Origin of the sequence: Paucibacter sp. PLA-PC-4 (assembly GCF_026241155.1) — a bacterium.
Taxonomy (GTDB): Bacteria; Pseudomonadota; Gammaproteobacteria; order Burkholderiales; family Burkholderiaceae_C; genus Roseateles_E.
In genome coordinates this window covers 56,212-169,356 of sequence record NZ_JAPFGP010000012.1, presented here as the reverse complement: position 1 = coordinate 169,356, position 113,145 = coordinate 56,212, and the positions used below count along the sequence as shown (strand labels likewise).

General features: G+C 66.0%; 108 protein-coding genes (2 of these 108 cut by a window edge). 72 read left to right on the top strand and 36 right to left on the bottom strand.

Annotated features, from left to right (window positions below):
- The 12 genes from OOZ63_RS18905 to OOZ63_RS18850 all read left to right on the top strand — a co-directional run.
- Positions 1–1,213, top strand: partial view of an ABC transporter permease gene (locus OOZ63_RS18905; RefSeq protein ID WP_266007142.1) — the 3' portion only. The gene continues 20 nt to the left of window position 1, outside the view; 1,213 of the gene's 1,233 nt are visible here — the last part of the coding sequence; its start codon lies beyond the left edge, outside the window; its stop codon occupies positions 1,211–1,213.
- A gap of 22 nt (positions 1,214–1,235) precedes the next feature.
- Positions 1,236–2,573 carry a sigma-54-dependent transcriptional regulator gene (locus tag OOZ63_RS18900; RefSeq protein ID WP_266007141.1) on the top strand — a complete coding sequence of 446 codons (1,338 nt, stop codon included), beginning with the start codon at positions 1,236–1,238 and terminating at the stop codon, positions 2,571–2,573.
- A gap of 10 nt (positions 2,574–2,583) precedes the next feature.
- Complete coding sequence (locus OOZ63_RS18895; protein WP_266007140.1) at positions 2,584–3,957, top strand: sensor histidine kinase; 1,374 nt, start codon at positions 2,584–2,586, stop codon at positions 3,955–3,957.
- Positions 3,958–4,035: 78 nt separating this feature from the next.
- Positions 4,036–4,176, top strand: coding sequence for a PIN domain-containing protein (locus tag OOZ63_RS18890; protein WP_266007139.1), 141 nt, complete (start codon positions 4,036–4,038; stop codon positions 4,174–4,176).
- 40 nt (positions 4,177–4,216) lie between these two features.
- Positions 4,217–4,471, top strand: coding sequence for a PIN domain-containing protein (locus OOZ63_RS18885; protein ID WP_416234757.1), 255 nt, complete (start codon positions 4,217–4,219; stop codon positions 4,469–4,471).
- Positions 4,459–4,674 (top strand): toxin-antitoxin system HicB family antitoxin, encoded by a 216-nt coding sequence (locus OOZ63_RS18880; RefSeq protein ID WP_266007138.1) that lies wholly within the window; start codon positions 4,459–4,461, stop codon positions 4,672–4,674. The genes OOZ63_RS18885 and OOZ63_RS18880 overlap by 13 nt, the downstream gene beginning before the upstream one ends.
- A 60-nt stretch (positions 4,675–4,734) precedes the next feature.
- Positions 4,735–5,043, top strand: a complete 309-nt coding sequence (locus OOZ63_RS18875) for a YggL family protein (protein WP_266007137.1) — start codon at positions 4,735–4,737, stop codon at positions 5,041–5,043.
- Between the two features lie 411 nt (positions 5,044–5,454).
- Positions 5,455–6,162, top strand: a complete 708-nt coding sequence (locus OOZ63_RS18870) for a class I SAM-dependent methyltransferase (protein ID WP_266007136.1) — start codon at positions 5,455–5,457, stop codon at positions 6,160–6,162.
- A 25-nt stretch (positions 6,163–6,187) separates the two neighbouring features.
- On the top strand, positions 6,188–6,724 hold the full coding sequence (locus tag OOZ63_RS18865; RefSeq protein ID WP_266007135.1) for a GrpB family protein: 537 nt from the start codon (positions 6,188–6,190) through the stop codon (positions 6,722–6,724).
- Positions 6,725–6,901: 177 nt separating this feature from the next.
- The gene (locus tag OOZ63_RS18860) at positions 6,902–7,411 is read left to right on the top strand and encodes a GNAT family N-acetyltransferase (protein WP_266007134.1); all 510 of its coding nucleotides are present in this window, start codon (positions 6,902–6,904) and stop codon (positions 7,409–7,411) included.
- A gap of 68 nt (positions 7,412–7,479) precedes the next feature.
- Entirely contained in the window at positions 7,480–8,424 is a 945-nt protein-coding gene (locus OOZ63_RS18855; RefSeq protein ID WP_266007181.1) for an ornithine cyclodeaminase family protein, read from the top strand.
- Positions 8,421–9,944, top strand: a complete 1,524-nt coding sequence (locus OOZ63_RS18850) for an MFS transporter (RefSeq protein ID WP_266007133.1) — start codon at positions 8,421–8,423, stop codon at positions 9,942–9,944. The genes OOZ63_RS18855 and OOZ63_RS18850 overlap by 4 nt, the downstream gene beginning before the upstream one ends.
- 3 nt (positions 9,945–9,947) lie before the next feature.
- Here OOZ63_RS18850 and OOZ63_RS18845 read toward each other — a convergent pair whose 3' ends face one another.
- From OOZ63_RS18845 to OOZ63_RS18820, 6 genes are read right to left on the bottom strand one after another with little or no spacing between them, the layout of a single operon-like run.
- Positions 9,948–10,310: a translation initiation factor Sui1 gene (locus tag OOZ63_RS18845; RefSeq protein ID WP_266007132.1), complete on the bottom strand. Its 363-nt coding sequence runs from the start codon at positions 10,308–10,310 to the stop codon at positions 9,948–9,950.
- Positions 10,307–12,724, bottom strand: coding sequence for a DUF3772 domain-containing protein (locus OOZ63_RS18840; RefSeq protein WP_266007131.1), 2,418 nt, complete (start codon positions 12,722–12,724; stop codon positions 10,307–10,309). The genes OOZ63_RS18845 and OOZ63_RS18840 overlap by 4 nt, the downstream gene beginning before the upstream one ends.
- The gene (locus OOZ63_RS18835) at positions 12,721–13,653 is read right to left on the bottom strand and encodes a tRNA dihydrouridine synthase (protein ID WP_266007180.1); all 933 of its coding nucleotides are present in this window, start codon (positions 13,651–13,653) and stop codon (positions 12,721–12,723) included. The genes OOZ63_RS18840 and OOZ63_RS18835 overlap by 4 nt, the downstream gene beginning before the upstream one ends.
- Positions 13,654–13,667: 14 nt before the next feature.
- Positions 13,668–14,102: a M48 family metallopeptidase gene (locus OOZ63_RS18830; RefSeq protein ID WP_416234760.1), complete on the bottom strand. Its 435-nt coding sequence runs from the start codon at positions 14,100–14,102 to the stop codon at positions 13,668–13,670.
- A gap of 59 nt (positions 14,103–14,161) precedes the next feature.
- Positions 14,162–16,033: a M3 family metallopeptidase gene (locus OOZ63_RS18825; RefSeq protein WP_266007129.1), complete on the bottom strand. Its 1,872-nt coding sequence runs from the start codon at positions 16,031–16,033 to the stop codon at positions 14,162–14,164.
- A gap of 33 nt (positions 16,034–16,066) precedes the next feature.
- A complete protein-coding gene (locus OOZ63_RS18820; protein WP_266007128.1) occupies positions 16,067–16,780 on the bottom strand; it encodes a DUF502 domain-containing protein in 714 nt (237 codons plus the stop codon).
- A gap of 37 nt (positions 16,781–16,817) precedes the next feature.
- On the opposite strand from OOZ63_RS18820, the gene OOZ63_RS18815 reads away from it, so the two are divergent.
- From OOZ63_RS18815 to OOZ63_RS18795, 4 genes are all read left to right on the top strand, one after another.
- Positions 16,818–17,123, top strand: a complete 306-nt coding sequence (locus tag OOZ63_RS18815; RefSeq protein WP_266007127.1) for a 2Fe-2S iron-sulfur cluster-binding protein — start codon at positions 16,818–16,820, stop codon at positions 17,121–17,123.
- A 97-nt stretch (positions 17,124–17,220) separates the two neighbouring features.
- Entirely contained in the window at positions 17,221–18,765 is a 1,545-nt protein-coding gene (locus OOZ63_RS29120) for a methyl-accepting chemotaxis protein (protein ID WP_323055767.1), read from the top strand.
- 147 nt (positions 18,766–18,912) lie between these two features.
- A complete protein-coding gene (locus tag OOZ63_RS18800; protein ID WP_266007126.1) occupies positions 18,913–19,503 on the top strand; it encodes a lysophospholipid acyltransferase family protein in 591 nt (196 codons plus the stop codon).
- On the top strand, positions 19,496–19,723 hold the full coding sequence (locus OOZ63_RS18795; RefSeq protein ID WP_266007125.1) for a VF530 family protein: 228 nt from the start codon (positions 19,496–19,498) through the stop codon (positions 19,721–19,723). The genes OOZ63_RS18800 and OOZ63_RS18795 overlap by 8 nt, the downstream gene beginning before the upstream one ends.
- 21 nt (positions 19,724–19,744) lie before the next feature.
- On the opposite strand, the gene minE is transcribed toward OOZ63_RS18795, so the two are convergent.
- The 3 genes from minE to minC all read right to left on the bottom strand — a co-directional run bounded on the left by minE (position 19,745) and on the right by minC (position 21,743).
- Positions 19,745–20,008, bottom strand: a complete 264-nt coding sequence (gene minE / locus OOZ63_RS18790) for a cell division topological specificity factor MinE (protein ID WP_266007124.1) — start codon at positions 20,006–20,008, stop codon at positions 19,745–19,747.
- Positions 20,009–20,019: 11 nt separating this feature from the next.
- Positions 20,020–20,835: a septum site-determining protein MinD gene (gene minD / locus OOZ63_RS18785; protein WP_137943243.1), complete on the bottom strand. Its 816-nt coding sequence runs from the start codon at positions 20,833–20,835 to the stop codon at positions 20,020–20,022.
- A 68-nt stretch (positions 20,836–20,903) separates the two neighbouring features.
- Positions 20,904–21,743, bottom strand: a complete 840-nt coding sequence (gene minC / locus OOZ63_RS18780; RefSeq protein WP_416234756.1) for a septum site-determining protein MinC — start codon at positions 21,741–21,743, stop codon at positions 20,904–20,906.
- 904 nt (positions 21,744–22,647) lie between these two features.
- Here minC and OOZ63_RS18775 point away from each other — a divergent pair.
- The 5 genes from OOZ63_RS18775 to OOZ63_RS18755 all read left to right on the top strand — a co-directional run bounded on the left by OOZ63_RS18775 (position 22,648) and on the right by OOZ63_RS18755 (position 27,858).
- The gene (locus tag OOZ63_RS18775) at positions 22,648–22,839 is read left to right on the top strand and encodes a hypothetical protein (RefSeq protein ID WP_266007122.1); all 192 of its coding nucleotides are present in this window, start codon (positions 22,648–22,650) and stop codon (positions 22,837–22,839) included.
- Between the two features lie 118 nt (positions 22,840–22,957).
- A complete protein-coding gene (gene metG, locus OOZ63_RS18770) occupies positions 22,958–25,012 on the top strand; it encodes a methionine--tRNA ligase (protein ID WP_266007121.1) in 2,055 nt (684 codons plus the stop codon).
- A 24-nt stretch (positions 25,013–25,036) separates the two neighbouring features.
- Positions 25,037–26,701, top strand: a complete 1,665-nt coding sequence (locus OOZ63_RS18765) for a SulP family inorganic anion transporter (RefSeq protein ID WP_266007119.1) — start codon at positions 25,037–25,039, stop codon at positions 26,699–26,701.
- Between the two features lie 33 nt (positions 26,702–26,734).
- Complete coding sequence (locus OOZ63_RS18760) at positions 26,735–26,938, top strand: DUF3460 family protein (RefSeq protein WP_266007118.1); 204 nt, start codon at positions 26,735–26,737, stop codon at positions 26,936–26,938.
- A gap of 26 nt (positions 26,939–26,964) precedes the next feature.
- Entirely contained in the window at positions 26,965–27,858 is an 894-nt protein-coding gene (locus tag OOZ63_RS18755) for a segregation and condensation protein A (RefSeq protein WP_416234755.1), read from the top strand.
- On the opposite strand, the gene OOZ63_RS18750 is transcribed toward OOZ63_RS18755, so the two are convergent.
- From OOZ63_RS18750 to OOZ63_RS18740, 3 genes are all read right to left on the bottom strand, one after another.
- On the bottom strand, positions 27,849–28,583 hold the full coding sequence (locus tag OOZ63_RS18750) for a response regulator (RefSeq protein ID WP_266007117.1): 735 nt from the start codon (positions 28,581–28,583) through the stop codon (positions 27,849–27,851). The genes OOZ63_RS18755 and OOZ63_RS18750 overlap by 10 nt on opposite strands.
- Positions 28,584–28,732: 149 nt before the next feature.
- A complete protein-coding gene (locus OOZ63_RS18745) occupies positions 28,733–29,185 on the bottom strand; it encodes a MaoC family dehydratase (RefSeq protein WP_266007116.1) in 453 nt (150 codons plus the stop codon).
- 3 nt (positions 29,186–29,188) lie between these two features.
- On the bottom strand, positions 29,189–29,815 hold the full coding sequence (locus tag OOZ63_RS18740; protein WP_266007115.1) for a ParA family protein: 627 nt from the start codon (positions 29,813–29,815) through the stop codon (positions 29,189–29,191).
- Positions 29,816–29,900: 85 nt separating this feature from the next.
- Between OOZ63_RS18740 and OOZ63_RS18735 the strand changes: the two genes are divergently transcribed.
- On the top strand, positions 29,901–30,332 hold the full coding sequence (locus OOZ63_RS18735; RefSeq protein WP_266007114.1) for a DUF1841 family protein: 432 nt from the start codon (positions 29,901–29,903) through the stop codon (positions 30,330–30,332).
- Positions 30,333–30,363: 31 nt separating this feature from the next.
- Here the strand turns inward: OOZ63_RS18735 and OOZ63_RS18730 are convergent, their stop codons facing one another.
- From OOZ63_RS18730 to flgA, 3 genes are all read right to left on the bottom strand, one after another.
- Entirely contained in the window at positions 30,364–30,753 is a 390-nt protein-coding gene (locus tag OOZ63_RS18730) for a hypothetical protein (RefSeq protein WP_137943252.1), read from the bottom strand.
- A gap of 100 nt (positions 30,754–30,853) precedes the next feature.
- Entirely contained in the window at positions 30,854–31,174 is a 321-nt protein-coding gene (gene flgM, locus OOZ63_RS18725; protein WP_266007113.1) for a flagellar biosynthesis anti-sigma factor FlgM, read from the bottom strand.
- A gap of 123 nt (positions 31,175–31,297) precedes the next feature.
- Positions 31,298–32,053 (bottom strand): flagellar basal body P-ring formation chaperone FlgA, encoded by a 756-nt coding sequence (gene flgA, locus OOZ63_RS18720; protein WP_266007112.1) that lies wholly within the window; start codon positions 32,051–32,053, stop codon positions 31,298–31,300.
- A gap of 137 nt (positions 32,054–32,190) precedes the next feature.
- Here flgA and flgB point away from each other — a divergent pair, with 137 nt between their 5' ends.
- Genes flgB through OOZ63_RS18650 form a run of 14 tightly spaced genes read left to right on the top strand, consistent with a single transcriptional unit; the run spans position 32,191 to position 48,281 of the window.
- Complete coding sequence (flgB, locus tag OOZ63_RS18715; protein WP_266007111.1) at positions 32,191–32,604, top strand: flagellar basal body rod protein FlgB; 414 nt, start codon at positions 32,191–32,193, stop codon at positions 32,602–32,604.
- 16 nt (positions 32,605–32,620) lie between these two features.
- Positions 32,621–33,037 (top strand): flagellar basal body rod protein FlgC, encoded by a 417-nt coding sequence (flgC, locus tag OOZ63_RS18710; protein ID WP_137943255.1) that lies wholly within the window; start codon positions 32,621–32,623, stop codon positions 33,035–33,037.
- Between the two features lie 22 nt (positions 33,038–33,059).
- Positions 33,060–33,716: a flagellar hook assembly protein FlgD gene (locus OOZ63_RS18705; RefSeq protein WP_266007110.1), complete on the top strand. Its 657-nt coding sequence runs from the start codon at positions 33,060–33,062 to the stop codon at positions 33,714–33,716.
- 48 nt (positions 33,717–33,764) lie between these two features.
- On the top strand, positions 33,765–35,138 hold the full coding sequence (flgE, locus tag OOZ63_RS18700; RefSeq protein WP_266007109.1) for a flagellar hook protein FlgE: 1,374 nt from the start codon (positions 33,765–33,767) through the stop codon (positions 35,136–35,138).
- A gap of 19 nt (positions 35,139–35,157) precedes the next feature.
- Entirely contained in the window at positions 35,158–35,886 is a 729-nt protein-coding gene (gene flgF / locus OOZ63_RS18695; RefSeq protein ID WP_266007108.1) for a flagellar basal-body rod protein FlgF, read from the top strand.
- 9 nt (positions 35,887–35,895) lie between these two features.
- Positions 35,896–36,678, top strand: a complete 783-nt coding sequence (gene flgG / locus OOZ63_RS18690) for a flagellar basal-body rod protein FlgG (RefSeq protein ID WP_137943259.1) — start codon at positions 35,896–35,898, stop codon at positions 36,676–36,678.
- Between the two features lie 17 nt (positions 36,679–36,695).
- Entirely contained in the window at positions 36,696–37,367 is a 672-nt protein-coding gene (locus OOZ63_RS18685) for a flagellar basal body L-ring protein FlgH (RefSeq protein WP_266007107.1), read from the top strand.
- Between the two features lie 42 nt (positions 37,368–37,409).
- Positions 37,410–38,537 carry a flagellar basal body P-ring protein FlgI gene (locus OOZ63_RS18680; RefSeq protein ID WP_416234754.1) on the top strand — a complete coding sequence of 376 codons (1,128 nt, stop codon included), beginning with the start codon at positions 37,410–37,412 and terminating at the stop codon, positions 38,535–38,537.
- Between the two features lies 1 nt (position 38,538).
- Positions 38,539–39,396, top strand: coding sequence for a flagellar assembly peptidoglycan hydrolase FlgJ (flgJ, locus tag OOZ63_RS18675; protein ID WP_266007106.1), 858 nt, complete (start codon positions 38,539–38,541; stop codon positions 39,394–39,396).
- A gap of 32 nt (positions 39,397–39,428) precedes the next feature.
- Entirely contained in the window at positions 39,429–41,420 is a 1,992-nt protein-coding gene (gene flgK / locus OOZ63_RS18670; RefSeq protein WP_266007105.1) for a flagellar hook-associated protein FlgK, read from the top strand.
- A 45-nt stretch (positions 41,421–41,465) separates the two neighbouring features.
- Entirely contained in the window at positions 41,466–42,683 is a 1,218-nt protein-coding gene (flgL, locus tag OOZ63_RS18665; protein ID WP_266007104.1) for a flagellar hook-associated protein FlgL, read from the top strand.
- A gap of 6 nt (positions 42,684–42,689) precedes the next feature.
- The gene (locus OOZ63_RS18660; protein WP_266007103.1) at positions 42,690–43,880 is read left to right on the top strand and encodes an EAL and HDOD domain-containing protein; all 1,191 of its coding nucleotides are present in this window, start codon (positions 42,690–42,692) and stop codon (positions 43,878–43,880) included.
- Positions 43,881–43,909: 29 nt separating this feature from the next.
- Positions 43,910–47,638: a PAS domain S-box protein gene (locus OOZ63_RS18655; protein WP_266007102.1), complete on the top strand. Its 3,729-nt coding sequence runs from the start codon at positions 43,910–43,912 to the stop codon at positions 47,636–47,638.
- 52 nt (positions 47,639–47,690) lie between these two features.
- On the top strand, positions 47,691–48,281 hold the full coding sequence (locus OOZ63_RS18650; RefSeq protein WP_266007101.1) for an ANTAR domain-containing response regulator: 591 nt from the start codon (positions 47,691–47,693) through the stop codon (positions 48,279–48,281).
- 4 nt (positions 48,282–48,285) lie between these two features.
- Here the strand turns inward: OOZ63_RS18650 and OOZ63_RS18645 are convergent, their stop codons facing one another.
- Complete coding sequence (locus OOZ63_RS18645; protein ID WP_266007100.1) at positions 48,286–49,980, bottom strand: sensor histidine kinase; 1,695 nt, start codon at positions 49,978–49,980, stop codon at positions 48,286–48,288.
- Between the two features lie 192 nt (positions 49,981–50,172).
- On the opposite strand from OOZ63_RS18645, the gene OOZ63_RS18640 reads away from it, so the two are divergent.
- Genes OOZ63_RS18640 through OOZ63_RS18630 form a run of 3 tightly spaced genes read left to right on the top strand, consistent with a single transcriptional unit; the run spans position 50,173 to position 56,710 of the window.
- Positions 50,173–52,569, top strand: a complete 2,397-nt coding sequence (locus tag OOZ63_RS18640) for a PAS domain-containing hybrid sensor histidine kinase/response regulator (protein WP_266007099.1) — start codon at positions 50,173–50,175, stop codon at positions 52,567–52,569.
- 8 nt (positions 52,570–52,577) lie between these two features.
- Positions 52,578–54,815, top strand: coding sequence for a putative bifunctional diguanylate cyclase/phosphodiesterase (locus OOZ63_RS18635; RefSeq protein WP_266007098.1), 2,238 nt, complete (start codon positions 52,578–52,580; stop codon positions 54,813–54,815).
- A gap of 14 nt (positions 54,816–54,829) precedes the next feature.
- Positions 54,830–56,710, top strand: a complete 1,881-nt coding sequence (locus tag OOZ63_RS18630; protein WP_266007097.1) for a GGDEF domain-containing protein — start codon at positions 54,830–54,832, stop codon at positions 56,708–56,710.
- A gap of 40 nt (positions 56,711–56,750) precedes the next feature.
- Here OOZ63_RS18630 and OOZ63_RS18625 read toward each other — a convergent pair whose 3' ends face one another.
- The 15 genes from OOZ63_RS18625 to flhD all read right to left on the bottom strand — a co-directional run bounded on the left by OOZ63_RS18625 (position 56,751) and on the right by flhD (position 71,060).
- Entirely contained in the window at positions 56,751–57,368 is a 618-nt protein-coding gene (locus OOZ63_RS18625) for a class I SAM-dependent methyltransferase (protein ID WP_266007096.1), read from the bottom strand.
- Between the two features lie 625 nt (positions 57,369–57,993).
- Positions 57,994–58,236 carry an AbrB/MazE/SpoVT family DNA-binding domain-containing protein gene (locus tag OOZ63_RS18620; protein ID WP_266007095.1) on the bottom strand — a complete coding sequence of 81 codons (243 nt, stop codon included), beginning with the start codon at positions 58,234–58,236 and terminating at the stop codon, positions 57,994–57,996.
- Positions 58,237–58,378: 142 nt separating this feature from the next.
- The gene (locus tag OOZ63_RS18615; RefSeq protein WP_266007094.1) at positions 58,379–59,728 is read right to left on the bottom strand and encodes a methyl-accepting chemotaxis protein; all 1,350 of its coding nucleotides are present in this window, start codon (positions 59,726–59,728) and stop codon (positions 58,379–58,381) included.
- A 65-nt stretch (positions 59,729–59,793) separates the two neighbouring features.
- A complete protein-coding gene (locus OOZ63_RS18610) occupies positions 59,794–60,507 on the bottom strand; it encodes an RNA polymerase sigma factor FliA (protein WP_137943276.1) in 714 nt (237 codons plus the stop codon).
- A 19-nt stretch (positions 60,508–60,526) separates the two neighbouring features.
- Entirely contained in the window at positions 60,527–61,330 is an 804-nt protein-coding gene (locus OOZ63_RS18605; protein WP_266007093.1) for a MinD/ParA family ATP-binding protein, read from the bottom strand.
- A gap of 10 nt (positions 61,331–61,340) precedes the next feature.
- Positions 61,341–62,951, bottom strand: a complete 1,611-nt coding sequence (gene flhF, locus OOZ63_RS18600; protein ID WP_266007092.1) for a flagellar biosynthesis protein FlhF — start codon at positions 62,949–62,951, stop codon at positions 61,341–61,343.
- A complete protein-coding gene (flhA, locus tag OOZ63_RS18595; RefSeq protein WP_416234759.1) occupies positions 62,948–65,041 on the bottom strand; it encodes a flagellar biosynthesis protein FlhA in 2,094 nt (697 codons plus the stop codon). The genes flhF and flhA overlap by 4 nt, the downstream gene beginning before the upstream one ends.
- Positions 65,042–65,049: 8 nt before the next feature.
- Positions 65,050–66,225: an EscU/YscU/HrcU family type III secretion system export apparatus switch protein gene (locus tag OOZ63_RS18590; protein WP_266007090.1), complete on the bottom strand. Its 1,176-nt coding sequence runs from the start codon at positions 66,223–66,225 to the stop codon at positions 65,050–65,052.
- 178 nt (positions 66,226–66,403) lie between these two features.
- Entirely contained in the window at positions 66,404–67,039 is a 636-nt protein-coding gene (locus OOZ63_RS18585) for a protein phosphatase CheZ (protein WP_266007089.1), read from the bottom strand.
- 15 nt (positions 67,040–67,054) lie between these two features.
- Positions 67,055–67,447, bottom strand: coding sequence for a chemotaxis response regulator CheY (gene cheY / locus OOZ63_RS18580; protein WP_137943282.1), 393 nt, complete (start codon positions 67,445–67,447; stop codon positions 67,055–67,057).
- Positions 67,448–67,473: 26 nt separating this feature from the next.
- Entirely contained in the window at positions 67,474–68,427 is a 954-nt protein-coding gene (gene motB / locus OOZ63_RS18575) for a flagellar motor protein MotB (protein WP_266007088.1), read from the bottom strand.
- 12 nt (positions 68,428–68,439) lie between these two features.
- Complete coding sequence (gene motA, locus OOZ63_RS18570; protein WP_137943284.1) at positions 68,440–69,297, bottom strand: flagellar motor stator protein MotA; 858 nt, start codon at positions 69,295–69,297, stop codon at positions 68,440–68,442.
- A 56-nt stretch (positions 69,298–69,353) separates the two neighbouring features.
- Positions 69,354–70,145, bottom strand: coding sequence for a class I SAM-dependent methyltransferase (locus OOZ63_RS18565; RefSeq protein WP_266007087.1), 792 nt, complete (start codon positions 70,143–70,145; stop codon positions 69,354–69,356).
- Positions 70,146–70,168: 23 nt separating this feature from the next.
- On the bottom strand, positions 70,169–70,705 hold the full coding sequence (gene flhC, locus OOZ63_RS18560) for a flagellar transcriptional regulator FlhC (protein ID WP_171018277.1): 537 nt from the start codon (positions 70,703–70,705) through the stop codon (positions 70,169–70,171).
- A gap of 31 nt (positions 70,706–70,736) precedes the next feature.
- On the bottom strand, positions 70,737–71,060 hold the full coding sequence (gene flhD / locus OOZ63_RS18555; RefSeq protein WP_266007086.1) for a flagellar transcriptional regulator FlhD: 324 nt from the start codon (positions 71,058–71,060) through the stop codon (positions 70,737–70,739).
- Positions 71,061–71,519: 459 nt separating this feature from the next.
- On the opposite strand from flhD, the gene OOZ63_RS18550 reads away from it, so the two are divergent.
- The 6 genes from OOZ63_RS18550 (at position 71,520) to OOZ63_RS18525 (ending at position 77,485) form a co-directional block, all read left to right on the top strand.
- Positions 71,520–72,755 (top strand): flagellin, encoded by a 1,236-nt coding sequence (locus OOZ63_RS18550; protein ID WP_266007085.1) that lies wholly within the window; start codon positions 71,520–71,522, stop codon positions 72,753–72,755.
- A 210-nt stretch (positions 72,756–72,965) separates the two neighbouring features.
- Complete coding sequence (locus OOZ63_RS18545) at positions 72,966–74,210, top strand: flagellin (protein ID WP_266007084.1); 1,245 nt, start codon at positions 72,966–72,968, stop codon at positions 74,208–74,210.
- A 104-nt stretch (positions 74,211–74,314) separates the two neighbouring features.
- Entirely contained in the window at positions 74,315–75,754 is a 1,440-nt protein-coding gene (fliD, locus tag OOZ63_RS18540; RefSeq protein ID WP_266007083.1) for a flagellar filament capping protein FliD, read from the top strand.
- 168 nt (positions 75,755–75,922) lie between these two features.
- A complete protein-coding gene (gene fliS / locus OOZ63_RS18535) occupies positions 75,923–76,357 on the top strand; it encodes a flagellar export chaperone FliS (protein ID WP_266007082.1) in 435 nt (144 codons plus the stop codon).
- Positions 76,358–76,402: 45 nt separating this feature from the next.
- Positions 76,403–76,702: a flagellar protein FliT gene (locus OOZ63_RS18530; protein WP_266007081.1), complete on the top strand. Its 300-nt coding sequence runs from the start codon at positions 76,403–76,405 to the stop codon at positions 76,700–76,702.
- 39 nt (positions 76,703–76,741) lie between these two features.
- Positions 76,742–77,485, top strand: a complete 744-nt coding sequence (locus OOZ63_RS18525) for a flagellar brake protein (protein ID WP_266007080.1) — start codon at positions 76,742–76,744, stop codon at positions 77,483–77,485.
- Between the two features lie 335 nt (positions 77,486–77,820).
- Here OOZ63_RS18525 and fliE read toward each other — a convergent pair whose 3' ends face one another.
- Complete coding sequence (gene fliE / locus OOZ63_RS18520; protein ID WP_266007079.1) at positions 77,821–78,144, bottom strand: flagellar hook-basal body complex protein FliE; 324 nt, start codon at positions 78,142–78,144, stop codon at positions 77,821–77,823.
- A 161-nt stretch (positions 78,145–78,305) separates the two neighbouring features.
- Here fliE and fliF point away from each other — a divergent pair, with 161 nt between their 5' ends.
- From fliF to fliR, 13 genes are all read left to right on the top strand, one after another.
- Positions 78,306–80,018: a flagellar basal-body MS-ring/collar protein FliF gene (gene fliF, locus OOZ63_RS18515; protein ID WP_266007078.1), complete on the top strand. Its 1,713-nt coding sequence runs from the start codon at positions 78,306–78,308 to the stop codon at positions 80,016–80,018.
- A 15-nt stretch (positions 80,019–80,033) separates the two neighbouring features.
- Positions 80,034–81,029 (top strand): flagellar motor switch protein FliG, encoded by a 996-nt coding sequence (fliG, locus tag OOZ63_RS18510; RefSeq protein WP_266007077.1) that lies wholly within the window; start codon positions 80,034–80,036, stop codon positions 81,027–81,029.
- A 12-nt stretch (positions 81,030–81,041) separates the two neighbouring features.
- On the top strand, positions 81,042–81,830 hold the full coding sequence (locus OOZ63_RS18505; RefSeq protein WP_266007076.1) for a FliH/SctL family protein: 789 nt from the start codon (positions 81,042–81,044) through the stop codon (positions 81,828–81,830).
- Complete coding sequence (gene fliI, locus OOZ63_RS18500) at positions 81,827–83,263, top strand: flagellar protein export ATPase FliI (protein ID WP_266007075.1); 1,437 nt, start codon at positions 81,827–81,829, stop codon at positions 83,261–83,263. The genes OOZ63_RS18505 and fliI overlap by 4 nt, the downstream gene beginning before the upstream one ends.
- A 34-nt stretch (positions 83,264–83,297) precedes the next feature.
- Positions 83,298–83,759: a flagellar export protein FliJ gene (fliJ, locus tag OOZ63_RS18495; protein WP_266007074.1), complete on the top strand. Its 462-nt coding sequence runs from the start codon at positions 83,298–83,300 to the stop codon at positions 83,757–83,759.
- A 17-nt stretch (positions 83,760–83,776) separates the two neighbouring features.
- Complete coding sequence (locus OOZ63_RS18490) at positions 83,777–85,117, top strand: flagellar hook-length control protein FliK (RefSeq protein WP_266007073.1); 1,341 nt, start codon at positions 83,777–83,779, stop codon at positions 85,115–85,117.
- A gap of 114 nt (positions 85,118–85,231) precedes the next feature.
- Positions 85,232–85,798, top strand: coding sequence for a flagellar basal body-associated FliL family protein (locus tag OOZ63_RS18485; RefSeq protein ID WP_266007072.1), 567 nt, complete (start codon positions 85,232–85,234; stop codon positions 85,796–85,798).
- Between the two features lie 12 nt (positions 85,799–85,810).
- Positions 85,811–86,815: a flagellar motor switch protein FliM gene (fliM, locus tag OOZ63_RS18480; RefSeq protein ID WP_266007071.1), complete on the top strand. Its 1,005-nt coding sequence runs from the start codon at positions 85,811–85,813 to the stop codon at positions 86,813–86,815.
- On the top strand, positions 86,805–87,242 hold the full coding sequence (gene fliN / locus OOZ63_RS18475; protein ID WP_266007070.1) for a flagellar motor switch protein FliN: 438 nt from the start codon (positions 86,805–86,807) through the stop codon (positions 87,240–87,242). Before fliM ends, fliN begins: the two co-directional genes overlap by 11 nt.
- A 91-nt stretch (positions 87,243–87,333) precedes the next feature.
- Positions 87,334–87,690, top strand: coding sequence for a FliO/MopB family protein (locus tag OOZ63_RS18470; protein ID WP_266007069.1), 357 nt, complete (start codon positions 87,334–87,336; stop codon positions 87,688–87,690).
- Between the two features lie 40 nt (positions 87,691–87,730).
- Positions 87,731–88,456, top strand: coding sequence for a flagellar type III secretion system pore protein FliP (fliP, locus tag OOZ63_RS18465; protein WP_266007177.1), 726 nt, complete (start codon positions 87,731–87,733; stop codon positions 88,454–88,456).
- Between the two features lie 19 nt (positions 88,457–88,475).
- Entirely contained in the window at positions 88,476–88,745 is a 270-nt protein-coding gene (fliQ, locus tag OOZ63_RS18460) for a flagellar biosynthesis protein FliQ (RefSeq protein ID WP_137943304.1), read from the top strand.
- The gene (fliR, locus tag OOZ63_RS18455; RefSeq protein WP_266007068.1) at positions 88,745–89,509 is read left to right on the top strand and encodes a flagellar biosynthetic protein FliR; all 765 of its coding nucleotides are present in this window, start codon (positions 88,745–88,747) and stop codon (positions 89,507–89,509) included. The genes fliQ and fliR overlap by 1 nt, the downstream gene beginning before the upstream one ends.
- A gap of 24 nt (positions 89,510–89,533) precedes the next feature.
- Here the strand turns inward: fliR and OOZ63_RS18450 are convergent, their stop codons facing one another.
- The 3 genes from OOZ63_RS18450 to OOZ63_RS18440 all read right to left on the bottom strand — a co-directional run bounded on the left by OOZ63_RS18450 (position 89,534) and on the right by OOZ63_RS18440 (position 92,316).
- The gene (locus OOZ63_RS18450) at positions 89,534–90,406 is read right to left on the bottom strand and encodes a DUF4394 domain-containing protein (protein ID WP_266007067.1); all 873 of its coding nucleotides are present in this window, start codon (positions 90,404–90,406) and stop codon (positions 89,534–89,536) included.
- A 126-nt stretch (positions 90,407–90,532) separates the two neighbouring features.
- On the bottom strand, positions 90,533–91,174 hold the full coding sequence (locus OOZ63_RS18445) for a response regulator transcription factor (RefSeq protein ID WP_137943307.1): 642 nt from the start codon (positions 91,172–91,174) through the stop codon (positions 90,533–90,535).
- Entirely contained in the window at positions 91,171–92,316 is a 1,146-nt protein-coding gene (locus OOZ63_RS18440; protein ID WP_266007066.1) for a response regulator, read from the bottom strand. The genes OOZ63_RS18445 and OOZ63_RS18440 overlap by 4 nt, the downstream gene beginning before the upstream one ends.
- Positions 92,317–92,577: 261 nt before the next feature.
- On the opposite strand from OOZ63_RS18440, the gene OOZ63_RS18435 reads away from it, so the two are divergent.
- The 7 genes from OOZ63_RS18435 to OOZ63_RS18400 all read left to right on the top strand — a co-directional run bounded on the left by OOZ63_RS18435 (position 92,578) and on the right by OOZ63_RS18400 (position 102,335).
- A complete protein-coding gene (locus tag OOZ63_RS18435; RefSeq protein WP_266007065.1) occupies positions 92,578–93,036 on the top strand; it encodes a hypothetical protein in 459 nt (152 codons plus the stop codon).
- A gap of 49 nt (positions 93,037–93,085) precedes the next feature.
- Positions 93,086–93,448, top strand: coding sequence for a response regulator (locus tag OOZ63_RS18430; protein ID WP_077038091.1), 363 nt, complete (start codon positions 93,086–93,088; stop codon positions 93,446–93,448).
- A gap of 28 nt (positions 93,449–93,476) precedes the next feature.
- Complete coding sequence (locus tag OOZ63_RS18425) at positions 93,477–95,600, top strand: chemotaxis protein CheA (RefSeq protein WP_266007064.1); 2,124 nt, start codon at positions 93,477–93,479, stop codon at positions 95,598–95,600.
- Positions 95,601–95,624: 24 nt separating this feature from the next.
- A complete protein-coding gene (locus tag OOZ63_RS18420) occupies positions 95,625–97,409 on the top strand; it encodes a methyl-accepting chemotaxis protein (RefSeq protein ID WP_416234753.1) in 1,785 nt (594 codons plus the stop codon).
- Positions 97,410–97,471: 62 nt separating this feature from the next.
- Complete coding sequence (locus tag OOZ63_RS18415; protein ID WP_266007062.1) at positions 97,472–98,005, top strand: chemotaxis protein CheW; 534 nt, start codon at positions 97,472–97,474, stop codon at positions 98,003–98,005.
- A 74-nt stretch (positions 98,006–98,079) separates the two neighbouring features.
- A complete protein-coding gene (locus OOZ63_RS29115) occupies positions 98,080–100,221 on the top strand; it encodes a methyl-accepting chemotaxis protein (RefSeq protein WP_323055766.1) in 2,142 nt (713 codons plus the stop codon).
- Positions 100,222–100,334: 113 nt separating this feature from the next.
- The gene (locus OOZ63_RS18400; RefSeq protein WP_266007061.1) at positions 100,335–102,335 is read left to right on the top strand and encodes a methyl-accepting chemotaxis protein; all 2,001 of its coding nucleotides are present in this window, start codon (positions 100,335–100,337) and stop codon (positions 102,333–102,335) included.
- A gap of 64 nt (positions 102,336–102,399) precedes the next feature.
- Here OOZ63_RS18400 and OOZ63_RS18395 read toward each other — a convergent pair whose 3' ends face one another.
- Positions 102,400–104,931 (bottom strand): ABC transporter permease, encoded by a 2,532-nt coding sequence (locus tag OOZ63_RS18395; protein ID WP_266007060.1) that lies wholly within the window; start codon positions 104,929–104,931, stop codon positions 102,400–102,402.
- 95 nt (positions 104,932–105,026) lie between these two features.
- Between OOZ63_RS18395 and OOZ63_RS18390 the strand changes: the two genes are divergently transcribed.
- The 7 genes from OOZ63_RS18390 to OOZ63_RS18360 all read left to right on the top strand — a co-directional run.
- Positions 105,027–107,192, top strand: a complete 2,166-nt coding sequence (locus OOZ63_RS18390) for a putative bifunctional diguanylate cyclase/phosphodiesterase (protein ID WP_266007059.1) — start codon at positions 105,027–105,029, stop codon at positions 107,190–107,192.
- Between the two features lie 39 nt (positions 107,193–107,231).
- The gene (locus OOZ63_RS18385) at positions 107,232–107,888 is read left to right on the top strand and encodes an aspartate/glutamate racemase family protein (protein ID WP_266007058.1); all 657 of its coding nucleotides are present in this window, start codon (positions 107,232–107,234) and stop codon (positions 107,886–107,888) included.
- Between the two features lie 28 nt (positions 107,889–107,916).
- Positions 107,917–109,560 carry an ABC transporter substrate-binding protein gene (locus OOZ63_RS18380; RefSeq protein WP_266007057.1) on the top strand — a complete coding sequence of 548 codons (1,644 nt, stop codon included), beginning with the start codon at positions 107,917–107,919 and terminating at the stop codon, positions 109,558–109,560.
- A gap of 9 nt (positions 109,561–109,569) precedes the next feature.
- A complete protein-coding gene (locus OOZ63_RS18375; protein ID WP_266007056.1) occupies positions 109,570–110,523 on the top strand; it encodes an ABC transporter permease in 954 nt (317 codons plus the stop codon).
- A 13-nt stretch (positions 110,524–110,536) separates the two neighbouring features.
- Positions 110,537–111,412, top strand: coding sequence for an ABC transporter permease (locus OOZ63_RS18370; RefSeq protein WP_266007055.1), 876 nt, complete (start codon positions 110,537–110,539; stop codon positions 111,410–111,412).
- A gap of 73 nt (positions 111,413–111,485) precedes the next feature.
- Positions 111,486–112,532 (top strand): ABC transporter ATP-binding protein, encoded by a 1,047-nt coding sequence (locus OOZ63_RS18365; protein ID WP_266007054.1) that lies wholly within the window; start codon positions 111,486–111,488, stop codon positions 112,530–112,532.
- A protein-coding gene (locus tag OOZ63_RS18360; protein WP_416234752.1) for an ABC transporter ATP-binding protein crosses the window boundary here: on the top strand, positions 112,529–113,145 show its 5' portion. It continues 388 nt past the right edge of the window; the window shows 617 of its 1,005 coding nt (coding positions 1–617); it begins with the start codon at positions 112,529–112,531; the stop codon falls past the right edge of the window. The genes OOZ63_RS18365 and OOZ63_RS18360 overlap by 4 nt, the downstream gene beginning before the upstream one ends.

Genomic DNA, 113,145 nt, shown 5'->3' with positions numbered 1-113,145 from the left:
CTCGACGCTCAAACGTCACAAGATCGCCGCCGGCCTGATCGTGTTGCAGATAGCTCTGACCTGCGCCATCGTCTGCAATGCGCTGTTCGTGATCAGCGAACGCCTGGCGCTGATCCAGACCCCCACCGGCATGGTCGACCACGAGTTGCTGGTGCTGCGAGTCAGCGGGCTGACGCGCAGCGAGAACCCCGAGGCCCAGACCCGCAGCGATCTGGCCGCGCTGCGCGCGCTGCCGGGAGTGGCCGGCGTGACCCTGGTATCCCAGCTGCCCTTTGTGCTGGGATCCAGCGCAGAGAGCGTCAACAACACGCCGGACCAGAACCAGCGCGGCGTCAGCGTCGGGGCCTATTCAGCCCGTGAAGGCTGGCTGTCGACCCTGGGCATGCGCCTGGCCGAGGGTCGCGACTTCGAGCCGGCAGAGTACGAGGATGCCGCCAAGGTCTTCAAGGACGGCGAGGAGCCCAAGGTGCCAGCCGTGGTCATCAACCGCCGCCTGGCCGAGCGCATGTTCCCGGGCCGCTCGGCCCTGGGCCAGCCGCTCTATGTCTATGGTTCGACGCCGCAGATCGTGGTCGGCGTGCTGGACCTGCTGCCCTCGCCTTACCCGCGCGCGCGCGACGAGAGCGATCTGCACACCATGGTGCTGCCGATCCGGCCCAGCTATCGCGGCGGCAACTACATCCTGCGCGTGGCCCCGGGCGCAGACCGCCAGGCGGTGCTGAAGGCCGGTGTCGCAGCGCTGGAGCAGAGCAGCCTCGGCGGCAAGCGGCTGTTCCGCCAGCAGCGCGCGCTTGAAGACCTGCGCGCCGACTACTACCGCCAGGACCGCTTCATGGTGGGCCTGCTGCTGGCGGTCTGCGCGGCCATGCTGGTGGTGACGGCCTTCGGCATCGTCGGCCTGGCCAGCTTCTGGGTGCAGCAGCGCAGCCGCATGATAGGCACGCGCCGTGCCCTGGGCGCCAGCCGAGCCCAGATCCTGCGCTATTTCCAGACCGAGAATTTCCTGCTCTCCAGCATCGGCATCACGCTGGGCATGGCGCTGGCCTATGGCATCAATCTGCTCTTGATGACGCAGTACGAGCTGCCGCGCCTGCCGCTGCTCTACCTGCCCGTCGGTGCGCTACTGCTGTGGGCCCTGGGTCAGCTGGCCGTGCTGGGCCCGGCACGCCGCGCGGCTGCCCTTCCTCCCATGCTGGTCATGCGTGGGGTCTAGCAGCAGATAAAGTCCGCTCCCAATGCGCACCGTTCTGATCATCGATGACCACCCCGGCGTCGGCGAGGCCCTGGCCCTGCTGCTCTCGCTGCACGACATCCGCGCGCTGGTGGCGCCGGACCCGGCCCAGGGCCTGGCCCTGCTCGAACGGCAGGACGTGGACCTGGTGATTCAGGACATGAACTTCCAGGCCGACACCACCTCCGGGCTTGAGGGTCAGGTCTTGTTCAAGGCGCTGCGGGCGGCCCGGCCCGACCTGCCGGTGATACTGCTGACCGCCTGGACCCATCTGGAAAGCGCGGTGGCCCTGGTCAAGGCCGGGGCCGCCGACTACCTGGCCAAGCCCTGGGACGACGCCAAGCTGCTGGCCACGGTGGAGAACCTCTTGGAGCTGGCCGAGAGCAGCCGCGCGCTGCACAGCGGCCGCCGCGAGCGGCGCCGCCGGCACGAGGCGCTGGCCGGGCGCTACCGGCTCGACGGCCTGGTGTTCGCGTCCGACGCGATGCTGCGCTGCCTGGAGCTGGCCTGCCAGGTGGCACGCTCGGCGGCGCCGGTGCTGATCACCGGTCCCAATGGCAGCGGCAAGGAGCGGGTCGCCGCCATCGTGCATGCGAACTCGGGCCTGAAGGGCGCGCCCTTTGTCGCGGTCAACTGCGGCGCGCTGCCCGGCGAGCTGATCGAGGCCGAGCTGTTCGGCTCCGAGAGCGGCGCCTTCACCGGCTCGACCCGGGCCCGCGAGGGTCGCTTCGAAGCGGCCGACGGCGGCACGCTGTTTCTCGACGAGATCGGCAACCTGCCGCTGGCCGGCCAGGTCAAGCTCTTGCGCGTGCTGGAGACCGGCCGTTTCGAGCGCCTCGGATCTAGCCGCACGCGCGAGGTCAAGGTGCGTGTGCTCAGCGCCACCAATGCCGATCTGCGCGCGATGGTGCGCGCCGGCAGCTTTCGCGAGGACCTGTACTACCGGCTCAATGTCATCGAGATCGTGCTGCCGGCCTTGGCCGATCGCGGCGAGGACATCCTGCCGCTGGCAGCGCATTTTCTGGCCGGGCGCGCCACGCTCAGCGACGGTGCCAGCGCCGCGCTGCTGGCCCATGCCTGGCCCGGCAATGTGCGTGAGCTGAAGAACGTCATCGAGCGGGCCGCCCTGCTGGCCGGCGGCCAGACGATAGGGCCGGAGCTGCTGGCCCTGCCGGCGCCTCTTGCCCCGGCCCACCGTAATCTGGACGAGCCCAGCCGCGAGACCGTGCAGGCCGCACTGGCCGCTGCCGGCGGTGTGGTCAGCCGTGCGGCCCAGGCGCTGGGTCTGTCGCGCCAGGCCCTGTACCGGCGCATGGAGCGCTACGGCATGGTCGCGCCCTGATGTGGCTGAAATGACGCGGCTGAACACCCTGACCAACCGGCTGACGCTGGGCCTGGTCGCCGCGGGCCTGGGGGCGCTGGCCCTGCATGCCGGCCTGAGCGTCTGGCCGCTGCCGCAGCTGCTGGCCCTGCTGGGCCAGCCCGCGCTGAGCGCTCCAGCCGCGCTGGCGTTGACCGGCCTGATGCTGCTGCCGCTGGCCTGGTTGATCGCCCATGGGCTCAGCGCGCCGCTGGCGCGCCTGCTGCGAGCGCTCGAGGGCGCGGTGCTGAGCTACCGCGACGGCGAGTTCGGCAGCTCGATCGCCGCCGATGCGCCCGGCGCCAGCGCCGAGATGCAGGCGCTGATGCGCCTGCATCATGAACTGGGCCACGCGCTGCGCGAGCAGCGCCAGCATCTGGCCCAGCGCGAGCTGCTGCTCGACACCGTGGTGCAGAACACCCCCGTCGCGCTGGTGCTCAGCGATGCCGGCGAGCGCGTGGTCTATGCCAATATCGCCGCCCGCCAGCTGCTGGCCGAGGGCCGCAGCATCCAGGGCGCGGACTTCAGCGCCCTGCTGGCTGAGGCGCCGGCCGCGCTGCGCGAGGCCATGCAGACCCAGCAGGACGGCCTGTTCAGCCTGGAGTTGGACGGCGCCGAGGAAAGCTTCCACCTGTCGCAGCGCGAGTTCCGTCTGCAGGGGCGGCCGCACCGCCTGCGCCTGCTGCGCCGCATGACCCGCGAGCTGTCGCGCCAGGAGGTGGCAAGCTGGAAGCGGGTGATACGCGTGATCAGCCACGAGCTGAACAACTCGCTGGCGCCGATCTCCTCGCTGGCCCACAGCGGCGCCGAGCTGGCGCGCCGGGGTGAAGCCGAGCACCTCGCCCGGCTGCCCGGCGTGTTCGCCAGCATCGGCGACCGCGCACGCCATCTGCACCAGTTCCTCGACGGCTATGCCCGCTTCGCCAAGCTGCCGGCGCCGCAACCTGCCGAGGTCGGCTGGGCCGGCCTGCTGGAGCGCCTGGGCGCCCACTACAGTTTCCGCCTGGAAGGCGCGCTGCCGCAGAGCCCCGGCCACTTCGACGCGGCGCAGGTCGAGCAGGCCCTGATCAATCTACTTAAGAACGCTCACGAGGCCGGCGGCCCGCCCGAGGCCATCACGCTGGGCCTTGCCCACGAGGGCCAGGACTTGCGCCTGACCGTGTGCGATCGCGGCCCCGGCATGAGCGAGACCGTGCTGAGCCAGGCCCTCTTGCCCTTCTACTCGACCAAGCGCAGCGGCTCCGGCCTGGGTCTGGCCCTGGCCCGCGAGATCGCCGAGGCCCACGGCGGGCGCATCGCGCTGAGCAACCGCCAGGGCGGGGGTCTGAGTGTGGTGCTGAGTTTGCCGGAACAGCTACGAAGCTGACGTCACTTGATCCCGCGCGGCCAAATCACCATCGGTATCAGCGCTCCAAAAGACAGCACATACGCTACCATTTTCGTCATGACCATCGTCGTGCTGGACACCAATATCGTGGTCGCCGCGCTGCTGCGTGGCGGTGGCAGCGCACGGGCAGTGCTGCGCGCCTGCCTCACCAGGCAGTACGAAGCGGTGCTGGGGCCAGCCTTGCTTGCCGCAGTATGAAGACGTGCTGGGTCGTGCCGAACTGTTCGTTGACTCCCCCTTGTCACCGAAGGAGCGCGGCGATGTTTTCGACGGCTTCCTGAATCGGTGTCGCTGGGTCGAGGTGTTTTATGCCTGGCGACCCAACCTGCCCGACGAGGCCGACAACCATTTGATCGAGCTCGCGGTGGCGGCACAGGCCAATGTCATCGTGACCCGCAATCTGCGTGACCTGGCGCAGGGTGAACTGAAGTTCCCCGCACTCAGGATTCTTCCACCCGAGCACTGCCTGGAGGTGTTTCCATGTCAACCCTGACGATACGTTTGCCAGACGATAAGCACGAGCGTCTGAAGGCGCTTGCGCGGTCCAACTCCATCAGCGTCAACAAGCTGATGGACGAACTGGCCACCGTCGCGCTTGCCAATTTCGACGCCCGTGTGCGCTTTGAAACCCGGGCCACGCGTGGCAATCCCAAGCGCGCATTGAGCCTGCTCGACAAGCTGGACCGTGCGGGCTGACAACAGGCATATCCATGAAGTTCAATCCCCCCGCAGTCCCGACAACGCAGCCGGCGCCAGATGAAGAAGCTGCGCCTTTGCGAGTTTCGCGAGCTGGGTTTCGAGTTGTCCGCCACCTTGCATCGGGAACTCGATGAGGCTGAGCAAGATGCGTTTGTGGACGCCCTGATCGACATGATTGAAGCACGCGGCCTGTGTTGGGGCGGCGGCATCACGGGCGGATATGTGTGCCGGCTGGCCCGCAGATCGGCCACCGAAGATGACCGCGCGGCGGTTGCGGCCTGGTTCAGGGCAAGCCCTGAAGTGTCGGAGATAACGGCGGGCCCGCTGCACGACTGCTGGCATGCTGGCCCGCAGTACGCGATCTAAGCGATGCCGAGCTGCAGACCGGTCCATAGCGACCCTGCTCTGGATCGATAGCGGCCCCACAGGGCTGGTCGGCAGTCTGTGCCTGCTGTTGAGCGAGTGCTTCAGCGCTTTGCACGCCTGCCGCAGGAGCTGCTGCAGTTGATTCGCAGAATGGCTTGGCTGGGCTAGGGCCAAACGATCAGGGTGGGGAGCCCAGGCGCCATGTGCACCTGCCGCCTGCAGAGCTGAGCGCCGAGCTCCCTCCAATGGGGGAACAAGCACATACCCTAGGGACGCCGGGCCACCCAGCCTCGAAAATCACAGGGTGTCGACCCGTCGATCCTTCGGAGCCTGGACGGCGAGGGGTATCGCCTTGGCCTGATGCCCTGATCTCCTCGTCGAGACCGTATTCGCCAAGCACCGGGCCACTGCATGCACCCCCATCTCCATCAAGACCTCGCCGCCCTCGACGCGCTGCTGGCCGACCGGCACAGCGCCTGGTGGGATGGTTTCTACGCCGACCGGGCCAGGCCGGTGCCCTTCTTCGGCAGCGCGCCGGATGAATGTCTGCATGAATGGCTCACAGAGAGCCTGATCACACCGAACGGCGCGGCGCTGGATCTGGGCTGCGGCAATGGGCGCAATGCCGTCTTGCTGGCACGCTCTGGCTTCGCCGAGGTCACGGCGGTCGATTATTCGCAGGCGGCGATTGCCTGGGCTGCTCAGCGCGCCAGCGAGGCCGGTGTCAGCCTGCGGCTGCAGCAGGCTTCGGTCTTCGATCTGGAGCTTGCACCCGGCGGCTACGATCTGGTCTATGACTCGGGTCTGTTCCATCACCTGCCGCCGCATCGCCGGGACAGCTATCTGCAGCTGGTCGCCACGACCCTCAAACCGGGCGGCCGCTTCGGCATGGTGTGCTTTCGGCCCGAGGGCGGCAGCGGCCTGTCGGATGCCGAGGTCTACGAGCGCCGCAGCCTGGGCGGCGGGCTCGGCTATAGCGAGCCCGCGCTGCGCGAGATCTGGGACGGCAGTGCGTTGTTTCGCATCCGCCAGCTGCGTCAGATGAAGCCGCAGCGACCGGCCGAGACCGGGCTGTTCGGCGAGAACTTTTTGTGGGCCATGCTGGCGCAGAGGCAATGAGCAACGACCTGCGGGAGAGGGACCTGTGACCGACGATGAATCGCTGCAACAGGCCATTGATGAGGCGGTCAGCCTGCGGCCCTACGACCGAAACTGGCCCGTGCTTTTCGAAGCCGAGCGGCAGCGACTGCTGGCATTGTTTCCCGGTTGGCTGCTGGATATTCAGCACTTCGGCAGTACCGCCGTCGAGGGCATGGCCGCCAAACCCATCATCGACATGCTGGCCGGTGTGGCATCGATGGCCGTGGCCGACTCGCTCGTCGACCCGCTGACCCGCAGCGGCTACACGACCTCGGCCGAGTTCAACGCCACGCTGCCGGATCGCCGCTGGCTGATGCGGCACGCGCAGGGCCGCCGAACCCATCACCTGCATCTCGTGGTCCTCGGCGAAGCCGTCTGGCGCCAGCGCCTGCACTTTCGGGATGCGCTGCGGGCCGACCCGAAGCTCGCGGATCGCTACCTCGCGCTGAAGAGCCGGCTGGCGCTGCAGCATGCGCAGGACAGGGAGCTGTACACCCAGGCAAAGACCGCGTTCGTGGCCGCCGTCTCCAGTGATGTATGAGCAAAGCTCCAGCATCGAAAAACCAGCCACACAACGCCGCCATGATGATCACCCACGCCGCCCTGCCCCTCACGGAAGCGCTGACCACCCGCCCCACCGGCCTCCATCAAGAAGCGGTCTAAGGCCGCAGCCAACAGCCGTTCTGAGCCCGACTCTATGAGAACCCTGGAGACTCCCATGCTGCGCCTGGAGCCGCAGGTCCAGGCCCATGCGCCCGAGATGTTTGCGCTGCTGTGCGACCCGGCCATCTACGCGCACGAGAATGCGCCGCCGAGCTCGCTGGCCTGGCTGAGCGAGCGATTTGCCTGGCTGGAGAGCCGGCAGTCGGCGGACGGCCAGGAGCTGTGGCTCAACTGGGTGATACGTCTGCTACCCGGCGAGGAGCTGGCCGGCTATGTGCAGGCCAGCGTCTACCCCGATGGCCGCGCCGCCATCGCCTATGAAATGGCCAGCCGCTTCTGGGGCCGTGGCCTGGCCCACGCGGCGGTCAGCCTGATGCTGGACGAGCTGGCCGGGCATTACCGGGTGCGGCTGCTGACGGCCGTGCTGAAGAAGACCAATTTCCGCTCGCTGCGCCTGCTGCAGCGCCTGGGCTTCGAGCCCGCCGATGCGGACCTGGGCGCGCTGTGCGGTGTTGAGCCGGACGAATGGGCGATGTGCCGCCCTGCGCCCAGCGCTTCGCGCTGAGGTCCGGCTGCTGACAAATCCAGGCGGGGCCGGGGCGAGAATGCGCCGGCAACCGCAGGATGATGATGATCCAGATTTTTGACGCCGATGCCACCCGCCGCCCCCTGGCTTTCCCGCCGCTGATGGCAGCGCTGGAGCGCCTCTTCATCAGCGGCTGCGAGGTGCCGCCCCGCCACGTGCACAGCATCGGCGGCGCTCAAGGTCAGGACTTGCTCACCACGCTGATCATGCCGGCCTGGCTGCCGGGCCGCTACCTGGGCATCAAGACCGTCAACATCGCGCCGGGCAACACGGCGCTGGGTCTGCCCGGCCTGTTCTCCAGCTATCTGCTGTTTGATGCCACCACCGGCCAGCCGCTGGCCAGCATGGCGGGCGACGAGATCACCTCGCGCCGCACCGCCGCCGCCTCGGCGCTGGCGGCGTCGCGGCTGGCCCTGCCGGATGCGCGCAGCCTGCTGGTGCTCGGCGCCGGCCGGGTGGCCGCGCTGCTGCCCGAGGCCTATCGCGCCGCGCTGCCCACCATCGAGCGGGTGCGGGTCTGGACGCGTCGGCCCGAGGCGGCGGCGGCATTGGCCGGGCAGCTCGGCGCGGATACCGACGTCGACATTGAGGCGGTGACGGACCTGGCCCGCGCGGTGGCCGAGGCCGACATCGTCAGTTGCGCCACCCTCGCCACCGAGCCGCTGATACGCGGCGAATGGCTGCGCCCCGGCAGCCATCTGGACCTGATCGGCAGCTTCACCCCGGCCATGCGCGAGGCCGACGACGCCTGCTTCGCCGGCGCCTCGCTGTGGGTGGACACCGACGAGGCGCTGCGCAAGAGCGGCGATCTGCTGCGCCCACTGGCCAGCGGCGTCATCAGCCCCGACCATGTGCGCGGCGACCTGGCCGCGCTGTGCCGGCTGCGCAGCGGCCGCACCAGCGCCAGCGAACGCACGGTGTTCAAGTCCGTCGGCAGCGCGCTGGAAGACCTGGCCGCCGCCATGCTGGTGTATGAACAAGCCGCACGATGAACCACACCCTCGATACCGCCCCCCTCAAAGCCGGCCGCCGCGAATGGACCGGCCTGGCCGTGATCGCCCTGCCCTGCCTGGTCTACTCGATGGACCTGACGGTGCTGAACCTGGCTCTGCCCGCGCTCAGCACCGAGCTCAAACCCTCGGCCTCCGAGCTGCTGTGGATCGTCGACATCTACGGCTTCATGGTGGCGGGCTTTCTGATCACCATGGGCACCCTGGGCGACCGCATCGGCCGGCGCAAGCTGCTCTTGATCGGCGCGGCAGCCTTCGGTCTGGCCTCCATCATCGCGGCCTTCTCGAACAGCACCGCAATGCTGATCGCGATGCGGGCCCTGCTGGGTGTGGCCGGCGCGACGCTGGCGCCATCGACGATGTCGCTGATACGCAATATGTTCCACGACCCGCACGAGCGCCAGTTCGCGATCGGCATCTGGATCGCCAGCTTCTCGGTCGGTGCGGCCATCGGGCCGCTGGTGGGCGGTGTGCTGCTGCAGTTCTTCTGGTGGGGCTCGGTGTTTCTCGTCGCGGTACCGGTGATGATGCTGCTCTTGATGCTCGGCCCCAGCCTGCTGCCCGAATACCGTGACCCGAACGCCGGGCCGCTGGACCTGCTCAGCGCGGCCCAGTCGCTGCTAGCCGCGCTGAGCTTGGTGCTGGCGTTGAAGTGGACGGCCGAGCACGGTCCCGACTGGCCGGCAGCCGCGTTACTGCTGGTCGGTCTGTCCATTGCCTGGGCCTTTGTGCGGCGCCAGCGCCGACTCAGCTACCCGCTGCTTGACCTGAAGCTGTTCGCGCTGCCGCGCTTTTCGGCTGCGATCACGGCTTACGGCCTGTCCTGCCTGGCGATGATGGGGGTCTATATCTTCATCACCCAGTATCTGCAACTGGTGCTGGGCCTGGCGCCGCTGCAAGCCGGCCTAGCCACGCTGCCCTGGGCCCTGTCCTTCGTCGCCGGCTCGCTGCTGGCGCCGCGGCTGGCCCGGCGCTGGCCGCCGGTGGCCGTGGTGGTGTGGGGCTTGGTGGTCGCGGCGCTGGGCTTCGGCATGGTCAGCCTTGCCAGCGGCGGCTTGCTCTGGCTGGTGCCGGGCACCGTCGTGATGAGCCTGGGGCTAGCGCCGGTCTTCACGATAGGCAATGAAATGATCATCAGCTCGGCTCCGCCGGAGCGGGCCGGCGCGGCCTCGGCGATCTCGGAAACGGTCTCGGAGTTCAGTGCCGCGCTCGGCGTGGCAGTATTCGGCAGCCTGGGCGGCCTCTACTACCGGGCCCAGCTCTCGAATGCGCTGCCGGCCGGCTTGTCGGCCCGCGACGGTGAGGCCAGCCTGGCCACCCTGGGCGGCGCCATCGCGGCGGCCGAGGCCCTATCCAGCCAGCACGGCGGCCAGGCCGGCCAGCAGCTGCTGGGTGCGGCCCGGGCCGTCTTCACCGAGTCGCTGCAGCTCAGCGCGGCAGCCGGCGCGCTGCTGGTGCTGGCGGCCAGCGTGCTGGCGGCGCGCATCTTCAGGGGCCGATAGCGCTCAGCCGCCCGCCTTTTTGACCTTGTGGCCGGCCTGCGTGAGCCGGGCCATCACGGTCTCGAGATGGTCGCCCTGGATCTCGATGACACCGTCCTTGACCGTGCCGCCGGAGCCGCAACTGGCTTTGAGCTGCTTGGCCAGCGCGGTCAGCCCGGCCTCGTCCATCGCCAGGCCCTTGATCAGGGTCACACCCTTGCCTTTGCGGCCCTTGGTCTCGCGTGAGACGCGCACGATGCCGTCGCCGGCGGGAATCGGCTTGGTCTTGCTGCAGCGACAGTCGGCGGCGGCCTGCCGGCAGTTGGGGCAGGTGCGGCCGCTGTCGGTGGAATACACCAGACGGCTGTTGCTCGAAGAAGTACTCATGGGTGTTGCTTGGGAGGCAGTTCGGAAGGCGGGAGTTCGGGCGGCGGGGCCTCGCGCAGCACCAGGCCCGGCGCCTGCCACAGCGGCACCTCTGCCTCGCGCAGGTCTTGCAGCACTCGGAACAGCAAGGCGCTGCGCACCCCGTAGCTCTGGCGCGGCGAGGCGACGAATCCGGTGGCGTTGAAAACCAGCTGGCCCTTGTCGATGCCGTCGAGCTGAACATTGGGCGCTGGCGTTTCCATCACATCGTCGTGCGCTTCGAAAGCGCGACGCAGGATCTCGCTGACCTTGGCGGTGTCGCAGTCCAGTGGCATCGGCAGCTTGATCTGCACCAGGCCGACCGGGTTTTGATGCGTCACGTTGCGCACGATCTTGGTGATGAACTCGGAGTTCGGAACGATCACAGTCGAACGGTCGCCCATCTGGATCTCGGTGGCGCGCACATTGATGCGGCGGATGTCGCCCTCGAAGCCAGGCCCCGGCCCGCCCAGCACCACCCAGTCGCCAACTTTGACGGGCCGCTCGGCCAAAAGGATCAAGCCGGAGACGAAGTTGGACACCACGGCCTGCAGGCCGAAGCCTATGCCCACCGACAGCGCGCTGGCGATCCAGGCCACCTTTTCCAGTTCCAGGCCGATAGCGGACAGCCCCAGGCCGATGGCCACCACGGTGCCCAAAAAGCTCAGCAAGGTAGTGACCGAGCTGCGCATGCCGGCATCCAACGAGGTGGTGGGCAAGAAACGCTCGCTGAGCCAGGACTTCAGCGCCCGCAACGCCAGCAAGGCCAGCAGGAAGACCAGCAGCGACTGCAGCAGCGCGGTGGGCTTGAGCTGAAGCTCACCCACGGCAATACCCTCGCGCAGTTGGTCGGTGCGCTGCAAGAGATCGGCCGGACTTTCGCCGAACGGCGCCAATATCAGCACCAGCACCAGCAGCCAGATTGTCAGCCGCAGCGCACCGGAGCCCAGCACGACGGCCTGGTTGCGCAGCGCACGTCCGGGCCGGGGCCGGATCTCGCCCAAGGACTCGTCGTCGATCAGCCAGGTGGTGGTGGCATCGTCGATCAGCAAGCTCAGCAAATAAGCGCTCAGCGCCAGCACCGCGATCCAGGTGATCTGGCGCACGACGAAGCTGCCCAGCGCGACATAGCCCACCACGATGCCCAGCAAGGCCATCACCAAAATGCCCCAGACGGCCACCAGGCTCAGCGTCAGCCAGGTCGGTCGCGCGTCATCGGTCGCCTGCTTGGCATCATTGTCGGCCTCGACTTGGGCCATTGCGAGGCGGCGCAGCTGCTCGCCGCGATGCACGGTGCGCACCAGCACCGCACCCAGGGCCAGCGCGTAAGCGCCATTGACCGCCACCTCGATGGCCAGACTCAGCGACAGGCCGCCGGTCAGGCGCTGCATGAACCAGCCGACGAAGGTGACCGCGCCGATCAGGGTCGGGTACCAGCGCAGGCCCAAAGCCACCGAGTCGGGCAGCGGCAACAGGCGCCAAGAGGGCCGGCGCGGCGTCAGCAGCGCGTGGCCCAGGCCCGCGATATAGGCAGCAAAACATACCGCGCCGACACTGCTGGCCAACAGCGTGCGCAGCGGGTCTGCGTCGGCCAGGCTCTCACTCAGCCCCAGAGCCAACGCATAGGCAGCAACCCCTGGCACCAGCATGGCCAGCAGGGTCTGCAGCACCGCGTAAAGCGAGCGCCGCACCCGGCCCGGCGGCGTGCGCTGCGAAGCCAGCTCGGTCAGCCAGCGGCCCAGCCAAACCCGCAGCGCCAGCGCCGCCAGCAGCATGCCCGCCAGTGCCAGCCAGCGCGCACCCGAGCTGCTCGCGATTGCGTCGCTCAAGCGCTGCTTGAACTGCTGCAGCCGCGCGGTATCGCGCGTCAGACCGCTGCGTAAATCGTTCCAGAAACTCGGCGCCAGGACCGAGTCGGTGCGCTCGAACAGCTCGGCCCGAAAGCGCGCCCGCCGCTGCCCGCCGACCTCGTCGGACAACTGCTCGCTCTCCAGCGCCAGCAGCCGCGCCAGCTTCATCCGGGTGTCCAGCAGCTCGCTGCCTTTCTTCAGCGCACGGCGCTGTTCGGCCACGTCGCCGGCCTCGCTGCCCTCCGCCGGCACCGGCCCGAGTTCAGCCAGTCGGGCCTGCGCGCTGTCGAACTGCGGCGCCTGCTCCAGGGCAATCGCCTCGGCACGCTGTTGCAACGCCAGCAGCTGGCGGCGAAAGTCCGCCAGCTCCGCATCGCCCAGCGGCTTGCCGTCCCGCTGATCGCCACCGAGTCGCTTGCGGATCTGCTCAAGCTGGGTGCGCGCGCTGTCCAGCGAGGCATCAGTGTCGAGCGGGTCCTGGGCAGAGGCGGCGGCCGCGATCAGCAGCAGCCAGACCAGCAGCAGTCTGTGAAGGGCAAATCTCATGCGGCCTCTTTGATCGGCGTCCAGCCGAAGAACTCTTGCTCCAGCAGCCCGGGCTCGTTGATCGTGCGCACCCGCCAGTAGGCCTGCTCGGCCTCGGGGTAGCGGCGCTTCAGATAGTTCAGCCATTGTTTGAGCCGGCCGGCCTGATGGCGAGTCTCGACATGGCGGCGCACCTGAGCCCAGAACATTTCCATGAGCACAAGCAGCTGAGCCCAGGGCAGCGGCGCCGCTGCAGCGCCTCTGATCGCCAGTGCCAGCCCCGGATCGGCGACCATGCCCCGGCCCACCATCAAATCCTCGCACTGCGACTGGGCGCGGCAGTTCTCGGCGTCGGCCGCGGTCCAGATCTCGCCATTGGCGATCACCGGCACCTGGACCGCGGCACGCACCGCCGCGATGCGGTCCCAATACGCTGGCGGCTTGTAACCATCTGCCTTCGTGCGGGCATGGATTACCAGCTCCTCGGCGCCAGACTCGACCATGGCAAGCGCGCAATCCAGCGTCTTCGAATCGTCAAGATAGCCCAGCCGCATCTTGGCCGAGACCGGCAAATGGGCCGGCACGGCGCGGCGTACCGCGCCGACGATACGGGCGATCAGCTCAGGCTCGTCCAGCAACACCGCGCCGCCGCGATGGCGGTTCACGCATTTGGCCGGGCAGCCAAAGTTCAGATCGATGCCCTCGGGGCCTAGCGCCGCCAGCTTGGCAGCGTTCTCGGCCATGCAGACCGGATCGGAGCCCAGGAGCTGCGGTCGCACCGGCACACCGGCGGCGGTCCGGCTGCCATTGAGCAGCTCGGGCACGATGCGCGTGAAAACGCGGTTGGGCATCAGCATGTCGGTGATGCGGATGAACTCGGAAACGCAGCGGTCGATGCCGCCGACGCGGGTCAGCGCGTCCCTGAGCATGTGATCGAGCAATCCCTCCATCGGCGCAAGAAGAATCACTGGACCAACTCCTGATTGGTCAGCCACAAGCGCAGATCGAACTCCAGCTGCCCGTAGTTCGGCTCCATATGCTGGCACAGCGAATAGAACGCCTTGTTGTGCTCCAGCTCCTTGATATGGGCCAGCTCGTGGACGACGATCATGCGCAGGAACTCGGCCGGGGCTTCGCGAAACAGCGTGGCGATGCGGATCTCGCGGCGCGTCTTGAGCTTGGCGCCCTGCACGTTTTGCGCGCGGGTATGGGTGCCCAGCGCGTGCTGGATGATCTTGAGCTTGGCGTCGTAGCAGACCTTGTTCAGCGGTTCAGCATTGCGCATGAAGCGCTGCTTCAAATCCTGGGTGTAATCGAACAAGGCCTTGTCGCTGCGCACCTCGTGCGTGTCGGTGTAGCGGCGCTGCAGATACTCGCTGAGCTTGCCAGCGTCGATCATGCCCTGCACCTGGGCCTGCAGCTCGACCGGATAACCAGCCAGGTACTTCAGCGAAGGGCTCACGGCAGCGCGGGCCTCACATAATGCTCGCCGACCCAGCGCTCGAAGCGCTCGCACATCGCGTCCTCACCCTGGCTGCTGTCGGCCAGCAGTTCGGCGCCATGGACGATGCGTATCGTCGCGTCCAGCGCCGGCAGGCCGGCCGCCGGTTCACCCCGCGCGCTGGCCGCAGCCATGGCCTGCTGCGCGCTGGCCCAGGCCTCGTCGACCGACTCGTTGCAGGCCTGGGCCAGATAGCGCGCCGAGAAACCCTCGCCGGTCAGGCGGCGCAAGGTGGCGTCGTGGTCGATGCTGTTGCCAGGCGCCCAGTAGTGCTCGGCCAATGCAGGACCGATGGCCGGGTTGTCGGCCAGATAGCCATGCTCGCGCAGGAAATGGGCGCGAGTCTGGTAGACCGCCATATGGGCCAGCAGATAGCCCTGGTAGGAAGCGGCCGATTCCTGGTTGAGCAGATGCGGAATCGCCAGCAGCGGCCGAGGGCCGGCGGCCACGCCCTGGATGCGCAGCTCGGTCGCGCGGGCCAGCGCCAGCACAGACTCGGCCGTCAGCGCGGCATCGTCCATCGCATAAAGCGCGGCCTCGAAATAGGGCACGACGGCGATCGCGCGTTCATCAAAGGCCCGCATCGGCTGCTGGCTCGCGATGCGCTCGCGGATCAACGCATCGGGGATGGCCTCGCCGGCAGCATTGCGTGCATAGCGCTTGAGCCAGTCGGCATCGTTCAAGAGGCTGTCGCAAAACATCGACTGCGTCTCGGCGTAGGCCATTGAGGTCGGTGCGAACTCCTGCGAGAAGCAGGGCGAGTTCTGCACCACATTGGCGAAGTGCGCGGCATGGCCGCCCTCGTGAAACAAGGTGTTGATCGCACGCAGGCCGCTGCCAACCTGGTCAGGCTTGGCCTCGGCGGTGAAATTGATCTGGCCGGCCACCCAGCTTCCTGACTCGTCGACATACGCCGGGATCGGGCCATGGCAGAAGCCGTTTTGGTACTTACCCTCGCGCGCCAGCAGGTCCAGCTGCATCGTGGCGCCGCGATAGCTGATGCCCAGGCGCCGAAAGCTCTGCACCCAGCGGCGCAGTGCCGGGCCAAAGGGCATGTACTCGTCCATGCGACGTACGACATCGCCGCCGCTGAAGTAGCGCAGGTTCCAGGACAGCAGCGCCGCTTCGCCATGCGAGGCGACCAGGCCCGCAAGGGCCCGGTCATTGGCGGCTTGGGTGCGGTCGACAAAGTCGTTGAGGATCTCGAACAAGGCAGCCGGCGTCATACGCTCGTTTTTGCGCAGCTTCAGCTCGAAATAGTTGGCAAAGCCCAGCGTGCGCGCGAAGCGGTTACGCAGCCGCACCAGGTCCAGAAAGCCCTTGTCCAGCACCCAGCGCTCGATCTCGCCATAGGCCTCGTAGGCGCTGCGGCGCCCGGCCTCGCTGGGGTTGGTGGCCATATTGGTGGCCAGCATCGACAACGTGGCCACCTCACGCTCGCCGCGTTCGTTCAGATGGGTGGGCGCGAGTTCTTTATTCTTTGCGAACAGCGCGGCCTCGGCCGCGATCAGCTCGCGCATCAAGGCCTGGCCCTCGGCCTTGTCGACGATATGCGCCTCAAAAAGCGCCAGCCAGCCCTGCAGCCCATGCAGCAGCGCGTCGCGTACTGGCCCGGCCGGCTCGGCCTGCACGGCGGCCAGATGAGCGCGCGTTGCGGCTAGCCGCGCCGGGTCGGAGATGAAGTCCTTGTAACGCGCCTCGGCAGCCGCGAAGCCGGCGTGGTCCTCGCTGGTGGCCATATAGGTGGACCAGAATAGGTCTTCCTTGGTCTTGTGGACCCGCAGGTAGTCGCGATTGAGCGCGTCGAAGAACTCTTGGGCTTGCATCATGGGAAGCTCTTGTGGAGACAGCCCCGTATTGTCTCAGGCATCCACCGTGGCCACGGGCTTGGCCGCCGCCTTCGCGCCCAGCACCTCGGAGCTGGTGACCCCCATCGAGACATAGAGGCTGGTCAGCCCGTCCATGCCGATCTCCGCAGGCCGCACCCATTCGGTGGGCAAGAACAGCAGGCCGCCGCCGACCGGCACCGGCGCTGTCGGCACGATCACCGCGACATAGGCGACCCCGTCGATCAGCACCGGCTCGGGATTGGACAGAAGGCCCAGCACCAAGGCCCCGCCTCCAGGCTTGACCCCGCCGAAATGGCACCACACCGGCGCCATCGAGCGCACGCCGGCCTCGTCGCGCTTGGACAGCATCTCTATCATGCGCTTGAGCAGGTCATAGACCGTGCTGATGACCGGGATGCGCGCGATCAACGCCTCGATGCCATCCTTCAGCCGGCGCTGCAACTGGGTCTCGACCACGAGGCCCAGCAGATAGATCAGCCCCATCGCCAGCGCCAGCCCCAGCACATAGGCCATGCCCTGGGACTCGATCAGGCCCAGGGTCAGCAATCCGATACCGTGGCCCAGCCAGCTGTCCGGACCGATAAAGCTCAGCAGCATCGATCCCACCCAGCCGATCAAGGCCAGCGTGGCCAGCAGCGGCAGCACGGTCAAGAAACCGGTGATAAAGGTGCGCAGCACGTGGCGGCGCGCTTCGGTAGCAAAAAATGTCTTCGGGGTTTCGTTCATGGCGCTGTGACTGTCGGGGAGCAGGCATCATGCCAGCATGACTGCTGCATTCCCCGTCGAGATCCGGCCGCAGGGCTGGCAATTCGATGCCCCGCCCGAACAAACCCTGCTGCTGGCCGCGCTGCAGATGGGCCTGCGCATGCCCCATTCCTGCCGCAACGGCAGCTGTCGGGCCTGCATCGCCCGCTTGCTGGACGGGCAGATCGACTACCGCATCGAGTGGCCCGGGCTGAGCCGCGAGGAGAAGGCCGAAGGTTGGATCCTGCCCTGCGTGGCCTGCGCGCGCAGCGCGCTGACGCTGGAGGCGCCGGGCACCATCAATCTGTTCGATGCCCCGCTGTAGCGCCGGACTGCACTCTGGTTAACCCCTAATTCCACCGATCGAAGCAGCGGCGACTGGGTCAGCATGGCGGTATTCCAACCCTGTCATTCGCCCTCCCATGTTCAAACTCAACAACTGGCGCCTGCGCACCCGCGTACTGGCCGGCTTTGCCCTGGTCATGTTACTGATGATGGTGGCCTCCACCGTCGGCATCGTGCGGGTCTCGATGCTGAACCAGCGCATCGAGCGTTTGGTCGAGGTCGATATGCAGGCACTGGACCTGTCGCGCCAATGGGCCGGCATGAGCGAGGGCAGCATCCAGCGTCGCATCGTGTCGATGGCGGTCGATGACGAGGTCTTCGTCAAGGCGCTGACGCGCCGCTCCAAGGAAGTGTCCGAGCGTATCGACAAAGTCCAGTCCGAGCTGGACAAGATCAGCAAGACGCCCGAGGCGGACCGGCTCACCGATGTGATCGGCGAGGCGCGCAAGAAGTATCAGGCCTCGCGCGAGGATCTGATGAAGCTGAAGAAGGCGGGCGAGAACATCCAGGCCCGTGTCGCTGCTGAATTGATCCCGGCGATGGAGACCTACCTGGCGGCCATCAACAGCTATGCCGACTACACCCGCGAGGTACTGCAGACCGCGCGCCGCGAGGCCGAGGCCGAAGCACAGACCACCCGCCAGTTGGTGACCGGCCTGATGCTGCTGGCCGTGCTGCTGGGCCTGGGCGTGGCCGTGGCCATCACCCGCTCGGTGACCGTGCCGCTGGCCCAGGCGCAGAGCCTGACCCGGGCCATCGCCGAGGGCGATCTGACCGCGAGCCCGCGTGCCGAGGGCCGCGACGAGCTGGCCGAGCTCAATGGCGCGCTCATCCACATGCAGGGCAGCCTGTCGACGACCATCACCGGTGTGCGCCGCGCGGCCGAGCAGGTGCGGCTGGCCTCCACCGAGATCGCCAGCGGCAATCTGGACCTGTCCAACCGCACCGAGCAGGCCGCCAGCAGCCTGGAGCAGACCGGCGCGGCGATGGCGCAGCTGGGCGAAGGCGTCAAGCTCAACGCCGAGGCGGCGCGCGAGGCCGACGGCCTGGCCAAGACGGCCTCGGACGTGGCCGGCCGGGGCGGCGCGATGGTCGAGCAGGTCATCAGCACGATGAGCGAGATCCAGCAGTCGTCCAGCAAGATCGCCGACATCATCGGCGTGATCGACGGCATCGCCTTCCAGACCAACATCCTCGCGCTGAACGCGGCGGTAGAAGCCGCCCGGGCCGGCGAGCAAGGGCGCGGCTTTGCCGTGGTGGCCAGCGAGGTGCGTGCGCTGGCGCAGCGCAGCGCCCAGGCGGCACGCGAGATCAAGACCTTGATCTCGGCCTCGGTCGAGCGCGTCGAGGGCGGCAGCCGCTTGGTCGGCGAGACCGGCAGCACCATGCGCGAGGTGGTCGACAGCGTCAAGCGCGTGACTGACATCATCGGCGAGATCTCCAGCTCCAGCGCCAACCAGGCACTGACCCTGTCCGAGATCGGTCAGGCAGTGCATCAGCTGGACCAGATGACGCAGCAAAACGCCGCCCTGGTCGAGCAGTCGGCCTCGGCGGCCGAGAGCCTGAAGGACCAGGCAGCGCAACTGGTGGACGCAGTAGCGAGTTTTCGGCTGCGCGCCTGAACTGTCCCTGTGAACTGTGGACAAGTCCGTGCACAGCCTGCGCACGCCGTCGCCAAGTGATTGATTTCACAGGCTTTGCGCTAGGCTGCTCAATAAAGGTGCACAGGCGTAGGACAATCGCCGGCTTTGCCGCCATCACGGCCCCTCATGCACCGCACGATCTTCACCACGCCTGTCGTTAACACCGCGCTACGCGCCCTGTCTTTGGCATGGCTGAAGCTGCGCGGCTGGAAGCTCTCCGGCGCGCTGCCGACCGAGCAGCCCAAGTGCGTGCTGATCGCCGCGCCGCACACCAGCAACTGGGACCTGCCCTACACACTGATGGTGGCGTTCGCGCTGCGCCTGAACATCTACTGGATGGGCAAGCAGCAGATTTTTCGCTGGCCGTTCGGCGGCCTGATGCGCTGGCTGGGCGGCATCGCGGTGAACCGCGAGCAGTCCAGCAATTTGGTGGCGGCCTCGGCCGAGGCGCTGCGCCGTGCCGACGGACCGGTGCAGCTGATCGTGCCTCCCGAGGGGACTCGCAGCAAGACACGCTACTGGAAGACCGGCTTTTACTGGATCGCCCACCAGGCCCAGGTGCCCATCGTGATGGCCTATATGGACTACCCGCGCAAGCTCAGCGGCCTCGGGCCGGTGTTCAAGCCCAGTGGCGATGTCGAGGCCGATATGCGCAAAATCAAGAATTACTACGCCCAGTTCAAGGGCAAGAACTGGCAGCAATTCGACCATGAGTGACCCCCTGCAAGGCAAGACCCTCGAGATGATCGTCACCGCGCTGGCCGACTATTTCGGTTGGCAGGAGCTCGGTGAGCGCATCGCGATTCGCTGCTTCCAGAGCGATCCGAGCGTGGCCTCCAGCTTGAAGTTTCTGCGCAAGACGCCCTGGGCGCGCGCCAAGGTCGAGAGTCTCTACCTCTTCATGCTGCGAGAGCAGGCCCGCCACCGGCAGGCCTGATAGCGTTTGAACAGCCTTGACTCAAACGCGATTCGGCTCGGGCAGCTCGATCTTCACTTCGAGCACTTCAAAATTGCCCTCGCGCTCCATATGCACTTTGATGTCGTCCGGATTGATGGAGACGTACTTGGAGATCACCGCGACCAGCTCACGCTGCAGCTGGGGCAGGTAGTCGGGGCTGGTGCTGCGACCATTGCGCTCATGTGCCAGGATCAGCTGCAGCCGCTCCTTGGCGACGCTGGCGGTGTTCTTTTTCTCACCGAGAAAGAAGGACAGAAATCCCATCGCGGCCTCCCTCACTTGCTGCCGAACAGGCGTTTGAAAAAGCCGGGCTTGACCGCCTCGATGAATCGCATCGGCTTGTCCTCGCCCAGAAAGCGCGCCACCACATCGGCATAGGCCTCGGCCACCTCGCTGCCCTTCATATGGATGGCGGGCAGACCTTGGTTGGAGGCCTGCAGCACCACTTCGGACTCGGGGATCACGCCGATCAGCGGCGTGCGCAGGATCTCGTGTATATCTTCCAGCGACAGCATCTGGCCGCCCTCGACGCGGCTGGGGTTATAGCGCGTGATCAGCAGATGCTCCTTGATCGGCTCCTTGCCCTCGATCGCGCGCTTGGTCTTGCTGTTGAGCATGCCCAGGATGCGGTCGGAGTCACGCACCGAGGACACCTCGGGATTGGTCACGACCAGCGCCTCGTCGGCGAAGTGCATGGCCATCAGCGCGCCGGTCTCGATACCGGCCGGCGAGTCGCAGATGATGTAGTCGAACTCCATCGCCTTGAGCTCTTCGAGCACGCGCTCGACGCCCTCCTGCTTCAGCGCGTCCTTGTCGCGCGTTTGCGAGGCCGCAAGGATGAACAGCTTGTCGAGCTGCTTGTCCTTGATCAGCGCCTGGCTCAGCTTGATCTCGTCATTGATGACATTGATCAGGTCATAGACCACGCGGCGCTCGCAACCCATGATCAGATCGAGATTGCGCAGGCCCACGTCAAAATCGATCACCACCGTCTTGTAGCCACGCAGGGCCAGGCCAGTTGCAAAGCTGGCGCTGGTGGTGGTCTTGCCGACACCACCCTTGCCGGAAGTCACTACGACGATCTTGCTCATCGATTCAAGTCCTTTTCAATATTCAAAAGGGTCAGGTCTTGCCTGGCCCGGGAAATTTTCAACATGCGTCACAGCTTCAGCGGCTCCATCACCAGCTTCTCACCCTCCAGCCGGATCTGCGCCGGCTTAGCGAACACGGTGTCGGGCAGCGGGTTCTCGGTGGTCCGGTAGATGCCGGCGATCGCGATCAGCTCTGCCTCCATGCTGGCGGCGAAGATGCGCGCGTCGGTATTGCCACGCGCGCCGGCGATGGCCTTGCCGCGCAGCGGCGCATAGACATGGATATGGCCGTCGGCGATCACTTCGGCGCCATGGTTGACCAGGGCCAGCACGACCAGATCGCCACCCTTGGCGTAGACCTGTTGGCCGGAGCGCAGCGGCTTGTCGATCACCAAGGTCTTGACCGCGTCGCCAGGTACCTCGCGGACCACCTCGTGCACGATCTCGCGCACCACTTCCTGCACCACTGTCTCGACCCGCGCCTCGGGGCGGGGCGCCACCGGCTCCGGCTCCGGCGCCTCGGCCAGTCCCAGGGAAAGCGCGCGCGCCAGCAAGCTCGGGCCGGCGCCGACCACGGCCACCGGCTGCATGCGGTACTCACGCAGCAAGGCCAGTAGGGCGGGCAGATCGATAGGGGGCTCGGCATCCAGGCTCAGTTGCGCCTGGCCCGGCTCGTTGCCGGGCTCGATCTGCTGCAACTGCGAGAAATCGATCAGCAGCGGATCATGATTGAACACCTCGGGCGTGCCCCCCAGGCGCTGGCGCAATTCGGCCGACAGCTGCGTCAGATCGCCAGTCTTGAGCACCAGCGTGAGAAGACTCAGCGACGCACTCTTGAGTTCAAACACCTCATGGGCCCTGGACGCAGGTTTGCCGGCTTTGTTGTTTCCCTCTAGTGCCTGGACCATGAGCAGTGGCTATCTCGTGCAAAAGCCGTGATTTTAGCGGGAGGCGGAGCAGGCCTCTTTCGGGGCACACCCGCAGCCTGCCTAAAAAGCAGGCACAGCAAGAACAAGACTGGCAAATCAAGCACTTAGCCCGACTATCGAAGCGGTGTTCACAAACTTGTCCACATCAGCGGTGGACAGAGCGAGGACGATTTCAACATCAGGGCTTGACTTATCCCCAAACACTCAGCCCCTCGCGGCGTGCTGCCGGATGCCGGCACGCATGCTGCACTGCATCTGCGCGTTTCCCCGAAATCGCGCTAAGTCGTTGATTCATATAGAGCCGTATCGCCTGCTCAAAAAACCGGCAAGCCAAGCGCAAGCGCGGCATATCAAGGGTTTAGCGCCGCTGCACCGATGTTCTCCACAAAGTTATCCACAGAAGAAGTGGATAGCTTCACCAAGCCTTACAAATCAAGACCTTAAGCGCGATCTTTGATGTCGAATTGAGCTTTTGGTCCTAACTGGAATGTCATATATCGTCAACGAGCCGTGCCTGGGGCGACAGTCCGGTGACCAAGGCCATGGCCTGTGCTGAAGACCAGAAAAATATTGGCAAGCCCTTGACTTATCCCCAATTGTTGCGACTGCGTGACAGCCGCGCGCATTGGGGCACGCGCCGGCAAACAGCGCAGCCAAGCCGGGCCAAGTCCTTGATTTGAATACGATGCTGGGCCGCGGCGATCAATAGCAGCGACCAGGCTTCACCAGCAAATTCAAGCACTTAGCGAAAACGGCCCAGCTTGCCCACAAAGTTATCCACATGGCTGGCGCGAGCCCCGCAGTACCGGGCGCGATGGGGATCGGCGCTGCGGTTACAGTGGCGACTGGGCTTGCATGTCGCAAGCCACCGAAGGAGTCGGCCTTGGCAACACCCAATTACTCATACGAAAAACGGCAACGCGAGCTGGCAAAGAAACGCAAGAACGAAGAAAAGCGCCAGCGCAAACTCAGCGGTGGCGGCCAAGGCGGCCAGGATGAGCCCGATGCGGGTGGCACCGACGCTCCCGCGGCACCCGCAGACGGCGAGGCCGCCGCAGAGCCCAACAAGGGCTGACCTGGTATTGGCCGCAGGCCGCGCTCAGCCGCGCGGCGCCGGCACCTAAAATCTCGCTCCAGCATGGCAGCCGTCATGCGACGCCGGCCCTGTTTCCCTCTGCCCGAATTTGCCCGCCATGACCCGCAAGCTCTTCGTCACCACCGCCCTGCCCTACGCGAACGCCAACTTCCACATTGGCCACATCATGGAATACACCCAGGCCGATATCTGGGTGCGCTTCCAGCGCATGCGCGGGCAGGAGGTGCATTTCGTCGGCGCGGACGACGCCCATGGCGCGCCCATCATGATTGCCGCCGAGAAGGCCGGCAAGACGCCGCAACAGTTCGTGGCCGACATCGCGGCCGGCCGCAAGACCTATCTGGACGGCTTTCACATCAGCTTCGACAACTGGCACTCGACCGATGGCCCGGAGAACCACGAACTCTCCAAGGAAATCTACAAGGCCTTGCGCGCCAATGAGCTGATCTCGGTAAAGACCATCGAGCAGTTCTTCGACCCCGAGAAGTCCATGTTCCTGCCAGACCGCTTCATCAAGGGCGAGTGCCCCAAGTGCGGCGCCAAGGACCAGTACGGCGACTCCTGCGAGGTCTGCGGCGCGGTCTACACTCCCACTGAGCTGAAGAACCCGTTCTCGGTGCTGACCGGCGCGACGCCGGTGATGAAGAGCTCGGAGCACTACTTTTTCCGATTGAGTGATCAGCGCTGCATCGAGTTCCTGGAGCAATGGACCCAGACCCCGGGCCGGCTGCAAAGCGAGGTGCTCAACAAGATCAAGGAATGGTTCACCAAGGATGACGAGGGCAAGGGCGGCCTGGGCGACTGGGACATCAGTCGCGACGCGCCTTACTTCGGTATCGAGATACCCGATGCGCCGGGCAAGTATTTCTATGTGTGGCTGGACGCGCCGATCGGCTACCTGGCCTCGCTGAAGAACTACTTCGGCAAGCTCGGCCGCGACTTCGACACCTTCATGGCCGACGATTCGGTCGAGCAGATCCATTTCATCGGCAAGGACATCACCTATTTCCACACGCTGTTCTGGCCGGCGATGCTGCATTTCAGCGGCCGCAAGACGCCCAACCATGTCTATGTGCACGGCTTCCTGACCGTCAACAACGGTGAGAAGATGAGCAAGAGCCGCGGCACCGGCCTGGATCCGCTGAAGTACCTGAACCTGGGGATGAATGCCGAGTGGCTGCGCTACTACCTGGCCGCCAAACTCAACGCCAAGGTCGAGGACGTGGACTTCAATCCCGAGGACTTCGTCGCCCGCGTCAACAGCGATCTGGTGGGCAAGTACATCAATATCGCCAGCCGTGCCGCCGGCTTCCTGTCCAAGCGCTTTGGCGGACATCTGTCGGCCGATCTGGGCGTCGAGGGCCGCACGCTGCTGGACACGCTGCGCGCCCATGCCGACACCATCGCCGAGCTCTATGAAGAGCGCGAACTCGGCAAGGCGCTGCGCGAGATCATGCTGCTGGCCGACAAGGTCAACGAGTACGTGGACCAAAACAAGCCCTGGGAGTTGGCCAAGAAGGAAGGCGCCGATGCCGTGCTGCAGGATGTCTGCAGCGTCTGCATCGAGGCCTTCCGCCTGCTGACCATCTATCTGAAGCCGGTGCTGCCGGCCCTGGCCGCCAAGGTCGAGACCTTCCTGAAGGTAGAGCCGATGCAGTTCGCCGACAGCGCCCGCGCGCTCGGTGCCCACCAGATCGGCGCTTACGAACACCTGATGCAGCGAGTCGACCCCAAGCTGCTGGAAGCCCTGTTCGAAGCACCCGCCCCTGTCGAAGCAGCCAAGGTCGTGCCCGGTGGTGAAGACCTGGCCGGCGAGATCAAGATCGACGATTTCACCAAGGTCGACCTGCGCATCGCAAGAATCGTCAAGGCCGAGCATGTCGAGGGTTCGGACAAGCTATTGCGCCTGACGCTGGATGTCGGCGAGGGCCGCCTGCGCAACGTCTTCTCGGGCATCAAGAGCGCGTACAAGCCCGAAGACCTCGAAGGCAAGCTGACCGTGATGGTCGCCAACCTGGCCCCGCGCAAGATGAAGTTCGGCATCAGCGAAGGCATGGTGCTGGCCGCCAGCCACGCCGACGAGAAAACCAATCCCGGCATCTTCGTGCTGGAGCCCTTCCCCGGCGCCCAACCCGGCATGCGGGTGCGCTGAAACACGGGCGGCTGACATCACACGATGCCGCCGCTGCACCGCTTTCACCCCCGCGCATTGAGCGCGCTGCGCGGCTACAGCCGCCAGCGCTTCATCGCCGATCTCGGCGCCGGCATCACGGTGGGCATCGTCGCGCTGCCGCTGGCCATCGCCTTCGCGATCGCCTCGGGCGTCAAGCCCGAGCAGGGCCTGGTCACTGCCATCATCGCGGGCTTTCTGATCTCGGCGCTGGGCGGATCCAACGTGCAGATCGGCGGGCCGGCAGGTGCTTTCATCGTGATCGTCTACGGCATCGTGCAGCGCTACGGCCTGGCCAATCTGCTGATCGCCACCGTGCTGGCCGGCGGCCTGCTGGTGCTGATGGGCATGCTGCGCCTGGGCGCGTTGGTGCGCTACATCCCTGTGTCCATCGTGATCGGCTTCACCAACGGCATCGCGGTACTCATCGCGCTGTCGCAGCTCAAGGACCTGCTCGGGCTGGACATCGCGCAGATGCCCGCCGACTTCTTCGGCCAGCTCGACACAATGAGCCGTCATCTGCACAGTTTCAACCCCTGGGCCTTGCTGCTGGGCCTGGGCTGCATGGGCGTGGTGCTGTTGTGGCCCAAGACCTACCAGATGCAGCGCGGCCACGGCCCCTGGCGCCAGCGCGTGCACCGGGTGATGGCTCAGCTGCCGGGCACGGTGATCGCGCTGGTCGGCGCGACGCTGCTGGCGCAGGGCCTGAGCCTGCCGCTGGAGACCATAGGCAGTCGATTTGGTGGCATCCCGCAAAGCCTGCCCGGCTTTGAACTGCCCGAGTTCAGCTGGAGCAGCGCCAAGCAGCTTTTCATCCCCACCTTGACCATTGCCCTGCTCGGCGCGATCGAGTCGCTGCTGTGCGCCCGGGTGGCCGACAATATGACGGCTCTGCCCCGCCACGACCCGAACCAGGAGCTGATGGCCCAGGGTGTAGCCAATATGGTTGTGCCCTTTTTCGGCGGCATCCCGGCCACAGGCACGATCGCCCGCACCGTCACCAATGTGCGCGCAGGGGGCAGCAGCCCGGTCTCCGGCATGGTGCACGCCGCCACCTTGCTGGTCATCGTGCTGGCGGCTGCGCCACTGGCCGAGTACGTGCCGCTGGCGGCGCTGGCCGGCATTCTGCTGGTGGTGGCCTGGAATATGGGCGAGTGGCATGAATTTGCGCGGCTGCGCCGCTTCAGCCTGCCCTACCGCACCATCCTGCTCGGCACCTTTGTGCTGACCGTGGTGTTCGATCTGACGGTGGCTGTCGAGGTCGGTCTGGTGCTGGCCTGCCTGTTCTTCATCTACAGGATGAGCACGCTGTTTCGCGTCGAGCCGCTGCCCAGCGAGATCGCCGGCACCCAGCTGATGCGGGTCTACGGCGCGCTGTTCTTCGGCGCGGTCGGCAAGGTCGAAGGTCTGGCCGAAACCCTGCCGGCCGGCTGCCACACCCTGGTGCTGGACCTGCATCAGTTGATCTCGATCGACACCTCGGGGCTGGACGCGCTGGTACAGCTGCAGCGCATGCTGGCACGGCAGGGCCAGCGCCTGGTGCTCTGTGGCCTCAACGAGCAGCCTGCCAGCTTGATTGCGCGCGGCGGACTGGCCGAGGCACTGGGGCCGGACGGCATTCATGCCGATTTGACCGCCTGGCGTGGCGCTTGCCGGCAAGCGGGCCTGTAAAATCGCCGTTTTTGCAGCCGATTGCGCCACGCCATGCCCCTGTTCTGGAAGCCATACAAGTCCGAAGTCAGCAGCTTCATCGATGAGCTGAAGGCCAAGAAGCCGACGCTGGAACAAGAACAGCGCGCCGGCCGTGCCCTGCTGTGGGATAAACCGGTGGACCGCCAGGCCCAGGCCGAATTCCGCGCCGCCAAGATCGCCCAGCAGCCTTACGTCTACCAGACCAAGGGCGACTGAAACCCCGCCCGTCTAGGAGCGCCGGCTTGAGCGACGCGCCGCTGCCCCCACTGCCGGCCGAGCCGGCCGCCGCCGCGACGCCGCTGACGGTGGATGGCGTCGCCGTGGCCCGCCTCTACGGCGAGCCGCTGTTCCAGATGCCGCTGGACCTCTACATCCCGCCGGATGCGCTGGAGGTCTTTCTCGAGGCCTTCCAGGGGCCGCTGGACCTGCTGCTGTACCTGATCAGGCGGCAAAACTTCAACATCCTCGACATCCCGCTGGCCGACGTGACGCGCCAGTACCTCAGCTACGTCGACCAGTTGCGCAAGAGCAATCTGGAGCTGGCCAGCGAATACCTGTTGATGGCGGCGATGCTGATCGAGATCAAGTCGCGCATGCTCTTGCCGCCCAAAAAGACCGAGGACGGGGCCGAGCCCGAAGACCCGCGCGCCGAGCTGGTGAGGCGGCTGCTGGAGTACGAGCGCATCAAGCTCGCCGCCGCCCAGTTGGACGCGCTACCGGTGCTGGGGCGCGACTTCCTGCGTGCGCAGGTCCATATCGAGCAGTCACTGCAGCCGCGCTTTCCCGATGTCGAGCCCAATGACCTGCGCGACGCCTGGCTGGACATCCTCAAGCGGGCCAAGCTGAACCAGCATCACCGCATCACCCGCGAGCAGCTGTCTGTGCGCGAACACATGAGCATCGTGCTGCGCCGACTGCAGGGCCAGCGCTTCGTCGAATTCGAGCAGCTGTTCGAGCTCAGCCGCGGACCGCAGGTGCTGGTCGTGACCTTCATCGCGCTGCTGGAGTTGGCGCGCGAGCGCCTGCTGGAGATCACCCAGGCTGAGGCCTTCGCCCCCATCTATGTGCGCCTGGCCTATTCACCGAGCCTGGCCGAACCGCTGCCCGAGCCAGTGTTCGAGACCGATCAGGCCTGAGCGGCGCGCCAGGTTGAAAAATGCGCTTCGGGCTGGCGCTGCATCATCTGCCCCACCGCCAGCACCGCCTGGGTGCGTGAGCTGACGCCCAAGGCCTTCAGAACGGCGGCCACATGGTCCTTGATCGTTTCGACCGAGACGCCCAGCTCGCGGGCGATGATCTTGTTGGGCTTGCCTTGCAGCAACAGGGCCAGCACATCGGTCTGGCGCGGCGTCAGCGAAAGCGCTTCAAGCCCGCCGGTGGTCTGGTAGGCCGAATCGCTGGCGGCCTGCTGGATCTGCTGCATGCGCTGCTGGGCCGGCGCCGGCTCGGCGGTGGACGACACCTCGTTGCCCAAGCTCATCGGCGGCACATAGATGCCACCGGACATCACCAGGCGCAGGGCCTGCGACAGCATCTCGGTGCTACTGCGCTTGGGCACAAAGCCCATCGCGCCCTGGTCGATCGATCGGATGACATCGCTGGCGCGGTCCGAGGCCGAGATCACCACCACCGGCAGGGCCGGGTAGGCGCCGCGGAATTCCTCCAGCAGATCGAAGCCGCTGGCGTCGCCCAGTTGCAGGTCCAGCAGCACCAGATCGAAATCAATTTGTTGCTTCAGCGTCAACCGGGCAGCGGCAGCGCTGTCGGCGCCGACCACCTGAACATCGTCACCCAAACCTTCGATGACGGTCTGTAGGGCCGACAGGATCAGCGGGTGATCATCAATGAGCAGTACTTTCATGCTCGGCCCTTTCTTCTCGATGCCTCAAACTTGGCGAAATGCTTAGCGATATGCATGGTCTTGGGCCTGGATCATAGGCAAGTGCTCCGGGCTTGGGCACAACCCTCATGGGGGATATCGCTGCCGCATTGGTTCGCAATTCGAACAAGTCAGAGGTAGCGCCGCGTCAGCGACTCCGCCACGCAGACCGGCTTGGCAAAGCCCTCGCACTCCACACTCACCTGCACCGCCAGCTGTGCCCCGCCCTCGATAGGCTCGTAGGACAGCAGCGTGAAACGCGCCCGCAAACGGCTGCCCACGGGCACCGGTGCGGGAAAGCGCACCTTATTGAGACCGTAGTTGATGCCCATGCGACTGTCCGCGACGCGAAAACCGCTGTCGAAAAAGGCCGGCAGCAGGCTCAGCGTCAGGAACCCATGGGCAATGGTCGCGCCAAACGGCCCGGCTGCCGCCCGCGCGGGGTCGGTATGTATCCATTGCTGGTCGTCGGTGGCGTCGGCAAAGCGCTGGATGCGGGCCTGGTCGACCTCGATCCAGTCGCTCAGGCCGATTTCCTGTCCCTGCAGCTCGGCCAGATCGGCCAGGCATTCGAAAGTCCGCATCGTCTAGTGGTCCAGCCAATCCCCCAGCGCCTGCCATTGCGCCAGATCACGCTCGACCCGGCTGGGAGCGACGTCCCACAGGGTCAGACCGCGGGCCGCCAGTTGCACATAGTTCTGGGTGTCGCGCAGCATGCCCAGCACCGGCAGCGCCAGGCCCTGCACGAACTGCTGCAGCTGCTGGGCCGACAGGGTGCCCTCGCGCGCGCGCATCCCCACCAGGGCCAGTTGCGGGCTCTTGCCGCCCGACTGCGCCTGCAGATCTTGCAGGGTCTGCAGGAATCCGTATGTCGCCTGGATGTCAAAAAGACTGGGCTGCAGCGGAATCAGAAGTTTGTCGGCCAGTGCGTGCAGCGAAGCGAGCTTCTTGCCATGCAGCCCGGCCGGCGTGTCCAGCACCACATGGCTGACGCCCTTGGGCGGCCTCAACAGGCCCTTGGCTTCGACATCCCAGCTCTGGATGACCGGCAGATGCGTCGCTCGCAAGGCCAGCCACTGGCGGGCCGACTGCTGGCTGTCGACGTCACCCAGCATCACCGCATGCCCTTGGCGGGCGTAGTAGCCGGCAATATTGCTGGCCAGCGTGCTTTTTCCGACGCCCCCCTTGGGGTTGGCGACCAGGATCACGGGCATGAAGTCTCCTGAGCAATCACGGGGAAACCATCGTAGCCGCGCCGCGCCGCGCACCGCAATGCGGGTGAACAGCGACAATAGCGCGATGTTTGCCCCCTCCCAAATCGAGGTGCGCCGTTTTTTCTGCGCCACCTACCGCAAGCTGCGCGACGGTGCGCCGCTGATCCCGATGGAAGCCATTGCCGCGCAGTGGATTGACGAGCACCCCGAATACCACGCCGAACTGGCCGACGAGGAGACCGCCGTCAACACCGTCTACACGGTCGAAGAAGGCAGGACCAACCCCTTTTTGCATCTCTCGATGCATCTGACCATTACCGAGCAGCAGTCAATCGACCAGCCCACCGGCATCCGCCAGGCCATCGCGCTGCTGGCAGCCAAGCGCCAATCGATGCACGAGGCGCAACATGCCGCCATGGACTGCCTGGGCGAGATGATCTGGGCCTCGCAGCGCAGCGGCCTGCCGCCCGATGGCCATGCCTATTTGGAGTGCGTACGCAAGAAAGCCACCTCTTGAGGTGGCTTTGGCAGGTGGGGGAGAGCTCGGATCAGGCCTGGTAGGACCCGCCGCCCAGCGACTTGCGCTCGTTTTTGCCCAGCGCCGAGTACAGCCCGCTGGCCTCGCCGGGCATCAGCACGTCGATCGCACGGTCTAGCGCGGCGGTGGCGCGAGCCAGCGACTCGCGCTGCGCGGCGACACGGCCGCCGGCCTGCACCAGACGGTGGCGCAGATTGGGCGGCACCTGGCCGCTGCGTGCGGCTTCGCTGAACATCGCGATCGCCTCGGCCAGGGCCTGGTGCAGCGCGCTGGCATGCAGCTCGATCGCCTGGCTGTCGCGCCGCAGCAAGGCCTCGCCCAACAGATTCAGGCAGCCTTCGACGGCCAGCAAGGGCTGCTCCAACGCCTGGCCCAAGGCCGCGTCTGGCAAGCTCGTCATTTCGGAAGTGGGCAAGGCGTGCATAGCGGTACCCGCCGCAAGGCGTTGATATTCGGTCAGCAAAAACAGTCAAACAGCGCCGGCTCGCACCGGCCGCCGCTCAGTGGGGCGCCACTCGGCTCAGCATTTCCTGGGCATTGGCAATCAGTTTGTCGGCCACCGCCTCGGCATTGATGCCGAACTTGCCGTCGGTGATGGCCTGGGAAATCCGTCCGACCTTCTCGGCGTCGAAGCTACCTTCCTCGGACACACCGGCGAGCAAGGCGCTGGCGTTGCTTGACAACGCGATCTTGGCACTGGCCTCCGGCGTCTTGCCGCCGGCGGCTTCGGCCGTCTTGGCACGGCCGGCGTCAGCGGCGGCGGGTCTATCCGTCCCGGCCGTCACTGGCGCCATCGTTTCTGGGCTGTTACCGATTTTCATGCTGCTCTCCATAGCTCAAGGCATCGCCCAAAGCTGTCCAGGTTTTTCGGTGTATCGACCCTTCCCCGCGGGACTTTAGAACTATCGCAAAACTGCGGGGCCAAACGCCCCCCTGTGCCTGCCTCATAGCAGCACCTCCACACGACGCTCACCGACCGCGCGGCCGGTCACGGTACGGCCATTCTCGAAACGGATCCGGACATCTTGGCCTTCCAGGCCCGGCTCCATGGCCTGGCCTTCGCTGGCAATAGCATAGCCGGCACCGCTGGCGAGCACCTGCACGCGCTCGCCGGCGGCAAACCAGCGCCGCTGTTTCAGATCCGTGCTGCGCACCGCCTCACCGACCACCAGGGGTCGCTGCAAGCTGCGCCCGTCGAGAAGGCCGGCGTCGGTGAACACCTGGCCGGACTCGGCAGCTATATCAATGTCGGCCGATTGCAGCTGGGCTTGAGACAAGACGGTGCCAGCCGGCAAGGCGGTGGTGGCCACCAGCACCCGGGCATAGACCTGCACCTGTACAGGCAGGCTGACGTTCCAGCGCGCCTGGCCGTCGACGCAGCGCAAGCCGATGCGGCTGCGCCCCCACATTTTCATGCCGCTGGGCAGATAGGGCTGGACCTGGGCGCAGGGCGCCAGGCGCAACCGCGCATCAAGCTGGCCCAGCTGCACCTCGATGCGCGCCTCCGGCGGCGCGCCAGCACGGGCACCGGCCAGCGCCAACGCCTGCACGCGGCTCAGCAGCTCAGGGCTCAGGCTCGACGGCGTCTGCGCTGTCGCGCCCGTCGCTGCCAGGCACAGCGCGAGCCCGGCGCCGAAGGCGCGGGTGCGGCTGGCCACGAGGGCAACAACGGCAGCGAAAGGGCGGGCTTTTTGAAGCATGGGGCGACTGTAGGCCCGAGCTGCCCACTCCTGAGGGCCGAAATGCGCAGCAAAGCCCGCTCTATTCCCGCTAATGTTTTTCGACCTGCCCAACACAATCCATCTCAACTGCCCGGACTGCCACCGAGGTCCCCATCATGATCAACCGACTGACCGACACGCTGAACTTCCAGACCCAGGCCCTGAGCCTGCGGTCGGAGCGCCAGCGCCAGCTCGCCAGCAATATCGCCAATGCCGACACCCCGGGCTACCAGGCCCGGGACATGGACTTCGCGCGGGCGCTGCGCGAAGCCACCGGTTCCAGCGCGGTGCCCGGCGCAATGTCAACCACCAGCAAGGGTCATATGGCGCCGCTGGCCGGTGCCCGCGCTGACGGCAACAAGCTCTACTCCGCCGCCGCCCAGACCAATCTGGACAGCAACTCGGTCGACATGGATCGGGAACGCGCCAACTTCGCCGACAACGCGGTGAAGTACGAGGCCACCCTTCGCTTCATCAATGGCAGCGTGCGCACCACGATGGACGCGATGAAGTCGCACAACGCGGCCTGATCCGCAGGAGAAGCCCATGTCGATGTTCCAGATCTTCAGCGTCTCGGGCAGCGCAGTCAGCGCGCAGAGCCAGCGACTCAACATCGTCGCCAGCAACCTCGCCAATGCCGACACCGTGGCGGGCCCCGACGGCCAGGCCTACAAGGCGCGCCAGGTGGTGTTCCAGACCGCACTGATGGGCGCCGGAGAAAACCTCGGTGCCGCCGGCGTGCGGGTGGCTCAGATCAGCGAAGACCAGACCGAGGGCCGGCGCGTGCACGACCCCAAGCACCCCAAGGCGGATGCCGAGGGCTATGTGACTTACAGCAATGTCAACACGGTGGAAGAGATGGTCAACATGATCTCGGCCTCGCGTTCCTATCAAAACAATATCGAGGTGATGAGCACGGCCAAGAGCCTGCTGCTCAAGACCTTGCAACTGGGCCAGGGCTGAGCCCGGGCCGGGAGGACTCCTGATGGACGTCGCAACGCTCAACAAGCTCAACGGTGGCAGCGGCACCGCCTCGGCCACCAAGAATGCGGCCGATACCCAGGACCGCTTCTTGAAGCTGCTGGTCGCGCAGATGCAGAACCAGGACCCGATGAACCCGATGGACAACGCCCAGGTGACCAGCCAGATGGCGCAGATCCAGACGGTCACCGGCGTGCAAGGCCTGAACACCACGATCCAGGGCCTGACCTCGCAGTTCACCCAGCTGCAGGCCCTGCAGTCGGTGGCCCTGGTCGGCCACGATGTAGCGCTGGCCAGCAACAACCTGGTGATCAACAAGTCCGCCGACGGCGTCGCCACCGGCAAGGGCTCCTACGACCTGACAGGCGCGGCTGACAAGGTCAAGCTCGAGGTGCTGAGTCCGGCCGGCCTGGTGGTCGACACGGTGGAGCTCGGCGCCCAGAGCGCGGGCCTGCACAAATTCACCTGGCCTGCCGACAAGGCGGTCGGCTACGACAGTCTGAACTTCCGCATCACCGCCAGCCGCGGCACGACCCAAGTCGCCTCGACACCTTACGCCACCGACAAGGTGGTGGCAGTCAGCACCAATGGCGCCAAGCTGCAGGTCAAGCTCGAAGGCATGGGCATCGTCGACTACAGCCTGATCAAGATGGTTGACTGACGACCGCCCTCCCAATACCGATACCGCATAAGTTCAAGGAAAAGCATCATGGGCTTCCAACAAGGTCTCTCCGGTCTGAATGCCTCGAGCAAAAACCTCGATGTCATCGGCAATAACATCGCCAATGCCAACACCTACGGCACCAAGTCTTCGCGGGCCGAGTTCTCCGATATGTATGCCACCGCGCTCAACGGTGCCGGCGCCAACAATGTGGGCATCGGCGTGCAGCTGGCGGCCGTGGCCCAGCAGTTCACCCAGGGCAACATCTCGATCACCGAGAACCCGATGGACTTGGCGATCAACGGCGGCGGCTTCTTCCAGCTCAGCGACGGCAAGAGCCCGGTGGTCTACAGCCGCAACGGCCAGTTCAAGGTCGATCGCGAAGGCTTCATCGTCAACAACGACAAACTCAAGCTGCTCGGCTATCCGGCCGACGGTACCGGTGTGATTCAGCCGGGCCTGGCCCAGCCGCTGCAGCTGCCCACCAAGGGCATCGAGCCGCAGACCACCTCCACGATCAAGATGGAGTTCAATCTGGACTCGCGCGCTAAGCCGACCGCGCCCTACACCTTGTCCGACCCGCTGGACCCCAACTCCAAAGTCGATGGCCTGGGCATCAAGCTCAAGGATCCGACGACCTACAACAACGCCACCTCGCTGACCGTCTATGACCAGAAGGGCCAGCCAGTTGCCGTGACCCTGTACTACCAGCGCGCGCACAACCCCGACGCCAGCGGCAACACGGTCTGGAATGTCTATGTGACGGCCAATGGCGAGCCGGTCAGCGTCGCTGCAGACGGCTCCGACATCACCGCCCCCGACAAGAACGAGCCGCCGCTGCCCTACGCCCAGCTGACCTTCCCGCCGACCGGCGGCAGCCCGGTGTTCCCGCCGCCCGGCACCCTGCTGGATCTGCGCATTCCAGCCGGCACCAACTCTGCCGGCGCGCCGACCCTGCCCATCCCTTTCGACCCCGCCGGCCCGGCGATCAGCTTCGACGTGCTGGGCGCCACTGAGAACGGTTCGAGCTTCGCCGTCACCGATTTGACCCAGGACGGCTATGCGCCGGGCCAGCTGACCGGCATCGTGGTCGAAGAGAACGGCGTCGTCACCGCCCGCTACTCGAACGGCGAATCCAAGCCGGCCGGTCAGTTGGAGCTGGCCAATTTCCGCAATATGCAAGGCCTGCAACCGCTGGGCGGCAATGTCTGGGCCCGCACCAACACTTCGGGGGACCCGGTGGTGGGCACGCCCGGAGACGGCAATATGGGCGCGCTGCAGCCCGGTGCGCTGGAAGAGTCGAATGTGGACCTGACGGCCGAGCTGGTGAATATGGTGACCGCGCAGCGCACCTACCAAGCCAATGCCCAGACCATCAAGACCCAGGACCAGGTACTGCAGACCCTGGTGAACTTGCGTTAAACCCGACTGAGGCCAGACCATGGACCGCATGATTTACCTGTCGATGGCCGGCGCGAAGGCGTCGATGCAGCGCCAGGATGTGCTGGCCAACAATCTGGCCAATGTCTCGACCAATGGCTTTCGCGCCGAGCTGCAGGCCTTCCGGGCCGTGCCGGTGCGCGGCGATGGCGCCAGCACCCGCGCCTACGCGCTGGAGACCACGATAGGCCACAGCGACCAGCCCGGCGTCATCAACACGACCGGCCGCAATCTGGACGTGGCCATGCAGGGCAATGCCTGGCTGGCCGTGCAAGGCCTGGACGGCACCGAGGCCTACACCCGGGCCGGTGCCATCGATGTCAATGCCGAAGGACTGCTGGTGCTGCGCAACGGCCTGCAGGTGCTCGGCGACGGTGGGCCCATCACGGTGCCTCCCGACAGCGAGGTCCATGTGGGCGGCGACGGCACCGTCACCGCCAAACTGCCGACCGGCAATCCGATCAATATCGGCCGGCTCAAGCTGGTCACGCCCGAGGCGCCGCTGACACGCGGCACCGATGGCCTGTTCCGCGCAGCCGATGGCGACCTGCCGGCCGACCCGAATGCCCGGCTGCAAGACGGCGCACTGGAGGGCAGCAATGTCAGCCCGGTCGAGACCATGGTCAGCATGATCGCCGCCGCCCGCCAATTCGAGCAGCAGATGAAGCTCTTGCAAATCGCCCAGACCCAGGGCCAGCAATCCGCCAAGCTGCTTGGTACGACTCAATAAGGACGCGCCATGATCCGCTCACTCTGGATTGCCAAGACCGGGATGGAAGCCCAGCAAATGCAGCTGGACACCATCTCACACAACCTCTCCAATGTTGCCACCAACGGCTTCAAGCGCTCTCATGCGGTGTTCGAGGACCTGATCTACCAGAACCTGCGTCAGACCGGAGCCAACACCACCGAGCAGACCGTGCTTCCGACCGGACTGCAGGTGGGCCTGGGCGTGCGCCCGGTCGCCACCTCGCGTAACTTCAGCCAGGGCAATCTGCAGCAGACCAGCAACAACCTGGATCTGGCGATCAAGGGCAATGGCTTTTTCCAGATCCAGATGCCTGACGGCACGACCAACTACACCCGCGACGGCAGTTTCCAGCTCGACGCCAACGGTCAGATCGTCACCAACAACGGCTACACGGTGCTGCCCGGCATCACCGTGCCCAACAACGCCCAGACCCTGACAATAGGCCAGGACGGCACAGTCAGCGTCACGGTGCCGGGCAATCCGTTGCCGCAAACCCTGGGGCAGATCCAGGTGGCGAATTTCGTCAATCCGGCCGGCCTGGACCCCAAGGGTCAGAACCTGTTCGCCGAAACCGCCTCCTCAGGCACACCCAATGCCGGCGCCCCCAATGCCAATGGCCTGGGCGCGCTGCAGCAGGGCTTTGTTGAAACCTCCAACGTCAATGTGGTGGAAGAGCTGGTGCAAATGATCCAGACCCAGCGCGCCTATGAGCTGAACTCCAAGGCAGTGCAGACCTCGGATCAGATGCTGCAAAAGCTCACCCAGATCTAAAACCCGGGAGACTGACCATGCGCATGCCGTTGATCCCGCCTCTGGCCATCGCCCTGCTGCTGGGCGGCTGCGCCAGCCTGCAGCAACCCCGCGTGGAACTGCAAAGCACCCCGGTGGTGCAGCTGCCGCTTATGCCTCCCCCAGCGGCGGCCAACGGCGCCATCTACCAGTCCGCCAGCTACCGTCCCCTGTTCGAGGACCACCGCGCCCGCCTGGTCGGCGACACAGTCACGATCCAGATCGTCGAGCGCATCAGCGCCAGCCAGAGCTCCAGCAGCGCGCTCGACAAGAGCGGCAGCCTGACGGGCGCCATCACTGCCTTGCCCGGCATCAATCCCGCTTCGCTGGGCCGCGCCACCGTCGGTGCCAGCACTGCCAACACCTCAGCCGGCAAGGGCAGCAACCAAAATACCAATGAATTCAGCGGCAGCATCACAGCCGTGGTCACCGGTGTGCTCCCCAATGGCCACCTGATGATCACCGGCGAGAAGCAGATCGGCGTCAACAACAACGTCGACGTGCTGCGATTTTCCGGGCAAGTCGATCCGCGCGCCATCCAGCAGGGCAATAGCGTGTCCTCGGCGGCGGTGGCCAATGTTCGCATCGAGCAGCGCGGCCGTGGCGCGACCGATCAAGCGCACGGAATAGGCTGGTTGTCACGCTTCTTTTTAAGCCTTTCACCGACTTAAGTTTGCCCAGAATCGGTCGCATAAGTCTTTGATGCGACCGCCATGCAAACCCTCCTCCTGACCCCCTTCAAGCCGCTGCTCGCGCTGCTGCCATTGCTGATGGCTGCGCTGCTGGCCGGCCCGGCCGAGGCAGCCCGCATCAAGGAAGTGGCCGCCGTGGCCGGCGTACGCAGCAATCCATTGAGTGGCTACGGGCTTGTCGTCGGTCTGGACGGCACGGGCGACCAGACCACCCAGGCCCCCTTCACTGGCCAGAGCCTGGCCGCAATGCTGCAGCAGTTCGGCGTGATCCTGCCGCCGGGCGTGACGATGCAGCCCCGCAATATCGCCGCCGTGATGGTGACAACCCAACTTCCAGCCTTTGCCCAGCCAGGGCAGCCACTGGACATCGCGGTTTCCTCGATCGGCAACTCCAAGAGCCTGCGCGGCGGCACCCTGATCGCCACGCCCTTGCGCGGCGCCGACGGCCAGGTCTACGCAATCGCCCAGGGCAATCTGGTGGTCGGCGGCGCCGGCGCCTCGGCCGGCGGGTCCAAGGTGCAGATCAATCATCTGAGTGCGGGCCGCATTCCGGGCGGCGCCCTGGTCGAGCGTTCGGTGCCGACCGCGTTGCAAACCGGCGACTTCATCCAGCTCGACCTGAACTCGATCGACTACACCACCGCCCGCGCGGTGGCCGCCGCGATCAACCGCGCCAAGGGCCCGGGAACCGCCCAGGCCCTGGACGGCCGGGTCGTGCGCGTGCGCGCACCGAGCAACCCGGATGAGCGCGTGAGCTTCCTGGCCGATATGGAAAATCTGCCGCTGGATCTGGCCGTGCCGGCCGCCCGCGTCGTCATCAATGCCCGCACCGGCTCGGTCGTGATGAACCAGGCCGTCACGCTGGCCCCCTGCGCGGTGGCCCATGGCAATCTGTCTGTCACGATCAGCTCGACCCCGGTGATCAGCCAGCCCAACGCCCTGTCCGGCGGCCAAACCGTGGTGGCCGAGAAGACCGATATCGCGATCAACCAGGCCCCCGGCGCGCTGATACAGCTGCCAGCCGGGGCGCAGCTGGCCGAGGTGGTGAAGGCGCTAAATGCGCTGGGCGCGACACCCCAGGACCTGCTGGCGATTTTGCAAGCGATGAAGAGCGCCGGCGCGATCACCGCCGAGCTGGAGGTGATTTGAGATGTCGTTCAATCCCCTGCCCCTGAGCACCCGCAGCAGCGCCGGCTCGGTCAGCGACAATCGCAGCATCGAGTCGCTGCGCGCGGCCGCCGCGCGCGACCCCAAGGCCAGCATCCGCGAGACCGCCAAGCAGTTCGAATCGCTGTTCATGCAGGAGGTGATGAAGAGCATGCGCGCCTCCACACTGTCTTCGGGCATGCTGGAGAACTCAGCCACCCAGCTGGGCACCGAGATGCTGGACACCCAGTTTGCCGGCAAGATGACCGGCCTGCCCGGCGGTCTGACCGACGCGATCACGCGCCAGCTGCAGCGCCAGATGGGCGTGGCCGCCGAGCCCGCCAAGGCGCTGCAACCGCTGCCGGCGCTGGCCAAGAAGAACATCGCCCCCCATGTGCAGAGCTTCATCCAGAAGCACGACGACGCCGCCAAGGCAGCCGAGCAGCAGACCGGCATCCCGGCTAGCTTCATGATCGCCCAGGCCGCCCACGAATCGGGCTGGGGCAAGCGCGAGATCACCGGCAAGGACGGCACCCCCTCCTTCAACGTCTTCGGCATCAAGGCCACCGCCAGCTGGACCGGCAAGGTTGCCGAAGTGCAGACGACCGAGTACATCAACGGCAAGCCGCAGAGGGTGATGGCCAAGTTCCGCGCCTACGACAGCTACGAGGACTCTTTCAAGGACTATGCGCGGCTGATCGGCACCAACTCCCGCTATAAGGATGTGGTCGCCAAGGCTGACACCGCCGAAGGCTTCGCCCGCGGTCTGCAGAAGGCCGGCTACGCCACCGATCCCGACTACGCCAGCAAGCTGGCCCGCGTCATCAACACCACCGTGCGCGTGCAGCGCGCGCTGGCCTGACGCGCCTACCAGCGTAAGAAGAGAGCCAAGCCATGGGAACCTCCGCACTGTTATCGCTGGGCATGCGCGCCATGTTCGCCAACCAGGCCGCGCTGCAGACCATTGGCCAGAACATCGCCAATGCCAATACACCCGGCTACTCGCGCCAGAGCGTCACACTGACCACGCCCGAGGGCCAGTTCACCGGCTCGGGCTACTTCGGCAAGGGCGTCAATGTCCAGACCGTCACGCGCGCCCACAACGAGTTCCTGACCAAGGAAGCGGCCGGCAGCAAGTCGGTGGCCTTCATGGACGCCACCCACGCCACCCAGCTGATCCAGCTGGAGAAGCTCTTCCCCCCGGGTGAGCGCGGCTTGGGCCAGGCGGCCAACCAGTTCCTCAATGCGATGGTCGATGTCTCGAGCAGGCCCTCCGATCTGTCGGCCCGCCAGGTGGTGCTGGGCCGGGCCAATGAGCTGGCCTCGCGATTCGCCAGCACCGGCCAACAGCTGGCCGATCTGCAGGCCGGCGTTGTCAGCGATCTGCGCACCAATGTCGACGTCGTCAACCAGCTCAGCAAGCAGATCGCTGCGGCCAATGACCAGATTGCCCGCGCCAATGGCACGGGCCACACCTCCAACGACCTGCTCGACAAGCGCGATCAACTGATTTCCGAGCTGAGTCAGTATGTGAAGGTCAGCACCCTGCCCTCCAGTGACGGCACCGTCGGCGTCTTCATCGGCGGCGGCCAGCGCCTGGTGCTGGGCAACCAGGCCCAGGACCTGACCCTGACCCCCGACCCCTATGACGGCTCACGCGTGCAGTTGAGCATCGACGAGGCCAACGGCGCGCGCGTGCTGGACGAGAGCAGCCTGACCGGCGGCTCGCTCAGCGCCTTGCTGAAGTACCAGAACAAGGACTTGCAGGACGCCCGCAACCTCGTCGGCCAGATGGCCGTCGCGATGGCCGAGCGCGTCAACGGCCAGCAGAAGCTGGGCCTGGATCTCTCCGGCACTGCCGGCTCCAACATCTTCTCCTACGCCCCGCCCCGCGCGCTGCCGTCCAACACCAATGCGCGTAACCCTGACGGCAGCTTCGCCTCGACACTGAGCCTGTCGGTCACCGATGCGACCCTGCTGCGCGCCGAGTCATATGTGCTGAAGGCCGACCCCAGTGGCGTGCCCGGCCAGTATGTGATGACAACCCGGCCGGGCGGAACCAGCGTCAGCCTCAGCGACACCCAGATCGAGCAGCAGTACGGCTTCACCGTCACCGCCGGTGGTGCGCCTATGGGCCCGAACGACAGCTTCCTGCTGGAGCCGGTGGCCCAGGCCGCCGTGACAATGAAGCGCGAGCTTGATGCCCCCAGCGGCATCGCTGCCGCCTCGCCGATTACTGCCGTGACTGGCACCGCCAATACCGGTACCGCCACCATTGCCTCGCTGTCGGTAGCCAACAGCAACTTTGCGCCAGCCCAGTATCCGGTGGCCATCGTGTTCCAGGGCGTTAACAACACCGACCCGAGCAAGCCGCCAGGCGTCGACTATGTGATGACGATGAACGACGGCACCATCGTCAACGGCACCTGGTACCCGGGCGAGGCGATGGGCAACTACCCGCTGCCGGCCGGCGACTTCGGCTTCCGGCTCGCGCTCAACGGCGTTCCCAAGGCCGGTGACACCGTCAATATAGACCCCACCAAGTCGGTCGCCACCAACAACGGCAATGCCCAGGCCTTCCTCGGCCTGCAGAAAGAAACCTTCATCGGCCGCGGCCAGAACGGCGTGGGCGCCACCCTGACCGACGCCTACGCGACCGCGATGTCCGATATCGGCTCGCGCGTGCAGGGCGCTGCCTATCTGTCCGAGGTCTCTACGAGCGTGGCCAGCAATGCCGAGTCGGTGCGCAGCAGCCAAGCCGGCGTCAACCTCGATGAGGAAGCCGCACGGCTGATGCAGTACCAGCAGGGTTACCAGGCCGCCGCCAAGGTGCTGCAGACCGGCCAGACCATTTTTGACGAGTTGCTCAGGATCGCGGCGCGCTGATCAGCGCCCCGCCACCTCTAGCCGTCCTCTTTCGGAGAATCCAGCATGCGCGTCAGTACTGCCAATATGTTCGACAGCAGCATCTCGACGCTGCAGCGGCGCCAGCAAAGCATGCAGGAGAGCCAGCAGAAGCTGACCTCGGGCAAGCGCATCGAATACGCCAGCGACGACCCCACCGGCGCGGCCCGTGCCGAGCGTGCGCTGTCATCGATCGAGCGTGTCGATGCCAATCAACGTGCGCTGGAGGCCAGCCGCAACAATATGTCGTTGGGCGAGTCAGCGCTGGGCGATGCCAACGAGATACTGCAGCAGATTCGCGAGGCCATGGTGGCAGCTGGCAATGCGACCTATAGCGATCCCGAGCGCGAAGGCCTGGCCAAGAAGATCACCGGGCTGCGCGACCAGCTGCTGTCGATCGCCAACCGCCCCGACGGCTCGGGAGGCTTTGTCTTCGCCGGCCAAGGCGCCGAGGGCGCGCCTTTCATCGATGCCCCCGGAGGCGTGACCTACATCGGCACACCCGGCTCGGTGCAAAGCGGCAATCTGGAACAGTACGCGATGAGCATCGACGGCCGCATGGCCTGGGAGCAGGCACGCAGCGGCAATGGCACCTTTGTCACCGCCGTACAGCCCAATACCGTCGACCCGAGCAACCCGCCAGCCAAGAGCTGGATCGATGCCGGCCGCGTCAGCAACCCAGCCTTGCTGACCGGATCGAGCTACCAGGTCCAGGTCAGTGGCAGCGGCGCCACGGCCACCTACTCGGTGCTCGACATCACCAATGGAACGACCGTCGCGACTGGCCCCTTCGCCTCGGGCAAGACTATCGACTTCGACGGCATCAGCGTGACGCTGACCGGTCAGGCCGCCGATGGCGATATGTTCAGCATCGAGCCGTCCGCAGTCGGCCTGGGCGTGTTCGATGTACTGGACGGCACCATTGCCGAGCTCCGCACGCCGCTGCGAGGCGATACGCAGATCGCCCAGACGAACGCGATGCGGCTGCGCGACCTGGACTCGGTGATCGGCAATATGCAGAACATGCGCACCGAAGTCGGTGAGCGCCTGAACAATCTGGACGGCAGCCAGTCGCGCATGAGCTCGCTAAAGCTCTACAACCAGACCGAGCAGTCGGCGGCCGAGGACCTGGACATGATCCAGGGGATTTCCGATTTCCAGAACCAGCAAGCCGGCTACGATGCGGCCCTGAAGACCTATGCCTCGGTACAGCGCATGTCGCTGTTCCAGTACCTCAATCTCTGAGCCTCGATGACCACCAACTCCCACAGCATTCTCGGCAGCCTGGCCCTCGGCTACGCCCCCATGATCGACCGGCAGCGCATGGTCACCGCGACCCGGCTGACGGTCTTCCCGCTGCGCCCCGATGCCCGACTCGACGCGGGCGAGCTGCTCGCCTCCGTGGCCGAGGCTTGGCCCGCCGATGGCGGCCCGGCCGTGCTCAACGTGCTCAGCGAAAGCCTCTTGCAAGGCCTGCTGGCGAGCCCGCCAAGCGCCAATTTGATGCTGGAGCTGCCGGCCTTCATGGCCACCGATCCAGCGCATGCCGAGGCCCTGCTGGCGCTGAAGAAGAACGGCAACACCCTGCTGCTTAAGGGCCGGCCGCTTCACGAGCTGGCCGCCGAGCTGCAGACCTGCTTCAAGTACGTGGCGCTCGATCTGGAGGATCAGCGCGCCAATCCGGCCCCGGTTGGCGCCCTGCCCAAGCTGATCTCTGGCCTGCGCGGCGCCGAGGATGTTGAGGCAGGCTTCGCCAGCGGAGCCGTCGGCGTGCTGGGCTGGCCGCTGGACGGCGCTTATGACGCACCGGCCGGCACCGCCAAGGCCGAGATCCAGGCCGATCTGCAGATCATTGTCCAGCTGATGAGCCAAGTCGACCAGGGCGAGGACATCGATAAGATGGAAGCCACACTCAAGCGCGACCCCAGCCTGGCCTTCAAGCTGTTGCGCTACATGAACTCGGCAGCCTTCGGCCTGCCGGTCGAGGTGTCCTCGTTCCGCCACGCAATCATGCTGCTGGGCTTCGCCCGACTCAAGCGCTGGCTGGCCCTGTTGCTGACGACGGCCAGCAAGGACCACACCATGCGTCCCGTCATGTATGGCGCGCTGCGCCGCGGCCTGCTGCTGGAAGAGCTGTCCAAGGGCATGGGGGACGCCGAGGCGCGCGACGAGATGTTCATTTGCGGCTTGTTCTCGCTGCTGGACCATATGCTCAAGCAGCCCTTCTCGCGCCTGCTGCAGTCCATTCCGGTGCCCGAGCGCGTACGCCAGGCCTTGGTGGAGCAGACCGGTCCCTACAAGCCCTATCTGGATCTGGTGCAGGCGATCGAGTCCGAGTCGGTGTTTGACTACCGCCATGCCGCCGAGCAGCTGATGCTGGGCGCCGAGGAGATCAACCACGCGCTGCTGCGCGCGCTGGCCAAGGCCCGCCAGCTGGAGTGAGCGGCAGGCCTCGCTACACTGCGGGCGCCATGCCCACCTCTCCCGCCCAGCTCTCGCTGCTGCCCCAGGACCTGGCCGCCTTGCGCGGCCTTATGGGCCTGCTCAGCGACCCGGTGCTGGTGCTGGACGGCGAGCTGCGCGTGCTGGAGGCCAACACGCCGGCCCAGCAACACCTCGATGTCGTGATCGGCCATGGCCTGCAGGCCAGCCTGGGCGGCCGTCTGCACGATTGGCTGCGGCTGGCCAGCGCGGCACAGGCGCAGGGCCGCCGCGCCCCGCCGACCCCGGCCCTAGCCCTGAACGGCGGTGGCCGCGCTCATCTGAGCCTACTTGCGCTACAGGCCGAGGAGGAGGATCCGGCCCGCTGGCTGCTGCACGCCCGTGTGCAGCAGGCCGTTGTGCCAGTCAGCCCACCAGTCAAAGCACTGAAACGCCCGGTGGCCCTGTCGAGCTCACCGGCGAGCGATCCTGCGGGCTCCGAGCTCGGCGCGGCCTGGGCCCGTGAGCTGGTGCATATTTTCTGGTCCTCGCCCTTCCCGGCCTACCTTCTCGACGGCCAGCAGCGACTGCAGGCCGCCAATGCGGCCTTTGCCGAGCTGTGCGGCCGCGAGCCCTCGGCACTGCAGGGTTTGGCGCTGGCCGAGCTGCTGGCGCCGGGCGACCGCGCCGGCCTGCGCCCGGCACGGCCGAACAGAGCCCTGGCCCGCTCGTTGGCGCGCGCAGTGGCCATGCCCGACGAATTTCGCCTGATAGACGGCAGCGGCCGCGAGCGCTGGATGCGCTGCACCCAGCACCGACTCAGCGCCTCCGACGCGCCCGAGCTGAGCCTAAATGTGCTTCAGGACCGCACCGCCGAGCAGGCCGCCCGCGAGCAGGCCGAGCGCGCCCAGACCGAGATGGAACAGTGGTTCGAGCTGAGCCCGCTGCCCATGGTGCTGTTCGACGAGAGTGGCCTGCTGCTGCGCGCCAACAGCGCCTTCGCGGAGCTGAGCCTGGCCAATCCGGCCAGCCTGCACGAGGCCGCGCCGGCGCTGCAGCAGTTGTTGGCATGGAGCGCCGGCCGGCCGCTGCCCGAGCTGCTGCAGGCCCAGCAGACCCTGCAGACCCAGGCCATGCTGATCGACCCTTCGGGTCGCACCCGCTGGATGCTGGGCCGGCTGCGGCCGCTGAGCTGGTCGGCCACGCAGGCGCAGCGCCGCTTCATGGCGGTGCTGGAGGACCGCAGCCTGGAGCAAGAGCGCGACCTCGCCCACCAGCAGCTCGATGCCTTGATGGACACCGCTGGCGTCGGCTTGGCCACCTTCCAGCAGGACGCCGGCTGGCTGCGCCCGCGCAGCGCCGGCGGCGGCGGCGAGAGTAGCAAGCGAAACAGTCTGGCCGGCCTTCAAGGCGTGGGCCGCGACATCGTCGAGCCCGATTCTCTGCCCGAGTTCGAGCGCTTGCAGCGCGCGCTGAAGACCGGTGACCGGGTCGAGGTTCGCTATGCGGTGCGCCACCCCGAGCTGGGCCGGCGCTGGCTCCTGACCCGCGTCGAGCCCGGCCAGTTGGCCTCGGGCCAGCGCACTACCTCGGTCGTAACCCTGGACGTGACGGCCCAGCAGCAGGCCGAGCGACGCAACGAACAGCTGCTGCGCGAGCTCTCCACCATCATGGACAGCTCGGGTGTCGGCATGGCCTATCTGCGCGCCAAACAGCTGCTGCGCTGCAACGGCGGCTTCGAGCAGATGCTGGGCCTGGACAGCGGCACCGTGCCGGGCACGCCGGTGGCGCGCCTTTTCGCGGCCCTGCCGAGCCTGGGCGAGCAGGTGCAGGAGGCGCTGTCGGCGCTGGACGCCAGCCAGAGCTTCGAGGCCGAGTTCGTTCAGGTCGGCTCGGACCGCTGGCTGTCACTGAGCCTGCGAAAGGTGCAGGGACCGGCCGACGAGGCGGTGGCGGTGATCAGCGACATCAGCCGGCTCAAAGCCCAGCAGGCCCAGCTGGAAACCCTGGTACAGGACCGCGAGTTGATGTTCAGCCTGTCCGATGTCGGCATGGCCATCCTGCGCCAGGGCAAGATCGCACGCGCCAACGAGGCGCTGGCCAGCATGAGCGGCTACCGAATCGGCGAGCTCAACGGTCTTGACCACCGCGAGCTGTTCGATTCCGAGTTTGACTACGAGCGTCAGAACCAAGCGATGCGCCAGGCGCTGGCCAGCAGCGGCCAGTGGCGCGGCGAGCGGCGCCTGCGCCGGCGTGACGGCGCGGGCCTGTGGATGCAGGTCAGCAAACGGGTGATGCGGCCCGGCGCACCGGACGAGGGCCTGATCGCGACCTATGTCAACGTCGACGACCGCTGGCGCGCCCAGCAGTCGTTGATGCTGCAGACCGAGCGGGAGCGCGCGGTGCTGGACTCGGTGCTGGTGGGCATCGTCACCGTCGGCCGCGGCGGCATCGAGTGGATGAACCGCTCGGCTCGGCGCATGTTCGGCGGCGACCTGGTCGCCTTTGCCGGTCAGCCGATGAGCATGGTGGCAACCCCTGACCCCAATCACCCGTTCCGCCAGACCCATTACCTTGACGAGCTGACGGAGGGCCAGGCCGAGACCTTCGAGTGCCGGCTGAAAGCGCGAGACGGGCGCGAGTTCTGGGTGGTCGGCAATGCTGTGGTGACCGGCGCTGAGCACAGCGGCCGCCAATTGACCTATGCGCTGCTGGACATCGAGCGGCGCCGCCAGGCCGAGGCACAGACGCTGCAGGCCCAGGTCTCGCTGCGCCGCATCATCGCGGCCGCGCCGCTGGCCATCAGCCTGCACGACGCCAAGACCCTGGCGGTCGAGCAGATCAATCAGGCGGCCGCCGCGCTGGCCGGCCGCAGCGAGGCCGAGCTGATCGGCGCCAGCCCCGAGATGATGTTCGGACCCGATCAGGGCGCCATCATCCGCGGCGATATGGAGGCGGCACTGCGTGTTGACGATGTGACGCAGCGCGAGTACCGCATCAGCCTGCGTGGCGAATCGCGCGTCTGGGACGCACGCTATCTGCACCTGGCCGATGTGGCCGATGCCGGTGGGCTCAGCGAGCCCGAGCAATTGCTACTGGTGGCCAGCGACGTGACCGAGCACCGCGCGGCAGAGGAAGCGCGCCTGGCCGCCGCGATCGCGCAGCGCGAGTTGCTGGTGCGCGAGGTGCATCACCGGATCAAGAACAATCTGCAAGGTGTGGCCGGCCTGCTGCAGCAGATCGCCTCGCGCCGCCCCGAAGTTGCCGGCGTGATCAGCGAGGCGGTCGGCCAGGTGCAAGCGATTGCCCAGGTCTATGGCCTGCAGGTCGGCTCGGCTGGACCCTTGCGCGTGCGCAAGGTGGTCGAGGCCATCATCGGCTCGGTGCAGCGCATGTCCGGGCGCACGATTGCGCTCAGCATCGAAGGGCCGCTGGCCGAAGATGTGCATCGCTGGGCCCTGCCCGAGGCCGAGTCGATTCCGATCGCCTTGACCCTCAACGAGCTGCTCAGCAATGCGATCAAGCACGGCAGTCAGCAGGCGCTGCATTGCGCGCTGGTCTGCCAGACCGACCGTGTCAGCCTGCGCATCGTCAATGAGGGCCGCTTGCCCGAGGGCTTCAAGCTGGCCAATGTGCCCGGCGGCGTGTCCGGCCTCGGCTTGGTACGGGCGCTGCTGCCGCGGCGCAGCGCCAAACTAAGCCTGGAGCAGGCGGGCGATCAGGTGGTCTGTCAGGTCGATCTGCTGCCGCCAAGTGTCAACCTGATGGCGCCTTTGTGAGTTGAGTGACAATGCGTCAAACAGCGCCATGCGCGGGCGGGGGGACTTCCTGGTGAGTTCGAAGGGCAAGATTCTTGTGGTCGACGATGACCGGCTGGTGCTGGCCACCCTGACCCATGGCCTGGCGCAGGCTGGCTACGACGTCATCGATGCCGACAACGGCGATGACGCCATCCTGCTGGCCCGTGAGCACCGCCCGGACCTGGCCCTGCTGGACATTCGCATGGAAGGCATGAGCGGCTTCGATGTCGCAGCCTATCTGCGCGAGTACCTGCAGCTGCCCTTCATGTTCCTGTCCGCCTTTGCCGACGAAGAGACGGTGGCCAAGGTCAAGGCGCTCGGCGCGGTGGCCTATCTCGTGAAGCCGCTGGACATTCATCAAATCGTCCCAGCCGTAGAGGCCGCGTTCGCGAACCGGCCCGAGCGCAGCGCCGCGCCACTGCGTCCGCTGCTGCCGCTCGAGTCGGTGCTGGATCAGGTCGTACCGCTGGCGGTAGGCGTTCTGATGCACCGCTACTCGCTGTCGCGCCAGGAGGCGCTGGCACGCCTACAGAAGCTGGCCGACTCGGAAGGCCGCGCGCTGGCCGACTCGGCGCTGCGCCTGATCGAGGCGGTCGAGCTGCTGGCACTGCCCGGCCGCTGAGCCCTCAGCGTGCCAGCGTGAAGTAAAAGCGCGCGCCCTGACCCACCTCGGACTCGGCCCAGATCTCGCCGCCATGGCGATGCACGATGCGGCGTACTGAGGCCAAGCCGACACCGGTTCCCTGAAAATCGCTGGCGCTGTGCAGACGCTGGAACACGCCGAACAGGCGCTCGGCGAAACGCATATCGAAGCCGGCGCCGTTGTCGGCCACCATATAGACCAGCTCGCCGCCCTGCTGCTGGCGCTCGAAGCTGATCTCGGTGTGCTCGCATTTGCCGCTGTACTTCCAGGCATTGCTGAGCAGGTTCTCCAGGACCATGCGCAGCAGGGTCGGATCGCCCTGCACCAGCAGATCGGGCTGAATGCGCACCAACGCGCGGCGCTCCGGCGCGGCCCGGCGCAGCTCCTCAACCACCAGCCCGGCGAGCTGCGACAGATTGACCGGCTGACGCTGCAGCGGCTGAGCCGCCAGCTGAGTCAGCGACAGCAGCGCATCGATCATGCTGTTCATGCGGGTGGCTGCCCCCATCACGCGGTCCAGATGGTCGTTGCCGATGCGGTCCAGCAGGCGGCCGTAGTCCTCCTTGAGGATGCGGGCAAAGCCCTCGACCACCCGCAGCGGCGCGCGCAGATCATGCGAGACCGTGTAGCTGAACGACTCATGCTCGGCCCGCGCGACCTCGGCCGCCTCTGCCGCCAAGGTGGCCGGCACCGTGTCCAGCGAGCCCTGCGGCCACAAGCTCAGCAGGCTCATGCCGGGATGACCTGGCACCGGCGACAGGCACAGCCACCAGGATCCGCAGGCCAGGCCGGTGGCCGCGCCTGGCGCCAACGCGGTCTCGCGGATTTCGGCCGGCAGGGCGTCCAGACAGGCCAGCCAGGGCTGGCCTCGCAGTTGCTCGGCCGGCCGCCCCATCAACTGCGCCGCCGCCGCATTCAGGTCCGCCAGTTGCGGGCTCTGGCCGGACGGTCCGCGCAGCAGCCAGGCCGGGCCCGGCAGCGACTGGATCCAGCCGGTATCAAACGGCTCGCGCGGCGCCGGCGCGGCGAGCAGGCCGGCAGCCTGCTGGCCCTGAACCACCGGCAAGGCCTGTGGCGATCCCACTGGCCTTGCCGTGCCGATATGCCCGGCAAATCGGCCCTGCCCGTCCAGACAGACCTGGGCCCGCAAGAGCCAGCGGCCCGAAAACTGTGCCGCCGCGCCGCTCTCCAGGCGTGCGCAGACCTCAACATCATTGAACGATGCCTCCTCCTGCAGACGCTGCAGCAGGCTGGCATGGCCCTCGCCATCGGTCAGCGCGAAACGCTCCCACAGGGTTTCGGTCGCCGCCGCACCCACCCAGCTGGACGCCGGCGCCGCCTGCGGCGCGCGCCAGCGCACCAGATGATGCTGCGCATCGGTCTGCCACTGCCAGTCGCTTTGCAGCTGCGAGAGCAGTTGGGCATGGGTGCGCGCCTCGCGCAGAGCCTCGCCCAGGCGCTGGCGGGTCAGGCGCACGCCGATATGCCAGCCCATGGCCGCCACCGTTAGTAGCAGCAGCCCCAGGGCCAGCGCGCCGCCGAGGAGCAGCCAGGACTGGCCATAGCTAGACGCGTCAGGCCAGGCCAGCCAGGCCAGCAGCAGCAGCGCCGCCAGCGCGGCGGCACCCATCCACGGCCAGCGGCGCGAGGCGGATCGAGCGTCACTGAGGCTGTTCATTCGATGCATTGTATGTAGGCGCCCGAGGGGCAAGATCGCCACCAAACAACACTCAAGTACGCCCGCCCCGGGTCGATATCCGAAGCAGGATCTTCAAAAGTCGAGCCTCGCCCCGCGCTGCTCCCGACACTAGCGCGCCACCGATGACAGCCAGCATGAAACCGCCCCCGTCGCCATCCTCGCCGCCCCGCCATGAGCCTGCTTGAGGCCGACACCGACGACGCCGACGCACAACCGGGCTGGCCCTCGCTGCTGCCGTCCAGCGATGTCCAGGCCCTGACCGACCAGCTGCCAGTCGGTCTGCTCGTGCTGGAGACCGGCCATGGCCGGCTGTTGCACATCAACCGCGAGGCCGAGCGCCTGCTGGGACTGCGGCGCGGCCAGGTGCTGGGGCGCCCCGCCGTGCAGGCGCTGCCGACTGCGCTGGCCGAGCTGTGCCAGGCCGCGCGCTGGCGCGCGCTGGAGAACGGCCACCACGCACCACGCGAGGGCCTGCGCCTGAACACACCGCTGGGTCCGCGCTGGCTGCAGTTGCAGCGCAGCCTGATCGCCTGGTCGGGGCTGCGCCGGCCGGCCGGCGTGCTGAGCCTGCAGGACGGCAGCCAGCAGCGCCAGCTCGAACGCGCGCTTCAGGAGAGCGACACGCGCTTTCGCGAGGTCACCGAGGCAGTCAGCGAATGCCTGTTCGTCACGACGCCAGACTGGGACCGGCTGCATTTCAGCTCGCCGCTGCTGCTGGACCTACTTGGGCTCAGCACGGTGGACCTGAGCCAGGGTCCGCGGCTGTTCGAGCCACGCATCCACCCCGCGGACCGGCCGCTGTATGCGCGCCGCCTGCTGGCCCAGGCCCAAGGCGAGGCCAGCGATATGGTCCTACGCATCCAGCATCCGGCCAAGGGCCTGCGCTGGCTGAGGCTGCGCTGCCGCCCGCAGCGCCATCCGAACGGCCAGGATCTGGTCTACGGCATCCTGGCTGACATCACCGATGAGCACCAGCGGCATCGCGAGCTGGCCCAGGCGCGCGATCAGGCCGAGGCTGCCAGCCTGGCCAAGAGCGAGTTCATGGCCAATATGAGTCATGAAATTCGCACGCCACTCAACGGCATGCTGGGCATGACCGAGTTGCTGCTAGGCACCGAGCTGAGGCCGGCCCAGCGCGTGTATGCCGATGCGGCCCTGCGCTCGGGCCAAGATCTGCTGCGCCTGGTCGACGGCGTGCTGGACTTCGCCAGTGCCCAGGCCGGCCGACTCGACATCGACAGCCTGCCCTTTGACCCGGCCCAACTGACAAGCGACTGCCTGTCGCCCTTCGAGGCGCAGGCTCGGGCCAAGGGCCTGCAGCTGAGTCTCGACGAACCGGCCGGGCTGCCGGCACTGGTGCTGGGCGATGCCGGTCGGATCCGCCAGGTGCTCGACGAGCTACTGCTCAACGCGCTCAAGTTCACCAGCAGCGGCTGGGTGACGCTGGGCCTAGCGATAAAGGAGGGTCGACTGTGCTGGAGCGTCAGCGACTCCGGCGTCGGCATGAGTGCGGCCGCGCTGCCAGCCATGCTCAAGCCCTTCACCCAGGCCGATGCCAGCCTGGCCCGCGCGCACGGCGGCACCGGCCTGGGTCTGGCGATGGCCGCCGAGCTGGCCCGGCTGATGGGGGCCGACCTGCTGGCCGACAGCAGCCCCGGCCTGGGCTCGCGCTTCACGCTAAGCCTGCCACTGCGACTCCCGCCGGACTCCAGCGGCCGACCCGGCGCGCTGGTGCTGGTGGTTGAGGACAACCCGGTCAATCAGCAGGTCAGCGCCGAGATGCTGGCTCGCCTGGGCTGCCGGGTGCAAGTCTGCGCCGACGCAGCCAGCGGCCTGCAAGCTTTGTGCGAACAGCAATTCGACCTGGTGATGATGGACATCCACATGCCCGGCATGGACGGCATGCAGGCCCTGAGCCTGTTCAGGCTCGGGGCCAGCGAGAATCACAAGTTCGCCAGTCCGCCCGCCACCCCGGTGGTCGCGGTCACTGCCAATGCACTCGAAGGCGATGAGCAGAAGCTGCGCCACCATGGTTTTGATGACTATTTGCCCAAACCGTTCCGACTCGGCCAGCTGCAGGACATGCTGGTCCGCCGTCTCCCGCCTGACAATAGAGTCCAGCAGGACGCCGCGCCGACCGAGCCCAAGGACCCACTGATGCCGCGCGATGGAAGCACCATGTCAACTCAGAGCCCCGCCACTCCCGCCACGCCCATCCTCGACCCGCAGGCCATTGCCCGCCTGCGTGAGCTCGACCCCGGCGGCGGCAACAAGCTACTCGAACGGGTCATCGCCGCCTTTCTGAAGTCGCTGGAGCGGCTGCTGCCTGAACTCGGCCAGGCGCGAGCCAACGGCGGCCTCGATCTGGCGGCGGTCCGCCATGTCACGCACACCCTAAAATCATCTTCGGCCAGTCTCGGGGCGCTCAAGCTCTCCAAGCTCTGTGCCGATATCGAAACCATGGCGCGCAACGGTCAAACAGAAGGTTTGGACATCTTGCTGGACGGCATGCATGATGAAGTGGCGCGTGTGCGTGGGGCCTTGAACGAGTTATTGGCGAACCCTTGATGAATGCCGTGAGTCAAAACCTGGATGATGACCTGCCCGAGCAGCCGCGCGTGCTGCTCGTGGATGATGACGAGGTCAATCTCTTGCTGACCGCCATCGCCCTGCGCGAGCGCGGCTTTGACATCACCGAGGCCACCAGCGGCGAAGAAGCTCTGCGCATGATGGCCGAATGGAGCCCCGACGTGATCGTGCTCGACGCGATGATGCCCGAGCTCGACGGCTTTGAAACCTGCCGCCGCCTGCGCGAGATGCCGGGCTTCGAGTCGACGCCGGTGCTGATGCTGACCGGTCTGGACGACGAGGCCTCCATCAACCGCGCCTACCAAGTCGGCGCCACGGACTTCTTCGTCAAGTCGCCGCAGTGGAGCCTGCTGGCCGGGCGCCTGCGCTATCTCTTGCGCAGCTCTCGTACCCGCATCGAGCTGGAGCGCAGCAAGGCGCGGCTGGCGCGCGCGCAAGACCTGGCACGTATGGGCAGCTTTGAGTGGCACCGGGGCTCGGGCGGGTTTATGCTGGCGGCCGAGGCGCTGCGGGTGTTCGGCCTGGGCAACCACGAGGCGCTGGACTTCATCGGCGCGATGCGCATGGTGCCACGCGAGGAGCGCAAGCTCTTCCTGCATCTGCTGCGCGATGTAATCGCGCACAACTCGGTGCTAGTGACCGACCTGTCGGTGACCCTGCTGGACGGGCGCCAACGCGTCATCCATATCGAGGCCGAGCCCGAGTTCAACGAGCATGGCAATGCCAGCGGCTATACCGGCGTGTTGCAGGATGTGACAGACCGCCGCATGGCCGAGGACCGGATCCGCCAGCTCGCTAATTTCGACGCGCTGACCGGCCTGCCTAACCGTCGCCAGTTGATCTGGCGCACCGAGCGCGCGATCGAGCAGGCGCGCCGCATGGGCCACGAGGTGGGCCTGCTGCTGATCGATCTGGACCGCTTCAAGGTCATCAACGATACGCTGGGCCATGCCGCCGGCGACGAGTTGCTGATCGAGGTCGGCCGGCGACTGCGCGGCTGCGTGCGCCACTCCGACCAAGTCATCGAGGGCATGCTGGAGTCGGTCGGCGGGCGCTCGCACCGCACGCTGGAGGCCGTCGGTCGCCTAGGCGGCGACGAGTTCGTGGCCTTGCTGCCCGAGGTGGTCGACGAGCGCGATGCCGAGCGAGTCGCGCAGCGGGTGCTGGAGGCGTTGCGCGAACCAATCTTCATCGCCGGCCAGGAGTGCTTTGTCACCGCCAGCGTCGGCATCGCGATCTACCCGCGCGACGGCCTGACGATGGCTGATCTGTTGCGCAATTCCGACGTCGCTATGTATGCGGTCAAGAGCCAGGGCCGTAATGCCTCGGCCCTCTACACGCCCCAGCTCTCGGGCCGCGGCCGCGAGAACTTAGAGCTAGAGAGCGCACTGCACAAGGCCATCGAGCGCGGCGAGCTGGTGCTGCACTACCAGCCCAAGATCGATGTGAGAGCGGCCCGCATGGTCGGTGCCGAGGCGCTGATGCGCTGGCAGCGCGGTAATGTGCTGGTACCGCCGGGTGATTTCATCCCGCTTGCCGAGGAGACTGGGCTGATCGTGCCGCTGTCTGAATGGGCGCTGCGCGAGGCGGCCCGCCAGGCCAAGGTTTGGCAGCTGAATTTTGGCTTCTCGGACTCGATCGCGGTGAACCTACCGAACCGGCTGTTCGAGCGCTCGGACCTGGTCGAGCACATCCACCAGTGCGTCAGCGCCTACGGCATCCCGCACCGTGCGATCCAGCTGGAGATCACTGAGACCGGGTTGATGAAGGATCTGCAGAACGTGATCCCGGCCCTGCACCGGCTCAATGAGGTCGGCGTCGAGATCTCTATTGACGACTTCGGCACCGGCTATTCTTCGCTGGCCTATCTGACCACGCTGCCGATCTCTGAGGTCAAGATCGACCGCAGCTTTGTGCGCGATTTGGGCATCACGCCGCAAAGCTCGGCCGTGGTCACAGCCATCATCGCGCTGGCTCGCTCGCTGGGCCTGCGAGTGATTGCTGAGGGCGTCGAGACGCTGCGCCAGATGGAGGTGCTGCACCGCTTGGGCTGCTCGGTGATGCAGGGCTTTCTGTTCAGCAAGCCGCTGCCGCCCGATGATCTGGAGCGCTGGCTGGCCCAGACCGTGCTGCCGCGCAAGGCGCCCTGGATCGCCCAAGCCAGCGCCGAGTTCGGCGCCGAGGCCCAGGCCGCCGCGCGGCCAACCGGCGGCCTGCTGCGCTGACCGAGCCGCCCGCCATGGACGAGCGACGCCCGACCCCACCGCGCGCGGCCAGCACCCTGCCACCGGCCCAGGTGGCCAAGGCAGCGCTGCATCGACTGGCGCTGTCCAAGCAGGAACCGACACCAGAGAACTATGCGGCCGCCTATGCCGCCGAGTCGGGTGCCGGACCGGCACCAGCCGAGGCCCTGCCCGAACGGGTGCAGGCCTTGATGAACAAGCTGATGTCCATCGGCGTGGCCGATGCACAGAGCCGGCTGGACATCAACAAACTCCTGCGCGAGTCGCGCTGGGACGAGGCCCTGCGCAGGCTGGAGAAGCTGCAGCAAAGCGATGGGCCCGGCGCCCAGGCCGAGGCCATGGCCGCGCTCATGGAGCGTATGGTGCGCGGCCTTGAGCGCGGAGGCCGGCAATGGACCGTGGCGCGCAAGAAGGATGGGCTGCAGCGGGTGTTGAGCAGCAACCGCAGCGACCCGCAGCGCCTGCTCGCGCGCTTGCAGCAGTTGGTGCGCAGTTGGGACTCCGATGTCGCCGACGCCAATGTCGACACCCAGTTCGATGCCGGGGACGAGGAAGAACCGGGCGGCACGCCCAGCCAGTTCTTCACCGACAGCGAGTTCGGCACCGATCTGGACGGCGCAGCAGCGCCGCCCGCGCCCGCAGGCAACAACAGTGCCGCGCTGCAGGCCTGGGGCGCGATCGGCGGCAGTCTGCAGGGCACGGTCGAGCACGCGCTGCGCCTGCCCGATGCCGACGACGCGATGATCGCCGAGCTGCTGGGGCAGCTGCAGGCCGCGCAGCTGGAGCTCAGCATCCATGGTGCCGACGCCCCGCGCGCCGAGGCGATGGAGGCGCTATGCGTGCGCGCACGCCGCCTGCTGGACCACCGCCACCATGTCTTCGGTGCGCTTGGCGGCCTGTGTCGCGAGCTCAGCGCCAGCCTGGTGGAGCTGGCCGAGGACGACTCCTGGGCCCATGGCCAGTGCGAGGCGATGAACAATACGCTGGAGCTGGGCCTGTCGGCGCGCGGAGTGCGCTCGGTGGCCGAGATGCTCAGCGGCACGCGCGAGCGCCAGCGGGCGCTGCGCGAGGAACGCGGTCGGGCCCGCGACTCGCTGAAGTCGCTGATCCACAAGATGCTGGCCGAGCTCGGCGAGCTGGGCGAGCATACCGACCGCTTCCAGCACAGTGTGGGCCGCTATGCCGATGTGATAGAGAAGGCCGACAGCCTGGAGAGTCTAGCCGGCGTGGTGCGCGAGATGGTGGAGGAAAGCCGCAGCGTGCAGTCTCTGGTGCAGCAGACCCAGGCGCGGCTGAGCGCCGAGCACGACAAGGCCAGCAGCCTCAGCAAGCGAGTCAACGAGCTGGAGAGCGAACTCAAGCGCCTGTCCGACGAGGTCCAGACCGACCAACTGACCCAGATCGCCAACCGCCGCGGCCTGATCGCCGCCTTCACCGTTGAGCAGGCCAAGCTGGAGCGCCAGTCCGATCAGCAACCCAGCCAGCTGGCCCTGGCGCTGCTGGACATCGACAACTTCAAGAAGCTCAACGACTCGCTGGGCCACGCCGCCGGCGACACCGCTCTGAAGTCACTGGCCGAGCGCGTCTCGGCCTCATTGCGCCCCGGCGATATGGTGGCCCGTTACGGCGGCGAGGAATTCGTGCTGATGCTGCCCAACACCCCGCTGGACGAAGCTCAAGCAGTGCTGACCCGGCTGCAACGTGCGCTGTCGATGGCGCTGTTCATGCACGAAGGCAAGGACGTCTTCGTCACCTTCTCCGCCGGCGTCACCCCTTACCGCCCCGGCGAAACCCTCGAAGCCGCACTCGACCGCGCCGATGTGGCGCTGTATGAGGCAAAGCACACGGGGAAGAACAAGGCGTGTGTGGCGCCCTAAGTGCCCCCCAGAAGCTCGATGGCCCCAGCGAGGGCCCCGGTCAGCAGGCCTTTGCCGCGCGCCTCTGCGCAATGACATAGACATGGGCCTGCGGGTGCTGGTCGTACTCGAAGTGCCGCAAGGCGCAGCCGCCCTCCTGCAAGAGGCTCAGTATGCGGGGCACGCCCAGCGTGGCCGTGTACATGGGTACGCCCATGTGTGCGTCGAGGCGCTCATCCGGGACTTCCAGCCCGCCGGCACTGAAGAGCAGCACGCCACCCGGCGCCAAAGCCGCGCACAGCTTGAGCAGCACGCCCGCTTGCCGCGCCAGCGGCACATGCCACATGCTGTCCCAGGCGCTGATCAGCGCGTACTGCCGACTTGCCTGCCAATCGCAGACATCGGCCTGGTACAGAGCGATGGTCGGAAGGGTGGCGCGCAGCAGGCGCAGCATCTCTGGTGAAAGATCCAGCCCCTCGACGGCAGCGAAGCCCTGCGACTGCAGCAACGCCAGAAAGCGGCCATTGCCGCCGCAGCCCACATCGAGCGCACCATCCCGCTCCACCGTGAAGCCGATGGCGCGCAGCAAAGGCTGGATGCCGTCAGCCCGGTCGAGGTCAGGACGGGTCCAGCGATCAGCGATTCGGCAGTAGCTCGCGGCGACTTGTGAAGGTTCCATGGGGTTGGTAGCGTAACAGTGCGCCGGAGCGGGGGACCGCAGCGACCCGCCGCAGCAGTCTTGTTTGCCCGCCGACGACACACCCCGGCGCTCGTCTGAGGAGCCGATCACCAGCGCAAGGCGCTGCCCGCGAGCGATACGCAAGCCATGGGTCTTGAGCAGGTCAACAGCCCTACCCTCAACATGCGCTGTTGCGCAACGCACCACCTAGCGCGGAGCCAGACCGGTGCGGTCGTTGAAGATGCGGCGGTAGCGGCGGCTGGCGGGGCATCTGTGCGGCCTCAGCTTCGGGGCGGGCCACGCAGTGCCACGGGCTTGATTTTCAGTCTCCGGGCATTGCGGCTCCGGACCTTGTCCAGGGTCGCCATCTGCTTGGCATCCGCAGCCTCGGCGCAAGCCAGATGCAGGGCATCGCAGGCACGCAATGCGCTCGCCGCATCAAGCACCAATTGGCCGCGCGATGGAAGTTGGCGGGCTCGACCGGAAGCAGTCTGAGGTCGGCAGCGACCAGGCGTTCGAAGCGTGCCCAGGCCCCCTGCGCCTGCTGCGAATCGATGGCGCCGGTGCGCTGCTTGTTACCGAGGGCGCTGGTGAACTCCGGGATGCACCAGGCAGCGGCGAGGAGTTAGCTCTTTTCGCGGGCGTACCAGTCGGCGACGGGCTCGCTCATGCGCATGGCACTGCGGGCTTCGGTCAGTTCGGGCGCGAATGCCTTACGACTGCACTGCGCTGGCCGAATGGACAGACTGCCATCGACGGTGAGTTGCGTTTCCACCGTCGAGCCTTCGCGCAAGCCCAGCCGGCGCGCGACTTCGGAAGGGATCCGCAGCGCAAGGCTGTTAGCCCACTTGGCGACTTGCAGGTCCATGATGATGTATACCCTTTTCGAGGATACACACCCTACTCACTGATCGTCAGGCATCAAGGCCTGCGGCCGCATCCGCAAGATCACCATCGACGCACGGGCGCCGCAGCAGCGCGCACTGAAAGTACGCCCGGCGTCGCACCCCTCAAAAATTAAACGCCAACCTCAACCCCCCCCAATGCCGCCCCGCCACCGTGATCGGCGCGGCGACTTCCTTGAGGAGGACGAAGCGGCCGCCGCCCATGTCCCGGCGGTAGGTCTGCAGCAGGAAGGGGCGCTGGTTGCGGGCCGAGGCCAGGCCGGTGCGGTCGTTGAAGATACGGCGGTAGCGACTGTTGGCGGTGTTCCAGACCACGTCGCCACTGCGCTGCGGCTGGTTGTACTTCTTGTTGTGAGTGGCCACATAGCCGTTGCGGTCCACCGCGATGCAATACACAACCTTGTCGCTGAGGCTCAGCAGCCGCTCCTGCACCGCCGGAAACAGGCGGTCGGCCAGTTCGGTGAAGGGGGTCAGGTGTTGCGGCGGGTTGGTGCCGATGATCGGGCGGTAGTGCTCATCAAACAGCTGCTCGATGCGGATCGCGCCGGATGCCACCGCCTGCTCTAGCAGCGCGGCGATCTCGGCGGCGGCCTGCTGGGCGCCGCGGATCAGCGGTGAGTCGTCGACTTCGACGCCGGACTCGGCGATCTGCTCGATCAGCTCTTCTGACAGGCGCAGGAACCGCTCGCTACAGGCATAGGCCTTGCTCAGGCCGGCCACGGCCTGCTTGACTTCGGCCTCCAGCACGGCGGCGCGCTCGTTCAGGCTGGCCGTGGTGGCGCGGCTCTGCTCGGCAGAGGCCGAGATCAGGCCGACATCCTTCTCGACGGCGCCAAAGGCCGCATGAATGCTGCTCTTGCCGACGTCCGCGCCCTCGCTGGCCAGCTCGCGGCTGAAAGCGTCGATGCGCGCATCGAGCGCCGCGATTGAACCGATGATGGATTTGGAAGAAGACTCGACCCGGCCCGCCAGGTCCTTGACCGCATCGGCCACGACGCCGAAGCCGCGCCCGGCCTCGCCAGCGCGTTTGGCCTCGACCGAGGCATTGAAGGCCACAAGACGAGTCTGCAGCGCGATCTGGGTGATCTGGCCGGCCGCGTCCGAGACATCGCGTAGAGTCTGGACGATGCCGCCGACCTCGGCGCCGACACCGGCCAGCGCGCTGCGGGCGCGGCCGACCGCTTCGCGGGTCAGTCTGGTCGAGTCCCCGATGGCCTGCTGGGATTGCTGGACCTGCCCGAGCTGGCCGGCTAGGGCCTGCATAGCCTGCCCCTGGGCCTCGACGATCTTCTGGGTGTCTTCGAGCACGCCGCGCACCTCGGCCGCATCGCGGCCCAGGGTCGAGACCGAGCGAGACAGGCGCTTGACCACCTCAAGGCCAGTGCCGGGCGCGGCCGAGGCCGGGCCCGGCTCGGACGTTGCAGCGTCGGGGTGCCGACGCAACCAGTCGAACATGCTGAGTCCCCTCCGGCCGCATCGAGTGGCGGCCTGCCGTCTGCCGCTTGCTGCGGCGTTACTTATTACCAGTCGCGCAGCTTAACGCGCAAACGGGCAATCGACTGACTGTGCAGCTGGCAAACGCGCGACTCCGTGACCTTGAGCACGGCCGCGATCTCCTTGAGGTTCATGTCGTGCTCGTAGTACATGCTCATCACGAACTGCTCGCGCTCGGGCAGGTTCTTGATGGCCGCGACCAGGGCTTCGCGCATGCGATGGTCCTGCAGCAGGGCCACCGGGTTGTTGCTGTCGTCGACGACATGGCGGTCAAGATAGTCTTCGTCGCCCTCGTCGCCGCTCATGTCCTCCAGAAAGACCAGCTGGGTGCCACGCACCTTGCCGAGCAGCTCCTGATATTCGAGCAGGCTGATGCCCATCTCGACGGCGATCTCGCTTTCCTGCGGCGCCCGGCCGAGCTTTTGCTCCAGCTTGTGGACGGCACTTTCGATCGAGCGCTGCTGGCGGCGCGTGCCGCGGCTCATCCAGTCGCCGCCGCGCAGCTCGTCGAGCATGGCGCCGCGGATGCGCTGGGTGGCAAAGGTTTCGAACTGCACGCCCTGGCCGGTGTCGAAGCGGCTCAGCGCATCGGTCAGGCCGATCAGGCCGACCTGGATCAGATCATCCAGCTCCACATTGGCCGGCAGCTTGGCAATCATCTGATGCGCCAGGCGCCGCACCAGCGGGCTGTACTGCTTGATCAGAGAGGAGTTATCGAGTCGACCTTTGGCGGTGTACATCATTGGCTCCAGCGACTGTTCAAACGGCGGCCATGGCGGCACGCGCGCCGCGCAACATGGGCCGCAGCGGCAAGGTGTCCGCGGCGGATTCCAGCAACGCTCCGGGTGGAGCGGCCATCAGCAGCTCGCGCGCCAGATGGCGCAGCTCGGGCGCCATCGGCGCGCTAGCCGGCTGGCGCGGGTCCAGGCAGGCCCAGTCGCGCAGCACCGCGCCGAGAAAACCGTCTGCGCAACTGCTGATCTGCTGGGCGATGCGCTCGGCCAGGCGCAGCTGCGGCGGGCAGGCCAGCAGCAGGCTGTAGACCATCAGGCCGGCACGTTGGGTCAGCCATTTCATGCCGGCGTAGGCGTGGGTGACGCTTTGCGAATCCGTATCGGCCAGCAACACAGGACGCAGCTCGCGCTGGGCCACCATGCGAGCCAGCTCGGCCGCGCTGGCGTGCAGGATCACGACATCGGCAAAAGGCGCAGCGTCGGTAACCGCTTCGAGAAACTGGGCAGCAGAGCCATGAGCGTTGATATGGCGCAGTGGCAGGCCGCGAGCGGCCAGATAGGAGACCTGATCGGACAGGCGCTCGACGCAGGCGCCCAGATCCACCGCCGCCAGCTCGGCCGGCTGCGGCGAGAGCTCGCCGGCATCAACCACCAGCGTGTGAAGACCCAACTCGGCGAAGGCGGCGCACAGGCCTTCCAGCAGCGCGCCACCGTTGACCACATGGGGGTTGCTCAGCACCGGGATGAAGCGCACGCGCGAGGCCGCGAACAGACGGCGCAGGCCGTCGGCCTGGTCTTGCGGAGCGGTGTGGCGATAGGAGTTGCGCATGATGGGGGACTCAGTAAGCGCCAAAGGCGGCCGGACGGGCTGCCTGGGCGTTATTGGCAGCGGCCAGCGCTGGGCCTCCGGCGAAGATCAGGTTTACATCTGCGCTGTCGACGCGCCAGGCCGGGGCCGCGGCATTGCGCAGCGCGCGCTGCACCAGGGCCGGGGCCGACAGGCGGTGCCAGTCCTCGGGCACTCGCTGGCCGTTGGTCACGCCCAGCACCTTGAGCTTGTGGCGGATCAGCGTGTCCAGCGCCGGGGCCAGCTTGACTGCCTCGTCGATCTTGGACAGCACCACGCCCATGCACTCGCTGGCGCGCCAGGCCTGGGCCACGTCCTCGATGGTCTCGCCCTGCTGCGCGGCATTGAGCACCAGGATCTTGCGCAGACTGCGGTGCGACAGCATATCCAGCAGCTCGGTGGTGCGGCTGTCGCGCTGGGCCATGCCGGCCGTGTCGATCAGCACCATCTTCTTGCCCGCCAGCAGCTCCAGCAGGTCATCCAGCGAGGTGCGGTCATGGGCGGTGTGTACCGGCACGCCGAGGATGCGGCCATAGGCGCGCAGCTGCTCGTGGGCGCCGACGCGGTAGGCGTCCAAGGTGATCAGGCCTAGCTGTCCGGCCCCGTGGCGGGTCGCGAAGGCGGCGGCGATCTTGGCCGTGGTGGTGGTCTTGCCAACACCGGTGGAGCCGATCAGCGCAAACACGCCGCCCTGCTCTTCCAATGCCGGGTTCTGTTCGTCGGTCTGCAGATTGCGCGACAGCACATTGGCGGCCCAGCTGCTCTCGTCGGCTGTCTGCTGCTTGAAGTCGGCGGGCAGACCTTCGACCAGCTTGCGAGTCAGCGCTGGCGAGAAGCCAGCATCCAGCAGCTTCTGCGTCAGACGGGCTTGGGCCGGCTGACGCTGCAGCTTTTCCATGAAGGCCAGCGCGCCGAAGCGCTCCTCGATCAGACCCTTCATCGAGCGCAGCTCGTTCATCATGTCTTGCTGATCGCGGCGACTGGCACCGGAGCTGGCGGCCAGATCGGGCACGGCCGGAGCGCTGACGCGAATTTCGTCGCGCAGCACCGGCGGGCTGCGGCGCACGGGTGCGGGCGCAGGCTCGGGTTCCGGCTCGGGGCGACGCGGTGCAAGGGCTTGCAGCGCCGCCTGGGCGCGCTGCTGGCGGGCTGCCACCAGCGAGGCGACACCCTCGGGCGGCAACTCCGGCTCGGCCGGCGTCATATCCATGCTGGGTTCGGTGCGGCCGCCGTTGAGCTCCGCATGGCGGCGCTTGAGCATGCGCTCGCGCACATAGTCCTGGAAGGACAGAGTGCTCATCGCCAGCGCCTGCACATCGGCGTTGACGCCGGCGTCACCGAACAGCACCGGCGCCTGGCGCGCGGCGCGGTCACTCAGCGGGGCATCCTTGGGACGAGCCTGCACGCGACTGGGCGCGCTGACCTTGGGTGCCGTGGCGGCAACCTTTTCGATCTGCGACATGCCTTCGGGGGCCATCGCCAACACCTCGACGCCTTCCTTGCAAGGCTTGTTGGACAGCACGACGGCGTCATCGCCGAAGGCCTGGCGCACCAGGGCCATGGCCTCACGGGCGGAACGGGCGGTGAAGCGTTTGACGTTCATACAGTGCCTCCGATCACCGAGCCGATGCGGATCGAATGAGTTTCAGGAATTTCGCTATGGCCCAGCACCTTCAAGCGCGGTGCGGCGCGGCGCAGCAGGCGTGCCATCGGGGCGCGGATCAGGTCGGGCACCAGCAGACAGGCCGGCACGCCACGGTCCTCCTGGGCCTGCGCGGTTTCGGCGGCGCTGCGGGCCAGGGTATCGGCGACACCGGGATCCAGCGCGGCGCCGTGGGGGGAATTCAGGGCCTGCGTTACCAGGCGCTCCAACTCGGGCTCCAGCGCGATCACGTCCAGCTCTTTCACAGGACCATAGATCTGCTGCACGATCGCAGGGGCGATATGGGTGCGGATGCGGCGGGCCAGCTCGGCTGGGTCGGCGACGGTAGCGGCGTTCTCGGCGATGGACTCGACGATGGAGCGCATATCGCGGATGTGCACGCCCTCCTCCAGCAGCAGCTGGAGAACTCGTTGCAGGGATGAGATGCCGACCATCTTGGGTATCACGTCTTCGATCAGTTGCGGGGCTTGCTTGGTGAGGTGATCCACGAGTTGCTGGGTCTCCACTCGGCCCAGCAGCTTGGCCGCGTGGACTTGCATCAAGTGTGAAAGATGGGTGGCAATCACGGTCGAGCAATCAACCACGGTAAATCCCGCCATTTGAGCCATTTCGCGCTGGCGGTCCTCGATCCAGGTGGCCGGCAGGCCGAAGGCCGGATCCGTTGTCTGGGTACCGATCAGCTTCTGGCTGGCATGCCCCGGGTTGATCGCCAACCACATGCCCGGAAAAGCCTCCGCCTCGCCGACCACAGCGCCGCGCAGTGTCAGCCGGTACTGGCTGGGGCGCAGCTCCAGGTTGTCGCGGATATGTACCGGCGGCGGCAAAAAGCCAACATCCTGCGCAAACTTGCGTCGAACGCCCTTGATGCGGCTGAGCAGATCACCCTCGCGGTTCTTGTCCACCAGTGTGATCAGCCGGTAGCCGACCTCCAATCCCAGCGTGTCGATGGGCACCAGATCGTCCCAGCTGGCCTCGGCATTCGGTTCGGCGGCAGCCGCAGTGGCCGACGGTTTGGAGGCTGCGGCTGCGGCGGTCTTGGCCTGCTGCTGGTCACGGGTACGCAGCCACCAGGCCAAGTAGCCCAGGCCGCTGGCGATCAGCAGGAAAACCAGATGCGGCATCCCGGGGATCATGCCCAGCGCGCCGATCACGCCGGCCGTGACGGCTAGCGATTTGGCCGAGCCGAAGACCTGGCGGCCGATCTGGCTGCCGATGTCCTTCTCCGAGCCGACCCGCGACACCACCATTGCCGCCGCGACCGAGATCAGCAGCGCCGGGATCTGGGCCACCAGCGCATCGCCGACGGCCAGCAGTACATAGGAGTCGGCAGCCTGGCCGGCCGACAGGCCGTGCTGGGCCACACCGATGATGAAGCCGCCGATGATGTTGATGAAAAGGATCAGGATGCCGGCGATTGCATCGCCTCGCACGAATTTGCTCGCACCGTCCATCGAGCCGAAGAAGTCGGCCTCGTCGCCCAGCTCGGCGCGCCGGCGCTTGGCCTCGGCCTCGTTGATCAGGCCAGCGTTCAGGTCGGCGTCGACGGCCATCTGCTTGCCTGGCATGGCATCGAGAGTGAAGCGTGCGCCGACCTCGGCGATGCGCTCGGCTCCCTTGGTCACGACGATGAAATTGATCACCACCAGAATGGCGAACACAATCAGGCCGACCGCGAAATTGCCACCGATCAGGAAGTGGCCGAATGACTCGATCACCTTGCCGGCCGCGCCCGGGCCGGTATGGCCCTCCAGCAGCACGACCCGGGTCGAGGCCACGTTCAGCGACAGGCGCAGCAAGGTGGTCAGCAGCAGCACCGTCGGAAAGGCCGCGAAGTCCAGCGGCTTAATCATATTGGCGGCCACCATCATCACCATCACGGCCATCGCGATATTGAAGGTGAACAGCAGGTCCAGGATGAAGGGCGGCAGCGGCAGCACCATCATCGACAGGATCAGCAGCACCGCCATCGGCGCGCCCAGCGCCGCGACGATGCCGGCTCTCGGACCCAGCAGGGTTTGCAGTCGGGCCATCAGCGCATTCATTGCTCGTCGTCCTCAGGGGCGCCGCTGCGCTGGGCGCCGGGCTTGTTGTGGGGGTCGAGCTCAGGCGGCACGACCGGATCGGGCATGGCCGGCGCGATGCCGCGCCCAGCCAGGGCCGCACGCAGCTGGTACACATACGCCAGCACCTGGGCCACGGCGGCGAATAGCGCAGCCGGGATCTCGCGATCCAGTTCGGCATGGGCATACAGAGCGCGCGCCAGCATCGGCGATTGCAGCACCGGCACCTTGGCGTCTTTGGCCAGGTCGCGGATCTTCATCGCCAGCAGATCGGCGCCCTTGGCCACCACCTGAGGGGCGGCCATCTTGCCCTCTTCGTACTTGAGCGCGACCGCGTAGTGGGTCGGGTTCATCACGACCAGATCAGCCGTCGGCACGGCGGCCAGCATGCGGCGTTTGGCCATCTCGCGCATCTTGGCGCGCATGCGCGACTTCACTTCCTGGTTGCCCTCGAGTTCCTTGAACTCCTGCTTGACCTCTTCGCGCGACATCTTCAGTCGCTTCATATAGAGCTGGTATTGCAGCGGCACATCGATGACGGCGAACAGCGCCAGGCCCAGGCCAAGAAAAGCCAGGCCGCCCATCAGCTGATCGCCGGCATAGGCCAACGCCGCCGGCAGCGGAACCGACATGATGCCAACGTAGTTGGCAATGCGGTTCTTCATCACCAGGCCGGCGATCAGCGCCAGCACCAAGGCCAGCGCACAGGCCTTCAGTGCCTGGCCCAGGCCCTGCCACTGGAACAGGCGGGCAATGCCGGTCAGCGGATTGAGGTTGGAGAACTTCGGTGCGACGGCCTTCATCGTGAAGTTCCAGCCGCCCAGCGCAACGCTGCTGAGCACCGCGACCAAGCTCAGACACAAGCCCACGCCAAGGCTAAGCAGCAGCCCGCGCAGGCCGATGTCGAGAAAGCGCTCGGTCATCACACCGGGCTTGGCCAGCAGCTCCGCGTCAAAGCGCAGGCTGAAATCCATCAACTGCTGCAACCAAGCCACGCCCTCGGGCCCACCGGCCGCCAGCAGCGCACCGCCGGTCAGAATGACGGCGAAATGGCCCAGATCGCGCGAACGCGGCACTTGGCCCTCGGCCCGAGATCGTTGGATCTTCTTGGGCGAGGCCGGTAAGTTCTTGTCTTGTGCGTCTTGGTCGGCCATGGCAAATGAGGCGCTCCGATGAGCGCTATGCCATTGTTTGCCGCCAAGGCCCCAAACTTAAGCCGGATAAGAAGGGGGAAACCGGCAGTGATCCGGCCCAGAGAAAAGACAAACCCGCCTCTCAGGGCGGGTTCGGGCGGGTCGGGGCCGAGTAGAAGCAGGTCTGGCCGACTGCGGACTAAAAGCCGAGGCTGGCAAGCAGGTCGTCCACCTCGCCCTGATTGCTCACCACATCGGTACGCCCTTCCGGGTTCACGACCGGGCCCTGCAGGATGCTGGCGTCGACCTTCTCGCGCTGCTCGGGTGGCACCACCTGCACCAGCAACTTGACCAAGCTATCCTCCAAATCATTGGCCAGGGTCACGACCTTGGCCACCACCTGGCCGGTCAGATCGTGGAAATCCTGGGCCATCATGATGTCGGTCAGGTGCTGGTCGATATGGCCGGTCGAGGCCTCGACCTGCTTGACAAAGTTGAACACCGCGCCACTGGCGACCGCCTTGACCGGGTCGGCCGTGATGGCCTTGGCCATCGCATTGGCCGCTTCGGTGATGCGGGCGTGCTCGGCCTTGGCCTGGTCGACCGAATTCAGCACCTTGTTGGCGGCCTCGGCTGTCTTGCTGGCGATGTAGGTCAGGCGGCTGCGTGCATCGGGCAGGCCGTCGGTGGCGGTCTGCAGCTTCGGCATCACGCCCAGCTGCTGCATCGTGTCGTGCAGCACCCGGGTGATGGAGCCAAGCTGCTGGAACACCTCGGGCGAGACCATCAGCGGGTCGGTGCCACTGCCCAGTTTGGCGAGTTCTTCCATCTTCATGGTGATGTCCTCGCCTTAGGCCGCAGCGGCCAGTTTTTGCATGATCTTCTGGACTTTTTCTTCCAGCGTGGCCTTGGTGAAGGGCTTGACGATATAGCCCGCAGCACCGGTCTGGGCGGCCAGCACGATGTCTTCCTTGCGGGCCTCGGCCGTCACCATCAGCACCGGCAGATGTTTCAGGTTGGGATCTTCCTTGATGGCCTTCAGCAGCTCGAAGCCCGTCATATTGGGCATATTGATGTCGCTGACGACGAAGTCGTACTTGGCCTGCTTGAGCATGTTCAGGGCCTCGACCCCGTCCTCGGCTTCTTCGCAATTGTTGTAGCCGATCTCCTTAAGCAACCCGCGCACGATGCGGCGCATGGTGGAGAAATCGTCAACAACCAAGAATTTCATGTCAGTGCTCATGGCTTTCCTCGCAGGTCTAGAGGGTCTTATCGGCTTGTGGGGGCAGGACTTAAGGGCTGGCTGGCAAGGTTTTCAGGCGCTGCCACCGGCTCCTCATCTTCAATTTCGGGCAAATTCTTCAGCACCGCATCCTCGGCGTCACGGTTCATCACGATGATGCTGATGCGGCGGTTCGCAGGGCTGGCAGGGTCCTTGGCATCGAGTAGCTTGCTGGAGGCCAGGCCCTGAACCCTCAGCATGCGCGCCTCGGGCAGACCACCGGCCACCAGCTCGCGGCGCGAGGCGTTGGCACGGTCGCTCGAAAGCTCCCAATTGCTGTAGCCGCGATCCCCGGAAGAAAATGGCTGGGCATCAGTATGACCCTCCAGCGTCAGGCGATTCGGCACTTCGGTCAGAACCTCACCGAGTTCGCGCAGGAGTTCACGCATATACGGCTTCACGATCGCACTGCCGCTATCGAACATCGGACGGTTGCCCTCGTCGACGATCTGGATGCGCAGGCCTTCACGCGTCATATCCAGGCGAATCTGACCGCCCAGAGCGGCCAGGCGCGGGTTGTCGGCCAGCACTTCCTCGACCTTCGCCTTGAGCTGCTGCAGCCGGGTGCGCTCGGCCTTGCGCTGCTCTTCCTTGAGCGCGCGAAGATTGACGGCACGGCGCTGGGCCTCGACCTCGCCGGCCTTGACCTGGCCGGTCTGGCGCGTCAGATCCTGGCCGCCGCCGCGTATCACATGGGAGGAGTCGCCCGAGCCCGAACCGCCCAGCATCGCGACCTTCAGCGGCGATGAGAAGTAGTCGGAGATGCCCTTCTTGTCGCCCTCGGTGGTCGAGCCTAGCAGCCACATCAAGAGGAAGAAGGCCATCATGGCAGTCACGAAGTCAGCGTAGGCAATCTTCCAGGCGCCGCCATGCGAGGCGTGACCGCCCTTCTTGACGCGCTTGATGATGATGGGCTGGAGCTTTTTGGCGTCACCTGCCATGACCGTCTACCCTCACTTCTTCTTCACATGGCCTTCGAGTTCGGCAAAGGTTGGGCGTTCCGTAGAGTACAGCACCTTGCGTCCGAATTCGATAGCAACCTGAGGCGCGTAGCCCTGCATCGAGGCCAGCAATGTGGTCTTGATGCACTGCAACTCCTTGCCGTCCTCGTCGACCTTGCTCTCCAAAAGACCAGCCAGCGGCTCGGCGAAGGCATAGGCCAGCAAGATCCCGAGGAAGGTGCCGACCAGGGCCGACCCGATCATGCCGCCCAGCACCGCCGGTGGCTGGCCAACCGAGCCCATGGTGTTAACCACGCCCAGCACGGCGGCCACGATGCCGAACGCCGGCAGGCCGCCGGCCAGGCGCTGGATGGCCTGCACGGCCATATATGCCTCGTGATGATGGGTGTCGATCTCGTTGTCCATCAGCGATTCGATCTCATGGGCGTTCAAGTTGCCCGAGACCATCATGCGCAGATAGTCGGTGATGAATTCAGCCACATGGTGATCATTGCCCACCACCGGATACTTCTGGAACAGCGGCGAGCTGTGTGGATCCTCGACATCCTTCTCGATCGACATCAGGCCCTCCTTGCGGGCCTTTTGAAGAATGTCGTAGAGCAAGGCCAGCAGCTCCATGTAGCGAGCCTTGGTGTACTTGCTGCCCTTGAAGCAGGCACCCAGGCCCTTCATCGTGGCCTTCATGACCTTGGGCGGATTGGTCGCCAGCATCGCGCCGATGGCCGCGCCGAAGATCGTTGTCATCTCGAAGGGCAAGGCCTTCAAGATCACCCCGATATTGCCTCCGTGGGCGATGTACACCCCGAAGATGCAGGCCATGGCCAGCACCCAGCCAATGATGACAAACATGGATGGATTCCGTTTTGTATTCGCTTGTGGCGGGCTCTGGTTTGTGGACCAGGCCCTCAGTTGCTAGTCATATCGGCGCGGGCGGCGCGCTCTTGAGCGGCACCGGGCGCATACACCCATAAGCGGTGCCGCCCGCCCAGCTCGATGCAGGCCCGCGCCTGCAGCGCCGGCAGCTCGAAATCAAGGCTGACCAGCCAGGCATTGGGGCGCAGTTGCTCGCGCATCTTGGCAAACGCCTGCGGCATCGACTCCGGGCGCTGGAAGAGATAAATCAAGTCGTAGGCACCCCAGTCGTCGGCCCACATATCACCGCGCCGCACCTTTGCCCAGGGGCAGCTCCAAGCCGCCAGACGGGCCAGCAAAGCGCTCCACTCCACCCCCTCGATGCGCGCCTGCGGGTAGACCCGGCGGAGCTCGCGCAGGCCGTGGCCCAGGCCGCAGCCAGCATCGAGCACGCGAGCGCCATTGCACAGCGGCGCAATCTCGGCCAAGGCTTGCAGTGCGCCCTGCGGGGTGGGATAGAGCGGCGCATCGCGCCAGAGCCGCTGCGGATATGCAAGCGCAAGCAGCAGCAGCGGCAGCAACCAGGCCCAGGCCGGCAGCCCTGACGCAGCGCCGCTGATCAATAACGAAAGAGGAAAGCCCAGCGCTACCATCACGCGGCGCCAGCGGCTGGCCTGGGTCAGCGCCAGTAGCAGGCCGGCAAGACCGGCCCCGAGCGCAGCGGGCAGCGGCCCCAGGCCCAGGCGAGCCAGCGCGAGAAACAGCAACCAGGCGGCGCCCCAGCTCAGCAGGGCCGGCAAAGGCCAGGCGCTCAGACGGTGCAGCGCGGCCATCGGGGAGGGCATGGCCGAGACTGTCACGGCAGCCCTCAGTGCATATGGATGCCGCCCTGCGCCTTGCCCTTGCCGGCGCGTGCCGGTGGGTTGCACAGGCCGCAGACATAGTGGCGTGCGATTTCGTGCGGGTGGGTCACGAAGTGGCCGCCGCACTTGCTGCATTTAGTCATCGTCAGCATGCCGTTGTCGATGAACTTCACCAGGCGCCAAGCACGCGTCACCGAAAGCTGCTCCTCCAGGCCCTGGGCCTGGGTCTGCTCACGGTAGAGCTGGAAGGCCTTGATGACGGTGTCGATTTCATCCATCTCGGCGACCTTGTTCAGGTACTCGTGGATGTTGAGAAACAGCGAGGCGTGAATATTGGGCTGCCAGGTCATGAACCAGTCGGTCGAGAACGGCAGTTGGCCTTTGGACGGCGACTTGCCCGAGACTTCCTTGTACAGGCGCAGCAGGCGCTCATAGCTCAGATCGGTCTCCGACTCCAGCACCTGCAGGCGCGCGCCCAGGTTGATCAGGGTCACCGCACGTTCAATCTGGCGGGCTTCGGTCAGGATGCTTTTCTGGCGCATGATGAGTCTCGGTAGGTGATTAGAGTTCTGCTCAGGCGGCTTCTTGATGCCGACCAGCCATCAAGATACTGGCATGCAGGCGGGAGACTTGGTCATTGGCGGCGGTCTTGCCGTGGCTGGTCAGCAGGCCCCAGACCATGTCGTCGTCCATGCGGAAGCGGCACAGCAAGGTGTTGCCCGAGGCGATCTTCATCATCTGACCCGGGCTCAGCGTGCCGATCAGGGTTGCGGTTTCTTCCGAGATGCCCAGGCGGTACAGGGCCTGCTCACGGTCGCTACGGATCAGGCTCTGTGCCAGCATCAGGTAGGACAGATTCGCTTCACGGATCTCGGCGAGGATTTGGTCTGCGTTCATCTGGCACTCCTGTTGTTTCGGTTTGGTTCCAACGTGAAACGGATTGTGAAGACGAGAACAGGCCCCCAACATCAGGCCAAATCCGCGCGTTGCGTCTCTCTTCTGAGCAGGTCCGTGTAGGGCAAATTCCTACACGCGTGCTGCAGACCAAGAATTACCGCTTTGTTCCGGCGACCAGCCGTCCCACGTAACAGCGTGTGAAACATGCCTAAAGTTCTGTCAGGCCAGATCGATAAACATCCCAACGGAATCGAAGCTTCGGCTCCGTGGTCCGGAACAGCCGACCGGTGGATTTTGAGTGGATCAGCTCAGACGACCTCTCAAGTCTTCATCGACTAGCTGCCGCCGGACGCAGTCTGCGGCTTGCCGCAGACGCGGGGACCGCTATCACCCGATGGCAGTCCCCGAGGCAAGAGCCGGCGTCTGCCGGGAGCACCTGTAACACTTTGGAGATCGATCATGTCAATGTCTGTCAACACCAACTCGGTTTCGCTGAACGCCCAGCGCAATCTGTCTTCTTCGCAAAACTCGCTGGCCACCTCGATGCAGCGCCTGTCGTCCGGTCTGCGCGTCAACAGCGCCAAAGACGATGCCGCCGGCTTGGCGATTGCTGAGCGCATGAGCGCCCAGACCCGCGGCCTGAACGTTGCGGCCCGCAATGCCAACGACGGCATCTCGCTGGCGCAGACCGCTGAAGGCGCGCTGGGCAAGGTCGGCGACATGATGCAGCGTATGCGTGAACTGGCTGTGCAGTCGGCCAACGCGACCAACAGCTCCGACGACCGCAAGGCCCTGCAGGCTGAAGTTACGCAGCTGCGCGATGAAATCGACCGCGTCGCCAAGAACACATCGTTCAACGGCCGCAAGCTGCTCGACGGCTCCTTCGGTTCGGCCAACTTCCAGGTCGGTTCCGACTCGGGCCAGAACATCACGGTCGGCAGCCTGACTGACACCACCACAGCCGGCCTGTCCAACATCACTTATGGCGACAACTCGGCCGAAACCTCCGCCGGTGACACCGGTGCGGTCGATGTCGCGAATGCCACGGTGACCGGCTACAACACCGAGATCGCTGCGGGCACACTGACCATCCAGGTCGGCACCGCCACCGCCATCGACCTCGGCAAGATCGAGGCCGCCGGTTCGGGCAAGGAGCGTTTCGGCCAGGTGATCGAGGCGATCAACCGCAAGACAGCCGACACCGGCGTCTCGGCCTTCGCGACCCAGAATGCCGATGGCACAATGAAGCTGGAAGTGGTCAGTTCAAAGCTGGACGCCGCGACCCCGCCGGTGCCCGAGACCATCACCTTCGCTGGCTTCACCGCCGCCGACACCGGCATGGCCGTTGCCGATATGGCCCAGACCGCCAAGCAGAACGAGGTCGGCATCGACGATATCTCGGTGGAGACCGAGAAGGAGTCGTGGGTTGCAATGAAGCAACTCGACAGCGCGCTGAACCAAGTCAACAGCGCCCGTGCCAAGCTGGGCGCCGTGCAGAGCCGCTTCGAGAGCGCTGTCGGCAACATCATGATCCAGAGCGAGAACACGGCAGCCGCTCGTGGCCGCATCATGGACGCCGACTTCGCGACGGAAACCTCCAACCTGTCTCGTACGCAGATCCTGCAACAGGCCGGCACGGCGATGGTGGCCCAGGCCAACCAGCTGCCGCAGCAAGTGCTGTCGCTGCTGCGCTGATGGACTAAAAGCCGGGCGCGCAAGCGCTCGGTCACTCCCAGCCAACAAGCCCCGGTCACGTGCCGGGGCTCTTCATTAACGGCACCGAATAAGGCATCAAACACCCTGCTTATCGAGTCTTCCGGCATTTAAGTTCTGCCGAAGAATGCACCTACCGAGTAGGTACGCCGGCTCCAAGCCGGAATCATCGATTTCAGTAGGAGAGCCGCGATGCCTCAAACCATCAATACCAACATCGTTTCGCTGAACGCGCAACGAAACCTGAATAACAGCCAGAGTTCTCTGGCAACCTCGATGCAGCGCCTGTCCTCGGGCCTGCGTGTCAACAGCGCCAAGGACGATGCGGCTGGTCTCGCGATCGCCGAGCGCATGAACACCCAGGTGCGCGGCCTCAACGTCGCAGCCCGCAATGCCAATGACGGCATTTCGCTGGCCCAGACCGGCGAAGGCGCGCTCGGCAAGGTCGGCGACATGCTGCAGCGCATGCGCGAGCTGGCCGTGCAATCGGCCAACGCGACCAACAGCCCGGACGACCGCAAGGCCCTGCATGCGGAAGTGGTGCAGTTGCGCGACGAAATCGACCGCGTCTCGAAGCAGACCTCGTTCAACGGCAAGCGCCTACTGGACGGGTCCTTCACCGCCGCAACTTTTCAGATCGGCGCCAACTCGGGTGACGGCATCACGATCGGCAGCCTGGCCAACACGACGACCGCCGCTATCTCGACGGTCCAGTACGCGGAGGGAAACACCGCAACCTCCTTCGATGGCACGCAGATCACCGGCACCAATCTGGCGGCCATCCCCGGCGCCGCCAATCCCGGCCCGTTGACGATCACGGTGGCGCCCAGCGTCACGCCTATCGATATCGGCAGCATCCCGGCGTCAAGCTCCGAGAAGGAGCGCCTTGGTGAGGTCATCGAGGCGATCAACCGCAAGACCACCGACACCGGCATCTCGGCCTATCTGGTGGAAGACCCGGCCGTGGCCGGCGCCTTCAAGGTGACGATGATGTCCTCACGCATCGATACGACCACCGGCCTGCCCGGTGTGGTTACCCTGGCCGGCTTTTCAACGGCCACGACCGGTGTGGATGCCGGTGACGGCGGCCTGATCGTGCCGCCGGCGGTCAACCCCGAGATCGGCATTGACACCCTGAGCATCGAGACAGAGGTCGGCGTGTGGAAGGCGATCATGAAGATCGACAGCGCGCTCGATCAGGTCAACGGTGCGCGCGCCCAGCTCGGCGCGGTGCAAAGCCGTTTTGAGACGGCGGTCGCCAATATCCAGATCCAGAGCGAGAACGTATCGGCCGCCCGCGGTCGCATCATGGACGCCGACTTTGCGCAGGAAACAGCCAACCTCTCGCGCGCCCAGATCCTGCAGCAGGCCGGCACCGCGATGGTGGCCCAGGCCAACCAGTTGCCGCAGCAGGTGCTGCAGCTGCTGCAAGGCTAAACCCGCCCTTCTCCGCTTGCGAGGCCCGTTGCATGCAAACGTAACGGGCCTTCAGTTGTTGGCTGAATTGACCGACAACAGATCACGGCTCCAAGGATACGGACATGGGCATTTCATCGACAGGCATTGGCAGCAATCTGCCGGTCGCCGACATCATCGACAAGCTGGTCGCGCTGGAGAAGAAGCCGCTGCAGAACCTGCAGACATCGGCCACCTTCATCCAGACCCAGATCTCGACCTATGGCAAGGTGCAAAGCCTGCTGTCGGGCGTGACCTCGGCCGCCAATGCGATGGCCAAAGCCTCGCTGTGGGGCCAGACTTCGGCCGGCAGCAGCAACCCGACCGCCCTGTCCGCCACCGCCAGCGCTGGCGCCAGTGCGGGCAACTACAGCGTCAACGTGACCCAGCTGGCCAGCGCCCACAGCCTGGCCTCAGGCGCCTATGCCTCCGGCGCAGCAGTGCTGGGTAGCGGCAAGTTGAAGATCGAGCTGGGCAAGTACACAGACCAGGTCGCCCCCGCGAACCCGAGCTTCACACCCAAGGATGGCGCCAAGACGATCAACCTCGAGTTCAGCGCCGAGGGTACGACCTTGGAGGACGTGCGCAAGGCCATCAATGACGCCAAGTCTGGTGTCACCGCCAGCATCGTCAAGGACGCCAGCGGTTCGCGTCTGACGATACGCAGCGACACCACCGGTGAGGTGAGCGCACTGCGAATCACCGCCACTGATCTGGCCGACGCTCCGCTGGCCACAGGCCTGGGGGCACTGGGCTACAGCCCAGACACCGGCAACACGACAATGCAGCAAACGGTAGCGGCAAAGAACGCGCTGGCAACCGTCAACGGTCTGGATGTGGTGTCCGAATCCAACACTTTCAGCGGCGCGATCGAAAACGTGAGTTTCACCGTCTCGGCGCTGACGACGACACCGGCCACGATCAATATCGCCAATGACGGCGCGGCGCAGAAAAAGGTCGTGCAGGACTTCGTCACTGCCTACAACGCGCTGAACAGCTTTCTGGTCGAGCAGACCAAGTACGACGAGAAGGCCAAGATCGGCGGCGCGCTGCAGGGCGACAGCACGGTGCTGAACCTGCGCAACCAGATGCGCAACATCCTGCGCGAGACCGGCGCCGGCCAGTTCAATTTCCTCAGCATGACCAGCAAGGACGCCGACGCACCGACCGACGGCACGATTACGCTGGACATCGGCGCGCTGGACAAGGCCATTGCCGATCCAGGCAAGCTGGCCAAACTCTTCGCCGGCGACGCCTCGGCCAATATCACCGGTATGGCCAAGCGACTGGCCGATTTCACCACCGGGCTGACAGGCACCAAAGGCTCGCTAAGCAGCCGCACCGAAGGTCTGAACCAGAAGCTCAAGCTCAACGAAAAAGACCAGGACAAGGCCGAGGATCGCATCGCCCGGCTGACCGACAGGCTCAACAAACAGTACCAGGCGCTGGACAACCGCATGGCCGGCCTGAGCACGCTGCAGAACTTCATCAACCAGCAGGTCACCAACTGGAACAAATCCTCTTGAGAGGCGCCTGCTCCGCTCACCCATGCCCGCTGCCCGCGGGCATGCGTCGTTTTGGGCTCGGCAATCCCGGTGTAACAAGGCGAATCTGTCACATCCTGAGGCTCAAGTCCGCGCCGGAGATGGCCGATAAGGACTACATAGCAGCATCCAACCGGCCCTCATCACATCATGAACGCCATCGCCACCTTCTTCGAACCGGCCCGCACGCACAACACCATGGCGAGCAACTTCTACCGCCAGACCGGCGTGCAGACAGGCCTTGAGGCCGCTTCGCCGCATCGCCTGGTGGTGATGCTGTTTGACGGGCTGATGGAAGCCATGGCCCAGGCTCGCGGCGCAATCGCCTCGGGCAATGTCGAGCTGAAGTGCCGCGCCATCGGGCGGGCTGTGCGCATCGTCGACGAAGGCCTGAAGAGCGCGCTGGACCTGAACCAGGGCGGCAATCTGGCGGCGGACTTGTCCGACCTCTATGGCTATGTGATCCACCGCCTGACCGAAGCCAATTTGCACTCCGATGTCGATGCGCTGGAGGACTGCCGAAAAGTCATCGAACCCCTGCGCGAAGCATGGCTGGCCATCGCCCCCCAGGCCGACAGCCGCTGAGCCGCCGCCACCTCACCGCAACGCCCGCGAATGATAGGTATCACCATGAACACCCACCTGCTGAGCTATTACGAAGCCATTGAGCAAGCCAGCGCCGACATGTTGTCGGCCGCCCGCTCGGGCAATTGGGACCAGGTCGTCAAGCTCGAAGGCGCTTGCGTGCTGCTGATCTCGCAACTCAAGCGCGCCGCCTCGCAGGATCAGCTGCCGCCCGAGGAGAACCAGCTGAAGACCCGCATCATGCAGCGTATCCTGCTCAACGACGCCGAGATCCGGCACTTGGCCGAGCCCTGGCTGGAAGACCTAGACCTGGTGCTCAGCGGCAAGAGCAAGATGGTGCACTGAACAAAGTCCGAGGCCTGCGGGCCTTGACCCCTGCTTCGCATGACGACCCGCCAGCTCGAAGACTTTCGCATCACAGCCAGGCCCGAGATCGAGGCCTGGCTGCGCCGTTTGCTCGACCGTCAGGTGCGCCTGCAACTGAGCACACCGGCCGGTGCCAGCCTGCTGACCCAGCTGTTCAGCGTTGATGTAGAACACCAAAGCCTGAGCTTCGAGGTCACGCCGGATCCACAAGCCCTGCACCAGTTGCAGGCCCTGCTCGACAGCGCCGAACTGGTCGCGGTGGCCTATTTGGACAGTATTCGGCTCGAGTTCGAGCTCGATGCCTTGGTGCTGGTGCAAGGCACCGCGCTGAGCACCTTGCGCGCACCCTGGCCGGCCGAGCTCTACCGCTTTCAGCGCCGCCAGGCTTTTCGCGTCGAGCCGCTGGGCCACAGCTATCCGCGAGTACTGGTGCCACATCCGAATGAACCCGATATGGCGCTGCGCCTGCGCGTGCTGGACCTGAGCGTCAGCGGTCTGGCCCTGCTGCTGCCGGCCGACGTGCCGCCACTGGAGGCCGGCCTCAGTCTGAACGCCGCCCGCGTCGAACTCGATGGCGACGTCCATTTCGAGACCACGCTGCGCCTGCAGCATGTCGGCCACTGCAGCCCTGATGCACACGGCATCAGCCACGGCCTGCGCCTGGGATGCGCGTTCGGCACCTTGCCCAGCGGCGCCGAGCGTGCGCTGCAGCTCTATATCGACCAGACCCAGAAACGCCAGCGGCTGCTGAAAAAGCTCTGAGCTGCCTCTCCAAGTCCACATCCGCGGCCATGGGTTCACGCCGCTGGAGGCGGCAGTCGTGAGCGAGCAAGCCCTGAGCAGATCCTCGTCAGCAGCCGTTGCAGTGGCGCGGCCCGGCGCTGGAGCGCGCGCCGTGACACGCCCTGCGATTGCCAAAAAGACGGGCAAGGGGCGGCGCGCCTGCGTGCAACGTCGGCCGCGGCGAGCTCAAGGAGCTATGCACTCGCGGAGCTCGGCCGGGCCGATACGTCAGAGTTCCAGCCGGGGCAGGGTCGGGCCCTGATCGACGCCCGAACTGGACGAACGCTGAACCCAGTGCGGGTGCAAAGCTGACCTCAGACCTGCATATTCATCACTTCGGAATAGGCCGAAACCAGGCGGTTGCGCACCTGCAAGGTGGCCTGGAAGCCGATCTGAGCCTTCTGCATCGCCACCATGGTCTCTTCCAGGCTGACATTGGGGTTGTCCAGCTGGACCTCGCGTTGCAGGCGCGTCGCTTCGGCCTGCTGTTGGCTGACCCCCTTCATCGCCTGGGCCATCGCATCGCCGAAGCTGGCGCCGCCGACCGCCTTGGGCTTGGCCAGCGGCTGGCCATTGACAGCCATGCCGGCGCGTGCGGCGGCCTGGGCGAAATCAAAGGGCTTGAGCTTGAGGTCCATGGCAGCGAATGCTACGCAAGCCCGCGCCTTCCTAAGGAGGGAACTGCACTCGGTTCATCGGCCTGTTCGCGGCTTTCTTGAGGGGCCAAATCCGAATAATTGCAGGCAGCGGGTCACCTGTCGGTGGACCGTGAAAAACCGCACAGAGAACCTGCCGCCTCATGGACAACGCCCTCGCTTCACCCGCTCCCACCGCCCTGGCCGATCTGGCGCAGTCGGGTGCGTCGGCCGCTGCACCGACCGGATTTGCGGCCCGCATGGCGGCCCTGCCGATGCGCAGCAAGCTGAGCCTCGGCGTGGGCCTGGCGGCGCTGGCCGGCGTGGTGCTGGCGATGACCTTGTGGAGCGGCCAGGGCGACTATCGCCCGGTCTTCACCGGACTCTCCGACAAGGACGGCGGCGCGGTGATCGCCCAGCTCGCCACCCTCAACGTACCCTACCGCCACGAGCCCGGCGGCACGATTCTGGTGCCGGCCAACCAGGTCTACGACGTGCGCATGAAACTGGCCTCGGCCGGCCTGCCCAAGGGCAGCACTGTCGGCTTCGAGCTGATGGACAAGACATCGATCGGCCAGACCCAGTTCAATGAACGCCTGAACTTTCAGCGCGCGCTGGAAGGCGAGCTGACCCGCACCATCACCGCGCTCAATGACGTCGCGGATGCCCGCGTGCATCTGGCGATGCCGCAGCAAAACGGTTTCTTCCGCGAGCAGCAAAAGCCCAGCGCCTCGGTGATGCTGACCCTGCGCGGCGGCCGCACGCTGGACCGCGCCCAGGTGGCTGGCATCGTCCACTTGGTATCGGCTTCGGTGCCCGAGCTGAACCCCAAGGCCGTCAGCGTGCTGGACCATACCGGCGCGCTGCTATCCAACGCCGGCGACAACGGCTCCGGCCTGGACAGCCAGCAGCTTCAATACAAGCAGCAGATCGAGGCCAACTACAACAAGCGCATCTACGAACTGCTGGAGCCGGTGGTGGGCCGCGAAAACCTGCGCGCCACCGTCACCGCCGATGTCGATTTCTCCCAGGTCGAATCGACCGCCGAGGAGTACAAGCCCAACCAAGGCGCCAATGCCCAGGCCTCGGTGCGCAGCAACCAAACGCAAGAGTCGATCAACGCCACACCCGCCCTGCCCACCGGCGTCCCGGGCGCGGCCACCAACCAGCCGCCGGTGCCGGCCACCGCACCGATCAACGGACAGGCCGCCCCGCTGCAGACTGCCCAAGGCGGGACTAATGGTCAGCAGAGCACGCGCCGCGAGGCCGTCACCAACTACGAACTCGACAAGACCGTGCGCGTGACACGCAACGCCACTGGCACGGTGCGCCGCCTGAACGCAGCCGTCGTGATCAACCACCGCCAAGTCACCGATGCCAAGGGGAAGACCAGCAGCCAGCCGGTGTCGGCCGAGGAGCTGACCAAACTCAACGAGCTGGTGCGCGAGGCCATGGGCTTCAGCCAAGATCGCGGTGACTCGATCAAGGTGGTCAGCGCGCCCTTCATGGACAACAAGCCAGAGGTCGTCGACGTGCCGCTGTGGAAGCAGCCCTGGTTGCTGGACTTGTTGCGCACGGCCGCCGTACCGCTGGCCCTGGTGCTGGTGGCGCTGATCGCAGTGTTCGGCCTGGTGCGCCCGGCGATCCGCGCCGCCAACCCGCCGCCGGCCGAGGCCAAGACCGACGAGGCCGGCCAGCTCAACGCGATGGTCGATGACCAGCATGAACTGCCCGGCATGGGTGGCCTGCCTGCCCTCGAGGCCCCAGTCTCGAATGACAAGCTGGAGCGCGCCCGTCAACTCGCCCGCGATAACCCGGTGGCTGTGGCCAACATCATGCGCTCCTGGATCAACGGCGAAGAACTCGCCACGACTTGACGAACGAGAACCCTCATGGACGATCAAGGCGTAGAAGACGCAGCCATTTTGCTGATGTCCCTCGGCGAGGAAGAAGCCTCCGAGGTCTTCAAGCATCTGCAACCCAAGGAAGTGCAAAAGCTCGGCGAGACCATCGCCAAACTTAAGGTGATCCCGCGCAGCAAGGTCGAGGAGGTGCTGGAACGTTTCGACGCCGTCGCCGAGACCCAGAGCACCTTGGTCAACGACACCGATGAGTATGTGCGCAATGTTCTGCGCAAGGCACTGGGCGACGACAAGGCCAATCTGCTGCTGGACCGCATCCTGCAAGGCGGCGATGTCTCAAGCATCGAAAGCCTGAAGTGGATGGACGCAGCCTCGGTGGCCGAGCTGCTGCGCAACGAGCATCCGCAGATCATTGCCGCCATCCTGGCCCATTTGGACTACGACCAGACCAGCTCGGTGCTGCGCGTCTTCACCGAGCGCCAGCGCAACGAGGTGCTGGTGCGCATTGCGACCCTGGACGGTATCCAGCCGATGGCCTTGAAGGACCTCAACGAGGTGATGAGCCAGGTCCTGGCCGGCGGCGAGCGCATGAAGAAGAGCTCGCTGGGCGGGGTCAAGACCGCGGCCGAGATCATCAATATGCTGGGTTCCTCGGTCGAGGCCTCTGTGTTGGACTACATCCGCGAAGCCGATGCCGATCTGGCCCAGAAGATCATGGACAACATGTTCACCTTCGAAGATCTGGACAAGATCGACGACAAGGGCATCCAGGCCGTGCTCAAGGAAGTGCAGAGCGAGTCCCTGGTGGTGGCGCTCAAGGGCGCCGCTCCCGAGTTGCGCGAGAAGATCTTCCGCAATATGTCCTCCCGCGCGGCCGAGACCCTGCGCGAGGACCTCGACTCCCGCGGCCCGGTGCGGCTGTCCGAGGTCGAGAGCGAGCAAAAGGAAATGCTCAAGATCGTGCGCCGCCTGGTCGACGAGGGTCAGATCATGCTGGCCGGCGGCGGCGACGACCAGTTTCTCTGAGGCTGAACCGCGATGGCCATCAGACAACCGCCCCGCCAGGTGCCGCCGCCCGAACGCCGAGACGGCGAGGAGCGCCGCAGCAGCTACAGCCGCTTCATCCCGCGCGAGGAGCTGTCCGGCTTCGCCGCCTGGAACCCCGACGCACTGCAAGGCGGCCCGGAAGCCCGGCGCCCCCCTATCTATGCGCCGGCGCCACCGCCCGCCCCGGCCGCCGCGCACACCCCGCCGCCGGCACCCGAACCGCAGATAGAAGACCTGATTCATGCCGCTCGGCAGTCCGGCTACCAAGACGGCTACCGCGACGGCATGGCCGCGCTGGATGCCTTCAAGAAGAGCTTTGCCCAGCAGATGAGCGCCCAACTGGGCACCCTGGTAAAGAGCTTCGACGGCGAATTCCGCGCGCTCGAAGACCAGATGGCTGAGGCGCTGGCGGCGATGGCCGTCGAGCTGGCGCGTCAGGTCTTGCGTAGCGAGATCCAGCAGCGCCCCGAACACATCGCCCAGGTCGCCCATGACGCGGTCGAGGCCTTGCAGATGTCGGCCCGCCATGTGCGTGTGCGCGTCAATCCGGACGATTTGCCGCTGGTGCTGGACGGCGCGGGCGAAGAGATGAAGGCCCGCGAGGCCCAGGTGCTTCCCGACCCCGAGGTACCGCGCGGCGGCTGCAAGATCGAGTCCGACATTGGCAGCGTCGATGCGACCCTGGCCGCGCGCTGGCTGCAGGTGACCGGCGCGATGGGTCAAAGCACGCTGTGGGAGGACCGTCGCCAGATGGACGCCGAACCGGAGGCCAAGGAATGAGCCAGGACTTGCAGGAAAGTCGTCGCGATCGCTGGACCCGCTATCTGCAGGATCTGCAGTCTTTTGCCGCCACCCCGGTGGCGCTGGAGCCACAGGGCAAGCTGGTACGGGTGGCCGGCATGGTGCTGGAAGCAACCGGCGTGCGAGTGCCGGTCGGCTCGGTCTGCGAGATCCACCTACCGCGCTCTGCCAACTCGCGCCGCGGCAGCCCGCCAGTCAAGGCCGAGGTGGTGGGTTTCTCCGGCGACCGCGCCTATCTGATGCCCACCGACGAAGTGCAGGGCCTGTCCAGCGGCGCGATGGTGTTGCCACGCCTGTCGCCGCCCAGCGCGCCCAAGCTGGGCAAGCCACAACATCCCTGGCGCCGCGACGAAGACCGCGGCCTGCACCTGCCGATGGGCGAAGGCTTGCTCGGCCGCGTGGTCGACTCGCACGGCCATCCGCTGGACCGCAAGGGACCGCTGGAGCGGGTGCAGGACCGGCCGATGATTCGCCGCCCAATCAATGCCATGGACCGCGACCCGGTGCGCACCCCGCTGGACACCGGTGTGCGCTCAATCAACGCGATGCTGACTGTGGGCCGCGGCCAGCGCTTGGGTCTGTTCGCCGGCACCGGCGTGGGCAAGTCAGTCTTGCTGGGCATGATGGCTCGCTACACCCAAGCCGATGTGATCGTGGTCGGCCTGATTGGCGAGCGCGGCCGCGAGGTCAAGGAATTCATCGAGGACATCCTCGGCGAGGACGGCATCAAGCGCTCGGTCGTGGTCGCAGCGCCGGCCGATGCGCCCCCACTGGTGCGCATGCAGGGCGCGACCTATGCCACGGCGATTGCCGAGCATTTCCGCGACAAAGGCCAGCATGTGCTGCTGCTGATGGACTCACTGACCCGCTATGCAATGGCTCAACGCGAGATCGCGCTGGCCATTGGCGAGCCGCCGGCGACCAAGGGCTATCCGCCGTCCTGCTTTGCCAAGCTGCCGCAGCTGGTCGAGCGCAGCGGCAACGGCCAGCCCGGTGAGGGTTCGATCACCGCCTTCTACACCGTGCTGTCCGAGGGCGACGACCAGCAGGATCCGATTGCCGATGCGGCACGCGGCATCCTGGACGGGCACATCGTGTTGAGCCGCGAGCTGGCCGAGGCCGGCCACTACCCGGCCATCGACATCGAGCGTTCGATCTCGCGGGTGATGAGCAATGTCGCGGAGAAGCCCCATCTGGAGGCGGCACGGCGCTTCCGCCAGCTGCTGGCCAAGTACAACAAAGCGCGCGATCTGATACAGCTGGGTGCCTATGCCCCCGGCCACGACCATGAGCTCGATCTGGCGGTGCGCCTGCACACCGATATGAACCGCCTGCTGCAGCAAGACATGCACAGCCCCGCACAGCTGCAAGCCAGCGTGGGCCAGCTCGAAGCTGTGGTTAACCAAGCCTGAAACCGGCCGATAAGCGATATACGGAGAGCTATTCATGAGCACCCAAGCCCTCACCATCCTGCTGGAGCGCGCCGAAGCCGAGCGCGACGACGCCTTGTCGCAGCTACAGGCGCTGATGCGCCAGGCCGAGGCCGCGCGCAGCCAGGCCGACCAGCTGGGCCAGTACCGCAGCGAATACCAGCAGCGCTGGACCCAGACCTTCGCGCGCAAGACCACCATCGATATCGTCGGCTGCTACCAGAATTTCGGCCTGCGTCTGGACCAGGCGATCGACCAGCAAGGCTCGGTCAGCCGCTACGCCGAGCAGCGCGTCGAGCGCGCCCGCGAGACCCTGCGCGAGCTTGAAATGCGGGTAGCCTCGGTGCGCAAGCTGCTGGAGCGGCGCAGCGCTGAACGCGCCCGCATGCTGAATCGCCAGGACCAGAAAGCCACCGACGAACAGGCCGCCCGCGCGGCGCTGGCCGCCTTCAATCCGATGATGCGCCTGAGCGCCTGAGCGACCGGGAGCCCGCGATGAACAGCCTTTCCACCAACACACCGTTCCTGGGCTTGGGCGGCAGCGGTAAGCCGCCCGCCGTGTCCGGCAACAGCCCCCTGCTCTCGGCCTCGGCCAACGATGTCGCGGCCAGCTTCTCGGAGCTGCTGCGCGGCAGCAGCGCCAAGCCCGCAGCGATGACACCGCCGGTCGAACCACAGCCCCCCGCCCCGCAGGCGCCCAGCCGGCCTGTGACGCCGCCCAAGGCGGACGCCGGCCCGACACAGGCCCAGTCGCAGGCCAAGATCGACCGCGCCAACAGCCAGGAGCGCGAGACACTGGCCCGCCAAAACCTGGCCCGCGGCGCCCAGGCGCGCAGCGAGGCCGCAGCCGGCCGCAACGCTGAGCGCGTGGCCAAACCCGAGACGGCCAAAGTCAAGGATGGCAAAGCCGCCGCTGATGGCAAGGACTCGGTCGAGAACCCACTCCCGACCTTGGCCCCCGCCGAGGCTGCAACCGAGACCGAGACCGAACCGAAGACCGCACAGCTGGCTGAGCCGGCCATGGCCCTCACGCTGACAGCGCAGCCCCTGGACACGAAAGCCAACAAGATCAGCGTGGCCGAGGAAGGCAAGACAGATGCCCGCGGCGCCACGGCCAAGAGCGGCAAGGCACAGCTCGCCGACATCGGCGGTCATGCAGCAGGCGGCGCTGCAACCGGCGGAACAGCCAGCGCAGCCAGCGCCACTGCACAAGACACCGCAGCGGCAGCCGCTATCGCACTCGAGGGCATGCAGGCCAGCGCGGCCAAACCGGCCGCTCTGGCGAGCGCGGGCAACGCGGCGCCATCGTTTGAGGCTGTCATGAACGCTGCGCAGGCCCAACTGGCCAAGGGCGGCATCGATGTCACCGGCCCCGCAGCAGCGAGCGCACCCGCTGCACGGCTGGAGCTGACCCAGCCGCTGCACAGCACGGCCTTCGGACCGGAGATGGCAGCGCGGCTTAGCCTGCTGGCGGCCGACGGCGTGCAACAAGCCCAGCTGCATCTGAACCCGGCCGAGATGGGGCCGGTCTCGGTGCAGATCGTCGTCGAGGGTCAGCAGGCGCAGATTTCCTTCCACAGCGACCAGGCAGACACCCGTGCGGTATTGGAGAACAGCCTACCCGAGCTGGCGGCCGCGTTGCGCGAGAGCGGGCTGACCTTGAGCGGCGGTGGCGTCTTCCAGCAGGCTCGCAATCCTGAAGAGCAGGCACAGCCGGCCGATGGCCACCCGCGCGGCGGTGCGCGCGCGCAAGAGCGCGCCGAGGACAGCGCCGTGCCCGTCAGCACGCCGGTCCGCACGACGGCGAGCCGCGGCGTTCTGGACCTCTATGCCTGAGCGAGCGTGAACATAATCGGCAAAACCCAGCTTTTCGGAGCTTGGCCCGGCCCATATGGCCGAATAATGCAAGTTATCGGCGGCCTGCACGGGCCGCGTTGACAAGGAGTTGATATGGCTACAGCCGCCGCCGGCGATGCGGCCCCCGCAGGCGGGGGCAAGAAAAAGCTCGTCATCATCGTGGTGGCGGTGCTGGTGCTGGCTTTGGTGGGTGTTGCCGCGCTGCTGCTGCTGAAGAAGAAGCCGGCCGAGGACGAAGACGGCGAGGCTGCCGCCCCAGCGGCCCATCAAGCAGAGGTCAAACCTGGCACGCCGCCAGTATTTGTGCCGCTGGAGCCCTTCACCGTCAATCTGGCTGACAAGGATGTGGACCGCTTTGCCCAGATCGGCATTACGTTGGAAGTAGCCGACGCCAAGTTTGCCGAGCAGCTCAAGCTCTATATGCCGGCCATCCGCAGCAATGTGCTGATGGTGCTCTCTCACAAGACCTCGGTCGAGTTGCTGACCCTGGAGGGCAAAGAGCAGCTAGCGCGCGACATCATGCGCGAATCGCTGCGCCCGATGGGCATCGAGATCGATGACGAGGACGATGAGGACACAACGAAGAAAAAGCGCAAGAAGAAGCGCAATGTCGTCAGCCCCATCAGCAATGTGCTGTTCTCCAGCTTCATCGTTCAATAGCGATTCACCATCATGAATCAGCAAATCCTTTCGCAAGACGAAGTCGATGCCCTGCTGCAAGGCATTACCGGCGAGAGCCAGAAGCTCGAAGCGGAAGAGGAGCAGGTCGGCGGCATACGCGACTACAACCTGGCCAGCCAGGAACGCATCGTGCGTGGGCGCATGCCCACGATGGAGATCATCAACGAGCGTTTCGCCCGCAATATCCGCATCGGCCTGTTCAACTTCATTCGCAAAAGCCCCGAGGTCGCAATCGGCGGCATCAAGGTGCAGAAGTACAGCGCGTTCCTGCGCGAAATCGTGGTCCCGACGAACTTCAACATCGTCTCGGTCAAGCCGCTGCGTGGCAACGGCCTGATCGTCTGCGACCCCACGCTGGTGTTCGCGGTGATCGACTCGCTGTTCGGCGGCATCGGAAAATTTCACGCCCGCATCGAGGGCCGCGATTTCTCGGCCACTGAGCAGCGGGTGATCTTGCGCCTGGTCGAGGTGATCACGGCCGAGTACAAAAAAGCCTGGATGGGCATCTACCCGCTGGAGCTGGACTATCAGCGCTCGGAGATGCAGCCGCAGTTCGCCAACATCGCCACGCCCAGCGAGATCGTCGTCTCGACCTCGTTCACCTTGGAGATCGGCGAGACCAGCGGCACCGTCTACTTCTGCATCCCCTACTCGACGTTGGAGCCGATCCGCGATGTGCTCTACAGCACCACGCAGGGCGACTCATCCGAGCCCGACCGGCGCTGGGTCAATCTGCTCAAGCACCAGATCCAGGCCGCCGAGGTCGAGCTGGTCGCCGAGTTGGGCCATGCGCCGGCCACCGTCGAACAATTGCTGGCCTTCAAGCCCGGTGACTTCATCGAGCTGGACCTGGACCCTATCATCAAGACCAAGATCGATGGCGTGCCGGTATTCGACTGCCACTACGGTACATCGAATGGCAAGTACGCCCTGAAAGTAGACAAGATGCTGACCGCCCCGGATGCGGGTTGGCTGGGAGCCCGCGATGCCATCTGATAGCCCCTCTCAAGACGAACAGGACGCGATGGCGGCCGAATGGGCCGCCGCGTTGGCCGAAGCCAAGCCGGCCGAGGTGGCCGACGAAGTACGGGCTGCGGCTGAACAGGTGGCGCCGGCCAGCTTCGCGAACTTCACGCCAACGCCCAGCAATATGCCGGGCAGCGACATCAATATGATCCTGGACATCCCGGTCCAGCTGACCGTGGAGCTGGGGCGCACCCGCATACCGATCAAGAACATCCTGCAACTGGCCCAGGGCTCGGTCGTCGAGCTTGACGCGCTGGCCGGCGAGCCCATGGACGTGCTGGTCAACGGCTATCTGATCGCCCAGGGCGAGGTGGTGGTCGTGAACGACAAGTTCGGCATCCGGCTGACCGATATCGTCACGCCCTCGGAGCGCATGCGCCGTCTGAGCAAGGCCTGACCCCAAACCTGAGCCCAAGGCCTGAACTCGGGCCAAAAGCCCCGCTTCCACGCGCGATTGACCGGGCCGAGCCCGCCCCACAATCAGCGGCATGAGCAACAACCTCCTGCCTATATTCTGGTTCTTCGCCATCCTGGCGCTGATACCGGCCCTGCTGTGGCTGCTCAAGCGCACGCCGCTGGGCGGCTCGGCTGGCACCCATGGCCAGATGCGTACCGTCGCGGTGCTGCAGCTGTCGCCGAGCCAACGTTTGGTGACGGTCGAGGTCGGCCAGGGCGAGGATCGCCGCTGGCTGGTGCTGGGCGTCACCGCGCAGCAGATCAGCACGCTGCACGTGCTGCCGCCGCAACCCGAGGGCGCAGCAGGTCCGGCCACCGCAGCCCCGTTCGCGCAGATGCTGATGGCGCGGCTCAAAAAAGATGGCAGCGGAGACCAGCGTGCGCCCTGACTCCCGCCAATATTCCCTGCTCAAGCAAGGCCTGACCCTGATGCTTGTGCTCTCCGGAGCCAGCGCAGCGCTGGCCCAGACCGGTGGCGCGCCCGCCACCCTGCCCCTGATCATCGGCCAGGGTTCAGGTGGCAGCAGCTACTCGGTGCCGATCCAGACACTGCTTTTCTTCACCGCCTTGGGCTTCCTGCCGGCCGTGCTGCTGATGATGACCGGCTTCACCCGGATTGTCATCGTGCTCTCGCTGATGCGCCAGGCCCTGGGCACGCAGGCGGCGCCGCCCAATCAGGTGATCGTCGGCCTGTCGCTATTCCTGACCTTTTTTGTGATGAGTCCCACGCTGGACAAGGTCTATGCCGAGGCCTGGCAGCCCTACTCGGCCGGCACCATCGGCTTCGACGTGGCCCTGCAGCGCGCCGAGGTACCGATGCGCGGCTTCATGCTCAAGCAGACGCGCCAGGCCGATGTGGCACTGTTCTCGCGCCTGGCCAAGCTGGAGGGCGACATCAAGCCCGAGGACGTGCCCTTCAAGGTACTGGTGCCGGCTTTTGTGACCAGCGAGCTGAAGTCGGCCTTCCAGATCGCCTTTCTAATCTTCATTCCCTTTCTGGTCATAGACATGATCGTCTCCAGCGTGTTGATGAGCCTGGGCATGATGATGCTGAGCCCGGTGCTGGTGGCCCTGCCCTTCAAGCTGATGCTGTTCGTGCTGGCCGACGGCTGGAACCTGCTGCTCGGTTCGCTCGCGGCCTCATTCGTGACCTGAGCGTCGGGAGCACAACGAGATGGATGCACAACAAGTCTTCACCTTCGGCCAAGAAGGCCTCTACATGCTGCTGCTGGTGGCCGCGCCCATTTTGCTGACCGTGCTGGCGGTGGGCGTGTTGGTCAGCGTGTTTCAGGCCGCCACCCAGATCAATGAGGCGACCCTGAGCTTTGTGCCCAAGGTCGTCGCCGCCGTGCTGGTGATGGCCGTGGCCGGCCCCTGGATGGTAACCACCCTGGTCGAGTACATTCAGCGCACGCTGCAGACCATCCCGCAAGTCGTCGGCTGATGTTCAGCTTTACCGAAGCGCAACTGCTGCAGTGGCTGACGCCACTGCTGTGGCCCTTCATCCGCACGCTGGCGCTGTTTGCCGGCATGCCCATCTTCAGCCAGCGCAATGTGCCGATGCGGGTGCGCGTGGGTCTGGCCCTGTTTATCTCGCTGGCGGCCCAGCCCTCGCTGCCACAGATGCCGGTGGTGCCGCTAGACTCGCCGCCGCTGCTGCTGATGTTGATCGCGCAGCAGCTGCTGATCGGCCTGTCACTGGGCTTTGCGGTGCGCGTCGTGTTCGCGGCGCTGGAGTTTGCCGGCGAGCTGGTGGGGCTGCAGATGGGCTTGAACTTCGCTGGCTTCTTCGACCCCGCCACCGGCAGCCAGGGCACGGCCAGCGCGCGCTTCTTCGGCGCGATGGTGGCTTTTCTGTTCATCGCGATCAACGGCCATCTGCTGCTGATCAACGCGCTGATCCAGAGCTTTTCTGCATTCCCGGTCGGCGACGAGCCCTTCCGTTTTCTGCGCGTGGCCCAACCCCAGGTCTGGGGCGCGCAGATATTCCATATCGGCCTGTGGATCGCGCTGCCGCTGATCACGATGCTGATGTTCGTCAATCTGGTGCTGGGCGTGATCGCCCGCGTCGCGCCACAGATCACAGTCTTCGCGGTTGGCTTCCCACTGACCGTCAGCATCGGTCTGGTCGGCATGCTGGCCACGCTGCCGTTGATGCAGATGCCCTTTATGGTGGCGCTGGAACGCATGCTGGCCGCCTTCGGCTGAAGGCGGCCAGCCCGTGGCGCTGGCTCAGTCGCGCGCTCGCTTGCGCGTCGCTACGCCGATCGCCAGTAGGCCCAGCATCAACATCGCATAGGTCTGCGGCTCGGGCACCGCGCTGACTGTCAGGCCCGACAAGGTGCCGTTGTAGGCACCGGCAAAGCTGGCCTGCCCAGTGCTCAGATCGATGCTGTAGAGCGCCGTGGTCAACGCCGGGCCCGCATCAACATTCAGCGCCGCCCAGGCCTGGCCGTTGCCGAGAATCTCGAAGCCATTGGCCCGCAGCACATCGACCCCCAGCGAACCGACGGTCATGATCGTGGGCGTGTTGAAGGCCGAGGGGGCGAGCGCCAGTGTGTCATTGGCACTGTCGAGGTAGTACAGCGCGGTGCCGCCGGCCGGCGCGCCGGTCTGCCCTGGCATCGAATTGGTATAGGCAACGGCGGTATAGCCCGGCGCCACGGTGTTGGCGGCATTGCCGACGGCGCCGGTCAGCGCATTGACCGCGAAATTGCCGCCGGCCGAGCTGATCAGCCGCAGCGAGGCGCCGGTGCCCGCATCGGCCACCGGGTTGAAGTCCAGGCCATAGGCGAGATTGCCCTGGACAACGGCACTGCTCAGATTGGCAACGAAACTGGTCGCACCCGTCATCTCGTCCAAGGTGTACAGACGGTTGGACAAGGTCACACCATAGATCTTGCCGTCTGAGGGCCGCGTGTCGATTCCGACGAAACGATCCCCGGCATCCAGGCCGCTGATGTCCATGTTGACAGCCGCGCCGATGTTGGCGGTATCAAAGCGGGTGAGCTGGTTCTGGCTATTGATGCCCACCAGCGTGACGGCCTGGGCGGCGGCGGCGCTCAAGGCGAGCAAGGCGGCACCGGTGCGAGCGAAGAATTGCATGGAAGAACTCCTGTGCATAAGCGCAGACACACCGGCGCGAGGCTCTCGAACCGGCGCTGCATGCTCAGTACGCAGCACAGCGCCAGCGGATGCAGGAATTCGCCAACACCCCCTAATACTAGGGACTCAGCTCTCGACCAGGCCGTTGCGGATCGCGTAGACCGTCAGCTCGGAGTTGTTCGACAGGGCCAGCTTTTCAAGCACGCGGGCGCGGTAGACGCTGACAGTCTTGGGGCTCAGGGTCAGCTCCTCGGCGATGTCGGACAGGCGCTTGCCCGAGGCGATCATCACCAAGGTCTGCAGCTCGCGGTCGGAGAGCTTCTGGTGGGCCTGCTCGGTAGACGGCGCGGTCAGACTCTCGACCAGCATCTGGGCGATCTCGGGCGTCACATACTTGCGGCCCTGGGCCACGGTGCGCACCGCGGCCACTAGCAGCTGAGGGTCGCCACCCTTGTTGACATAGCCGAAGGCGCCGGCTTTCAGCGCGCGGATCGCGTACTGGTCTTCCGGATACATCGAGACGATCAGCACCCGCACCGGGTTGCCCTCGTCCTTCAGCACATGCAGCACATCCAGGCCGCTGCGACCCGGCATATTGATGTCCAGCACCAACACGTCGCAGTCCTTGTCGGGCTGTCTCATCAGCGTGCGCAACTCGCCGTAGTCGCCGGCCTCGCCGATGACCTCGATATCTGCCGCATCGGACAGGGTGTCGCGGATGCCGCGGCGTATCAGCGCATGGTCGTCACACAGAATCACCTTGATCATGCGCAGCCCCATGCCGAGGGATCGTGGGTGGCGGCGCGGCCGGCTTCATCTTCGGCCAGGCTGTCGTCGGGTGCTTCGAGCGGCACCGACAGGATCAGGCTGGTCCCTCTGCTATTGCTGCTCAAATCGACCCATCCCCCAACGGTTGCGGCCCGTTCATGCAGACCACGGATGCCGAATGATCGCGCCTTGGCAAGATCGCCCGGCGCCACGCCTTGCCCATTGTCGCTGACCTCCAAGGTCAGCACGCCCGAGTCGACGCTCAGCTCGATATCGACCCGGCTGGCGTTCGCATGCTTGCTGACATTGGTCAAGGCCTCCTGCGCGGTTCGGTAGGCCACCAACGGCACACCGGCCGGCAGTTGGATCTGCTCATGGCTGGTGCGCATGCTCGTTGTAATGCCGGTGCGCCGCTCGAAACGCATACTCATCCATTGCACCGCAGCGACCAGCCCCTGCTCCAGGATCGCCGGTCGCAGGTTGTGCATGATGCGCTGGCTGGCCTCGATCGCATAGCTGACCGTCTCCAGCGCCGACTGCACGCGCTGGCGCACCGCCACGTCTTGCGCATGTCGGGCGATCCAGGCGAGGTCAAACTTCAGCGCCGTCAGCGAACCCCCGACATCGTCGTGGATCTCGCGCGCGATCGCCGCGCGCTCCATCTCGACACTGGTCTGCAGATGGCCGGCCAGCTCGTGCAGGCGCTGCTTGCTCTTGCGCAGCTCGCGGTCGGCCTCCAGCCGGGCGCACTGCATGTCATTGGCCTCGATGGCATGCAGCAGGGCTGGTGCCAGCCGCGCCAGATTGTTCTTCAACAGGTAGTCGGAGGCACCGGTGCGCATTGCCGCCACGGCCGTGTCCTCGCCGATCTCGCCGGAAACCAGCACGAAAGGAATCAGCCGCTTGCTCTCTTTGAGCATGTCCAGCACCACCAGCCCGGAGAAACCGGGCAGGTTGTAGTCAGACACGATGGCATCCCAGGCCTCGGTCAGCGCCTGCGCAACCTCGGCCAGGGTATCGACCCGATGCACGTCCAGGTCCAGGCCGGCGCGGCGCAACTGAGCCACGATCAGTTGGTGATCGAGTTCCGAATCCTCAACATGGAGTACACGCAGGCGGCGCTCGGCGCTAGAAACAGTCATGGGGCGGGAGTATGCCAAGAATGTGCAACAACTCACGGCAGCCCTGCCGCTATCTATCAGCACCAGCGCGGCCCAGCCCACAATTCGGCGTTAACCCGCATCAGGTTTGTTGGATTCGGGTCGATTCCAAGAAATAGGCCCAGTTCGGGTCGATTGTCCTGTCGACATGCCCACAAGAAATGCCGAAGATCTCGGATATGGCCGGACCATCCGGTCGTCTGAGCCAGGCCAGCACATAACAAGCATGGAGCGACGAAGCCGATGAACGAAAACTCCACCCCTGAAGAAGAGCCGGGCATGCTCCCTTTGCTGGCCGCCGCAGAACTGCAGGACCACCTGATGACGGTGACCAACGATCTGGAGCGACTGCAGCGACTGCTCGACGATGCCGGCGAGGCATTGTCTGGCCATTTCTACAGTGCCTCCAGCCAGGTCCAGACCCTCTTGCGCCAGGCCGCTGGAAACCCCGGCGCCGACAGCGGCGCGCTGCACCATGTGATGGAAGACATTGCCGGGGCTATCACGGCGCTGCAGTTCCAGGACATGGCCACTCAGCTGATCGCCCATACCAGCCAGCGCCTGCGCAACTGCGCCGACCAGCTGGCACGCGACACCTTTGGCGACGATGAAGACGGCGAGGCGGTCGTCGAGATCGCGCCTCTGCGACCAAATCCCGTGACTCAGGACGAGATGGACGCAGGTTCCATCGAACTGTTCTAAAGAGTTCTCAAGTTCAACCGATATCAGCTTGTTATCCGGAGAGAAAGCGATGCATTCAATTCTTGCTGTGGACGATTCGGCCTCGATGCGCCAGATGGTCTCCTTCACCCTCAAGAACGCAGGTTTCAATGTGGTTGAGGCGGTCGATGGCCAGGATGCCTGGGAAAAGTCCAGCTCGCGCGATTTCGATCTGGTGCTGACCGATCAAAACATGCCGCGCATGGACGGCATCAGCCTGACCAAGAAACTGCGCGACAACCCCAAGTTCAAAACCACACCCATCCTGATCCTGACCACCGAGTCCAGCGACCAGATGAAGCAGGCCGGCCGTGCCGCCGGCGCCACAGGCTGGCTGGTCAAGCCTTTTGACCCGGCCAAGCTGATCGAGGTGATCGGCAAAGTGATTCGCTGAGGCCTGGCGCCACAACAAGGAGTAAAGCATGGGAGAAATGACTTCCGAAGGCGCAAGCCTGAGTGCCGGCATTGATCTAAGTCAGTTCTACCAGGTCTTCTTCGAGGAAGCCGGAGAGAACCTCGACAATATGGAACAGCTGCTGCTGAACCTGAATATCGAGACGGCAGACGATGAAGAGCTGAACGCGATCTTTCGCTGCGCGCACTCGATCAAGGGTGGTGCGGCTACCTTCGGCTTCGGCGACGTGGCCGAGCTGACCCACCAGATGGAGACGCTGCTGGACAAGCTGCGCCGTCACGAGCTGGCACCGAATGCAGCGATGGTCGACATCCTGCTGCAGTCCGGCGATGCGCTGCGCGCACAGCTGGGCCGCCACCAGGGCTCCGGCGCCGATGCGGTGGACACCACCGATCTGCTGACGAGCATCCGCGCGCTGGTCGAAGGCAAGGAGGTTACGGCGGCTCCGTCGGCGCAGACCGCCGCGCCTGCACCGGCGCCCAAGCCAGCAGCAGCACCGCCGGCCAAGCCAACCGCACGCGAATTGGAGCTGCAGGTCGGACCGCTGTCCGACCTGAGCCTGGCCGACAACCTGGTCGATCTGTTCAAGGAAATCACCGATCTGGGCACGATAGAGCCGCTGGACGGCGGCGTGTCCTCCGACGGCATGCGCCGCTACAAGATCCTGACCGGCAGCACCGACAACGATCTGCTGGATCTGTTCACCTTCCATGTGGCCCGCGAGCAAGTCAAGCTGCTGCCGCTGGGTCCCGGCTTCGGTTTCCATGAGGGCGCGCCAGGCGCGCCACCGGCCGAAGTGCCCGACAAGGACCCCGGCTACGGCTTCTTCGACGATGCACCGGGCCTGCCCAGCGGCAAGACCGGCACCGAACTCGAAGCTCAGGCTCAGTTGCCCGCCGAGGCTCCAAAGGCCGTGGTGGCCAAGCCGGTCGCCAAGACCGAGGCCCGGCCGCCAGCCGGCGGCATGGACCAGTCGACGCTGCGCGTCTCTGTCGAGAAGGTCGACCAGCTGATCAATCTGGTCGGCGAGCTGGTCATCACCCAAGCCATGCTTGCGCAGAACAGCAGCCAGCTGGACCCGGCTCTTTATCAGCAGTTGGCCTCCGGCCTGGCCGATCTGGAGCGCAACACCCGGGATCTGCAGGAATCGGTGATGTCGATCCGCATGATTCCGATGTCGGGGGTGTTTAACCGCTTCCCGCGCATGCTGCGCGACCTGGCCGCCAAACTGGGCAAGAAGGTCGAACTGGTCACGCAGGGCGAAGCCACCGAGCTGGATAAGGGCCTGGTCGAAAAGATCACCGATCCGCTGACCCATCTGGTGCGCAACAGCTGTGACCACGGCATCGAGCTGCCGGCCGAGCGAGTCGCCAAGGGCAAGTCCGAGCAGGGCACGATCACCCTGGTAGCGTCGCACCAGGGCGGCTCCATCGTGATCGAGGTGCGCGACGATGGCCGCGGCCTGAACCGCGACAAGCTGATCAAGAAAGCCCGTGAAAAAGGCATCGATGCACCCGACTCGATGAGCGACGCCGAGGTCTGGGGCCTGATCTTTGCGCCCGGCTTTTCCACCGCCGACCAGGTCACCGATGTCTCGGGACGCGGCGTCGGCATGGACGTGGTCAAGCGCAATATCACCCAGCTGGGCGGCACAGTCGAGATCGACTCGGCCGAAGGCTATGGCATGAAGGTCTCGGTGCGTCTGCCACTGACCCTGGCCATCATGGACGGCATGAGCGTGGGCGTCGGCGACGAGGTCTACATCCTGCCGCTGGCTTCGGTGGTCGAGTCCTTCCAGGTTCAAGCCGACACCATCAAGACCGTCGGCGGCTCGGGCCGCGTGGTCGAGGTGCGCGACGAATACATGCCAGTCGTGGAATTGGAGCAGGTTTTCAATGTTCCACGTTTCGATTTCGAGCATGTCAGCTCCATCATGGTGGTGGTGGAAGCCGAAGGGGGCCGCGTGGCCATGTTGGTGGACGAGTTGCTAGGCCAACAGCAGGTGGTCGTGAAGAACCTGGAAGCCAATTACCGCAAGGTGCCCGATGTCTCGGGCGCCACCATCATGGGCGACGGCCGCGTCGCGCTGATTCTCGATGTGGGCAGCCTTGTCAGGCGCTCGCGTCACTGAAGTCGAATCTACAGGGGTATCCGAATGAGTATGAGTGCAATGCTCCGCCGCTTCAGCATACGCACCCGCATGATTGGCGCGATCGCCATGGTGCTGGTGCTGCTGCTGGCTGTGGGCAGTGTCGGTCTGCTGGGCATGAACTCGATGCGCGACCAGACCAAGCAGTTCGCCGAAGTGTCCGTCGGCGAAGCCAACCAAGTCACCCGCCTGGTTCACGCCATGGGGGAGATGCGGCGCTTCGAGAAGGACATGATCATCAACTACGAGAAGCCCGAGACCGTCAAGGCGATGCGCGCCAAGTGGGACGACTCGCGCAAGGCCATCGCCGAGATCGCCAAGGCCATGCGCAGTGGAGAAAGCGCCGGCGACAAGGCCAGCATGGCCAAGGTGCTGACCCTGTTGGACGCCTACGCAACCAAGGCCCAGCCGGTGCTGACCCAGCTGGAAGCTGGCGGCTATGACAACGCGGCCGTGGCCGACAAGCTACTGGGCCGTGCCAAGGACGATGTGACCTTGGCCGAGAAGCAGATCGACGAGTTGCGCGCCGCGCTGCAGCAGGAAGCCGCCGATACCCAGCAGCGTGCCGAGGCAACCCAACGCCAAGTCTTGACAGCCTTCATCGTCGTGCTGGCCCTGGCCGCCGCCGTCGTGGTGCCCTTGACCCTCTTGAACATGCAGAGCATCTGCAAGCCACTGGCCGAGGCTGAATTGCTGGCCGAAGCTATCGCCAAGGGGGACCTGACCAGCAGCGCCGCCGTGGTCGAAGGCCAGGACGAAGCTTCGCATCTGATGCGCTCGCTGCAGAATATGCAGGCCTCGTTGCAGAACCTGGTGGGTCAGCTGCGCACATCGGCCGACAGCATCCGCACCGCCTCGGTCGAGATCGCGACCGGCAACCAGGATCTGTCGGGCCGCACCGAGCAAACAGCCTCCAATCTTCAGCAGGCTGCCTCCTCGATGGTGCAGCTGACCGGCACCGTCAAGCAGACCGCCGATTCGGCCCGCACCGCCAACCAGTTAGTGTCCTCGGCGTCGAACGCCGCCGCCAAGGGCGGCCAGGTGGTCAACCAGGTGGTCTCGACGATGGACGAGATCAACACCAGCTCGAAGAAGATCAGCGACATCATCGGCGTGATCGATGGCATCGCGTTCCAAACCAATATTCTGGCCTTGAATGCGGCCGTCGAAGCGGCACGCGCTGGCGAGCAGGGCCGCGGCTTCGCGGTCGTGGCCGGCGAGGTTCGCTCGCTAGCCCAGCGCAGCGCAGAGGCCGCACGCGAGATCAAGACCCTGATTGGTGCCAGCGTCGAGCGCGTCGAGACCGGTGCCCGCCTGGTGCAGGAGGCCGGCAGCTCGATGAGCGACATCGTCTCCAGCGTGCAGCGCGTCTCCGACATCATCGGCGAGATCACCGCCGCCTCGGCCGAGCAGAGCGATGGCATCGGTCAGGTCAACCAGTCGGTGGTGCAGCTCGACCAGATGACGCAGCAAAACGCCGCGCTGGTGGAAGAGTCCGCCGCTGCGGCCGAGAGCCTGAAGGACCAGGCCGAACGCCTGGCCCTGGCGGTCGACAAGTTCCGCATCAGCAAGCAGACCAGCGCGATGCTGGCGCCAGCGGCCACGCCGGTCAAGGCGTTCAGCCCCAGCAAGCCCGCACCGGCGGCGCCAGCCCGGACTGCCGCCGTCGCGAATCCGGCGCCAGCGTTGCGCGCCGCGCCGCGCCCGCCTGCGAAACCATCGGCTGCGCCCAGCGCCAAGCCCGCCAAGCCCGCCATGGCCGCAGCCGATGGCGACTGGGAAACCTTCTGATGCCCGCTGGCATCGCTCGCCCACCTTTTGATCATCAAGCTCACACTACAACGAGGTAAGCCATGGAAACCATCAGCGAAACGACCCAGTTGGTCCGCCGTGAATCCGCCGGCAATTTGGCCGTCAAAGCCCATGGCCCGGCCAGCGGTGAATACCTGACCTTCCGCCTCGGCGGCGAGGAATACGGCATCGACATCCTGAAGGTGCAGGAGATTCGCTCGTACGAGCCGCCCACCCGCATCGCCAACGCTCCCGACTTCATCAAGGGCGTGGTCAATCTGCGCGGCGTCATCGTGCCCATTGTCGATCTGCGCTTGAAGCTGGGCTGCCCCACCGCCGAGTACAACAGCTTTACCGTGGTAATCGTGCTGAATGTGCGCAACCGCGTGGTCGGTGCGGTGGTGGACTCAGTGTCCGATGTACTGGAACTCAACCGCGACGCCATCCGGCCTGCTCCCGAACTCAATGCCAGCGCGGTCGATACCAGCTTCATCACTGGCATCGGCGCGGTCAACGACCGCATGCTGATTCTGATGGACATCGAAGGGCTGATGAGCAGCGCCGATATGGGTCTGATGGACTCCGTGATCGGCTGACAGCATCCAGGCCCGCCAACGTAGCGGGCTTTCTTTTGACAGGGACGGACTCTGGGTCCAAGGAGTTGCCCCATATGGCTACCGGAATTACTTCGATCGCACGCCGCGTTTCTCTGGTTGGCGTCGTATCCCTCTCCGTGATCCTGCTGGCCACCAGCGGAATCGTCAGCGTGATGCTGACCAAGGTTGCTCACGAACGAGTGGTCAGCTGGGCCGGCGACAAGACTCAGTCGCTGGTCGACGCGATGCACGCGATGGACGACACATCGCGCACCTTGGTTGAGCGCAGCTTCGGCACCTTCCGCCAGGAGTTCGGTCCCAGCTTCACCTTGGACGAAGCCACCGGCGAGCTCCGCGACTGGGGCCCGACCCTGAACAACAACTTCACCCAGGTCGACAAGTTCGCTTCCACCAGTGGCGGCGTCGCCACGGTGTTCGCCGCCAAAGGCGACGATTTTCTACGCATCACCACCTCGCTGAAGAACGACAAGGGCGAGCGCGCAATGGGCACACTGCTGGGCAAGCAGCACCCGGCCTACGCCACACTGGTCGCCGGCAAGCCCTATGCGGGTCGCGCCAATCTGTTCGGCCGCGCCTATATGACCTACTACGAGCCGGTCAAGAACGATGCCGGCAAACAGGTCGGCCTGCTCTTCATCGGTTTCGACCTCGATGCCTTCGAGGCCGCGATGAGCAAGATGGCCAACGATGCCAAGTTCTTTGACAGCGGCGGCACCTATATGGTCAGTGTCGGCAAGGACCCGGCCCAGGCCCGCTTCGCCTCGCACCCGACGGCCAAGGGCAAGCTGGTCAGCGAGGTTGCACCCGAGCTGATCAAGCAGCTCGGTGAGGTCGGTGAGGACGGCTTTCTGGGCGATTCGCCTGATGTGCTGGGCAATGGTCACAGCGACAACTTCGCAATCGTGCGCAAGAACGACAAGGCCGGGCTGTGGGTGGTCGCCCAGGTCTCGCGCGGCGAGGCGATGGCCTCACACTGGGCCACGCTGGTGCCCTTCTGGCTGATGCTGGGTGGCGCGACGGTGGCGCTGGGCTTCGGCCTGTTCTGGATGATGCGCAACTGGGTCGCCAAGCCGCTGGCCTCGCTCAGCGAGGGGGTGCGCGCCATTGCCCAGGGGGATCTGAGCGTGCCGGTGCGTAGCGACCGCCAGGACGAGATCGGCGCGCTCATGCGCGATACCGAGAGCATGCGCCAGCGCTTGGCCGACATCATTGGGACGGTGCGCAATTCTGTCGACTCGATCGGTACGGCCAGCGCCGAGATCGCCACCGGCAACCAGGACCTGAGCCAGCGCACCGAGCAGACCGCATCGAACCTGCAGATTACCGCCTCTTCGATGGTGGAGCTGACCGGCACCGTCAAGCAGACTGCCGACTCGGCCCGCACCGCCAACCAGTTGGTGTCGACGGCCTCCAGCGCCGCAGCCAAAGGCGGAGATGTGGTCAGCCAGGTGGTCGCGACGATGGACGAGATCAACACCAGTTCGAAGAAGATCAACGACATCATCGGCGTGATCGACGGCATCGCGTTCCAGACCAATATCCTCGCATTGAACGCCGCCGTCGAAGCCGCGCGTGCCGGCGAGCAGGGTCGCGGCTTTGCGGTTGTGGCCGCCGAGGTTCGTTCGCTAGCCCAGCGCTCGGCGGCGGCGGCCAAGGAGATCAAGGGGCTGATCGGCGCCAGCGTCGACCGGGTCGAGGTCGGCAGCCGCCTGGTGCAAGAAGCAGGTAGTTCGATGCAGGACATCGTCTCCAGCGTGGCCCGGGTATCCGACATCATCGGCGAGATTACCGCAGCTTCGGCCGAGCAAAGCGACGGCATCGGCAACGTGAACCAGTCGGTTGTACAGCTTGACCAGATGACGCAGCAGAACGCCGCGCTGGTCGAGCAGTCCGCCGCCGCCGCCGAGAGCCTCAAGGAGCAGGCACATCGCCTGGTCGAGGCGGTCGCGGTATTCCGGGTCGCTGCGGGCCAGTCCGCCGCCGCGCCTGTGCCCAAGAAGCCCGCCCCCTCACCCGCGACGAAGGTGGGCACGGTCGCAGTTAGGCCCGCCCCCGCCAAGAGCAGCCCGGCCAACCCCGGCTCCAAGCAGGTCGCGCAGACAGTACTGGCCAAAGCGGCGCAATCCAGCAAGCCTGCTGCTGCCCTGAGCCCGCCCAAGGCGGCCAAGGATGACGGTGATTGGGAGACGTTCTAAGTCGATCAGAGATGCCGCCGGACGTGCTCACAGAAGCAGATCACCGGCAAACGAATCGAGGGGGGATCGGGCCGCAGGGCCCGGCCCCCTTTTGTTTTTCGAGGAGCGCAACAATGTTTGATTCGATCAAGACCAAGCTGATCAGCCTGTGCGTCGGCGTGGTGGTGGTGACTCTGAGCATCGTCACCGTCGCCGACTACCTGATCGTGCGCAAGCACACCCATGCCCAGGTCAACACCAGCCTGGATGCGCTGGCGGCGGCCCACGGCGGCGCAATCGCCCAATGGGTGCGCAGCCAGCGGGACATCGTCTCGGCCCTGATGCCAGTGGCGAAGGCCACCGAGCCGGTGCCGATGCTTTTGCAGGCAGCGAAGTCCGGCCGGCTCGACACCGCCTATGTCGCCCATGCAGACAAGCGCATCGAATTTTCGACCAAGCAAGACCTGCCCCCGGGCTACGACCCGACCTCGAGGCCCTGGTATCAGCAGGCGGCTGGGGCTAGCGCCGCCATCATCACCGAGCCCTATGCCGATGCCGCCACCAAGCGTCTGGTCGTGACGTTCGCACTGGGCGTCAAGGAGGGCGCAAGCAATGTCGCCGTGGTGGCCACCGATGTGTTTCTAGACGGCGTCGTCGAGACCATCAAATCGATCAAGCCTACGCCCGCTGGCTGGGCCTTCCTGATCACCCGTCAAGGCAAAATCTTGGCTCATCCGAATACCGCGCTGGCGATGAAGCCCAGCACCGAACTCAGCCCGCAGTTCGATGTCAAGGCGTTGGAAGAGAGCTTCAAGTCCGGTAGCGGCTGGGTAGAGGCTACGGTCGGCGATCAGACCGTGCTGATGCGTGCCGCACCGATTGCCGAGACCGACTGGGTGCTGGTCACTGCCGCCGACAAGGGCGAAGCTCTGGCCTCGTTGAGCTCACTGGTGAACACCTCGGTGATCGCGTTGGTCGTCGTGATGGTGCTGGCCGGCCTGCTGGTAGCAGGTCTGGTGACCGCTATGCTGGGCGGGCTGGACAAGGTGCGCGCCGCGCTCGACGAAATCAGCGCCGGCGGCGGCGACCTGACCCAGCGCCTGCCGGTGGCCGGCAAGGACGAGATCGCCCGCATCGCCGGCTCCTTCAACACTTTTGCCGAGAAGATTCAGCACATCCTGCTCGACGTGCGTGCCGCCAGCAACTCCATCACCACCGCTTCCAGCGAGATTGCGGTGGGCGCGCAAGACCTGTCACAGCGCACCGAGCAGACGGCGGCCAATCTGGAGCAGGCCGCCTCGTCGATGGAAGAGCTGACCGCCACGGTGCGCCAGACCGCCGATGCCGCGCTGACCGCCAACCAGCTGGCCTCCTCGGCCTCATCGGCCGCGGCCAAAGGCGGCACCGTGGTCGGCCAGGTGGTCTCGACAATGGACGCCATCACCACCAGCTCAAAGAAGATCAGCGACATCATCGGCGTGATCGATGGCATCGCCTTCCAGACCAATATCCTGGCGCTGAACGCGGCGGTCGAGGCGGCCCGTGCGGGCGAGCAGGGCCGCGGCTTCGCGGTCGTGGCCTCGGAGGTGCGCAGCCTGGCCCAACGCAGCGCCGATGCGGCCAAGGAGATCAAGGGACTGATCGGTGCCAGCGTCGACAGCGTCGAGGCCGGCAGCCGCCTGGTGCAGGAAGCCGGCAGCTCGATGAACGACATCGTCTCCAGCGTGCAGCGCGTCACCGACATCATCGGCGAGATCACTGCCGCCTCGACAGAGCAGAGCGGCGGTATCGCCCTGGTCAACGATGCCGTCGTACACCTGGACCAGATGACCCAGCAGAACGCAGCCCTGGTCGAAGAGTCGGCGGCGGCGGCCGAAAGCCTGAAGGACCAGGCCCACAAGCTGACCGAGGTGGTGTCGGTGTTCAGGCTCTCCAACAACGATGCGGCACCGGTCCACCAGGCGGCTGCTGTGCCAAAGCCCGCGGCCGCGGCCTCGCACCGGCCGGTGGCCGCCAAGCCCGTAGCGCCCAAACCAGCCGCCAAGGCCGACGCCCGTCGCCCGGCGGCTCCAAGTGCCGCCCCGAAGTCGGCACCTAAGCCGCAGGGCAATGACAGCGATTGGGAAACCTTCTGATGCCGAAAGGCATCACTAGTTTCGCCAAGCTTTCTGATCCGGGCCTTCCGCGACGGCCATCGCCTCAGTTGGTGTTGGCCTCGCGCAAGGTCACCATCACCGGTCGCTGCAGCACGCCGCGCAGGCTCCACCAGCCGGCCGCTTGAGCCAGCAGGGCGCCGAGGGCGGCGCTGGCCAGCGGCACCCAGGGGCTGCCGCCCCAGTCGAACTCGAACACATAGCGGGCCAGCAGGCTGCCCAGCGCCAGCGCGACCAGCCCGGCCAGCGCGCCAGCCAGCGCGCCCACGCCCAGCAGTTCGGCGCGCTGCACCTGGGCCAGCAACTGCTTGCTCGCGCCCAGCGCACGCATGAGGCCGAACTCGCGGATACGCGACTCGCGCGTGCTGCTGACCGCGCTGAGCAGCACCACCAAACCGGTGGCCAAGGTGAATGCGAACAGAAACTGCACCGCCTGTATGACCTGGTCCAGCACCTGCTGAACCTGCTGGATCTGGGCCGAGACATCAACATTGGTGATGTTGGGGAAATCGTGGCTGAGCTGCCTATCGAGCTCGCCCCCCTGGGACGCTCGGAAGGCCGCAATATAGGTGCTGGGCAGTTCGGGCATGGCCGCACGCGGGAACAGCACGAAGAAGTTGACACGCATCGAGCTCCAGTCCACCTTGCGCAGACTGCTGATCTTGCCGCTAATAATGCTGCCGGCGATATCGAAGCTCAGGCTATCGCCGAGCTTGAGCCCCAGTTGCTTGGCCAGGCCCTCCTCGACACTCAGGCCCTCGGCCTCGTCGGCGGTCCAGCGCCCGCCGACCAGCTGGTTATGGGTCGGCAGCTCGGCGCCATGGCTCAGATTGAACTCACGTTCGACCAAGCGCTGCGAGCGCTCCTCACTGAACTGCTTAGGCGCCACAGACTTGCCATTGATCGCCACCAGACGTCCGCGGATCATCGGATACCAGTCATAGCCACTCACGCCGGCCGTCTTCAACTGCTGCTGGAAGGCCTCGCCCTGATCGGGCTGGATATTGATGACGAAGCGATTCGGCGCATCGGCCGGGCTCGCCGCCCGCCAGCTAGCGATCAGGTCAGTGCGCAGCAACACCAACAGGGCCAGCGCCAGCAGACCCACCGCCAGCGCTGATACCTGGACCACCGCGAAGGCCGGCCGCGCCGCAACCTGGCGCGTCGCCAGCAGCAGCCAGCGCGGCGCTCCGGCGCCCGGCACCAGGCGGCGCAGCAGCAGTACCGCCCCCCAGGCCAGCAACGCAAATACGGCCAGCGCCGCAGCGAAGCCGCCGGCCGCAATGAGGCCCAGCTTGATATCGCCCGACAGCGCCACCAGGATGGCGCCAAAGCCCAGCACCCCTGCGCCCAGCACCAGCAACGAGCCAGCCTTGATGGACCCCAGATCGCGCCGCATCACCCGCAGCGCCGGCACCGCCGCCAGCTGCAGCACCGGCGGCAGCCCGAAGCCCAGCAGCAGACTCATGCCAAGCCCGACGCCCAGACCCACCGGCCAAAGGCCGGCGGCCGGCAGATCGACCGCGATCAGCCCGGCCAGCAGGCTGACAAACACATAGTGCAGCGCAAAACCCAGGGCCACGCCGACCAGGCTGGCCAGCAGGCCGACAACGCCGAACTCCAGACCATAGGCCCAGGCGATGCGACGCTGCGGCTGTCCCAGCACTCGCAGCATCGCGCAATCGTCCAGATGGCGGGCCGCAAAGTCGCGCGCCGCCAGCGCGACCGCCACCGCCGCCAGCAGAGCCGAAAGCATGGCCACCAGGTTCAGGAACTTGCTGGCCCGGTCCATGGTCTGGCGCATCTCGGGCCGACCGCCTTCCAGCGACTCCAGGCGCACGCCGCGCAGGCCCTGGGACTCGATCAGCGCCGCCGCCTGCTGCTCGAACTCGCGTGCGACGGTCGCCCGCCCGGCCGGCGCGATCACCGCGAAGCGGTAGTTCAGTCGGCTGGCCGGCTGCACCAGACCGGTGGCGGCCAGATCGGCCTCGGCCAGCATCACCCGCGGCGCAAAGCTCAAGAAGCCAGCCCCCCGGTCGGGCTCGTTGGCGATCACGCCGGCCAGCTTTAGGCTCGATTCGCCGAGCAGCAAAGGGTCACCGAGCTTCAGTCCCAGCGCGTCCAGCACCCCGGCATCAACCCAGACCTCGCCGCGCGCGGGCGCGCCGAGCTTGCGACCGTCGGCCAGGCTGACCTGGCCGCGCAGCGGGTAGGCCTCACCAACCGCCTTGACCGCTACCAGCCTGCTCGCACCGCCTTGCTCGTCCGGCGCCCGCGCCATGCTGGGAAAACTGACCGTGCCGACCCGCGCCAGCCCAAGACGCTCGGCCAGTTCGCGCAGCGGCGCAGGCGTCGCCTGGTCGCTGCTGACCACGGCGTCTCCGCCCAGCAGCTGGGCCGCGTCGCGCTTGAGCCCCTGCTCCATCCGGTCGGCCAGAAAGCCCACCGCACACAGCGCCGCCACCGCCAGCGCGACGGCCAGTACCAACAGGCGCAGCTCGCCGGCGCGCCAATCGCGCCACAGCTGGCGCCAGGCCAGGGTCAGAACGGTCGGAGGGGTGAGCACAGACTTTTTCATGCTTGCGACTCTAACCGGCACTCGCCCATGCCGTCCCAGCCTTGACATATATTCATACTAGGCGGTCAGCGTGGCCGCCACCGGTTCCCTCACACATGCCCTTGCTGACACCGCTTTACGATCCAGGCATCCTCCTTGCCTCCGTGCTGATCGCCTGCTTCGCGTCCTATGTAACCCTGGATCTGGCCAAGCGGGTGCGCAGCACCGACGCAGCGGTCGCCCGCATCTGGTGGCTGGGCGGCTCGGTAGCGATGGGCTCGGGCATCTGGTCCATGCACTTCATCGGCATGCAGGCCTACACGCTGCCGATCGCGCTGGGCTATACCGGCCTGCTGACCCTGCTGTCCTGGGTGGCTGCCGTGGCGGCCTCGGCGGTGGCGCTGGGTCTGGCCAGCCAGGGTTCATTGGCGGCCGGCCGGCTGGGCGGTGGCGCTCTGGTGATGGGCGTGGGCATCTGCGCAATGCATTACACCGGCATGGCAGCGCTGGACATGGCGCCGGGCATCGTCTGGAACCCGCTGCTGGTGGCTGCCTCGGCGGCAATTGCGGTAGGGGCCTCGGCCGTGGCCCTGCTCATCTTCTTCTGGCTGCGCAGCGTCAAGCCCCAGCATAGCCGGCGCTACCAGGCCCTGGCCGCACTGGTGATGGGGCTCGCGATCAGCGGCATGCACTACACCGGCATGGCCGCCGCCGGTTTCCCCGAGGGCAGCGTGTGCCTCAGCGCCGGCCAGCTCGGCGGTGAGGCGCTCGGCGAGCTGATCATGCTGGCCTCGCTGGCCCTGCTGGCGATGACCCTGCTGACCTCCAGCCTGGATGCGCGCATGCAGGGAAAGACCGCTGCGCTGGCGGCCTCGCTGCAGGACGCCAACAGCCAGCTGCAGTCGGCCAACCAGGAGCTGCAAAAACGCGCCTTCCTCGACCCGCTGACTGGGCTGCCAAACCGCCTGCTGTTCGAGGACCGGCTCAGCCATGCGCTGGCGATGCTGGACCGCGGCGGCGAGCGCAGCAGCCGCCAGGTCAAGCGCCTGGCCGTGCTCTTCGTCGATCTGGACGGCTTCAAACCGGTCAACGACTCCTACGGCCACGCCGCCGGCGACACGCTGCTGCAGGAGGTGGCACAGCGCTTGCTGGCGGTGGCGCGCGACAGCGACACGGTGGCGCGGCTGGGCGGCGACGAATTTGTGCTGCTGCTTGAAGACGTGGCCGATGTGGCCGACAGCGCGGCGCTGGCGCACCGCCTGGTGCAGTCGCTGACCCAGGCCTTCACGATAGGCGGGCGCAAGCTGCATGTGGCGGCCTCGGTGGGCATCGCGGTCTACCCCGAGCATGGCCCGGGCGACAAGCTGATGGGCCATGCCGACGCCGCGATGTATGCGGCTAAGCGCAACGGCGGCAATACCTATGCGGTATTCGAGAGCCACATGGATGCCGGCGCGGCCGAGCAACTGAGCCTGCAGCACGCATTGCGCCAGGCCCTGACCGAGGGCCAGATCAGCCTGCACTACCAGCCAAAGTTCGACGGCCAACGTGGCCTGCTGCGCGGCGTCGAGGCCTTGCTGCGCTGGCAGCACCCGGAGCGCGGCATGATCCCACCCGATGTCTTCATCCCGATTGCGGAGCGCTTCGGCCTGATCAACGAGCTCGGTGGCTGGGTCATCAACGAGGCCTGCCGCCAGATGCAGGCCTGGGAACAGGACGGCCTGCGCATCCGCGTCGCGATCAATCTCTCGGTCCACCAACTGCGCCAGGGCGACCTGGTCGCGCGCATCGAACAGGCGCTAAGCCGCCACCGCGTCGCGCCGGAGCGCCTGCTTTGCGAGATCACCGAATCGGTGGCGATGGAAGACATCAGCGCCACCCAGGCCGCCTTCGAAGGCCTGTCGCGCATCGGCGTGTTTCTGTCCATCGATGACTTTGGCACGGGCTACTCCAGCCTCAGCTATCTGCGCCAGCTGCCGGCCCGCCAGTTGAAGATCGACCGCGGCTTCATCCAGGACCTGGAAACCAGCGCCGATGCCCGCGCCGTGGTGGACGCGGTCGTCAAGCTGGCCCATGCGTTGGACCTCAGCGTGGTGGCCGAGGGTGTCGAGACTGCCGGCCAGCGCGATGTGCTGCTGGCGCTGGACTGCGACGAGCTGCAGGGCTTTTTCTTCGCCCGCCCGATGTCGGCGGCGGCCCTGCAGCACTGGGCGGCCGGACAGCGGCCCGAGGGCGCCGTGGACTTCGCCCCCTCGGCTTTCATCGACCTGCCGCCACGCTGACGCCCCAAAGCGGGCACAGGAGTTGCGTCGGCCCGGGCCATGAGCCTGCTGCTGCTGATCAACCCCAACACCAGCGAAGCGGTAACCCGCCAACTGGCGCAGGCCGCCGCCGCACTAACGCCCGCCGGGGGTCAGGTCCTGACACGCACCGCCCGATTCGGCATGCGCTATATCAGCAGCGAGTACGCACTGGCCCTGGCCAGCCATGCGGTGCTGGACGCCTACGACACCGCACTATCAGAGGGAACGAGCCCCAATGTGGTGCTACTCGGCTGTTTCGGTGACCCGGGACTGCTGGCGCTGCGCGAACGAGCCCGCGTGCCGGTCTGCGCTCTGGCCGAAGCCTCGATGCGCGAGGCAGTCGAACGAGGCCGCTACGCCATCGTCACCGGCGGCGCCGCCTGGGTGCCGATGCTCAGACGCCTGGCCTGGAGCCTTGACCTGCTCGACCCGCTGGCGGGCATCGTCAGCGTCGAGCCGAGCGGCGCCGAGCTGGCAGCTGACCCTGAGATGGCCGGCCGCGTGCTGCGCCAAGCCTGCCAGCAGGCGGCCGCACTGCCCGGGGTGGCAAGCATCATCGTCGGCGGTGCGGCCCTGGCCGGCTGGGCCGCCCGGCTGCAGCCGGAGTTTGCGCTGCCGCTGCTGGACAGCGTCGACTGCGGCCTGCGCAGCGCCTGGCACATGACTTGCGTCTGAGCCTACAAACAACCCACGAGGAGCACCGATGAAGCAGCAGAGTCCCCGTCTCGTTTTTGCGCTGGCCGCCCTGGCTCTCGCCACCAGCGCCCTCGCCCAGGAAAAAACCCTGCGCATCGCGATGACCGCCGCCGACATCCCGCGCACGCTGGGGCAGCCCGATCAGGGCTTCGAGGGCAACCGCTTCACTGGCATCCCGATGTATGACGCGCTGACGCACTGGGACCTGTCCAAGGCCGATGCCGCCAGCGTGCTGATCCCGGGCCTGGCTACGAGTTGGACGGTCGACGCCAAAGACAAGACCAAATGGGTATTCAAGCTGCGCCCGGGCGTCAAGTTCCATGACGGCTCGGCCTTCAATGCCGACGCGGTGGTCTGGAATGTCCGCAAGGTGCTGGACAAGGACGCGCCGCATTTCGACGCCAGCCAGGTCGGCGTCACTGCCTCGCGCATGCCCACGCTGCGCAGCGCTCGCAAGATCGACGATCTGACCGTCGAGCTCACCACCAGCGAGCCCGACTCCTTCCTGCCGCTGAACCTGACCAATCTCTTCATGGCATCGCCCGCGCATTGGGAGGCCAAGCTCAAGGCCGTGCCTGCCGGCGTGGCCGATGCAGCCGAACGTAGCAAGCAGGCCTGGACCGCGTTTGCTGCCGACGCCTCCGGCTCCGGTCCCTTCAAGATGAGCCGCTTCGTCGCCCGCGAGCGACTGGAAATGGTCGCCAATAAGGGCTACTGGGATGCCAAGCGCGTGCCCAAGATCGACAAGGTCGTGATGCTGCCGATGCCCGAGGCCAATGCCCGCACCGCGGCCCTGCTGTCGGGCCAGGTAGACTGGATTGAAGCACCTTCGCCCGACGCGATGGCCCAGATCACCCAGCGCGGCCACAAGATCTACAGCAATGCCCAACCCCATGTCTGGCCTTGGCAGCTGTCGTTCGCCGAGGGCTCCCCCTGGCTGGATAAGCGCGTGCGCCAGGCCGCCAATCTCTGCGTAGACCGCGAGGGCCTGAAGACCTTTCTGGGCGGCATGATGGCCATCCCCAAGGGCACGGTGCCGCCGGGACACCCCTGGTGGGGCAATCCGAAGTTCGACATCAAGTACGACGTCAAGGCCGCGCAGGCGCTGATGGCCCAAGCCGGCTTCTCCGCCGCCAAGCCGGTCAAGGTCAAAGTGCAGATCTCGGCCTCCGGTTCAGGCCAGATGCAGCCGCTGCCGATGAACGAGTTCGTCCAGCAGTCGCTGAAACAGTGCTACTTCGATGTCGATTTCGACGTGATCGAATGGAACACGCTGTTCACCAACTGGCGCAAAGGCGCCAAGGATCCTTCGGCCAATGGCGCGCACGCCACCAATGTCAGCTTCGCTGCGATGGATCCCTTCTTCGCGATGGTGCGCTTCTCCAGCACCAAGACCTTCCCGCCGGTCTCCAACAACTGGGGCTATTACGGCAATGCCGAGGTCGACAAGCTGATCGCAGACGCTCGTACCGCCTTTGACGACAAGGCCCGCGACGCCGCGCTCGCCAAGCTGCACGCCCGCATCGTCGAGGACGCGGCCTTTGTTTGGATCGCCCATGACGTCGGGCCGCGCGCGATGAGCGCCAAGGTCAAGGGTGTGGTGCAGCCGCGCAGCTGGTTCATCGACATTGCGCCCATGAGCATGGACTGATCGCCGCCGATGCTGATCTACCTGCTCAGACGGATCATCTACGCCCTGCCCATCATGCTGGGCGTGGCCCTGGTGTGCTTTGCGTTGGTCCATCTGTCGCCCGGCGATCCGCTGGTCTCCATCCTGCCGCCGGACGCATCGGCCGATCTGCAGGCCCAGCTGCGCGAGCTCTACGGCTTCAACCGCAGCTATCCCGAGCAGTTCTTTGCCTGGGTCTGGCGAGCCCTGCAGGGAGATCTGGGCACCAGCATCGCCAGCGGCAGGCCGGTGGCCGCCGAGGTGATCAAGGCGGTCGGCAACACGCTGCGCTTGGCGGTGCTGGCGACGCTGATCGGCTTCGTACTCGGCTCCTTTTTCGGCTTTGTCGCCGGCTACTTTCGCGGCAGTTGGCTGGACCGGCTGGCTTCGATGCTCAGCGTGCTGGGCGTCAGCGTGCCGCACTACTGGCTGGGCATGGTGATGGTGATCGTATTCGCCGCCACGCTGAACTGGCTGCCCGCCACCGGCGCCGGCCCCGACGGCTCGGGCACCTGGGCCTGGGACTGGGAGCACTTCCAGTACATGCTACTGCCGGCGCTGACGATGTCGGTGATCCCGATGGGCATCATCGCCCGCACGGTGCGAGCCCTGGTGGCCGACATCTTGTCGCAGGAGTTCGTCGTCGGTCTGCGCGCCAAGGGCCTGACCGATCTGGGCATCTTTGGCCACGTCGTCAAGAACGCTGCGCCGACCGCGCTGGCCGTGATGGGTCTGCAACTGGGCTATCTGCTGGGCGGATCTATCCTGATCGAGACGGTGTTCTCCTGGCCCGGCACCGGTTTCCTATTGAACTCCGCCATCTTCCAGCGCGACCTGCCGCTGCTACAAGGCACCATCTTGGTGTTGGCGCTGTTCTTCGTGCTACTCAATTTGGTGGTCGATGTGGTGCAGACTCTGCTCGACCCCCGCATCGCGAGATCCTGAAATGGCAGCCGTGATGACGACCCCTCTGGCTGCGCCAGCTCCGCTGCGCTCCCCCGGCTACTGGCAGGGCGTGCTCGCGCGCCTGCTGCGCGACCCGGTAGCCATCGGCGCCGGCCTGGTCGTGCTGGCACTGCTGGCGCTAGCGGTCTTCGGCCCCTGGCTGGCGCCTGCTGATCCTTATGCCGCCTCGATGATGAAGCGCCTGAAGCCCATCGGCACCGAGGGGCTGCCACTGGGCAGCGACGAGTTGGGCCGCGACATGCTGTCGCGCCTGATAGTCGGAGCCCGGCTGTCGCTGTTCATGGGTCTGACGCCTGTGCTGTTTGCCTTCGTGATCGGCACCGTGATCGGCATCATTGCCGGCTATGCGGGCGGGCTGACCAACACGCTGATCATGCGTACGGTGGATGTGTTCTACGCCTTCCCCTCGGTGCTGCTGGCGATCGCGCTTTCCGGCGCGCTGGGCGCCGGCATCACCAACTCACTGATCTCGCTGACCATCGTCTTCATCCCGCAGATCGTGCGGGTGGCCGAGAGCGTCACCACCCAGGTGCGCGGGCGCGACTATGTGGAGGCGGCACGCGCCTCAGGTGCCAGCGCCTTCACCATCGTGCGCGTCCATGTGCTGGGCAATGTGCTGTCGCCGATCTTTGTGTACGCCACGGGCCTGATCGCGGTCTCGATGATCCTGGCCTCCGGCCTGTCCTTCCTGGGCCTAGGTGTGAAGCCGCCCGAGCCCGAGTGGGGCCTGATGTTGAACACCTTGCGCACCGCCATCTATGCCCAGCCCTGGATCGCCGCGCTGCCCGGCGTGATGATCTTCATCACCTCGATCGCCTTCAACCTCCTGTCCGACGGCTTGCGCAGCGCGATGGAGATCAAGCAATGAGCCCACTGCACGGCCGCCCGGGATTGGGTTCGCTGCCGCTTGGCAGAAGTGCGCAAAGCGCCAGGGTGTCGACATGAGCGCCGTCTTGAATGAACTGCTGGAGCAGCCCGCCGATGTCGGCGGCCCGGCCCAGCCGCTACTGACGATCAAGGGACTGACGAAGCACTTCCCGCTGAAGAAGGATCCGCTGGGTCGCGGCGGCGGTGTCGTGCGGGCGGTCGACGGTGTCGATTTCAGCGTGCTCAAAGGCGAGACCCTGGGTGTCGTCGGCGAGTCGGGCTGCGGCAAGAGCACGACCGCGCGGCTGCTGATGCAACTGATCAACCCAACCGCCGGCGAAGTGGTCTTCGACGGCCGCACTGTCGGCAGCCGCGCGCTGCCGCTCAAGGAGTTCCGCCGTCAGGTGCAGATGGTGTTTCAGGACAGCTATGCATCGCTGAACCCGCGCCTGACCATCGAGGACTCGATCGCCTTCGCACCCCAGGTCCACGGCGTGCCCAGGCGCGAGGCGCGTGCGCGCTCGCATGACCTGCTGGCCCGCGTCGGTCTGGAACCGGCCCGCTTTGCCGGCCGCTATCCGCATGAGCTGTCCGGCGGCCAGCGTCAGCGCGTCAACATCGCGCGCGCGCTGGCGCTGCAGCCGCGCCTGGTGATACTGGACGAGGCCGTCTCGGCGCTCGACAAATCGGTCGAGGCCCAGGTGCTGAACTTGCTCCTGGACCTGAAGGCAGAGTTCGGCCTGACCTATGTCTTCATCAGCCATGACCTGGGCGTCGTGCGCTTCATCAGCGATAGAGTGATGGTGATGTATCTGGGCCAGGTGGCCGAGATCGGTCCCTCCGAGGCCCTGTTCGAGGCACCAGCCCATCCCTACACCAAAGCCCTGCTGTCCTCAATGCCAGCCATGGATCCGGACCAGCGCACAGAACAGGCGCCGCTGGCCGGTGACCCGCCCAACCCAATCAACCCGCCGAGCGGTTGCCGCTTTCATCCGCGCTGCGCCCAGGCCGCGCCCATCTGTGCCCAGCGCGTACCGCTGCCCACAGCCGCGGGCACCGATCACATCGTCGCCTGCCTGATGCACGAGCGCGGCAGCGGCCATCCGGAAGCCGCAGCATGAAGACAGGCAAGCAAGAGCCGATGGTGGTGCTGAAAAACCTCAGCGTCACATTCACCGGTGGAAAGAAACAGGTGAAAGCGGTCAGCGGCGTCAGCCTGGAGCTGCAGCGCGGCGAGGTGCTCGCGCTGATCGGCGAATCGGGCTCGGGAAAGAGCGTCACGATGCGCAGCCTCTTGCGACTGCACCCCGAGAAGCGCAGCCGCATCGAGGGCCAGATGCAGGTCGGCGGGCGCGATGTGCTGGCGATGTCGGCACGCGAGCTGGCCGACTACCGGGGCAAGGTCGCCTCGATGATCTTCCAGGAGCCGCTGCTCGCGCTGGACCCGGTCTACACGGTGGGCGCGCAGATCAAGGAGGCGATCCGCCGCCACGAGGGCGGTGTCAGCGAGGCCCAGGCCCAGGCCCGTGCGCTGGCGCTGTTCGAGCGGGTGCGCATTCCCAGCCCAGAGCGGCGTCTGGACGCCTATGCGCACGAGATGTCCGGCGGTATGCGCCAACGCGCGATGATCGCGCTGGCGCTGGCATGCCGACCCCAGTTGCTGCTGGCCGACGAGCCGACCACCGCGCTGGACGCCACGGTTCAGATCCAGGTGTTGCTGCTGCTGCGCGAGCT

Bases quoted from the DNA above. Each gene is read 5' to 3' on its own strand.
- OOZ63_RS18565 (WP_266007087.1), bottom strand. From the start codon at position 70,145: ATGCCCTCCCCGATGGCCGCGCTGCACCGTCTGAGCGCCTGGCCTTTG.
- fliD (WP_266007083.1), top strand. From the start codon at position 74,315: ATGGGCATTTCATCGACAGGCATTGGCAGCAATCTGCCGGTCGCCGAC.
- OOZ63_RS18660 (WP_266007103.1), top strand. From the start codon at position 42,690: ATGACCACCAACTCCCACAGCATTCTCGGCAGCCTGGCCCTCGGCTAC.
- OOZ63_RS18605 (WP_266007093.1), bottom strand. From the start codon at position 61,330: ATGCGCAACTCCTATCGCCACACCGCTCCGCAAGACCAGGCCGACGGC.
- OOZ63_RS18800 (WP_266007126.1), top strand. From the start codon at position 18,913: ATGCACCGCACGATCTTCACCACGCCTGTCGTTAACACCGCGCTACGC.
- OOZ63_RS18530 (WP_266007081.1), top strand. From the start codon at position 76,403: ATGAACACCCACCTGCTGAGCTATTACGAAGCCATTGAGCAAGCCAGC.
- OOZ63_RS18825 (WP_266007129.1), bottom strand. From the start codon at position 16,033: ATGATGCAAGCCCAAGAGTTCTTCGACGCGCTCAATCGCGACTACCTG.
- OOZ63_RS18385 (WP_266007058.1), top strand. From the start codon at position 107,232: ATGAGCCTGCTGCTGCTGATCAACCCCAACACCAGCGAAGCGGTAACC.
- OOZ63_RS18820 (WP_266007128.1), bottom strand. From the start codon at position 16,780: ATGAACGAAACCCCGAAGACATTTTTTGCTACCGAAGCGCGCCGCCAC.
- fliF (WP_266007078.1), top strand. From the start codon at position 78,306: ATGGACAACGCCCTCGCTTCACCCGCTCCCACCGCCCTGGCCGATCTG.
- flgL (WP_266007104.1), top strand. From the start codon at position 41,466: ATGCGCGTCAGTACTGCCAATATGTTCGACAGCAGCATCTCGACGCTG.
- OOZ63_RS18705 (WP_266007110.1), top strand. From the start codon at position 33,060: ATGGACGTCGCAACGCTCAACAAGCTCAACGGTGGCAGCGGCACCGCC.
- fliG (WP_266007077.1), top strand. From the start codon at position 80,034: ATGGACGATCAAGGCGTAGAAGACGCAGCCATTTTGCTGATGTCCCTC.
- flgM (WP_266007113.1), bottom strand. From the start codon at position 31,174: ATGAAAATCGGTAACAGCCCAGAAACGATGGCGCCAGTGACGGCCGGG.
- OOZ63_RS18870 (WP_266007136.1), top strand. From the start codon at position 5,455: ATGCACCCCCATCTCCATCAAGACCTCGCCGCCCTCGACGCGCTGCTG.
- OOZ63_RS18765 (WP_266007119.1), top strand. From the start codon at position 25,037: ATGCCGCCGCTGCACCGCTTTCACCCCCGCGCATTGAGCGCGCTGCGC.
- OOZ63_RS18545 (WP_266007084.1), top strand. From the start codon at position 72,966: ATGCCTCAAACCATCAATACCAACATCGTTTCGCTGAACGCGCAACGA.
- flgF (WP_266007108.1), top strand. From the start codon at position 35,158: ATGGACCGCATGATTTACCTGTCGATGGCCGGCGCGAAGGCGTCGATG.
- OOZ63_RS18435 (WP_266007065.1), top strand. From the start codon at position 92,578: ATGAACGAAAACTCCACCCCTGAAGAAGAGCCGGGCATGCTCCCTTTG.
- OOZ63_RS18685 (WP_266007107.1), top strand. From the start codon at position 36,696: ATGCGCATGCCGTTGATCCCGCCTCTGGCCATCGCCCTGCTGCTGGGC.
- fliN (WP_266007070.1), top strand. From the start codon at position 86,805: ATGCCATCTGATAGCCCCTCTCAAGACGAACAGGACGCGATGGCGGCC.
- OOZ63_RS18450 (WP_266007067.1), bottom strand. From the start codon at position 90,406: ATGCAATTCTTCGCTCGCACCGGTGCCGCCTTGCTCGCCTTGAGCGCC.
- OOZ63_RS18895 (WP_266007140.1), top strand. From the start codon at position 2,584: ATGACGCGGCTGAACACCCTGACCAACCGGCTGACGCTGGGCCTGGTC.
- fliI (WP_266007075.1), top strand. From the start codon at position 81,827: ATGAGCCAGGACTTGCAGGAAAGTCGTCGCGATCGCTGGACCCGCTAT.
- fliQ (WP_137943304.1), top strand. From the start codon at position 88,476: ATGGATGCACAACAAGTCTTCACCTTCGGCCAAGAAGGCCTCTACATG.
- OOZ63_RS18395 (WP_266007060.1), bottom strand. From the start codon at position 104,931: ATGAAAAAGTCTGTGCTCACCCCTCCGACCGTTCTGACCCTGGCCTGG.
- fliS (WP_266007082.1), top strand. From the start codon at position 75,923: ATGAACGCCATCGCCACCTTCTTCGAACCGGCCCGCACGCACAACACC.
- OOZ63_RS18470 (WP_266007069.1), top strand. From the start codon at position 87,334: ATGAGCAACAACCTCCTGCCTATATTCTGGTTCTTCGCCATCCTGGCG.
- metG (WP_266007121.1), top strand. From the start codon at position 22,958: ATGACCCGCAAGCTCTTCGTCACCACCGCCCTGCCCTACGCGAACGCC.
- minE (WP_266007124.1), bottom strand. From the start codon at position 20,008: ATGGGATTTCTGTCCTTCTTTCTCGGTGAGAAAAAGAACACCGCCAGC.
- OOZ63_RS18630 (WP_266007097.1), top strand. From the start codon at position 54,830: ATGGACGAGCGACGCCCGACCCCACCGCGCGCGGCCAGCACCCTGCCA.
- motA (WP_137943284.1), bottom strand. From the start codon at position 69,297: ATGTTTGTCATCATTGGCTGGGTGCTGGCCATGGCCTGCATCTTCGGG.
- OOZ63_RS18850 (WP_266007133.1), top strand. From the start codon at position 8,421: ATGAACCACACCCTCGATACCGCCCCCCTCAAAGCCGGCCGCCGCGAA.
- OOZ63_RS18835 (WP_266007180.1), bottom strand. From the start codon at position 13,653: ATGGAGGGATTGCTCGATCACATGCTCAGGGACGCGCTGACCCGCGTC.
- OOZ63_RS18585 (WP_266007089.1), bottom strand. From the start codon at position 67,039: ATGAAGATGGAAGAACTCGCCAAACTGGGCAGTGGCACCGACCCGCTG.
- OOZ63_RS18740 (WP_266007115.1), bottom strand. From the start codon at position 29,815: ATGCCCGTGATCCTGGTCGCCAACCCCAAGGGGGGCGTCGGAAAAAGC.
- flhA (WP_416234759.1), bottom strand. From the start codon at position 65,041: ATGGCCCGACTGCAAACCCTGCTGGGTCCGAGAGCCGGCATCGTCGCG.
- OOZ63_RS18730 (WP_137943252.1), bottom strand. From the start codon at position 30,753: ATGACGAGCTTGCCAGACGCGGCCTTGGGCCAGGCGTTGGAGCAGCCC.
- flgG (WP_137943259.1), top strand. From the start codon at position 35,896: ATGATCCGCTCACTCTGGATTGCCAAGACCGGGATGGAAGCCCAGCAA.
- flgE (WP_266007109.1), top strand. From the start codon at position 33,765: ATGGGCTTCCAACAAGGTCTCTCCGGTCTGAATGCCTCGAGCAAAAAC.
- flgJ (WP_266007106.1), top strand. From the start codon at position 38,539: ATGTCGTTCAATCCCCTGCCCCTGAGCACCCGCAGCAGCGCCGGCTCG.
- OOZ63_RS18380 (WP_266007057.1), top strand. From the start codon at position 107,917: ATGAAGCAGCAGAGTCCCCGTCTCGTTTTTGCGCTGGCCGCCCTGGCT.
- OOZ63_RS18590 (WP_266007090.1), bottom strand. From the start codon at position 66,225: ATGGCCGACCAAGACGCACAAGACAAGAACTTACCGGCCTCGCCCAAG.
- OOZ63_RS18420 (WP_416234753.1), top strand. From the start codon at position 95,625: ATGAGTATGAGTGCAATGCTCCGCCGCTTCAGCATACGCACCCGCATG.
- flgB (WP_266007111.1), top strand. From the start codon at position 32,191: ATGATCAACCGACTGACCGACACGCTGAACTTCCAGACCCAGGCCCTG.
- minC (WP_416234756.1), bottom strand. From the start codon at position 21,743: ATGGTCCAGGCACTAGAGGGAAACAACAAAGCCGGCAAACCTGCGTCC.
- OOZ63_RS18490 (WP_266007073.1), top strand. From the start codon at position 83,777: ATGAACAGCCTTTCCACCAACACACCGTTCCTGGGCTTGGGCGGCAGC.
- OOZ63_RS18370 (WP_266007055.1), top strand. From the start codon at position 110,537: ATGACGACCCCTCTGGCTGCGCCAGCTCCGCTGCGCTCCCCCGGCTAC.
- OOZ63_RS18830 (WP_416234760.1), bottom strand. From the start codon at position 14,102: ATGATCGACGCTGGCAAGCTCAGCGAGTATCTGCAGCGCCGCTACACC.
- fliJ (WP_266007074.1), top strand. From the start codon at position 83,298: ATGAGCACCCAAGCCCTCACCATCCTGCTGGAGCGCGCCGAAGCCGAG.
- OOZ63_RS18400 (WP_266007061.1), top strand. From the start codon at position 100,335: ATGTTTGATTCGATCAAGACCAAGCTGATCAGCCTGTGCGTCGGCGTG.
- minD (WP_137943243.1), bottom strand. From the start codon at position 20,835: ATGAGCAAGATCGTCGTAGTGACTTCCGGCAAGGGTGGTGTCGGCAAG.
- OOZ63_RS18845 (WP_266007132.1), bottom strand. From the start codon at position 10,310: ATGAGTACTTCTTCGAGCAACAGCCGTCTGGTGTATTCCACCGACAGC.
- OOZ63_RS18620 (WP_266007095.1), bottom strand. From the start codon at position 58,236: ATGGACCTGCAAGTCGCCAAGTGGGCTAACAGCCTTGCGCTGCGGATC.
- OOZ63_RS18445 (WP_137943307.1), bottom strand. From the start codon at position 91,174: ATGATCAAGGTGATTCTGTGTGACGACCATGCGCTGATACGCCGCGGC.
- OOZ63_RS18680 (WP_416234754.1), top strand. From the start codon at position 37,410: ATGCAAACCCTCCTCCTGACCCCCTTCAAGCCGCTGCTCGCGCTGCTG.
- flgA (WP_266007112.1), bottom strand. From the start codon at position 32,053: ATGCTTCAAAAAGCCCGCCCTTTCGCTGCCGTTGTTGCCCTCGTGGCC.
- OOZ63_RS18485 (WP_266007072.1), top strand. From the start codon at position 85,232: ATGGCTACAGCCGCCGCCGGCGATGCGGCCCCCGCAGGCGGGGGCAAG.
- OOZ63_RS29120 (WP_323055767.1), top strand. From the start codon at position 17,221: ATGTTCAAACTCAACAACTGGCGCCTGCGCACCCGCGTACTGGCCGGC.
- OOZ63_RS18900 (WP_266007141.1), top strand. From the start codon at position 1,236: ATGCGCACCGTTCTGATCATCGATGACCACCCCGGCGTCGGCGAGGCC.
- OOZ63_RS18735 (WP_266007114.1), top strand. From the start codon at position 29,901: ATGTTTGCCCCCTCCCAAATCGAGGTGCGCCGTTTTTTCTGCGCCACC.
- OOZ63_RS18430 (WP_077038091.1), top strand. From the start codon at position 93,086: ATGCATTCAATTCTTGCTGTGGACGATTCGGCCTCGATGCGCCAGATG.
- OOZ63_RS18415 (WP_266007062.1), top strand. From the start codon at position 97,472: ATGGAAACCATCAGCGAAACGACCCAGTTGGTCCGCCGTGAATCCGCC.
- OOZ63_RS18440 (WP_266007066.1), bottom strand. From the start codon at position 92,316: ATGACTGTTTCTAGCGCCGAGCGCCGCCTGCGTGTACTCCATGTTGAG.
- OOZ63_RS18645 (WP_266007100.1), bottom strand. From the start codon at position 49,980: ATGAACAGCCTCAGTGACGCTCGATCCGCCTCGCGCCGCTGGCCGTGG.
- OOZ63_RS18875 (WP_266007137.1), top strand. From the start codon at position 4,735: ATGAAGAAGCTGCGCCTTTGCGAGTTTCGCGAGCTGGGTTTCGAGTTG.
- motB (WP_266007088.1), bottom strand. From the start codon at position 68,427: ATGGCAGGTGACGCCAAAAAGCTCCAGCCCATCATCATCAAGCGCGTC.
- OOZ63_RS18625 (WP_266007096.1), bottom strand. From the start codon at position 57,368: ATGGAACCTTCACAAGTCGCCGCGAGCTACTGCCGAATCGCTGATCGC.
- OOZ63_RS18615 (WP_266007094.1), bottom strand. From the start codon at position 59,728: ATGTTCGACTGGTTGCGTCGGCACCCCGACGCTGCAACGTCCGAGCCG.
- OOZ63_RS18795 (WP_266007125.1), top strand. From the start codon at position 19,496: ATGAGTGACCCCCTGCAAGGCAAGACCCTCGAGATGATCGTCACCGCG.
- OOZ63_RS18860 (WP_266007134.1), top strand. From the start codon at position 6,902: ATGCTGCGCCTGGAGCCGCAGGTCCAGGCCCATGCGCCCGAGATGTTT.
- flgC (WP_137943255.1), top strand. From the start codon at position 32,621: ATGTCGATGTTCCAGATCTTCAGCGTCTCGGGCAGCGCAGTCAGCGCG.
- fliP (WP_266007177.1), top strand. From the start codon at position 87,731: ATGCTTGTGCTCTCCGGAGCCAGCGCAGCGCTGGCCCAGACCGGTGGC.
- OOZ63_RS18365 (WP_266007054.1), top strand. From the start codon at position 111,486: ATGAGCGCCGTCTTGAATGAACTGCTGGAGCAGCCCGCCGATGTCGGC.
- fliE (WP_266007079.1), bottom strand. From the start codon at position 78,144: ATGGACCTCAAGCTCAAGCCCTTTGATTTCGCCCAGGCCGCCGCACGC.
- OOZ63_RS18880 (WP_266007138.1), top strand. From the start codon at position 4,459: ATGTCAACCCTGACGATACGTTTGCCAGACGATAAGCACGAGCGTCTG.
- OOZ63_RS18840 (WP_266007131.1), bottom strand. From the start codon at position 12,724: ATGAGATTTGCCCTTCACAGACTGCTGCTGGTCTGGCTGCTGCTGATC.
- OOZ63_RS18655 (WP_266007102.1), top strand. From the start codon at position 43,910: ATGCCCACCTCTCCCGCCCAGCTCTCGCTGCTGCCCCAGGACCTGGCC.
- fliM (WP_266007071.1), top strand. From the start codon at position 85,811: ATGAATCAGCAAATCCTTTCGCAAGACGAAGTCGATGCCCTGCTGCAA.
- OOZ63_RS18760 (WP_266007118.1), top strand. From the start codon at position 26,735: ATGCCCCTGTTCTGGAAGCCATACAAGTCCGAAGTCAGCAGCTTCATC.
- flgK (WP_266007105.1), top strand. From the start codon at position 39,429: ATGGGAACCTCCGCACTGTTATCGCTGGGCATGCGCGCCATGTTCGCC.
- OOZ63_RS18610 (WP_137943276.1), bottom strand. From the start codon at position 60,507: ATGTACACCGCCAAAGGTCGACTCGATAACTCCTCTCTGATCAAGCAG.
- OOZ63_RS18425 (WP_266007064.1), top strand. From the start codon at position 93,477: ATGGGAGAAATGACTTCCGAAGGCGCAAGCCTGAGTGCCGGCATTGAT.
- OOZ63_RS18505 (WP_266007076.1), top strand. From the start codon at position 81,042: ATGGCCATCAGACAACCGCCCCGCCAGGTGCCGCCGCCCGAACGCCGA.
- OOZ63_RS18745 (WP_266007116.1), bottom strand. From the start codon at position 29,185: ATGCGGACTTTCGAATGCCTGGCCGATCTGGCCGAGCTGCAGGGACAG.
- OOZ63_RS18890 (WP_266007139.1), top strand. From the start codon at position 4,036: ATGACCATCGTCGTGCTGGACACCAATATCGTGGTCGCCGCGCTGCTG.
- fliR (WP_266007068.1), top strand. From the start codon at position 88,745: ATGTTCAGCTTTACCGAAGCGCAACTGCTGCAGTGGCTGACGCCACTG.
- flhC (WP_171018277.1), bottom strand. From the start codon at position 70,705: ATGCGCCAGAAAAGCATCCTGACCGAAGCCCGCCAGATTGAACGTGCG.
- OOZ63_RS18550 (WP_266007085.1), top strand. From the start codon at position 71,520: ATGTCAATGTCTGTCAACACCAACTCGGTTTCGCTGAACGCCCAGCGC.
- OOZ63_RS29115 (WP_323055766.1), top strand. From the start codon at position 98,080: ATGGCTACCGGAATTACTTCGATCGCACGCCGCGTTTCTCTGGTTGGC.
- OOZ63_RS18525 (WP_266007080.1), top strand. From the start codon at position 76,742: ATGACGACCCGCCAGCTCGAAGACTTTCGCATCACAGCCAGGCCCGAG.
- OOZ63_RS18640 (WP_266007099.1), top strand. From the start codon at position 50,173: ATGAGCCTGCTTGAGGCCGACACCGACGACGCCGACGCACAACCGGGC.
- OOZ63_RS18375 (WP_266007056.1), top strand. From the start codon at position 109,570: ATGCTGATCTACCTGCTCAGACGGATCATCTACGCCCTGCCCATCATG.
- OOZ63_RS18750 (WP_266007117.1), bottom strand. From the start codon at position 28,583: ATGAAAGTACTGCTCATTGATGATCACCCGCTGATCCTGTCGGCCCTA.
- OOZ63_RS18815 (WP_266007127.1), top strand. From the start codon at position 16,818: ATGACTGCTGCATTCCCCGTCGAGATCCGGCCGCAGGGCTGGCAATTC.
- OOZ63_RS18390 (WP_266007059.1), top strand. From the start codon at position 105,027: ATGCCCTTGCTGACACCGCTTTACGATCCAGGCATCCTCCTTGCCTCC.
- flhD (WP_266007086.1), bottom strand. From the start codon at position 71,060: ATGAACGCAGACCAAATCCTCGCCGAGATCCGTGAAGCGAATCTGTCC.
- flhF (WP_266007092.1), bottom strand. From the start codon at position 62,951: ATGAACGTCAAACGCTTCACCGCCCGTTCCGCCCGTGAGGCCATGGCC.
- cheY (WP_137943282.1), bottom strand. From the start codon at position 67,447: ATGAGCACTGACATGAAATTCTTGGTTGTTGACGATTTCTCCACCATG.